This is a genomic window from Bradyrhizobium sp. WSM1253, from assembly GCF_000244935.1.
GTDB classification, from domain to species: domain Bacteria; phylum Pseudomonadota; class Alphaproteobacteria; order Rhizobiales; family Xanthobacteraceae; genus Bradyrhizobium; species Bradyrhizobium canariense.
This window is the reverse complement of sequence record NZ_JH600073.1, coordinates 3,149,365-3,259,014: the sequence shown is the minus strand read 5'-3', so window position 1 is coordinate 3,259,014 and position 109,650 is coordinate 3,149,365. Positions and strand designations below refer to the sequence as shown.

Sequence of the window (109,650 nt, the reverse complement as noted above, 5' to 3'; positions counted from 1 at the left end):
GAGATCGCATCGAGCGTGGGTTCTATGGCCCAGGTGATGTCAGTTCTCAACAATCCGAATTTGTCCCCAAAACCGGCGACAGCAAGAGAGCCGACGAAAGGGCCGGCACGGTCAAACCGCTGTGCCGTCATCGGCGTGAGATCGGCTGCCGCATAGGCAAATTTACCGCTGATCTTGAGGATATAAGGTCCGTCGCAGGTCACCGGCCTCGATAGCTCACCCTCCTGCGGCTCGATCGACTTGCCATTCTCATCAAGAATTCGCGGCTGCCTGTCGATCTCCCCGACAATGCGTCCATTGGCGCATCGCCCGACCGAAAAATCGAATAGGGGCGGGACAATGAGCTTGGCGTTTTCATCGAGATAGCCATGCTTCTTCTCGTTCTGAATGTCCCACGACCATGGCGCAGTCCCCTTCAGAGATATGTTTTCGTATTGGGGCTGGACGACCCATTCGCCGGTGCGATCTACCAGGCCCCATCGGCCGTTCAGGCGGGCTGGGGTAAATTTCGCGCCGTGTACAAATTGATGGACGTTCTCGAATTTCGGCTCGATCTTGAGGCGTCCCGCGCGATCAATGAAACCCCAATGGTCATCGACCTTTGCGGGGGCCATCCCATCAACAAACGAACCAAGCTGCTGGAATTTTGGTTCGATCTCCCAGCTTCCGTCGGGACGTATCACACCCCATCCTGAATCGACCCTCGCCAGCATGAGCGCCGTACCTTCGGTGTCAAAAGGCAGGATCGCGTTGGGAGACGGCGGAACAAGCCAGGCGCCGGAGCGGTCCACGAGGCCCCATTTGCCTGTCGCAGTGACCGCTCTGCTGTCGGCGATCGCGCCGACGAACTCGAAAATCCCATGGCTGAACTGCTCCGTGCCCGCGATGCCTCCTGACGTGGTCCGGCCCTCGGTGGCAAAGAAGACCTTCTCGGTGAAGGGAATGACGTAGCCAAACTTCGGCTCGAGCGCGGTGTTGCCGTCGAGGTCGATCAGACCGGATCGGCCGCCGACGTCGATCTGCGCAAATCCGTGCGAGAAGCGATCTGCAATCGGATATTGCGGCTTTGCGATCACATGACCGCTTGTGTCGACATAGCCATAGCGACCATTCGATCGCACCAGCGCGCGCCCTTCATGGAAGGTATCGACCCAATCGTATTCGGCCGGCACAGCAAGCGTGCCGTCGCGGTTCACCGCGCCGCAAAGCCCATCAGGAAATCCGCACGAGGGCAGTGGGAACGAAGGGGGCAGGCCGAAGCCGTTTGTGCCCCTGTTGGCACGAGCCACCGCGGCGTCGAAAATGACCTTCCCGGCAGGAAGGAGAAGAGCGGAGGGGCGATCAACAGACTCCGGTCGTGAAACGTCTTGCGCATGCGAGGCGCTCGCGACGGTGACCAGCGCGAGTGCCGCAATAACGGCGGCCACCCGGCATCTTCCAAAGCTTCCCATTGGGCGATGTCTCCTCCTGCTTCAACCTCAGGTATGAGACCATCGTGGCGAAATACGGACGGCTCTTATGCGTTGGCGGAGGCGTTCCGCGTCCGCGATCCGCTCAGGACTAGTTCGACTTCGCGCCTTCCTTGGCGTTCTCCGCCGTCGGCGCTTCGGCGGGTGCGGGACGTTTTCCGGTGCCGGTGATGCGCTCGATCGCGGAGCGCACCGCGTCGCCCGGCTTGCGGTCTTTCAGCATGTCGAGCAGGGGCGCAGAGGCCGGCGAGCGGCGGATCAGGCTTTCCGGATCGGGGAAGACGAGGGGGTCGTCCCAGGGGCCCTGCACCACGAAGGGCAATTCGAACCCCGACGCGCTGTTGAGGCTGGCCACGCCCTTCATGTCGTATTCGCGGGTCGGCACCGAGGCGGTGCCGGTCATCGTGATCTTCGCCGCCGGTCCTTCGACGCGGATGTCCTCGGCGGTGGCGATGCCGTCGGAGAACTTCACCGCGATGGTGAGATTGTCGTAAGGGGTCGAGCCGTTGCGGAAATTGCCGCCGCCGGACAGCGGCCGCCGCTCGAGCCGCTTCAGGAGCTGCTCGGCATTGAAGCCCGCGATCGCGCCATCATGCCCGGTCACGGTGGCGCTGCCGTCGAGCGACTGTACGAGGCCGAACGGGCTCGAGCCGGACGCGACGAGCGAGACGTTGATGTTGCCGCGCCCGGACAGCTTGTTGATACCGAACAGCTCGGAGGCGCAGGCCTGAAGGTCGACGTCGGTGAACTGGAATTGCGCCTTGATGTCGGCCACGGTGTCGGAGCGCGCGATGCCGAACGAGCCCTTGGCGATGCCGCCATAGACCTGGGCCTCGCCGACCGAGAGCGCCAGCGTGCCGTTGCGCAGATTCGCGCCGATCGCGGTGCGGCCGAGTTTCGACGCCCCGACCGTCAGCTTGGCGGCCGACAGGCGCATGTCGAGGTCGGTGGTCGACAAGGCGTTGAGATCGAACAGCTGCCTGTTCCAGTCGCGCGCGCCGCTCGCGAGCAGGCGGAAGGTCGAGATATAGGGTGTGAAGTCGAGCGCGTCAGCTGCGAGCGTCGCCTGCAGCGTCTGCCGGCCGTTATTGGCGTAGGTCATCACGCCCTCAGCGGTGTTGCCGTCGAGCTCGACATTGACATTGGTGAGCGCGATCGACGCGCCGACGACATTGGCCCGCGCCTTCAACGCGAAGCGGCCGAAGCCGCCGCTGGCGGGCTGCGGCTGGCCGGTCCAGCGTAGCGCGTTGCGCAAGGACGGGCTGTCGATGGTGAGCGTGCCCTCCATCATCGGGCTGGTGCGGTTGGCGACGCTGCCGTCGAAGGCGAGCTTGAGCGGTGCGCTCGCGATTCGCGCCTTCAACCCCGAGCGCTCGCCGGAGAGCGCGGCGACGAAATCGGCAAAGCTGATCGAGCCGTCGACCCGTTCGCCGCGCCAGTCGAATTGTCCGGTCGCAGCGAAGGAGCGCGAGATCGAGGGCCAGGCCAGCGAGAGGTCGATGTCCTCGAACTTCTCGGTGCCGTGCATGGCGGCGTCCTCGTAATCGAGCACGCCGTCCTGGATCCGGATCTCGGAGAACGACACTTGATTCTCGGCGCCGGGCTTCATGGTGCGCGCGATGGTCTGGATGAACGGCGTCCAGTTGCTTTCGCCGTCCGGCTTCAGGCTGACATGGATGCGCGGCCGCAGCAGCGTCAGGTCGGCGATCTCGAACCGTTGCAGCAGCAGCGGCAGCAGCCGCAGGTTCGCGGTGAGCACGTCGACATGGAGCGCGGGATCGCTGGTGCCGCCGCCCTTCAGGCCGACGTCATGGAAGGAGATGTAGCTTGCCGGCAGCACCGAAATGTCGATCGCGCCCGCGACATTGACCTCGAGCCCGGTGACGTCGCGGATCTGCGTTTCCACCGCCTTGCGCAGCGCGTCGCGGTTGATGAGCCATGAGGTCGCGATCAGGGCGATCAGCGCCACGCCGAGCAGCGCCGCGATCGGCGTCCCGAGGCGCTTCATTCCTTGGGCCATGGTCAATGGCATGTCCTGATCGAGTTGGTCGCTGGAGCCAGAAGGCGGGCCGGGAAACCTGCGCGCCCCACGCCCAAGACCTATTGTGTTAAGTGCCGCAACTTGATGGGTTTTCTTGTCGCTTTCAAGGCCGCGGGAACGGTTGCGCCCACGGCTTGGGCAGCTTCTATCACCCAGGGGTGGAGCGGAGAACCCCGTATCATTGACGGCTTCGGACGATTTCGCCTAATAATCGCCGCCACTAAGGCGCGACGCCTGCAAGCCGAAGGTTCACTCGAAGGTAATTTGCATGAACAAGGTCTATCCCGACGCCAAGTCGGCTCTCGAGGGTGTTCTGAAAGACGGCATGATGATCATGTCGGGCGGCTTCGGCCTTTGCGGCATCGCCGAGACGCTGTCGGACGCGATCCGCGACTCCGGCGTCAAGGACCTGACGGTGGTCTCAAACAATGCCGGCGTCGACGGCATTGGCCTCAGCCGCCTGCTCGAAACCCGTCAGATCAAGAAAATGATCTCGTCCTATGTCGGCGAGAACAAGCTGTTCGCCCAGCAATTCCTCGCCGGCGAGCTGGAACTCGAATTCAATCCGCAGGGCACGCTGGCCGAGCGCATCCGCGCCGGCGGTGCCGGCATTCCGGCCTTCTACACCAAGACCGGCGTCGGCACGCTGATCGCCGAAGGCAAGGAAGTGAAGGAATTCGACGGGCAGAAATACCTGATGGAGCGCGGCCTGTTCGCCGACCTCGCCATCGTCCACGCCTGGAAGGGCGACACCGCAGGTAACCTCATCTACCGCAAGACCGCGCGCAACTTTAACCCGATGATGGCGACGGCCGCCAAGGTCACGGTGGCCGAGGTCGAGCATCTGGTTCCGGCCGGCGAACTCGATCCCGACCACATCCACACACCCGGTCTTTTCGTCAAGCGCATCGTCGAGGTCGGAACGGCCAAGAAGCGCATCGAATTCCGCAACACCCGCCCGCGCACGGCAGCTTGAGATCAGGAGACTAAGATGGCCTGGACCCGTGAACAGATGGCTGCGCGCGCCGCGAAGGAACTGCGTGACGGCTATTACGTCAATCTCGGCATCGGCATCCCGACGCTGGTCTCGAATTACATCCCCGACGGCATGGACGTCAGCCTTCAGAGCGAGAACGGCATGCTCGGCATGGGCCCGTTCCCCTATGAGGGTGAAGAGGACGCCGATCTCATCAACGCCGGCAAGCAGACCGTCAGCGAGCTGCCGTCGACCTCGTACTTCTCGAGCGCGGATTCCTTCGGCATGATCCGTGGCGGCCACATGGATCTGTCGATCCTCGGCGCCATGCAGGTGGCCCAGAACGGCGATCTCGCCAACTGGATGATCCCCGGCAAGATGGTCAAGGGCATGGGCGGCGCGATGGATCTCGTCGCCGGCGTCAAGCGCGTGGTCGTGGTGATGGAGCATTCGGCCAAGGACGGTCCAAAGCTCCTGAAGCAATGCAATTTGCCGCTGACCGGCGAGCGCGTGGTCGACATGGTCGTGACCGACCTGGCCGTCTTCACCATCGACAAGCACGGCAGCGGCGGCATGGCGCTGATCGAGCTCGCCGACGGCGTCTCGCTCGACGAGGTCAAGGCCAAGACCGAAGCCGAATTCCGCGTCGCGCTGAAGAACACGTAAGGTTTTCGCGAAGGGGCGCGCATGACGATACGGTCTGCGCGTCCCGAAGACGCCGATTTCATCGCACAAACCATCCTGTCATCGCAGCGCGGCTACCGGCCGCGCGGCTGGTTCGACGTTGCGCTCGGTTGGCCTGAAACACAGTGCCGCGCTTTCATCGCGCGCGTCGCAGTCGCCCGCGCAGTGTCGATGTGGCACGTCTCGCAATTTCTGGTCGCCGAGATCGATGGCAAGCCTGCTGCCGCCTTGTGCGCGCTACCGGCGGCCGGCACGGGACCAGCGGCTTGGCGTGCGATCGAAGAAGTCGCAGCCGCGTCCGGGCTCGCCCCGGCAGAGCTGGAGGCCATTCGTCAACGCGCCGGCTACACGCGCGCCTGCTGGGTTCAGGGCGGCGAGGGCGATTGGATGATCGAGTATGTCGCGACTGATCCCGCCTATCGCGGCCGCGGCCTGGTGCAGTCACTGATCGCGCATGCGCTGGAGAAGGGGCGGGCAGCTGGATTTGCCCGGGCGACGATATCGTTCCTGATCGGCAACGAGCCCGCCGAGCGCGCTTATGCCAAGGCCGGCTTCGTCCTTGCCGAGGAGAAGCGCGATCCTGCCTTCGAGGCGATCATCGGTGCGCCGGGCTTTCGCATGTTCGTGCGGGCGATCTGAGCACGCCGCGCGTGCAGTGACGGTTGAGCGCCGGGCGCGCGCCGCAATTTCGTCATTGCGAGGAGCTCTTGCGACGAAGCAATCCAGACTGTCTCCGCAGAAAGATTCTGGATTGCTTCCGCCTTCGCCGAGGCTTCGGCGGACAAGTCGCTGCGCTCGCAATGACCGAATATGAGGCGCCGGCGTCGATCTTCCCTCGCGTTTAGATCCGCTACGACCTCGCTGCCCACGTCTTGCTCCACCGCGCCGACACGCTTGCGACCCAGGACGTTTCCTCTCGAACCAGGCGGAAGCCGAGATTGGCGGGAGGGACGCCCTGTGCGCAGCCGCCCGCGCGGGCGTCGCGGATGAAATCGGTGACATAGGCGCGGTGCGCGCCTTCGGCGACGCGCACACCGCAGTTCACGGTGGGACGGCCGGCATTGCCGGCTGCGTCGATCCGCGAGCGCACGAAGCAGGTCGAGGTCCACTCCCAGACATTGCCGGCGAGATCTTCGATGCTGTGCTCGTTCACACCGAACCTGCCAAACGGATAGGTCGTCGTGTCGAAGAGGTCGCGTTCGGATTCACGTTCATAGCGGCCGATCCAGCGCTTCGATGGATCTGTTGCGTCCACCGGAAGGCCGTCATCCCTGAATCGGGAGCCGGCCGCAAAGGCCCATTCCACGTCGCTCGGCAGGCGGTAACTGTGACCGGTCTTGCGCGAGAGCCAACCCGCATAAGCCTCGGCATCATGCCAGCTCACCTGCACCGCGGGTCGATCGGAGGCGATTGCCACGCCGCGATCAAGCGCGCGGCAAGCGCCCTCCTGCACGCAAATCTGATAGTCGGATGACGAGACCTGATGCCGCATGATGTACAGCGGCCTCTCGAAGCGCATCGCGCGCAGCGGCGCTTCCGCCTGCTGCCCGGCACGCGTGAAATCGCCGGCCTCGCGATAGGACAGGCTGCCTGGCGCGACCCTGACGATGGCGGGCTCCGTCGCAGCGCCGTGGGTCCCGATCTCCGACACGAGCGGCGCCACCGCGATCGGCCCTGCAAGCCCGGCGGCGCAGGCGAGCAGCAGTTTCAACTTGAATGCGATCAGCATGGTCGTTCCCCAAGGAAAAGGGGCCGGTCATTCACCGGCCCCTCGTCGCGTCTAGTTGGTGTTGGGGGCCGGGATATCGGCAGGGGCCTTCACCTGCGTCATCAAATCGTCGTTCCACTTGCCTTCGACCTTGAAGTGCGCGGTGGCGCCGAGGTCGGCGGCTTCGATCAGATTGTGCGTGACATAGGCGTAGATGCCGGGCTGCATGAACTTGTACAGCGCAGCTCCCGCCGAGCCGCCGCGGATGAACCACGTCTCAAGCCCGGTCTCCGGCGCGTTGGAGAACTTGCCGGTCTCCCAGACATAGTCGCCATGGCCGCCGATCAGATGCGGACGGCTGTCGCGATTGGCCTGCGAATGCACGATCAGCACGTTCTCGCCGACATTGGCGGTCAGCGCATTCTTGCCGGTGAGCGCGCCGACCTTGCCGTTGAACACGACATGAGAGGGGATCAGCTTCTTCATCACCTCTTCGGTGTCGGTGAAGGCTTCGCCCGGCGATTCATAGGACTTGAAATTGCCCTTGTCGTCGCGCGGCACGTACATGTCCTGCTCTCCGACATAGTAGATCTTGTCGTATTTCAGTGCGTGGCCCTTGCCGTCGTTGAGGCCGTCGCGCGGCAGCACCATCACGGCGCCGTTCATGCCGGAGACGACGTGCCAGGGGATCATCGGGCCGCCCGGTGCGCAATGGTAGACGAACACGCCGGTTTTGGTTGCCTTCCAGCGCAAGACGACCTGCTCGCCGGGATTGACCAGCGTGAGCGCGCCGCCGCCGAGCGCGCCGGTCGCGGAATGGAAGTCGATGTTGTGCGGCATGGAATTGGTTGCGGGATTGACCAGCGTCGTTTCGACGTAGTCGCCCTCGTGCACGACCATCATCGGACCCGGCATCGACCCGTTGAAGGTCATCGCCTGGAAGGTGGTGCCCTTCTCGTCGATGACGACCTTCTTCTCCTCGATCGTGAGTCGGAACTCTACGATCTTGGGACCCTGCTTGGTCGCTTGCTCATGCGCGTGCACGAACGGCGGAGCGACCAGCTCGACCTTCTGGCGCGGCAGTTTGAGATCATCGGCAGCCAAGGCGGGTGTCGCCAGCATCAGGGCGGTTGCGGCGGCGCTGATCAATGCGGCTCGGCGGGTGAACATCGGAAGCATCCTTCATCTGAAATGGTTTTGATGACGGAATGCAGTGTGCGCCGATCGCGGCAAGTGTGTTTGTGCTGCGACAAGCTTTTGCCGAATTCGCCTCCGGTAAAATCCTTAGGAGTTTGTCGAAGATCGCATCGGCGATACGAAATACGTGACGACTCGCGACGTCAGTCGCGTCGGCCGCAAATCGTTCGCATGTTCAGCTGCGTTTATTGCGAATGGATTGTCGTCGATTAGAGCAACTGGATCGCAATCCAGACCGTGCCCCAAACCGCGAGCGACAGCGCGGCGAAGACCGCGGCCGTGATGACCATCACGCGGACCACGTGGCCGGCGCCAACGGTGGGCGTGGAGGGGACGGGACGAAAATCGTCGAAGCGCGGGATATGGCCGCGAACGCCGGTGAGCCACAGAACGAGATCGAGCGCGAACGACGCCATAACCTATCTCCAGAGGGCAATAATCAAATGTCACCATGGCTCCGATCCCGTGCTCGGACTTTGAGCGAGCGCAAGGTTTCGCACCCGAAAACGAGTAATTTCGTGCCATCCGGGATGCGCCGCCCCGCTGCGCAGCATTGATTGACGAATGGGTAAGATATGAGGGCCGATCTTGCGGCGAGCTACGGCGAAGAACGATTGCCGCGCTACACGAGCTACCCGACCGCACCGCATTTCTCGCCGGAGATCGGCGCGGGGGCCTACGCCCGCTGGCTGGCGGAGCTCCCGGCGGCGGCCAGCGCGTCGCTTTATCTGCACGTGCCGTTCTGCCGCGAGATGTGCTGGTATTGCGGCTGCCATACCCAGATCGTTCGTCGAGACGGTCTCATCGCGGCCTATCTGCGTACGCTGCGCAGCGAGATCGCGCAGGTGTCCGAGACGATCGGCCGGCGCATCAAGGTCGAGCACATCCATTTCGGCGGCGGCACGCCGACGATCATGGCGCCGGAGGCTTTTGCCGAGTTGATGGCGGCGATGCGGCAATCGTTCTTCGTGCTGCCGTCGGCCGAGATTGCAGTCGAGATCGATCCCCGCACGCTGACTTCCGACATGGTCGAGGCGATGCGGCTCTCCGGCGTCAATCGCGCGAGCCTGGGCGTGCAGAGCTTCGACCCTGTCGTGCAGCGCGCGATCAACCGGGTGCAGAGTTTTGAGCAGACGGCTTCCGTGGTCGACATGCTCCAGCACGCCGGCATCAAGGGGATCAACTTCGATCTGATCTACGGACTGCCGCACCAGACCGTTGCCTCGTGCCTGGATACGGTGCGACGTTCGCTCGAGCTTGGGCCCGACCGCTTCTCGGTGTTCGGCTACGCGCATGTGCCTGCTTTCAAGAAGCACCAGCGCATGATCAACGAGGCCGTGCTGCCCGACGGCCTTGCGCGCCACGACCAAGCCTGCGCGATCGCCAATGCGTTGAAGGAGGCCGGCTACGTGCAGATCGGGCTCGATCATTTCGCGCGACCCGGCGATTCCATGGCCGTGGCCTTCGAGCAACGCACGCTGCGGCGCAATTTTCAGGGCTACACCACCGACCAGGGCGAAGTTCTGCTCGGCTTCGGCGCGAGCGCGATCGGACATTTGCCGCAGGGCTATGTCCAGAACGAGGTGCAGATCGGCGCCTATGCGCAGAGCATCGCCGCCGGCCATTTGGCCACCGCGAAAGGCTATGGCCTCACCGACGACGACCGGCTGCGCGCCGACATCATCGAACGCATCATGTGCGAGTTCAGCGCCGATCTCGGCGATATCTGCGCGCGTCATGGCGCAGAGGCCGGGGCAATGCTGAAATCGGCGTCGCGTCTGAAGCCGCTGATTTCCGACGGCGTCGTGAAACTCGACGGCGCCCGCATCGCAGTCGCCAAGGACTCCCGCTTTCTCGTGCGCAGCGTCGCAGCCGCGTTCGACGCGCATCTGGATCCCGCGAAGCAGTTGCACAGCCGGGCGGTGTAGTCCCGTCATTCCGGGGTGCGCCACTTGGTGCGAGCCCGGAATCCATTTCACCTCTCGGTCTGCTGCCCGATGGATTCCGGGCTCGCGCTTCGCGCGCTCCGGAATGACAAGCAGCTTGCGCTCCAACAAAGAAACCGCCGCCCGCTCTGCTATCGTGGTTTCGGAACGGAGTTGTTGTCCATGCCTTTTGGATCCGACGATCTGGTCGATGACATCATGCGCACGGCGCCGCACACGATCCGCGTGTTTCTCGCCTTCAGGATGGCCTGCGTGGGCTGTCCGATCGCAACCTTCCACACGGTCGATGACGCCTGCCGCGAGCATGGCATCGATCGCGACAAATTCCTCGCCGCGCTGTGTGACCGCGTGCCGGCGTGAACCGATCTGGAATTCGCGCGGGCTGCGCGCGGATTCCCGGGTGAGGGGCGCTTTCGCCGTAAGCGGAAGCGACGCTCACCCCTGGCCTTAAGCCGCGCCGCTGTCAGGGCTCCGCTCCGCCAGCACGACGATGCCATGCGGATCGCGCAGGATGATGCGCTGACGGCCGCTCTCGACCAGCCCCTGCTGTTCCCAGCCGCTCAGGATGCGGCTCACGGTGTGCAGCGTGGTGCCGGTCATCTGCGCGATGTCCTGGCGGCTGATCGGGAAATCGATCTCGATGCCGTGGTCGAGCTTCTTGCCGGATTGTTTGGCGAGGCGCAGCAGCGCATGCGCGACGCGCTGCTCGACCTGCTGGGTCGACATTTCCAGGATTCGGGTGTGGCTCTCCTGCAGCCGCGTGCCGACGGTTTGGAGCGTGTTGGCGGCAAGCGAGGGAAATCGCTCGACCAGTCGCGGCCAGGCCGAGGTCGGCCAGATCAGGGCGACGCTGTCGTCGACCGCGATCGCCGTGGCCGGATAGCGCGCGGCCCCGATCGCCATCGCGAGACCGAACGTCTCGCCCGGCGAGACGTAGCGCACCACGATCTGCTCGCCGCTCGGTGTGGTCTTGGCTGCGCGAACATGGCCGTGCAGCAGCAGGAAGAAGGATTGCGCGTCCGCACCCTGCTCGAAAATGGCGCTGTTCTTGGGATAGCGCACTGAGCGGGCCTCGCGCAGGATCTCCTCGAGGTCCTCCGGTTTGACACCCCCAAACAGCGGCAAATGCGCAACCAACGATGTGTCGACCTTGGCCATTCTGCCTCCTTGGCGCTGGAAGTGTGATGACACCTGCAATCGTCAGGGTGTTTGCGATAGCTCAAAAACGAGCCGGCCGGACGGCAGTATTTTTCCAGGCGACGATTTGAATCGACTGGAGTTGACCCATGGCTGGCGCCCGATCCCGCAACTTTGAGGGCTGGCCGCTGTTTGCGAACAGCTTTCGGCCCTTTTTCCTGCTCGCCGCCATCCAGGCTGGGCTTTCGATCCTGGCCTGGCTGCCGATGTTCTACGGCGAATTGTCGGTGACGTCGGCTTTCGCGCCGCGCGATTGGCACGTCCATGAGATGCTCTACGGCTTCCTGCCGGCGGTGATCACGGGATTCCTGTTCACGGCGATTCCGAACTGGACCGGGCGGCTGCCGATCCAGGGGACGTCCTTGGGCGCGCTGCTGGCGGTCTGGCTCGCCGGCCGCGTCGCGGTGACGCTGTCCGCCGATATCGGCTGGGCGTTTGCGCTTGCCGTCGATGCCGCCTTCCTGACCTTGGTCGTCGCTGCAGCAACGCGCGAGATCATCGCCGGCGGCAACTGGCGCAACCTTCCTGTGGTGGTGCTGGTGCTCGTGCTGCTCGCCGGCAATGTCGGCTTCCATCTCGAAGCGCATTATGCGGGTGCGGCCGATGTTGGCATCCGCGTCGGCATCGGCGTGGTCGTGCTGATGATCTCGCTGATCGGCGGCCGCATCATCCCGAGCTTCACCCGCAACTGGCTGGTCAAGTTCAACCCCGGCCGCCTCCCGGTGCCATTCGGACGCTTTGACGGTGTGGTGATCGGGTGCAGCGCAATTGCGATCATCGCGTGGATTGTGGCGCCGTTGAGCACCCTCACCGGCGTGGCGATGGCGCTTGTCGGCGGGCTCCATCTGGTGCGGCTCGCACGCTGGGCCGGTGACCGCACATTCCGCGAGCGGCTGCTCCTGATCCTCCATATCGGCTATGTCTTCGTGCCGCTCGGTTTCCTCCTGCATGCCTTTGCCGTCGTCGGCGAATTGCCGCCGAGCGCGGGCGTCCATGCCTGGATGGCCGGCGCGGCCGGAACCATGACGCTCGCGGTGATGACCCGTGCGAGTCTCGGCCATACTGGACAGGCGCTGACAGCTTCGCCGGCGACACAGGCCATCTATGCCGCGATCATCGTTGCGGCGCTGGCGCGGGTCGCGGCGGTGGTTTGGCCTGCGCACAGCGATGCGTTGCTGCACCTTGCCGCCTGCGGGTGGATCGTTGCGTTCCTCGGCTTTGCCATCGCGTTCGGCCCGCTGCTCGCCGGCAGCCCTCGCCGCGCCCTCGCCATCATGGGCGTGCCCGTCCCGGCACGCTGATTCAAGCTGCGGTCGCCACGGTCGACGATTTCAATGGCCTGACGCCTTTGCGCCATGCGGTGATGGTGCAGCCGAAATGGCCGCGGAACCAGCGGGCCATGGCGCTCTGCGCGGAGAAGCCGAGCTGCACGGCGATGTCGGCCAGCGGCCGGCCGGGATTATCGATCAGCTGGACCACGAGATCGGCGCGCTGCGCGTCGAGAATCGCCGAGAAGCTGGTGCCGGCTTCGGCGAGGTGCCGGTGGACGGTGCGGCGGGTGCAGGCGAGGTGCTCGGCGACGCGCTCGACCGTGCAGTCGCCGCCGGCGAGCAGGAGACGCACGACCTCGTCGACCTTCTCCTCCCAGCTTGCCGGCCGCGTCTCGATCGCCTCGATCCGCTTGCGCAGATAGCTCGCGATCAGCGGATGCGCGCTCGGGATCCGGCGCTCCATGTCGTGCGCCGACAACAGGATCGAATCGTCCTCCGCATTGAAAGTCACGCGGCAGCCGTAGAACTCGCGGTAGCGCTTGCGGTCGTGCGGCGGTGGGTAATGCAGGTGCACTTCCTGCGGCCGCCAATCGCTGCCGAACAGCGACTGGATGATGCGGTGGACGCTGCCGAGCGCCATGTCGATCGACTGGCGCGGCGCGGTCGGCTGTCGGCCGCGCAGGTGCAGCGTGACGGTCACGGTCTGCTTGTCGCGGGTGACGTCCAGCTTCATGCCGTCGTGATGGATCGGGATGAAGCGCGAGAAGGCTTCGATGGCTTCACCTACCGTCGCCTGTTCGCGCACGATCAGGCCGACCGCGCCGAAATTGGTCAGCCCGCCGCGCTCGGCAAGCCGCAAGCCGAAATCTTCGGCTCCGGACGCCTCTGCCGACAATTCGAGCAGACGTCGCAGGCCGGTGACGGCAATGGGCGTATCGGGCTTGTCGAGGCAGGCCAGCGGCAGCCTGACCTTGCGCATCATTTGTCTGGGGTCGAGCCCGACCGACCGGGCGACCTCCGGGTAATAGCTCAAGCCCGCGCTGCGAATGAGGTCGGTCATGCGAACCGTTCCTGCCAGCCATTCCCGCAGATGTCCCGAAATGTAAAGTTTATGTCCCGATCCGTCAAATCCGGGAACCGGGTGGAACATACATAAGGGAAACCGAAGCACGGGCGTGAATGCCGTGCATATGACGGCGCGGCGCGACGAGGCCCCGCTGCTGTCTCGGACCATTTGACCAAAAGACATTGCTGGATCGGAATTATGCCTGGGAACATGCTTTCCAAGGGTGAGGTATTCGTCATCGACACCGATGCCGCCTCCCGCGAACAACTTTCCACCGCGCTCCAACAGAGCGCATACAACGTGATCTGCTTCGCCGACGGCGCGTCTCTGCTCTCGGAGGCCAAGGCGCGGATGCCGGCCTGCGTGCTGCTGGAGATGCCGCCCGATCGCTCCGGTCTCGACGTGCTCAAGCGCCTGCGCGAGGAAAACTGCATGGCGCCGGTGCTGGTGACCGCGACAAACGGCAGCATCGCCATGGCGGTCGATGCCATCAGGAGCGGTGCGGCCGACTTCATCGAGAAGCCGTTCCGCACCCGCGACATCGTCGACCGGATCGATGCCGCCATCGACGAGTTCGCGCAGCCCGGCTCCAACCGGCAGCGCTGGTTGCCCGGCTGCGAACCCCTGACCGCGCGCGAAGGTGACGTGCTCGAGCATCTCGCCGCCGGCCTGACCAACAAGGAGATCGCCCGGCGCATGCATCTGAGCGCACGGACGGTCGAAGGCTATCGCGCCGGCATTCTGAAGAAGGCGGGCGCCAAGAACGTGACAGACCTGCTTCGCCGCATTTTCGGCCAGGGTTCGTCCGCTCAGGATTAAGGGCTCTGTCGCGGCCGACGACCCGTTCCGGGCCCCGCTGCCGCCGCGGCGGCGCCCCACGGAAACCTCAATCGAACCAGTTCCTTCCCTGCCGCGTCCAACCATGTTGGCGAGGCATTGGATCGCGCGTCCGGCTGGCGGCGGCGATGACTTGGAGGAGGGACTTGATGCGCATCACCGCAAGATGTTTGGCAACGACGAGCCTGGTTCTGGTGACCACGGCCTTCGCGTCGTCGTCATGGGCTGCCGAATTGGACGCCACATCGGCCATCGATACCGTCACGGTTTACCCTGATGGCGCGACCGTCACCCGCGTCATCGCGGTGGACCTGCCGTCTGGTGACTCGACGCTCATTGCCAAGGACTTCCCGCTTGGTCTCGACACCTCCTCGATCCGGGTGGAGGGTGAGGGGGGAGCGAAGCTCACCATCGGCACGATCGATGCGCGAACGCCACGTGCGGCGCCGGTCAATCTGCCGGAGCTGGACAAGCGCATCGAGGCGCTGAATGACCAGCGCGCCGACCTGCAAGGCGCGATCGACTCGGCCAATGCGCGGCGCAAATTCGCGGAGCATTTTGCGGAAGCATCGCCCGCCGGCATCGGCGACAAGGGCGAGGCGCGGCCGATTGCCGAATGGCGCACGGCCTTTGCCACCGTCGGGGAGGAAATTGCGAGCGCCGATACCGCCGTTCGCGACGCCACGCGCAAGATGCGCGAGATCGATCGGCAGATCGGCCAGCTCGAAATCGAGCGCAAGGCCAAGCCGCCGAGCAAGCTCGAAGTCCGCATGGACATCGCCGTGCCGGCAGCAACCAAGGCGACGTTGAGGGTCACCTACAATGTGCGCAATGCGCGCTGGCTGCCGCTCTACGACGCCCGCCTCGACACCGGCGCGAAGGATCGCAAGCCGCAGCTCGAATTGGTTCGCCGTGCCGAAGTCACGCAATCGACCGGCGAGGACTGGTCCAACGTCACGCTCGGCGTCTCCACGGTCCGCATCGGCCGCGGCGGCAGCGCGCCGGAGCTGAATTCGCTGGTCGCGCAGTATCCGCAAGTGCCGAAGCCGCGGGCGCTGGGTTCGCTTTCGGATTCGGCAATGCCTGCGGCGGCGCCAATGCAGCGTAAGATGGAAGCTCCGGCTTATGCCAGCCGATCCAGGGAAGATATTGCCGAACGCGCCGAAGAACAGCAGGCGGTCGCCGAGATCGGCGACTTCCAGGCCACCTACAAAATTCCCGGCCGCGTCAGCCTCGCCCCCGCCGAGGGCGCCAAGAGCCTGCGCATCGCCTCGATGACCGTGCCCGCCGATCTCATGGTGCGCGCGGCTCCGGTGATGGATCCCACCGCCTTCCTCGAAGCCAGCTTCAAGCAGGCCGACGACACGAGCCTGTTGCCAGGCAAGGTCGCAATCTATCGCGATGGAACCTTCGTCGGCCGCGGCAAGCTCTCGGCTTCGGCCAAGGACGATATCGTGCGGCTCGGCTTCGGCGCCGACGACAAGGTCAGGATCGAGCGCGCGGTGCTCAAGCGCAACGAAGGTTCGGCCGGTCTCCTGGTCACGACGTCGAAGACCGACGAGCGATCGTTCAAGACGACGATCCGCAACGGTCACGACTTCCCGATCAAGGTCGCGATCGAGGATCAGTTGCCGGTCAGCGAGAACGAGGACATCCTCGTCGAGATGTTGCCTGCGACCACGCCGCCGACCGCAAGCAACATTCGCGACCGGCGCGGCGTGCTGGAATGGTCGTTCGACGCCAAGCCCGGTGAGGTCAAGGACATCAATTTCGCCTGGCGCATTCGCTGGCCGAAAGACAAGAGCATGGTGATCGTGCCGGCGGGTTGATGGGCGGCGCCGAAGTGCGATGCTGTCTTAGCTCGCGCTCGCTCACTCCCTGTCATGCCCCGCGAAGGCGGGGCATCCAGTACGCCGCGGCGTCACGATTCAATCGCTGGCGCCGCGGATTACTGGATCGCCCGGTCAAGCCGGGCGATGACTGTGTTGAAAGAGCGTCAGCTTACTTCGCCTTCAGGAAATCCGCGACATCGAGCAGCATGAACTCGTCGTCGTCGGCCTTGTTGGGATCGCGGCTGGACGAGAACGGCAGATTGTTGTCGTTGCCGACGATGATGTGGGTTTCGTCGACACGATCGACGTTCTCGATGGTGAAGAACGGGAAGGTGTAGACGCCATCATTGAGCGGCTTCTTCGCCTTGTTGTCGGGATCTCTGATCTTCAGGAGGTCGATGTAGCCGATCTTGCGCACGGGCTTGCCGACATTGGCGTCGGTGAGCTCGATCTTGTAGACGCGCTTGAACTTGGCGACGTCGGGGAAGCAGTTCTCGCCGCGGGTGCCTTGCGGGCAGGCCTTGTCGGGCGTGCCTTCGCCGTTGTCGCGCTCGATGATCAGACCGCTCGCCCGGTCGATCATGTTGAAGTCGCCGATGGCATTGCCGTTCTGCTCGAAGACATACTGCCAGTAGCGGCCAGTGAACTTTTCCGCGGCGACGTCGAATTCGAGGATGCGCGAGGCTTCCTTGCCGTCGACCTTCTCCCAGTCTTTCTTGTCGGCGTCCCACAGCGGCCCCTCGAGCAGGCCGTAGAGAAACTTGCCGTCTTTCGAGGAGGCGAAGCCCTCATAACCCTTGGAGCGCCGCAGGTTGACGTTGGTGTAGGTCGCGCCCGGCGCGCCCGGGGTCGTCACCGCCCAATGATCCGGCGAGCGCACCGGCTTGCCGTCGGCAACCGTCTCGAACAGCCCGAGGATCTTGCCTGATTTGTCGGCCTCCAGGATATAGGGGCCGAATTCGTCGCCGATCCAGAAGGTGTCGCCGATGATCTGAAAACCTTCGGTGTCGAAGTCGGAGCCGGTGAGATAGCGCTTCTCGGTATCTTCATGCACGATGCGGAACGGCACGCGTCTGTCGGGGTCGTGCAGGAACACGGTCTCCAGCCGCTCGATCTTGCCACCGGCCCAATCCATCTTGTAGCGGTTGAGGTACAGCATGGAATCCGGCGAATTGGCGCGCGCGCCCATGCCGTTGTCGGTGACGACCCAGAAGGTGCCGTCGCCCATCGACTTGATGCCGGAATGGCCTTGCAGCGGCTGGCCCTTGAACGGCAGCGACAAGCCGGTCGCCCGCTCATAGGACTTGCCCATCACCGTGCCGAGCGCGTCGACGCGCTTTCCGGTGGTGTATTTGCCGGAGGTCTTGAGATCGGCGGGCGCATCAGCCGGCGCGTCGATGAACGTGGCGGCCGGCATCACGACGTGGCCGGCGAGCCTGGCCGGGAATTCGCCTTCGCTCTGCGCGAGCGCGGAGCTCGCGGTGAGAATGATCGTTGCGACGGTGCCAAGAAAAGTCGCGCGCATGTGCGTCTCCTGTTAACGGAGGCCGTCTTATGCGGACCGCGCATTGCAGTTTTGTGAAACCGGGCCAAACGCCGCGGCCGACGGTCATTTTTTTAGCGGTGTGGGAATCTCAAAGCTGACGGACTTGCTGTCGATCACGTGGTGCGTCGGATCTGCCAGCTCCAACAGGACCTTGTGGGGTCCTGGCTTCAGTCCGACCACGATCACGGTCTCGCCACTGGCATCGACAAAATGCCACGGCGCATCGTCGACCGTGATATGGACGTGGCCAATGCGCGGCGATACGTCGAGCGCGCCCTTGCCAAACACCGGCACGACGCGGAGATTCTCCGTGGTGTACTGGATGAAGACGAGACCCTGCGCCAACTGGTCGGCGAGCGGCGGATCGACGATCAACCGCGCAGGCGCCTCATTTTCGATCGCGACCAGTGGCGATGGGCCGCGCACGTCTCTGGCGGTTTGGGCGACGGCGGCTGCTGCGAACAAGGTGGAGGCCGCCAGAACGGCCATGCAGTCGAGAGCGGCATACATGTCCGTTTCCTTCCGGACTGATCAGGCGATCTTGCGGGAGAGGAAGTTGCGGATCAATGGGACCATTTCGTCGAACTTGTCCTCGAGCGCGAAATGGCCGGTGTTGATGAGGTGAAACTCCACCTGGGGCAGGTCGCGTTTGTAGGGATGGGCGCCATCGGCCGGGAAGATGAAATCGTTCTTGCCCCAGACGATCAGGGTCGGCGGCTTGTGCTTGCGGAAGTAGGCCTGCACCGCGGGATACAGCGGCAAATTGGTCCGATAGTCGTAGAACAGGTCCATCTGGATTTCGCTGTTGCCGGGACGGTCGAGCAGTGCCTGATCCTGCACCCAGTTGTCGGGTGAAATCCGGCTGACGTCGGACATGCCGTCGGTGTACTGGAATTTCGTCGTTTCCAGCGTCACCAGCTTCATCAATGCTTGGCGGCTGGTGTCGGATCCGTCGGTCCAGTATTGCTTGATCGGATTCCAGAACTCCTTCAGCCCTTCATCATAGGCGTTGCCGTTCTGCACGATCAGGCCGCTGATGCGCTCTGGATTCTTGAGCGCCAGGCGCCAGCCCACGGGAGCGCCGTAATCCATGACATACATCGCATAGCGAGTGACGCCGAGCTGGTCGAGCAGGCCGCCGACAAGCTCGCCGAAACGGTCGAATGTGTACTTGAATGTCGCGCGCGGTGGCATCTCGCTCTGGCCGTAGCCGGGATAGTCGGGAGCGATCACATGGTACCTGTCGGCCAGTGCCGGGATCAGGTTGCGGAACATATGCGAGGAGGTCGGGAAGCCGTGCAGCAACAGCACAACGGGAGCGTCCTTCGGACCCGCCTCGCGATAGAAGATCTTGATCCCGTCGACGGTCTTGGTTCGATGATAAGTGACCGGATAGGCAGCGGCGGCGTGTTCGTCGCGCTCCGGCTTCGCGGATGCTGCCGTGGAAGCAACTGCGACAGCCGCTCCGGACAACCCAAGAACGAGACGGCGACGATCAAGGAGCGATGGCTTGGATGTGGTCTCTACGATTTTCATGTCAATGTCCTTTCAATACGATGAGTTCGTCGACGGCCGAGAGGGATTTTTCAAACGCCCTGATAGACCAGCCCGGTGAAGAAGCCGGGATCGATCACGAATTGCCCCCATATCGCGTCGAACGCCGCGGTCGGCTTCGCCGCAACGGTTTCATCCCGCGTTCGTCCCTGCTTCTTGAGGCGCGCGACGTTGTCGCGGATCCCGACGAGCATGTCGCGAAAGGCCTGGAATTCGGCCTTGTTGCCCACCGGCTTGCCATGCCCGGCGATGACGATCGTGTCCTTGTCCATCGCCGCGAGATTGGCGTCGCATGCAGCGATCATCCCGTCGATGCTGCCACCGGTCGAATAGTCGATGAACGGATAGATGCCGTTCCAGAACATGTCGGCGACATGAATGATATTGGCTTCTGCGAAGGTGACGGAGATGTCGCTGTCGGTGTGTGCGGGCCCGTAATACTTCAGGCCGATCGAGGTTCCGTTGAGCTTAAGCTCGCGGCTGTCGGCAAAGACTTCGCTGGGGATTCCGCCCGCGCCGAGCGGAAGGAAATTGTAGTCCCAGTCCTCGACCCGCTGCACTTCGGCAAGGTGTTTACGGGTGTTTTCCTGGGCAATGATCTTGGCGCCGGCTGCATGCAGCCATTCGTTGCCATCGGCATGATCGAAATGCCAGTGGGTGTTGACGAGATGGGTGACGGGATCGGCGCCGAGATCAGCCAGCGCTTTGGTGAGTTGTGGACGTGAGACGCGGATGCCCGCATCGATCAGGACTTTGCCGTCGGGCCCGGTCAGCACGGCAATGTTGCCGCCGGAGCCTTCCAGCACGGTGATGTTGTTTCGGAGCTTGTGCGTGACAATCGGCGATACCGCAGCACTGTCCTTGATCAGGCTGACGATGCCTCGCGCTTCTGCGTAGGCTTGCCTCGGGCTAAGCCATCCCGAAGCGCCGGACGCTGCGGCGCCGACGCAACACAGGCAGAAACCGCGTCGGGATAACGACGGGAGCTTTGGCGAACGCATGCAATTTTCGCTTTCTCGAGCGACAATCGACGGCGCCAATGATCGACCCCGCTGTCACGATGGAGCGTGGGGCCAATGCAGCAAGCAGTCTATCACGATAGCACGATCGACTGCGCTTGCGCTCAGCCGCGAGTTACTCCTTTACCGCGCCGGTCAGCGACGACACGTAGTAATCGACGAAGAGCGAGTAGAAGATCGCAACCGGCAGCGAGCCGAGCAGTGATCCCGCCATCAGCGCACCCCACTGGTAGACGTCGCCGGTGACGAGCTCGGTCAGGATCGCGACCGGCACCGTCTTGTTGGCGCCGCTCTGGATGAAGGCGAGTGCGTAGATGAACTCGTTCCAGGACAGCGTGAAGGAGAAGATGCCGGCCGAGATCAGGCCGGGCACCGCCAGCGGTAGCGTGATCCGGCGCAGGATCTGGAGCCGTGTGGCGCCATCCACCAGCGCGCATTCCTCGAGTTCGTAGGGGATCGACTTGAAATAGCCGATCAGGAGCCAGGTGCAGAACGGCACCAGGAAGGTCGGATAGACCAGGATCAGGGCAAGCGGGCTGTCGAACAGGCCGAACTGCACGACCACGGTTGCGAGCGGAATGAACAGAATCGACGGCGGCACGAGATAGGCGAGATAAATGCCGAGGCCCACATAGGGGCTGCCGCGGAAGCGCAAGCGCTCGATCGCGTAGGCGGCAAGCGTGCTCGCGATCAGCGACAGCGTGGTCGCGCCGACCGCAACCAACATTGTCGTCCACAGCCAGCGCGGATAGGCGGTGTCGAACAACAGGTGCTTGATGTGCGCCAGCGTCGGCGAGGAGATCCAGAATGGGTTGTGCTCCCGGTAGTTCATCAGCTCGGCGTTCGGCTTGAACGACGTGATCGCCATCCAGTAGAACGGAAACAGCAGGATCAGCACGAAGCAGCCGAGCGGCAGATAGATCATCATCAGTCGCCGCAGCCCGGAATCCCAGGCCATGGTGTCCGGCACAGCCTTCGCGTCGGCGACGGCCGGTTGCGCCACTGTATCAGTCATTGCTCTCTCCTTGCTGCCATTTGCGGCGCGCCAGGCCGAAATAAGAGAACAGCGTCGCGAACACCAGGAACGGGATCATCGACACCGCGATCGCCGCGCCCTCGCCGAGCTCGCCGCCGGCAATGCCGCGCTGGAAGGCAAGCGTGGCGAGCAGATGGGTCGAGTTGCCGGGGCCGCCACGGGTAATGGCGTAGACCAGCTGGAAGTCGGTGAAGGTGAAGATGATCGAGAAGGTCATGACGATGGCGAGGATCGGCATCATCATCGGGAAGGTAATGTAGCGGAAGCGCTGCCAGGCGCTGGCGCCATCCAGCATCGCCGCCTCGTAGAGCGAGGGCGAAATGGTCTGCAGGCCCGCCAGCAGCGAGATCGCGACGAAGGGAATGCCGCGCCAGATGTTGGCGGCGATCAGCGAGAAGCGCGCCGGCCAGGGCGAGCCGAGGAAGTCGATATTGCTCGTGCGCCAATGCAGCACATCGACCAGAAGGTAGGAGATGATCGAGAATTGCGGATCGTAGATCCACCAGAACGCCAGCGCCGAGAGCACCGTCGGCACGATCCAGGGCATCAGGATGATCGCACGCAACAGGCTCTTGAACGGAAAATGGTTGTTGAGCAGCAGCGCGAGCCAGAAGCCCAGCGCGAACTTCCCGAAGGTCGCGATCCCCGTGTAGACCACGCTGTAGAACACCGCGTTCCACCACAGGGAATCGGTGAGCAGATACTGGAAGTTCTCGAAGCCCACGAAGACGCCTTTTCTGCCGATCGTGGTGTCGGTGAAGGCGAGCCAGATGCCGAGGCCGAGCGGATAGGTCAGGAACACCGTAAGGAGCCCGATCGCGGGTGCGAGGCACATCACGATCAGGAAGGGCTTGTAGTCGAACAGGCGCACCAGCCAGGAGGGCTGCCGTCGTGCGAGTACGGGGGAGGAGAGGGTGGTCACGGACATCGGTCAGGCGTCCTGTTTTAGGCTGTCACCACATCCGTCATTGCGAGCGAAGCGAAGCAATCCAGTCTGTCTCCGCAGTTACAGTCTGGATTGCTTCGTCACTTCGCTCCTCGCAATGACGGTCGCTTTATCGTCGGGCGCTACTTCTGCCGCCGGAAGTACCGCTTGCAGCGCTGCTCGGCTTCCGCGGCCGCGGCTTCCGGCGTGGCAGCGCCGGTCGCGACGGACGCGAACATCTGAATCAGCACGTAGTCGGCGCTGACGGCGCCGGTCGCGGTCGAGATCGGGCCCGCGTAGCCGTCGTAATAGGTGCTGTTCATCGTGTTCTTGAACAGCTTCACTTTGGGATCCTGCGACCACACGGCCGCTTCGGCATAGGCCGCGAGCGGCTGGGCCCAATAGCCGGAATTGGCGTTGAGCCATGGCTCGTACTGGTCCTTTTCCAGCATGTATTGCAGGAAGGCCTTTGCGGCGTTGGGATACTGGCTGTGCTTGAACACCATGGCGTTCAGCGTCAGGCCCGCCATCGGCGACACCTTGGCCAAGCCTTTCGGCAGCAACTGATGCTCGCTGTCGTCGGCGATCGCCTTGGTCGCCGGATCGTTCTTCAGCGAAAAATACAGCGAGACGCCGTTGGCGGTCAGCGCGATCTCCTGCGCAGCGTAGGCGCGGTTGTTGCTGACGTCATTCCAGGACGTCGTGCCGGCGATGAAGGTCGGGTAGAGCTGCTTGACCCAGTTCAGCGCGGCGATCGTCTCCTTGCTGTTGATGATGACGTTGCCCTCTTCGTCCAGCAGGGCCGCGTTGTGCGACCATAGCGCCCAGCTTGCGAAGCCGTTGCCGTCCCCCTTGGCATTGCCGAGGGCGAAGCCCGCCGGCTTGCCGGCCTTCTGGAGCTTCTGGCACAGGTCGAGGATTCCGGCATGGTCTTCCGGCACCTTGTCGAAGCCGACCGATTGCAGGATCGACTTGCGATAGATCACGGGACCCGCGGTGGCTCCGAACGGCAGCCCGATCCAAATGGGGCTCTTGTTCTTCTTGCCGTAGCGCTGCGCCAGCGGCAGCCAGCCGCCGTACCGTTTGCCGAGGTAGTCGGCCACATCGGTCAGCTCGATCAGCTTGTCGACGTAAATGTGCGGTGCGTCGGAGAAGCCGATGATGATGTCGGGACCGGCGCCGGAATTCGAGGTCACCGCGGTTTGCTGGTTGATGTCCTCCCAGCCGACGAAATCGACCTTGACCTCGACGCCGGTCTCCTTGGTGAATTTCGCCGCATTGGCGCGGAACACATCCTCGTCGGCCTGGACGAAACGTACCGGTCGCAGCATGCGCAGGGATGCGCCTTTCTCGATCGGCAGTTTCGGTGCGGGGACGTCCGCGGCCTTGATCGTGGATTGGGCATTCGCCGGAGCACCGGTTGCCGCGATTGTCGCAGCGGACAGGCCCAGCGCCAAGGCATCACGACGTGTGATGTCGTTCCTCATCGGTTCCTCCCTATGTTTTTCCCTTCCCGGCGTTGATCGCCGGTGAAGGGTCTTTCCGGTTGCCGGCGCGCCTTCGCGGCCGCCCGCCTAGCTGTTCGGGCCGCGGTCCATGCTGACAGGTTGCCAGCGGCGGAGCGCGGTGTCTTGCAGCACCGACGGATTGACGCAGCTTACCGGCCACATGCCCTGAAGCACCAGTGACAATTCGTAGCCCACCCGGCGCTTGCGCGCCTCGTCGAACCGTGCCGAGGCGGAGGCGACGTGGGCGGTCAGGGTCACATTCTCCATGCCGAGGATGGGGTTGTTGTGCGAGGGCGGCTCCTTCTCCAGCACGTCGAGGGCGGCATGGGCAATCCAGCCCTCCTGAAGCGCCTTGATCAAGCCTTCCTCGTCCACGGTGGCGCCGCGACCGGTGTTGATGAAGACCGAGCCCTTCTTCATCTGCCGGAAGTGCTTCTCGGTGAGCATGTGATGCACCTCGGGCCGGGCGGGGGCGTGCATCGAGACGAAGTCGGATTGCGACAACACCTCGTTCAGCGTCGCCGGAATCACGCCGTGGTCGGACATCAGTGTTTCCTGGATGAAGGGATCGTAGGCCATCATCCGCAGGCCGAAGGGAGCTGCGCGTTTCGCAACTGCACGCGCGACGCGGCCGAACGAGATGAAGCCGAGCGTCTGGCCCATCAGCCGCGGAATCTTCGACAATGCCGGCCGGCCCTCGGCCCAGCGGCCGCTGCGCACCATCCGGTCCTGCTCGACCGCCCGCCGGAAGCCCGCGAGCAGCAGCATCATGGCGTGGTCGGCGACCTCCTCGATGAAGGTGTCGGGGATGTTGGTGACGGGAATGCCACGCGCGGTCGCGGCCTTGATGTCGACGCTGTCGACGCCGACCGAGCCGAGCGTAATGACCTTGCAGGTCTCCAGCGCGTCGATAATGGTCTTGGTGATCGGGATGCCCTTGGCGTAGATGGCGTCCGCAGTCTTGGCGGCGGCGATGAACCCGGCCTCGTCGGCCGGCGCCTCGACGATCTCGGCGTCGATCGGATCGAGCGCCTCACGCTCGTAGGAATAATCGCTGCTCGCGACCGTGAAGCTCGCGCCCTTCGGCGTCACCACCCTGTATTTCGGCATTTCCTGCTCCCGATTTGGTTTCTTGTTGTGACCCGGACTTTGCGCGAGTCTTTGCGTCTTTTACGCGAAATCGGGGCGGTTGCGTACAATCGGCGGTTGCCGTGGCGGCGATTGTGCGACGGCCCCGACGTTTCCTCCGTGCCTTTACGGGGCGCTCCGTAACAGGTTGCTAAGGGGTCGCCACTAAAAGTTGTTTCAATTGCGATCGATTCGCTCGTGCGTCCTTGTCCTTTTGTTGCCGGAGCCATCCCGTGAAATTGAGCAATCTGAAGATCGCCCCCAAGCTCGGCATTCTCGTCGGCGTCACCTTGTTCGGCCTGTGCATCTCCGGATTTCTCGCCGGCTATCTGATGAAGCGCGAGATGGTGAATGCACGCGTCGAGCAGACCAAGGCCATCGTCGAGGTTGCCCGCAACATGGCCCTCGCTCTCAAGAAACGAGTCGATGCCGGCGAAATGACGAAGGACGCGGCGATGGCCGAGTTTCGTCTGCTCGGCAACGCGATGACCTACGACAAGGGCGCGGGCTACCTCTTCGGCACTTCGTATGACGGCATCACGCAGCTTGCGCCCGACCCCAAGCAGGTCGGCCTGAACCGCATGAGCAATCTGACCAACGGTCGCAATCTTTCCAAGGAATGGATGGATGGCGTCAAGGCCAACGGCGAATTTCTGCTCTTCTACGAGTTCATGAAGCCCGGCCAGGAAACGCCGATCCGCAAGATCGGCTACGCGGTGGCCGTGCCCGGCTTCGACATGTATCTCGGCACCGGTGGCTATCTCGACGATATCGACGCCAAGATGGTCCCGATCTACTGGCTGCTCGGGCTTGCCATGCTCGGCATCGTCGTCGTCGCGGGCAGCGTCGCTTGGGGGCTTGGCCGCAGCATCAGCCGTCCCTTGGCGCTGCTCGGCGCCCGCATGAAGGATCTCGCCGAGGGCAAGCTTGAGGGCGACATTCCCGGCGTCGGCCGTGGCGACGAGGTCGGCGCAATGGCGTCGACCGTCCAGATCTTCAAGGACAACGCACTGCGCATTCGCGACCTCGAGAAAACCGAAGCCGATGCCAAGGATCGTGTCGCGGCGGAACGTCGCAGCGCGATGGAGGGTATCGCCAGCGATTTCGAACGCAGCGTCAACGGCATCGTCCGCTCGGTCTCCTCGGCCGCGACGGGCATGCAAGCCACGGCGCAATCGATGACCGCGACCGCCAGCGACGCCTCTTCGCGTGCGGCGACCGTCGGCGCGGCCTCGCAGAGAGCGTCGGGCAATGTCGGCACGGTCGCCGCGGCTGCCGAAGAGCTGTCGAGCTCGGTTGCGGAAATCTCGCGCCAGGTCACCCGCTCGACCGAAGTGGCGAGCCGCGCCGTCAACGACGCCGAGCGCACCAATGCCACGGTGCAGGAACTCTCCACCGGCGCCGAGAAGATCGGCGAGGTGGTCAAGCTGATCCACTCGATCGCGGCGCAGACCAATCTGCTCGCCCTCAACGCCACCATCGAGGCGGCGCGTGCCGGTGAGTCCGGCCGCGGCTTCGCCGTCGTCGCTTCCGAGGTCAAGGCCCTCGCCAACCAGACCGCCAAGGCGACCGAGGAAATCTCCGCCCAGGTCGCGGCGATGCAGACTTCGACCAGCGATGCGGTCGCCGCCATCGGCGGCATCACCCAGACCATCGCCGAGATGAGCGAGATCACCGCGGGCATTTCCGCGTCGATCGAGCAGCAGGGCGAGGCGACCCGCGAGATCGCCCGCAACATCCAGTCGGTCGCGGCCGGATCGAACGAGATCAACGCCAATATCGGCAGCGTCACCTCGGCCGCGGAAGCGACCGGAACGGCGGCAAGCGACGTGCTCACCAACGCCCGCGAGCTCGACAGCCAGTCCGGCGCGCTGCGCAGCGCAGTCGACGGCTTCCTCGCCAAGGTGCGCGCGGCGTAAGGCTTGCACTGAATTCGTAAGGTGGGCAAAGACGCGAGGCGTCGTGCCCACCTTTTCTTTTTGAGTTCGCGGTAACTTCTCGGTGGGCACGCTTCGCTTTGCCCACCCTACGAGACCGCCCTACTGCTTCTCGATCCCCGCCCCGCGGATCAGCTTCTCCCACAACACCAGCTGTTCGTTCACGAACGTGCCGAGCTGTTCCGGCGTGCCTGAAAACGCGTCCATGCCGAGGGTGGCGAGCTGCGCCTTGATCTCCGGCTTCTCGACGATCTTCCGGATCTCGGCGTTGAGTCGCGTCACGATCTCCTTGGGCATGCCGGCGGGGCCGAAATAGCCCTGCCACGACGAGATGTCGAAGTCCGGCACGCCGGCCTCTTGCATCGAGGGCAGGTTCGGCACCAGCGACGAGCGGTCCTTTGTCGTGACGGCGAGCGCGCGTAGCGCGTTGCCCTGGACATGCGGCAGGCCGGTCAGGATGTCCACGAACATCATCGAGACGCGGCCGCCCATGACGTCGTTGAGCGCCGGCGGCGAGCTCTTGTAGGGCACGTGCAGGAGGTCGAGCCCGGCATTATGCGCAAAGGTCGCCCCCGACACGATCGCCGAGGACGAGCCCGAGGCGTAGCTCAGCTTGCCCGGATTGGCCTTGCCGTAGGCGATGAGCTCGCCGACCGTCTTGGCCGGCACCTCCGGGTGGATCACCAGCATGAAGGGCAGGTCGCCGGTGCGCGCGATCGGGGTGAAGTCCTTGACCGGATCGTAGGTCAGGCTCTTGAGCAGATAGGGATTGGCCGAATGCGTGGTGTTGGTGGTCACCAGCAGCGTGTAGCCGTCGGGCGCGGCGCGCGCGACATAGGTGGCGGCGATCATGCCGTTGGCGCCCGCCTTGTTCTCGATGACGATGCCGACGCCGAGGGCCTGCGACAAATGCTGCGAGATCAGCCGCGTCGTGGTGTCGGTGCCGCTGCCGGCCGCGAACGGCAGCACCAGCGTGATGTTGCGGCTCGGATAATTGTCGGCCTGCGCAGCGGATGCGCCAGCGAGACAAAGGGCGGCCGTGGCGATGGCACGCAGGTTTCGGATCAACGCTGAAAGCATGTCTGGTCGTTCCCTCTTTTTTCGTTGGCGGGGAACCTAGCGTCTCCTCGTCGAAATCGGAAGGCGCGAGTTTGTCGCCTCGTCTCGCGGTGCGGAATTACTTCACCGCAGACCCTTGGCGCGAGGCGATCACGACGCCGGCGAGCACCAGCAGGTAGCCGATCAGGTGGAACGGCTGGATCTTTTCGCCGAGCAGCAGGATCGCCATCGCCGAACCGAACACCGGCACCAGATGGAAGAACGGCGCGGCGCGGTTCGGGCCGATCAGCGCCACGCCCCGGTTGAAGAACAGATAGGCCAGCGTCGAGGGAAAAATCAGGATGTAGCCCAGCGTCGCCAGCGTCACCCCGTCGAGTTGCAGAACGCGGCCGCTCCAGGCTTCCCAGATCGCGGTCGGCAGCAGCATCGTCGCGCCGCAGCAGGTGGTGAAGGAGAGAAATGAGAGTTGGTGGATCTTCGGTCGCCGCGGGATGAAGGCAGAGTAGATCCCGAACGCCACCAGCGAGGAGGCGAACATGATGTCGCCCCTGTTGAAGCTGATACTCGCGAGCGCGGCGAGATCGCCGCGCAGGATGATGATCAGCACGCCGAGCAGCGAGATCCCGATGCCGGCGAGCTGCGCACCGGTCAGCCGCACGCCGAACAGCACCAGCGACCACAGCGCCACGAACAGTGGTCCGGCCGATTGGATCAGCAGCGCGTTCAGCGCCTCCGTGTACTGCATCGCCCAGTACGAGATCGCGTTGTTGAAGGCAAAGCCCACCAGCGACAGGAACAGCATCAGCGGCAGGCTCTTGCGCAAGTTCGGCCAGTCGCGCTTCAGATGCGGCCAGGCGAACGGCAGCAGGATCAGGAACACGCCGAACCAGCGGATCGTGGTCACCGTCAGCGGCGGCACATGCGCACCGACGTGGCGCGCGAGCACGATGTTGCCGGCCCAGAACAGCGAGCTCAGGCTGAGCAGCAGATAAGGCTGGTTGTTGAGCCAGCTGGCCGCATTGGAGGCGGGTGGCGCGGGCGAAGCGATCGTCATTGGCGTTCGACGCGAGCTTGCGCCGGATTTAAGTCGTGACACAAGTCACGCGGCCGCAATGCTACAATGCAGGCATGACCAGAGGAGGCGGCATTGGCGGTTAATATGTTGAACATCGACGGCCTGGATCGGCTCGATCGGCATGCACCGGTGGTGATGTTGAACCTGATGCGCTTCCACGCGCGCTCGGGCGACGGCGACGGTTCCGGCTGGGACGCCTATTTGCGCTACAGTGCGGTCACAGTGCCGATGATCAAGGCGCGCGGCGGCACGCTGCTCTGGACCGGCGACGCCAAGGCGGTCGCGCTCGGCCCGCAGCAGGGCAACGACTGGGATTTCGCGGCGCTGGTCTATTATCCCACGGTTGCGGCTTTCATCGACATGATGACGTCGGAGGCCTACGAGACCGAGGCCGATCCGCACCGCGTCAACGCCTGCGCCGAGCACGTCATCATTGCGACCAGCGAAGCGTACAGCAAGTTCAAGGTGAAGTAGCCTTGGCTGCCGCGCGGCACGGCGCTTTCCTTCTCCTACGACGGAGAAGGAGGACCTATGCCGCCTGCTTCCGTGACGCCACGAACACGCCGGCCAGCACCAGCGCGAAGCCGATGAAATGGAACGCCTGGGGGTGCTCGCCCAGAAACACCATTGCCATGATCGAGCCGAACACCGGCACGACATGGAAGAAGGGCGCGGCGCGGTTGGCGCCGATCAGCCGGACTCCGCGATTGAAGCAGAGATAGGCGAGCGTCGAGGGGAACACCGCGACATAGAACAGGGTCAGGAGGTTCGGCCCGTCGAGCTTCATCATGGGGCGCGCGGACAGCTCCCAGATCTCCAACGGAATGAGACAGGCAGCACCGCAGCCGAACGTGAAGGCGAGGAACGACAGGCCGTGCATCGGCGGCCGCTTCAAGGTCAGCACCGAATAGAGCGCGAAGATGATCAGCGCGACGACGAAGATGAGGTCGCCCTTGTTGAAATCGATATTCGACAGCGTGGTGAAATCGCCATGCAGCAGGATGATCAGCACGCCGCACATCGACAGCAGCACGCCGAAGGCCTGCGCCGCGGTAAGCCTGATACCGAGGATGGCGAGCGACCACAGCGCCACGACCAGCGGCGCGGCTGACTGAAGTAGCAGCGTGTTGAGCGCCTGCGTATGCTCCAGCGCCCAATATTGCAGCGTGTTGAAGGCGCCGATGCCGGTGATCGAGAGTGTGACCATCAGGCCGAGCTTGCCGCGGATCGCGGGCCAGTCCTGCGCAAGGTGTTTCCAGGCGAACGGCAGCACCAGCAGGAAGGCGAAGAACCAGCGCAGGAACGACAGCGTCACCGGCGGAATGTGACCGGCGGCGAGCCGTCCGACGATGGCATTGCCGGCCCAGCACAGCGCGGTGATGCTGAGCAGCAGGTAAGGCTGGTTGGCGATCCAGTTGTGGCCGGACGTGGCGGCGCCGGTGGTCTCGTCGGTGGCGGACATTGTGATCGTTGTGGCCCCGCGTCATGCGCCAAGCCTCCAGCCCGGCGGCACCCGGGCCGGTTCAGACCCGGCCCGTTCAAAGACACGGAAATCCGGCCGATATCAATGGCGCGAGGCGCATCGCGTCCATGCACGGCGGCGGCCGGAACCCGCTCAACCCTTCAGTCCGGCACGGATCGCAAACGGCTTCACCAGTTCGGCGCAGGCGAGATAGACGACAACCAGAACCGCGATGCCGGCCATCATGAGCGGTGGCGGCGCAACAAAGCCGAACCAGGCACCGAGCGGCGTGAAAGGCACCACCATCGCGACCAGCAAGGCGACCAGCGATGAGACGGACAGCACCGGATCGGGCCAGCTGCGCCACGGTCGGCCGTTGGTGCGAATGATGAAGATCACGAGGATCTGCGTCGCCATGGATTCGATGAACCAGGCGGTGCGGAATTCGTCCGGCGACGCTTGAAACAGCAGGATGAGGGCGCCGAAGGTCAGGAAGTCGAAGACCGAGGACAGCGGCCCCATGATCGCGGCGAAACGCACCAGCCGCGTCATGCTCCAGACCTGCGGCTGCGCGGTGGCCGCGCGCGAGACCTGGTCGAAGGGAATGCCGAGCTCGGAGAGATCGTAGAGCAGGTTGTTGAGCAGAATCTGCGTCGGCAGCATCGGCAGGAACGGCAGCGCCATCGAGGCGATCGCCATCGACAGCATGTTGCCGAAATTCGAGCTCGCGCCCATCCGGACATATTTCATGATGTTGGCGAAGGTGCGCCGGCCCTCTTCGACGCCGTCGGCAACGACTTCGAGATCCGAGGCGAGCAGGATGATGTCGGCGGCGGCCTGCGCCACGCCGGTCGCGCCTTCGACCGACAGGCCGATATCGGCGGCCTTCAGCGCCGGAGCGTCGTTGATGCCGTCGCCCAGGAAGCCGACCACCGCGCCGCCGGCCTGAAGGGCCTTCACGACGCGCGACTTCTGATCGGGCGCAAGCCGGCCGTAGGCGTCGGTCGATTGAACCTGGACCGCCAGTGCTTCGTCGCTGAGCTCGGCGATGTCGGCTCCCGATAGGACGCGGTCAGCGTTCAGCCCGACCAGGCCGGCGAGTCGCTTCACCACCACCGGATCGTCGCCCGACAGGATCTTCAGCGTGATGCCGGTTGCCGCGAGCCGTGCGATCGCGGCCGCGGCCGTCGGCTTCGGCGGGTCGGCGAAGGCGCAAAAACCTTCGAAGACGAGATCGGTCTCGTCGGCGGTCTCGACTTCGCGGGTTGCGCCGGTCCACGGGCGCGAGGCGATCGCAATGCTGCGTAGCCCTTCGCTCGCGAGCTCGTGCACGCGGGCGATCGCGCGGGTCCGGGCGCCGTCATCCATCACGCACAGCTCGAGCACCGCCTCAGGCGCGCCCTTGACGATGAGCAGCGCGCCTTCGGGACCGGTCGCGAGCACGGATCCCAGCCGCCGTGAAAAGTCGAACGCCTGCCTGCCGGCGAGGGTCCAGCCCTGTGCGGCATTCGACTGGCCGGCAACCAGCGCCGCGTCGAGCGAGCCGCGATCGCCGCCGAGTTTCGCGGCGATGGCGCCGAGCCGCGCGGCGCGGGCATCGTCCTTGCCGGCGGCATCGAGGCTCTTGGCCAGCGTGATCTCGGCCGAGGTCAGCGTGCCCGTCTTGTCCGTGCACAAGACGGTCATGGCGCCAAGATCGTGGATCGCGGCGAGGCGCTTGACGATCACCTTGCGGCCGGCCATGCGCAGCGCGCCGCGCGACAGCGTCACCGTGGTGATCATCGGCAGCAGTTCCGGCGTCAGCCCGACCGCGAGGGCGACGGCAAACAGCAGCGAGTCCATTACCGGGCGGCCGAACACCACGCGGACGCTGAGCACGACCAGCACCAACGCCAGTGTGGCGCGCGCGATCACGAGGCCGAATTCGCGCAAGTCGCGTTCGAACGGCGAAGGCGTCTGGGCCTCGGCAAGCGCGGAGGCCGCCGCTCCGAACACGGTGTCGCGTCCGGTCCTGACGACGAGCGCGATCGCCTCGCCGGTTTGCGCGACGGCGCCGCGAAACAGTGCATTCGACGTGTCGTCCGGGTCGGTGATGGCACCGGCGCGCTTCTGTACCGGATAGGGTTCGCCGGTGAGCGCCGCTTCGCCCGCGGTGAAGGCTGTGCTCTCCAGGACGAGCGCGTCCGCGGGAATGATGTCGCCTGAACGGACGCGCAGGATGTCGCCCGGCACCAGCCGATCGACGTCGATCTCGCGGAAGTCGTTGTCACGTCTGACTTCGGCCTTGAGCGCAACCGATCGGCGGAGCACTTCCGCGGCCTGCAACGCATGGCCTTCCTGAACAGTGTCGAGCCCGATCGAGAGCGCGAGTATCAGGACAATGATGAGCCCGCCGATATCGTCGCCGGTGAGCATCGAGACGATGCCGGCAACCAGCAGAATCAGAGACAGCGGCTCCAGCAGCCGGCGCATGATCGCGCGCGCCGCCCCCTCGACGCGTGGCCGCGCGTCGCTGTTCGGCCCAAAGCGATCGAGGCGCTCGGAGGCGTCCGCGGCGGTCAGGCCGGTGAGGCCGCAGCCCAGTCGCTTGCATAATTGATCGGGTGAAAGATGCCAGAAGCGGTCGTCGGCGTGCGCTGGACTGTCCGACAAGCAAGGCCCCCGATTCGAATTGTCTCGTCAGGCAAATGCCTCGAAATTCGGTGTAACCTGTTGACCTACCGCAATTTGGATGGCCGCGAGCGCCTGGCTTCGTTGGCATCTGCCGACTGAAACGACGTGCTGCAGGGCATTGACCTCGAGCTCGACCATTGCTGCGACCGCATCATCGAAGTGGTCGACGGCCGCATCCGGGCCTAACGTCGTAGAGCCCGTCCGACAAAGCGGATTTTTAGGGGATATCAAGGGCTTGGATAGCGCATTGGGCCCCGAAAAAGCCCCGTTCTTGCTTGCTTACAGAGGCTGCATCCTTTATCCGGTTGGCTGCCTCGCGTTCGAGCGGCCCCGGCCGTGATTGGGCTGGGCGCATCTAACAGATTGCATAGGGATTACCCGCGAATGGCCAATGTTGTCGTCGTCGGCGCCCAGTGGGGCGACGAAGGAAAGGGCAAGATCGTCGACTGGTTGTCGGAGCAGGCGGACATCGTCGTCCGTTTCCAGGGCGGCCATAACGCCGGCCACACGCTGGTGATCAACGGCAAGACCTACAAGCTGGCGCTGCTGCCCTCGGGCGTGCTGCGCGAGCAGAAGCTGTCGGTGATCGGCAACGGCGTCGTGTTCGATCCCGCCGCCTTCCTCGACGAGGTCACCAAGCTGCGGTCGCAGGGTGTCGCGGTCAGCCCGGACAATCTTCGGGTCGCCGAGAACGTCACCCTGATCCTGCCGCTCCATCGCGAACTCGACGCGCATCGCGAATCCGCCAATGCGGCGACCGCGATCGGCACCACCCGCCGCGGCATCGGCCCGGCCTACGAGGACAAGGTCGGCCGCCGTGCCATCCGCCTGATGGACCTCGCGGATCTCGACACGCTGCCGCACAAGATCGACCGGCTGCTGGCGCATCACAACGCATTGCGCCGCGGCCTCGGCCTGCCGGAGTTCGACGGCAAGGAGATCCTGAAGGAATTGACCGCGCTGGCACCTCAGCTGCTGCCTTATGCCGAGACCGTGTGGCGGTTGCTCGACATCGAACGGCGCGCCGGCAAGCGCATGCTGTTCGAGGGCGCGCAAGGCGCGCTGCTCGACGTCGATCACGGCACCTACCCTTACGTCACCTCGTCCAACACGGTGGCGGCGCAGGCCGCGACCGGCTCGGGGCTCGGCCCCGCCGCGGTCGGCTATGTGCTCGGCCTCTGCAAGGCCTATACGACCCGCGTCGGCCAGGGCCCGTTCCCGACCGAGCAGGACAACGAGACCGGCCGCAAAATCGGCGAGCGCGGCCGCGAGTTCGGCACCAATACCGGGCGCCCGCGCCGCTGCGGCTGGTTCGATGCGGTTCTGGTTCGCCAGGCGGTCCGGACCTGCGGCATCAACGGTCTGGCGCTGACCAAGCTCGACATTCTCGACGGCTTCGACACGATCGAGGTCTGCACCGGCTACAAGCTGGACGGCAAGGAGATCGATCATTTCCCGGCGGGCGAGGGGGCCCAGGCCCGGGTCGAGCCGATCTACGAGACCATCGAGGGCTGGAAGGAGCCGACCGCCAATGCGCGGTCCTGGGCCCAGCTGCCGGCCCAGGCGATCAAATATGTCCGCCGGATCGAGGAATTGGTGGGGTGCCCGGTCGCACTGCTTTCCACGAGCCCTGAACGCGAGGATACTATCCTGGTACAAAATCCGTTTGAGGCTTAACGATCTCTTACCGGGACGCGCGTATAATTGAGTAGAAATGGCTGATTACTATCCGCTGATCGCCCGCGCTATTGCCGCCCTGGACCCCAACGCTCCCGGCGAGAGCCGTCGCGCGCTCTACGAGCGGGCGCGCACGGCGCTGATCGCGCAGCTCCGCAGCGTGCAGCCGCCGCTCTCCGAATCCGAGATCACCCGCGAGCGGCTTTCGCTGGAAGAGGCCGTCCGCAAGGTCGAATCAGAGGCTGCCCAGCGTGCCCGCGAGGCCTCGCGCCCCGGTGGCAGCGCCCGCAGCAGCGGCAGCGGCGATGCCTTCCGCCGCGCCAGCACCCGCGCCACCGAGGGCAACGCGCCCGCGCCGCAAAGCGCTGCCCCGCCGCGCACCCGTCCGGCTCCGCCGCCGCCGCGCGCCGACCGGCCCTCCTTCAATGTCGATGACCAGGGCGACGCCCCGCGTGCGCCGCGGGCTCCGCGTTTCGACGCGCCGCGGCAGCCGGGTCCGTCGGCACCGCCGTCGATGCCAGAGCCTCCGCCGGCCGGACGTGATCGCGCCGGTGGGCGCCGTCCGCCCGACATGGGACCTCCGCCGCCGCTGCCGCCGGCACCGGGCGTGCGCGGCTTCCGCGACATCACGGCCGACGCCAACGATCTCGGCGGCGCCGCCGCGCAGGCCAACCGCGCGGCGCGCCGGACCTACGCCAACGTGCCCTCGCCCTCGCCGGAATTCGATCGGCTCGAGCCGAGCCTGGAAAATCGCGCCGCCGGAGCGGACGCGCCGTATTCCTACGACGAATCGATCGAGGAAGCTGAGCGCTACGCGCCGCAGTCGCAGCCGCCGCGTCCGCACATCCCCGTTCTCGACCGCGAACCGAAGAAGAAGCGCGCCCGCGCCCGCACCGGCTCCGTGTTTCCGTTCAAGAGCGCGATCGCCGTCGGCATCGTGCTGATCCTGGTCGGTGCCGGCATCCTGTGGGGCAAGCAACTGGTCCAGACCGCGACCAACCTGTTGAAGTCTTCGCCGACGCAAGTGGTGGAGGCGCCCAAGGATTCGTCTCAGCCGCAGAGCAAGCCCAAGATCCCGGATCGCGTCGGCCAGCCCTCGGCCAGCGACCAGCCGGTCGCGCCGGTGGCGCAGAAGGTCGTGCTCTACGACGAGGATCCATCCGATCCGAAGGGCAAGCAATATGTCGGCTCGGTGGTGTGGCGGCTCGAGCCGATCAAGGCGTCGGGCAACCAAAAGGCCGACGTCGCCGTGCGCGCCGACATCGAGATCCCCGATCGCAAGTTCAAGATGACGATGTCGTTCCGCCGCAACACCGACTCCTCGCTGCCGGCGAGCCACACCGCGGAGCTGACCTTCGTCCTGCCGGCGGACTTTTCAGGCGGCGGCGTCGCCAACGTGCCGGGCATCCTGATGAAGTCGAACGAGCAGGCACGCGGCACGCCGCTCGCAGGCCTCGCGGTCAAGGTCACCGACGGCTTCTTCCTGGTCGGCCTCTCCAACGTCGACGCCGACCGCAGCCGCAACGTCCAGCTCCTGAAGGAGCGCTCCTGGTTCGACGTGCCCCTGGTCTACGCCAACCAGCGCCGCGCCATCATCGCCATCGAGAAGGGCGCTCCCGGCGAGCGCGCCTTCAACGACGCCTTCGCGCAGTGGGGCGACTAGATCTCTACTCCGTGAGACCTCTGCATGGTTCGAGACGCCCGCCTCGGCGGGCTCCTCACCATGAGGGTTTGATATCTCGCCGCGAAACGAGACCTCATCCTGAGGGCCCGCCCCTTGGGCGGGCGTCTCGAAGGATGGCCGCAGGTACGCTCTCTCTCTATTGCGCCGTGGCTTCCCGCTTGCGCGATGTCGCGGCGGCGTGCTCGCGGTCCATCACGGCGCGGCAGCCGGGGCTGACCTGCGACCTGTTCCGTACCATGCAGGCGGTGATCCTGGGGATGTCGGGGATCTCACTGGAGCACAGCCGCATGGCATCGCCCGAGCACATCTGCTGCGCTTCGGACGAGAACGCGACGCCCGGCGAGGTCGGGATTGCGATGGTGGTGGCGAGGGCGAAGAGAGTTGCGATCGTCTGATTGCGTGTCATGCAGAATGCGTCCCCGAGTTCCGTGGGCTTGAGCCACTTGATTTTGGGGCGCCGCACGCGGCTTGACCTGCCGCATGTCTCAGCCATCACGCCGGGACCTCAATCCCGCATGTGGTTGCTCGATCTCTCGTGATGTTCGAATCGAAAAGTGCTGCGCCGCCCGAATCAAGTATGCGCCATTGTCGCGCGGCCGCAATGCCAAGCGAAAAGGAATTCGCAATTGTTGCGCGCACGTCACGCACAATGCGACTCGCATGCGATCAGATCAACCGATCGGAGGATGCGCTCGCTGGTTCCGCATCGCTTGCGCCAAGGGCTGCGTGCTCTTCGACCGCCGTAACGCCCTTTGCCGTGAGCTCGAACAGATCGCCGTCCTTCATCACGTAACCGTCGGCGATCAGCTCGCCTATCTTGCCGTGCCGGTCGTCGGCAAAGGCGATGGATTGGCTGATGTCCCTCAGGATCGAGAGCTGTTCGTCGCGCAACATGGCTTCACTCTCCGTTCGCCGGGGATGGTTCCGGTCCTCACATGCCGTGGCTCTGAAAGACCTTGCTGCAAGACCGCGACAGTTTGGCTCGGTTGGCTTGCAGGCAATTCTGCACCGCACCGTCATTGCCGAGGTCCTTGCGGCAGAAGCGCGAGGCGTCCCGCGAACAGGCTTGCTGCTCCTGCGGCGAACCCATATGGCCTTGTGCGAGAGCGGGCGCGTTCGACAGGCCGCTCACGGCCGTCAGCGCGATCGTCGCCAGGAAGAACAGTTTGCGGGACATCGGCGGCTCCAAATCTGACAGGTGAGTTTCAGGTCCTGTCTGAACTCGTCGCTATGCGGCTTGTTCCCAGGGCAGAGCCCGCGCCGCCGCTATTCAAGGTTCCTGCGGCGCTGCTATAACGGGGCGAAGGATGAGGGTGCCTGATGAAACGCTATCTCGTGTTTGCGCTGGTTGGCCCGTTCGTGGGCGGGTTCCTGCTGCTGCTGACGACGACCTATCAGTCCGGCTATTGGACCCAGACCAGTCTCGCTGAGGTCGGCAAGCTGTTCGCGGTGTTCTTCAAATCCCTGCAATACAGCTATCTGTTCGGCTTCCTGCCCTCGCTGATGATCGGGGCGGTCGACGACATCCTGGTCCACATCCGGCGGATCGGCCCGGTGCTGCGGATGCTGCTGGTCGGCGTGTTCGCCTTCATCCTGGCCTCGTTGACCTATAGCTCGCGCGGGCCGGACTCGGGCGCGGTGCAGTTCATCCTGTACGGCCTCGTCGGGTTCGTGCCGGCGGTGATTTCATCCTGGCTCGTGCACAGATATGTCGCGGAGCCGCAGCCGGCGGCGGCACCGACTTGAGGGCGCGACCTTCGATCACGCCGCAGCAACCTCCGCCGTGCTGGTGCGTTCCCTACAGGCCATGACCATGTCCGATGACGATATTCTTGCCCCGCGTCGATCCCATTCGGGAAGCCGCCCGGGTGCGGCCTCTTCGGGCAGCGAGGGGCGTGGGCCGATCATCGATCAGGACGGTCGTGAGATCCGGCCCGAAACACTGGAGCAGGGCTTTCGCGAGTTTCGCTTCGAGTTCGGCAAGGACAGTCCCTTCGCCGGCAACCCGTTCGGCAATCTGACGCGCGAGCAGCGGATCGCGCGGATCGAGGCGATCGCAAAGCTGCTCGACGTGGCCTTCGTGCTGCCCGGAACCAATATCCGCTATGGCATCGACGGCTTGATCGGACTGATCCCCGTCGTCGGTGACATCATCACCACCGCGATCTCGCTCTGGCTGGTGCGAGAGGCGAGGGCGCTCGGGGCGCCCTGGTACATCACCGCGCGCATGCTCGGCAATGTCGCCCTCGACGGCGTCGTCGGCATCGTCCCGTTCGCGGGCGACGCCTTTGACGTCATGTTCCGGGCCAACATGCGCAACGTGCGCCTGCTGCGCCGCTGGCTCGACAAGCAGCCGCGCATCTGACACTCCCGAAAATGCAAAAAGCGCGGCGGCCTTTCGGCCACCGCGCTTTCAGCGCACATCGGAGGTGCTTTACGAAAATTTACGCCGCGTCGGCGGCGTCGGTGCTGGCTTCCACCGGCTTGCGGTGACGGGGCAGCGGGAAGGCTTCGCTCTCATAGAGCGAACGGATGCCGTTCTGGTCGAAGCGCGCTTCCTCGACCTGAAGATAGGCGCCGTTCAGCGAGTCCGTCGGCAACTGCTCCATCGCGAACTGCACGGCTTCGGCCGCGGTGCCGAACCGGCGATAGGTGAAGCCTGCACGCTTCTTCTTGCGGATCGCAGCGGGGAAGAGTTCGGCGGAAGTGTTGAAGTTGAACGGACGCAATGGACGCATGGTCAAAGACCTCGTGATCTCTCTGGGGCTTTAAGCGCGTGGGGTTGGGACGGGCAGAGGCCACCATTGAGTGGGCGCCGCACATGTCATTTTCGTCCTCTAATATAGCTCGTTTTGACAAAATTGCGACCCCCGCGATGCGAGATGATGAATCCGCGCATGGCAGCTCCGCAACTCAGAAAATTGCAATAATATCAGTTGCTTGGATGGTTTATAGCTTGCCAAGGAGCAGCAGCACGAGCAGCACCACCAGGACGAGGCCGCCGATCCCCATGCCGGAATGACCCATTCCGTAGCCGTAGCCACCGATGCGGCCCGACAAGCCGCCGACGAGATAAATGATCACCAGGATGATCAGGATGGTCCCAAGCGTCATGGCATCCTCCCTGGCGGCCGCCGCAACGCCATGGCCGGCCGCACCACCAGGGAAGAAAAGCACATCGCGCCGCCGGGTTCCATGGCGGAACCCGGCGGCGCGCAAGGTTTATTTGGGCTCGAGCTTCAGCGCTGCGGAATTGATGCAGTAACGCAAGCCGGTAGGCCCCGGGCCGTCGGGGAAGACATGGCCGAGATGGCCGCTGCACTTGGCGCACAGCACCTCGGTGCGGATCATGCCGTGGCTGACGTCCCGCTCCTCATCGATATGGCCCTCGGCGGCGGGCTGGGTGAAGCTCGGCCAGCCGCAGCCGGAATCGAACTTCGCGTCGGACTCGAACAGCACATTGCCGCAACCGGCGCAGGTATAGGTACCGGCGCGGTGGTCGTGCTCATATTCGCCGGAGAAGGGACGCTCGGTCGCCTTCTCGCGCAGCACCGCGTATTGCATCGGCGACAGCTCGTTGCGCCATTGCTGTTCGCTCTTGATGACCTTGTCGTCCGTGGTTTTCGTCTTGGTGTCGGGCATGGGTCTCCCGTTTTTTCGGTGAACTTGTTTTCCGTGATCTTGTTCAGTGATCTTGCGATCAGTTGGTGGCCTTGCTGGCGCTCACCAGCGTCGGCTTCTCGATATAGTTATCCGCGAACAGCTTTTTCAGGTTCTCGACCTTCGGAAGGTCGTTGTAGGCGATATAGGGCTGGTTCGGGTGCAGGGTCAGATAATCCTGGTGGTAGGCCTCCGCCGGATAGAACGCCTCCAGCGCGCCGACCTTGGTCGCGATCGGCTTGCTGAAGACTTTGGCGCCGTTGAGCTGGGCGATATAGGCCTCGGCCACCTTCTTCTGCTCGTCGGAGGTGGTGAAGATCGCCGAGCGATATTGCGTGCCGCTGTCGGGGCCCTGCCGGTTGAGCTGGGTCGGGTCGTGCGCCACCGAGAAGTAAATCTGCAGGATCTTGCCGTAGGAGATCTTCTTCGGGTCGTATTTGATCTCGACGGATTCCGCGTGGCCGGTCCGGCCACTCGAGACGGTCTGGTAGTCGGCTGTCGCCTTGGTGCCGCCGGCGTAGCCGGAGACCGCGTTGACGACGCCCGCGGTGTGCTGGAACACGCCCTGCACGCCCCAGAAGCAGCCGCCGGCGATCACGGCGGTCTGGATCCCGCTTGCGGGCGTCGCGTCAACGGCGGGAGCGGGGATCACGACCGCATCCTCTGCGGCTCGGGTCGGCGCGGCAAAGGCCAGCGTCAGGGCGGTGGTTGCGGCGAGCAGGGACAGGACGGCAGGTCGGCGCATGGCGATCCTCTTTCCGAAGGTCTGACAGTCTAGGGCGGTTGGGGCCGGGCGAACAGCCTGGCCGGCATTTTCGGACATTCGAGATACGGGCGGACCGGGCGATTGTTACGGCCGGACGGACACGAGTCTGTGAAACGCGCCGCCTGGAGCAGCCCGGCTTGGCGAGGACCGGAACTCCGCGCTAGATGAACCGGCGCGATCGGTGATCGACCTAAAGAATGATGGCTGGAGCTGACCTGACAACATGCTGCGCGTCGCATCCCTGACCCTCATCGTCGTTCTCGCCATCCTGGCCGCCTGGAGCTCGATCGCGGCGGCCGCACCGCAACCCGGCGACGACCTCGCCCTTTGCCGCGACCGCCAGGCGGATGCGCAGGCGAGGGCGCAGGCCTGCGACAATTTGCTCAACGCCGACCGTGTCACCGGCAAGGACAAGGGCATCGCGCTCTCCGTGCGCGGCAATACGCTGATCAACAAGCGCGACTACGGCCACGCGATCGAGACCTTGTCCATGGCCGTCGACCTCGATCCCGACAATGTCGTCACGCTCAATTTGCGCGGCCTCGCCTATGAGCGGACGGGTCAGGACGACCATGCGATGGCGGACTACAACCTCGCGCTCCAGAAGCGCCCGACCTACGGTGTCCCCTACAACAACCGCGGCATCATCCAGCTGCGCCGGGGCGCGCTGCAAAGCGCGCTCGACGATTTCAACCTGTCGATCAAATACGCGCCAAAATTCCTGCTCGGTTACACCAACCGCGCCCGCGTGCGCACGCTGATGCAGGATTTTGACGGCGCCATCGCCGATTTCGCGGAGGCCGAGAAGATCGAACCGGCCGCGCCGCAGATCACCGGCAACCGCTGCATCACCTACGGCATGATGGGCAAGTTCGACCAGGCCTTCGCCGACTGCAACGGTCTGATCGAGAAGCAGCCGAAGAACACGTACGCGATTAACAATCGCGCCGACGTCAACATGCTGAAAGGCGATCTCGACGCCGCGCTGAAGGACTACAACATTGCGATCCAGATCAACCCGAACAATGTGCGCGCACATTCGGGTCGCGGCCAGATCTACGAGCGCAAGAAGGATCTCGCCCAGGCCCGTGCCGACTATCGTGCGGCGGCCTATTCGCTGACGAAGTTCGACGAGCTCGACGTCGCGCGCGCCCGCGCCATCGCGCAGGAGCGATTGGCTGCGCTGACACCGCAGCCGTCAGCCGGATCCGCAGGGCGCCGTGTGGCACTTGTGATCGGCAACGGCGCCTACAAGAACGTCCACGCCTTGCCCAATCCGCCACGCGACTCGAAAATGATCGCGGCCGCGCTGCGCGACGTCGGCTTCCAGACCGTGATATCCGTCAGCGACCTCACCCGCGACAAGTTCTTCGAAGCGTTGCAGACGTTTGCGGCCGAAGCGGAGAAGGCGGATTGGGCGGTGGTCTATTACGCCGGCCACGGTTTCGAGATCGGCGGCGTTAACTATCTCGTTCCCGTCGATGCCAAGCTTGCCGCCGACAGGGACGCCGAGACCCAGGCGGTTGCGCTGGAGCAGGTGATCGCGGCGGTGGGCGCTGCGCGAAAAGTACGTCTGGTCATGCTGGATGCCTGCCGCGACAATCCGTTCGCGCCGACCATGCAGCGCACGCTGTCGCTGAAGCTGGTGGACAAGGGCTTTTCCAACATCGAGCCCGGCGCCGGCTTCATGGTGGTCTACGCCGCCAAGCACGGCGAGACCGCGATGGACGGCGACGGCGGCGCCGACAGCCCGTTCGCCACCGCACTCGCCCGCGAAATCAAGGTGCCGCGCGTCGAGATCCGAAAACTGTTCGACATCGTCCGCGACGACGTCTGGCTTGTGACCAAGCACGAGCAGCAGCCGTTTTCGTACGGCTCGCCGCCGGGCCGCGAGGATTTTTATTTTGTTGTGGGGAAGTGAGGGCCGGGCTCGAATTCGTAGCCCGCATGAGCGTAGCGACATGCGGGTCCTTCTGTCCCGGATATCGCTTCGCTCATCCGGGCTACGGCAGCTTCACACCACAATGCTCAGCCGCTTCGCCGCCCGCGTGATCCCCGTGTACAGCCACCTCGCCCGGCTCTCCTGAAACGCAAAGCTCTCGTCGAACAGCACGACGTCGTCCCATTGCGACCCCTGCGACTTGTGTACGGTCAGCACGTAGCCATAGTCGAACTCGTCATAGGGCTTGCGCTGCTCCCAGGCGATGGCCTCGACACCGCCCTCGAAGCAATCGGCGCGCACCGAGACCTTGGTCACCTTGTGGCCGAGATCCTCGTCCGGCGACAGCCTCATGCTGAGAATGCGGGATTTCGAGCGCGAGGTGTTGCGCGACTTCACGCGCCACAGGCCGCCGTTGAACAGGCCCTTCTTGCGGTTGTTGCGCAGGCAGACCAGCTTGTCGCCGGCGACGGGGAAAACGTCTTCGATGTTCTGGCGCTGGCGCACCCGCATATTGTACGCGCGCCGCGTGTTGTTGCGGCCGACCAGGACCTGGTCGGCGGCCATGACGCGATCGGGGTCGAGCTCCTTGCGCGACACCACCTCGCTCTCGCCGTAGCGGCCGATGTCGAGCTCGCGGCCCTCGCGGACGTCCATCGACATCCGCACGATCGGGTCGTCCTGGGCCTGACGGTGCACCTCGGTCAGCATTGCGTCCGGCTCGGTATTGGTGAAGAAGCCGCCGCCCTGGATCGGTGGCAGCTGCGCGGGATCGCCCAGCACCAGCAGCGGGCAGTCGAACGACATCAGGTCGCGGCCCAGTTCGGCATCGACCATCGAGCATTCGTCGATCACGATCAGCTTGGCCTTGGAGGCCGGGGCGTCGTCCCACAGCTCGAAGCTCGGCTGCTCCTCGCCGGATTCGCGGGTGCGATAGATCAGCGAATGGATGGTGGAGGCTTCGTCGCAGCCCTTGTTGCGCATGACCAGCGCCGCCTTGCCGGTGAAGGCGGCGAACTTCACCTCGCCGTCGACGCCGTCGGCGATGTGCCGCGCCAGCGTGGTCTTGCCGGTGCCGGCATAGCCGAACAGACGGAACACCGGCGGCGTACCGTTGCGGCCGGGTTTGGCCTTGAGCCAGTCGCCAACGGCCTTGAGCGCGGCATCCTGATGCGGGGTGAATGTGGCCATGTCTGTCTTGAGAAGGGGCGAAACGGAGCGATTCGCCATCTGCCGAAACTAACCATTCGCCCCAAGGGTTCAAGCGCAGGGCGGCCGCATTCAAAGGCTGTTTCTGCGGCCATCCTTCGAGACGCCCACCTTTGGTGGGCCCTCAGGATGAGGACGGACTGCGCGGCGGCTATCTCGACGGGCGAAGATGCCGCCTAGCCTCATCCTGAGGAGACCGCAAAGCGGTCGTCTCGAAGGACGAGGCGCGCGCTCAGGCCTCGCCGAGGCTACTGCCAGCCGGGAACGCCGCGCATGTCGGGCAGATGGTGGGCAATGCCCTTGTGGCAGTCGATGCAGGTCTTTTCCTTGGTGAACAGGAAGCGCTGGTGGGCGACCGAGGCCCGCGGCGACTGCTTGGTGATGTCCATGGAATCGGCGCTGTGGCAGTTGCGGCATTCCAGCGAATCGTTGGACTTGAAGCGCGCCCATTCATGCGCCGCCAGCTCGAGCCGGTGATCCTGGAATTTCTCGCGGGTATCGATCGTGCCGAAGATCTTGCCCCAGACCTCCTTGGAGGCTTGCATCTTGCGGGCGATCTTGTCGGTCCAGTTGTGCGGCACGTGGCAATCCGGACAGGTCGCCCGCACGCCGGAGCGGTTGGCGAAGTGGATGGTCGACTTCAGCTCGGCATAGACGTTGTCCTTCATCTCGTGGCAGCCGGTGCAGAATTTTTCGGTGTTGGTCAATTCCAGTGCGGTGTTGAAGCCGCCCCAGAAGATCACGCCGGCCATGAAGCCCGCCAGCACCAGCACACCAAGCCCGAACACCGAGCTCGGACGGATCAGCACCTGCCAGAGCTCGCGCGCAAAGTCCAAGCTTCGCGCGACGAAGCCGCCCTTGGCCTTCATTCCCTCGCCGGGTTCATCAGCGGTCGTCGTCATCGGCGGCCACCGGGGCTTGCGCGCGACAGCAGCGTGTCGATGTCGGTGAAGTCGTTGCTGACGGGCGGCGTCGCCGTGTTCTGCGGCACGTGGCATTCCGTGCAGAAGAAGCGGCGCGGCGAGATCGAAGCCAGGAACTGGCCGTCGCGATCCATGAAGTGGGTGATCGAGACCATCGGCGCCTGCGATTCCGCGATGCGCGCCCGCGCGTGGCAGGACAGGCACTTGTTGCCGTTGAGATCGACTTGATAGCCGTCGATCGCATGCGGGATCACCGGCGGCTGCTCCGGATAGTTGCGCACTTCCCTTTCGGAGGTGTTGCGGTTCGGCAGCATCGGCGGCGCCGGCCCTTCGTCGTTGAGCGGGGTCGGGCCGCGCAAGCCTGACGTCACCGTCTGCGCGGTCAGCGAACTCGCGCCAGCCGCGATCGCGACTGCGAGCAGCGCTACTCCAAATCGTTTCATCATGACACGTTCACCCGCTCGATGCGCACGGCGCACTTCTTGTAATCGGTTTGCAGCGAGATCGGATCGGTCGCGTCCAGCGTCACCTTGTTGATCAGCTTGGATTCGTCGAACCACGGCACGAAGACGAGGCCACGCGGCGGCCGGTCGCGGCCGCGCGTCTCGACGCGGACGCGGATGAAGCCGCGGCGGGAGACCACCTTCACCTCGTCGCCGCGGCGGATCTTCGCCTCCTGCGCATCATCAGGATGCATGAAGCACACGGCCTCGGGGAAGGCCTTGTAGAGCTCGGGCACCCGGCGCGTCATGGTGCCGGAATGCCAATGCTCGAGCACGCGACCGGTCGACAGCCAGAACGGATATTCGTTGTCGGGGGATTCGGCCGCCGGCTCGTAAGGAAGTGCGAAGATGCGCGCCTTGCCGTCCGGATAGCCGTAGAACTGCACGTCCGTGCCCTGCTTGACGTAGGGATCGCTGCCTTCGCGGAAACGCCATTTGGTTTCCTGGCCGTTGACGACGGGCCAGCGCAGGCCGCGCTCGCGGTGATAGGCGTCGAACGGCGCGAGGTCATGGCCGTGGCCGCGGCCGAACGCGGCATATTCCTCGAATAGGCCCTTCTGCACGTAGAAGCCGAACGCCTTGGACTCCTCGTTGGCGTAGCCGTCCTCGATCTCCGATGTCGGGAATTTGTCGACCTGGCCGTTCTTGTAGAGCACGTCGAACAGAGTCTTGCCGCGCACGTCCGGCTTCTTGGCGATCAGCTCCTCGGGCCAGACCTCCTCGATCTTGAAGCGTTTTGAGAACTCCATGAGCTGCCATAGATCGGACTTGGACTCGCCGGGCGCGGGGACGAGCTGGTGCCAGAATTGCGTGCGCCGCTCGGCGTTGCCGTAAGCGCCCTCCTTCTCCACCCACATCGCGGTCGGCAGGATCAAATCGGCGGCGAGCGCAGTCACCGACGGATAGGCGTCCGAGACCACGATGAAATTGTCGGGGTTGCGGAAGCCCGGATAGGTCTCCTCGTTGGCGTTGGGACCAGCCTGCAAATTGTTGTTGACCTGCACCCAATAGGCGTTGATCAGGCCGTCCTTCAGCATCCGGCTCTGCAGCACGGCGTGGGCGCCGGGCTTGTCGGGAATGGTGCCCTCGGGCAGCTGCCAGATGTGCTCGGCCTTGGTGCGGTGCTCCTTGTTGGTGACGACCATGTCGGCCGGCAGGCGGTGCGAGAAGGTGCCGACCTCGCGCGCGGTGCCGCAGGCCGAGGGCTGGCCGGTCAGCGAGAACGGGCTGTTGCCGGGCGAGGAGATCTTCCCGGTCAGAAGGTGGATGTTGTAGACGAGATTGTTGCACCAGACGCCGCGGGTGTGCTGGTTGAAGCCCATGGTCCAGAACGAGACAACCTTGGTCTTGGGATCAGCGTAGAGCTCGGCCAGCGCCTCCAGCCGATTGAGCGGCACGCCCGACATCTCGGCCGCTTTCTCCAGCGTGTACTCGGAGACGAACTTGACGTACTCGTCGTAGCTCATCTCGGTGGAATCGTTGGCCTTCGCCGCGCCCGTCGCTTTCTTCTGCAGCGGATGCTCCGGCCTCAAACCATAACCGATGTCGGTCTGGCCGCGCCTGAAGATGGTATGCGCGGCGACGAAGTCCTTGTTGACCCGACCGCTCCTGATGATGTGGTTGGCAATGGCGTTCAGCAGATAGAGATCGGTCTGCGGCTTGAACACCATGCCGATGTCGGCGAGGTCGAACGAGCGATGCTCGAAGGTCGAGAGCACGGCGACCCGGACATGCGGCGCGGAGAGCCGGCGGTCGGCGAGGCGCGTCCACAGGATCGGATGCATCTCCGCCATGTTCGAGCCCCACAGCACGAAGGCATCGGTGGCCTCGATGTCGTCATAGCAGCCGGCCGGCTCGTCGATGCCGAAGGTGCGCATCATGCCGGCCACGGCGGAGGCCATGCAGTGGCGCGCATTGGGATCGATGTTGTTGGTGCGGAAGCCGGCCTTGAACAGCTTCACGGCCGCATAGCCTTCCCAGACCGTCCACTGGCCGGAGCCGAACATGGCGACGCCGTTCGGCCCGCGCTTCTTGATCGCCTCCTTCCACTTCACCTCCATGATGTCGAAGGCTTCGGTCCAGGTAACAGGCGTGAACTCGCCGTTCTTGTCGTATTTGCCCGCCGTCTTGCGCAGCATCGGCTGCGTCAGGCGATCGTGGCCGTACATGATCTTGGAGAGGAAGTAGCCCTTGACGCAGTTGAGGCCGCGATTGACCTCGGCCTTGATGTCGCCGTGGGTGGCGACGACGCGATTGTTCTTGGTCGCGACCATCACCGAGCAGCCGGTACCGCAGAAACGGCACGCGGCCTTGTCCCATTTCAGTTCGGCGACGTCGCGCTCGGCGACGAGGTTTGCGGCGAGCGCCGGTGCCGGCATGCCCGCAGCGGCTGCCGCGATGGCGGCGGCCTCGAGCTTCAGCATCTGGCGGCGGTCGAGCTTTGGCGATGTCATGACGACTCTCCCGGCCTTAAGCCGTTTCGATGGCGTGAAACACCAGCGCCGCCGAATAGACGTCGGGCAGCGACTGGATCGTGTTGAGCAGGGTGCCGAGGCTGCCGGCATCAGGCGCTTCGGTCACGACGATGAGCTTGCCGCGCAGGTCGCGGCCGTGGATCTCGCAGCCGGGAAGGGCGGTGATCGCGGCTTCCAGCTGGTCCAGACGCTCGGGGCGGGCCTGCACGATGATGCTGGCGATTTCGCAACCGGGCGGCGCGACGATGCGGTCGGCGCTGAGCACCCGGCCGGTAATCAATGCGCGGCGGTTGAGTTTGGATTCGGCCATGATGCCTGTCTTTCGCTTCGAGGAGATCAATGCGGGGAGGGCGGCGGGCCGGGAGGGCCGGCAAACATCTGGTAGATCCAGACGCCGAGCCCGTAGGAACCCACCGTTCCGACCGCGAGGACGGGCATCACGATCGCGGTCAGGAACAGGAAAGCGAAAATCTCCATGCGCTTACGGCGCACGCGCGAAGTCGCGTCGTCTGGGGCCGACATATTCGGTCTCGTTTGGAATGTGGGGATTGGGACGGCATCCGGGCCGTTGCCTTGCCGCACATTAGAAGCAGCAGGGCCACTGACGCCTTGATCTGGATCAATCCGTCGAGTTGCGATGATGGCTGCCGCCAGACCACAAGCGCAAGTTTGGGTTGTACCCGTGCGACGGCGATGCGACAGTTTGGCATCGAACGGGGATACGAGTTGTGACCGCGACAGGGCTGACGGCGATCGATCTCGGACTTCGCGGCGCGGCGAGCGGCGTGTTCCTGTTGATCGTTCTCGTGGCGTTGCTGCGTCGTGCGACCGGCCAACAGGCTTTGCTGGGCATCGCGATGTGCGCAGGCGGCATATTCTATGCGATCGCGACGGCGCCCAGCCTGCCCAAAACGGCTTGGTGGTGGACGTTGCCGATCCTGTCCGCGCAGCCTGCGGTCTTCTGGCTGTGGGCGCGCGCGGCGTTCGACGACGATTTCGTGCTGAGGCGTTGGCACGGCGCCCTGTGGCTGAGCATCGTGGCTTTCGGATTTGCGATCACGCTGGCCTGGGCGAACTGGCCCGCTTTGGCCGGCGCAGGCGGGCGAGTCCTGGCTCTGGCCACCCTGGTGCTGGCCCTCGCTGCCGCGGTTCAGACGGTCAAGACCTGGCGCGCCGATCTGGTTGCGCGGCGACGCCGACTGCGGCTCGCGATGCTTGCGATCAATGTCGTGCTCATCGCGACCGTCGCGGTCGCCGGCTTCGCCGCAATTCCCGTCGCGGTCCCCGGTGCGCCCGGCAGTCTCCCGACCGCGCTCGGGCTGTTCGTGGTGGCCATGCTTGCCGGCCTCGGCCTGTTCAGCGCGCCGGCGATGGCCGTCAATGACGCCACGGCCGCGATCGCATCCGGCGAGGCGCGGACGCAGGCCGGGGGCGCCGATCGCGCCGCCGCGGGGCGGGTTGTTGTCGACCCGATCTTGCTGCGGCGCCTCGACCATCTGATGACCGTGGAGCGAACCTACCGGCAGGAAGGTCTCGCGATCGGGGCGCTCGCGGCTCGGCTCGACGTTCCCGAGCATCGGCTGCGCCAAGCCATCAACGAAGGGCTGGGCTATCGCAACTTCAATGCGTTCCTCAACCGCTACCGTATCGAGGACGCCAGGCTGGCGCTGTCCGACGTGACGCAACGGGAGGTCCCGGTGCTGACCATCGCCATGGATGCGGGCTTCCAGTCGATCGGACCTTTCAACCGGGCCTTCAAGGCCGAAACCGGCATGACCCCGACCGAATTCCGGCGTGAGGCGCTGAGCCGGCCGGACATGGCTGGAATCGGCCAGCCGCGCCGCGAAATCGGCTAGCCGATTTTTGGATCAGGCGAGAAGGCCCTGTGCCGATGGATTAGACCGTCCAGCATACACTCCCATCCAGCCGGAACGAGCCTATCCATGTCCCACTCGACCGCCGCCGCCCCTGCATCGGAGAGGCTCCATGCTCTCGACGCGGTCAGGGGTGGCGCCCTGCTGCTCGGCATCGTCCTGCACGCGACATTGTCGTTTGTGCCGGCCTCGTCCCGGTTCTGGATCATCCAGGACATCCATACCAGCCCCACTCTGGGCCTACTGTCCTTTACGATCCACGTCTTCCGGATGACGACCTTCTTCCTGATGGCCGGCTTCTTTGCCCGCATGAGCTTTCACCGCCGGGGGAGCTGGGGCTTCGTCAGGGACAGGCTGCAGCGGATCGGCCTGCCGTTCGTGATCGGTTGGCCGCTCGTGTTCATGCCGATAGCTCTGATCGTGAGCTGGGCATCTCACTTTCCAAATGGTGGTCTGATCCACCCCACCTCCGGCTGGCTGCCGGCATTGCCCAAGTTCCCCCTGACCCATCTCTGGTTTCTGTATGTGCTGCTGGAGCTCTATGTCGCGACGCTGCTGCTGCGCGGTGCAATTGTCTGGCTTGATGTATCAGGTACGCTACGCACAGTGTTTGACCGTATCTTCGCCCGGACCATGCGAAATCCGCTGGCTCCCCTGGTTCTGGCAATCCCGATCGGCACCGCCTTCTGCCTCGACCCACGATGGATCAATGTGATGGGCGTGAGGACGCCGGATCAATCGCTCGTCACCAACGCGCAGGCCTGGATCGGTTTCGGCACCGCATTCGGCGTCGGCTGGCTCCTGCATCGGCAGGTCGATCTGCTGCGGCTCATCGAGCGACGCTGGCTGGCGCATGTCCTGCTCGCGCTCTTCCTGGTTCTGGTCAGTTTCGCGTTGTCAGGCGTGATGCTGTCGTTGCCTGTCGCGCCGAAACTGCCGGTCAGCTTCGCCACGCTGAGGCTGATCTCCGCCATCCTCTACGCACCGGCGATTTGGGTTTCCACATTCGCGGTCCTCGGCCTCGCCCTCCGCTTCATGTCCGGCTTCAGTCGGGCGTGGCGCTACCTCGCCGATGCATCCTACTGGCTCTATCTGATCCACCTGCCGATCGTGATGGCACTGCAGGTCGCGCTGTCGCAGCTCGACTGGCCCGGGCTGATCAAGTTCGCGATCATTCTCGTCGTCGCGCTTCCTCCGATGCTGGCGAGCTATCATCTGCTGGTGCGCTTCACCTTCATCGGTGTGGTCCTGAATGGCCGCCGCGCCGAAAAGCCCCTTCTCCCGCAAGGCGGAATTGCGACTGCGTAGACAGCGTCGCCCCACCCATTAAGATGCCCGCAACAAAAATATAAGCGGCAAGAAAACTCAAGAATACTTGGGAGAGGCGTCATGAAGTTCGGCATCTTCTATGAGCTACAACTGCCACGGCCGTGGGTGGCCGGCGACGAGCTCAGCCTCTATCAGAACGCGCTCTCGCAGATGGAACTCGCAGACCAGCTCGGCTACGACCACGCCTGGGTTGTCGAGCATCACTTCCTCGAAGAATACTCGCACTCGCCTTCACCGGAATCCTTCCTCGCGGCCGCGAGCCAGCGCACCAGGAACATCCGGCTCGGCCACGGCATCCTCCAGCTCACCACCAACCACCCGGCGCGTGTTGCCGAGCGCGTCGCGGTGCTGGATCTGCTCTCCAACGGCCGCTGCGAATTCGGCATGGGCGAGAGCGCCTCCATCACCGAGCTCACGCCGTTCGGCCGCGACATGGAGACCAAGAAAGAGGTGTTCGAGGAGGCCGTCGCCGCGATCTTCCCGATGTTCAAGGACGCGGGAAGCGAGCATCACGGCAAGTATTTCGACATCCCCTTGCGCAACGTCGTGCCGAAACCGGTGCAGAAGCCGCATCCGCCGCTGTGGATGGCCTGCTCGCAACTACAGACCATCGAACGCGCCGGCCGCCACGGCTTTGGCGCGCTCGGCTTCCAGTTCGTCAGCGCGGATGCCGCGCATGCCTGGGTGCACGCCTATTACAACGCCATGACCAAGCGGCTCGCCAAGCTCGCCGACTACGAGATCAACCCGAACATGGCGCTGGTGTCGTTCTTCATGTGCGCGAAGACGGACGAGGAGGCCCGCGCCCGCGCCGACGGCGCCACCTTCTTCCAGTTCGCATTGCGCTTCTACGGCGCCTCGCAGAATCGCCAGCGTCCGGCGCCCTACACCGTCAACATGTGGGACGAGTACAACAAGTGGAAGCGCGACAATCCGGAGGCGCAGGAGGCGGCGCTGCGCGGCGGCCTGATCGGCTCGCCCGAGACGATCCGCAGGAAGCTGAAGCGCTTCCAGGGCTCGCACATCGACCAGGTCATTTTGCTCAACCAAGCGGGCAAGAACAGCCACGAGCACATCTGCGAATCGCTGGAGCTGTTCGGCCGCGAGGTGATGCCGGAATTTCAGAACGATCCGGCGCAGGCGGCCTGGAAGCAGGGCGTGATGAGCGGCGAGATCAAGCTGGAGGAAATCGACACGGAGGCCTTCACCGACCGCTACGGCAAGCTCGCGGTCAGCGTCGCGCCGGCGAAGGCGGCGGCGGGGTAGAGGCAGTCCCGTAGCGGTGGCATGGACCCCGGCTCTGCAGCGCACCGCTGATCCGGACGATGCTTCGCATCGCCGGGGAAGCGCTGCGCTGCGTCCGGGAGACCATTGATCGACGCGCTCTCTCTTGTCCCAGACGCGCTGCAACGCGTAGCGTTGCTGCGCAGAGCCGGGACCCAGAAGCTGCACATGAGCTGCAGGCTTCCGGCGCGTCGCCCTTGCTGATATCTTCCGCCAAAAGAACTTCGGCGGAGGATACCAATGCGGCCCCACGGCATGGCCTCAACTCCATCGGCCGGCGACATTACGCCCGCGGTGCTCGCCATCGGTCGCCCGGATTTCCCTGATGTCCTGATCGATACACTGCGCCGGCAGGCCGGCGTCGGGCATTGCATGGTGTTCGCGCTGAGCCGCGCGGGCGCCGCACACTGCCTGCTCGATGCCGGCAACATCCCGATCGGCGGCGATCTCGGCGCGGCCTATGCCGGCCAGTTCCACCAATCCGATCCCAACCGCGATGCGCTGTTCGAAGGCGAGGGCCGCGCGCCGCTCGTGCTGCCCGCCTTCGCGCCGCGCATGTACGGCGCCCGCTACCGCAAAATGTTCTTTGTCGATTCCGGCATCGTCGACAAATGCGCGACCGCGATCTGGGTCGACGACACCTGCTTCTACGTCAACTTCTATCGCATCGCGGTCCAGGGCCGCTTCAGCGACGCCCAGCGTGCGCGGCTTCAGGCCATCGCACCGGCCATCAGTGCGAGCGTGGCACGCCATTTCCAGCACAGCCCGGCGGCGACGACCGAGCAGTCTCTCGCCGCGCTCTTCGCGACGCGCGCGCCGCTCGCCAGCCTCACCCCGCGTGAGCAGGACGTCTGCCGGCGCATTCTCTCCGGCTTCAGCTCCGAGGCGATCTCGCAGGCGCTCGGCATCAGCCTGCATTCGACGCTGACGTACCGCAAGCGCGCCTATGAGCGGCTCGGCATCTCGTCACAAAGCGAGCTGTTCGCGATCGTGCTGCGCCTGCTCGCCGGCCCACGCGGCCTGAACTAAGGGGTACTCCAGGCCCGCGAGTCCCTGCTTCCGAGAGCAAGGCGGACACGCGGCCCGCCCTCCGGGACTGTCGCTCTGTGACCCATTGTAGGCGATATAACCAGAGTCAGGTTTCAGTCTCCTTCAATCCAAATCCCCGCTTCACTCAGGGCGTTGAGAACGCGTTCAACGTCTTTGGGATCAAGTGTGCTGCTGTCACACAGCTGATTTAGTTCATCGAAGGTAATCTTGCCGTTCCGTTCACCGATTTCGATGGCACGTCGAATGATTCCGCCACGCTCATGCTCTCTCCGCTTCAGCAGCCTCTACTATACGGGAAGAGGGACGGGTCTGGTCCATAAGCGAACATCGAAGCTTCGTCCTGCACGGCTGCTGCCGGGATAGGGCCGGATCTCCGGCCCGGTGCCAAACCCGATGCGGACATCGCCTCCGCGATCGATAAAGTTGGAACCAAATCGTAAAACCCGCCGAAGCGGAGCCCCTGTATTAGCTTTGAGATCTGCTAGCTCGATCGGAAGAGATGTCGACCACCATGTCTCGCGGCTCCCCAGCGACAGGACCTTCGCTCATCGATAGAATCGGGCTGTGGATGTCGAAAAGCCGCGTTGTCGACGGCCTCTGGATCGGATCTTTATCGGATGATCCCGAGCGAGCCCTGCAACGCGTCGAAGCCGCGCTGCGGCTGATCGAAAGGTTTGCTCCACTTCACTACCGGCGCATCAAGAAGAGTCTTTTTCGAATCTGGGTGCAATTGGTTCCGCACGGCGCCGGATGCTATCAGCATTCAATAAACGCCTGCCTGCTCGACGCGCGTGTCGTCGATTCTGAAAGCACGACGGTCGAATGGATCGCGTCCGCCATCGTACACGAGGCGACCCACGCAAGGCTCGAGAACTGGGGCATCCACTACTATGAAGCCGTCCGCCCCCGGATCGAGCGGATCTGCGCCAGAAGAGAGTTGGATTTTGCTCGGCGTCTGTCGGGCGTCGACGCGTTGCGAGAAGAGATCGCTTGGAGACTTGATTGGAGCCGTGAGGGGAGCACGCATTACACCGACCAGAATATGAGCCAGAGCATGGATCAGGGAATTGCGCAGACACTCCGTCATCTGGGAACGCCAGAATGGCTCATAACCCTCATGTTCAGGGTGAGAGATCTACGCGTTGGATTCCGCCGGTTCACGCGACGCATAGCGGGTGCTTTGGAGTGATGAACTCGGGTCCGAAACGAAGTGGGGCGGGTCTGGCGGGAAATCCTGACTAAAGCTCGGTGCCGGCTGGCGCGTCCGCACGAGACTCTCAGCAGAAATTAACGTTGCGCGACCAACATGCCCAACATGCATCCCGAACGGCTTCGTCAACTGCCTTATCTGGTTCACACCAACAGAGAGCTCGGCTTGATGTTGAGGGGTATCAAGCCGCTCGCGTATTTCATGGACATCATTGGCCAGGAGCCAGATATTTGCATTCGATATTGGCGCATGTTCGACAGGCACGTCACTGAAGGTCGCTTGATAAGACGCGAGCTGATCGAAACATGTCCTGACGCGCCGCAGTTCGAATATCGGAGCCTCTTCTACACGTTGCCCGGCCATGAGTGGCAGGTTGATACCATGCTTGCACTCCTAAACGAACCCGGAGCCTGGTCCGATGATCGCGAACGACGCTTTGGCGAATTGCTTGGTTACGAGAGTTGGCAGAACGACTATTGGCTGACGCATGGTCGGTCGCAGGCGGATGTCTCATCGACGCCGCCGTCGTCGGCCATTCGACTTGCGAAGACACGCCCTGAGGCTGCTTGTCCCAATCGCTGGGGACAGACGGCGCCTCCTGAAGCCGCTAACCTCGGTGGCGAACAGCAATGGAGCGAAGCTTGAGCACCGCGCCGCGCATCGACATCGACCCGGCCGCGTTCTGGGCCGACCCGTATCCGATGCTGGCAAAGATGCGCAAGGAGGCGCCAATCGCCTTCGTGCCGCAGCTCGGCTCGACGCTACTGACGAGCCGCGACGACATCTCGATCTCCGAGAAGCAGATCGACGTGTTCTCCTCGCACCAGCCTGCCGGCCTGATGAACCGGCTGATGGGCCACAACATGATGCGCAAGGACGGCGAGGCGCACCAGGTCGAGCGCCGCGCGATGTTTCCGACGGTGTCGCCGAAGACGGTGAAGGCGCACTGGAGCGGGCTGTTCCAGGCCCATGCCGATCGCATCATCGACGCGATCGCGCCCGGGCGGATCGATTTCATGCGCGACTTCGCGTTGCCGTTCTCCGGCGAATGCCTGAAGTCGATCACCGGCCTCACCAATATCGGCTTTGCCGACATGGACGCCTGGTCACAGGGCATGATCGAGGGCATCGCCAACTACAGCGGCGACGCAGCCGTCGAGGCGCGTTGCCATGCGGCGACGTCGGGTATCGATGCGGCGATCGACGACATCCTGCCGGTGATGCGCAAGCATCCCGACCAGAGCATCCTCGGCGTGCTCCTCGCGTCGGGCATGGCGATGGAGAGCGTGCGCGCGAACGTCAAACTCGCGATCTCCGGCGGTCAAAACGAGCCGCGCAAGGCGATCGCCGGCACGGTGTGGGCGCTGCTGACCCATCCCGACCAGCTCGATCTCGTGCGCAAGGGCGAGGTGTCGTGGCTCCAGGCGTTCGAGGAATACGCCCGCTGGATCTCGCCGATCGGCATGTCGCCGCGGCGCATCGCAAAGCCGTGGACGATCCGTGACGTCGCGTTCGAAACCGATGAACGCGTATTCCTCATGTTCGGCTCCGCCAATCGCGACGAGAAGCATTTCGAGCGCGCCGATCAGTTCGACGTGCGGCGTGACACGGCCAAGAGCGTCGCGTTCGGTGCTGGCCCGCATTTCTGCGCCGGTGCCTGGGCCTCCCGCGCCATGATCGCCGACGTCGCACTGCCGACATTGTTCGCCCGTGCCGGCCGGATCGAGCTTGCCGACGACGAACCGGTGCGGATCGGCGGCTGGGCGTTCCGCGGACTGCAGAATCTGCCGGTGAGGTGGCTGCATTAGTCCGGCAAGGACCGGTCCATCCGCAACGCCGCCATGATGCCATCCTGCCCCTGTTTTGCCCGACGAGTCAAGTCAAGTTCGGATAAACGTAAGTCATTGTTTTCGCACGCGCCGGCTACTGTGCATGGGGTTGTTTTCGCGATTTTTTAGTTTCTCGGTCAGGTAGGTGCGTTTTTCACATTCGCGTGCGGAAAAATATCCCCTGCGTTCGCTCCGTGGATTGAAAGATAATCATGCGCTCTGCCAACTGCGCAGTGCTTGCATCGCTATTTTTCCGCGCGTCTCGACACCTCCGATCAGCCGCACCATCATTCACGAACACGAATGAAGGACGGCCGCACGCGGCCTGGAGTGTCGGATGCAACGTCGGGACTTTCTCAAACTATCCGTTGGAACTGCGGCAGCCGCCGCATTCGCTTCAAGTGCCAAAGCACAAGGCGCGGTGAAGGGCATTCGTATCGGCTACCAGAAGACCGGCGTGCTGGTTATCACGCGTCAGCAGGCCGCCCTGGAAAAACATTTCGCGCCATTGGGCATCGACGTGAAATGGGTCGAGTTCTCGTCGGGACCTCCGATGATGGAGGCGATGAATGTCGGCAGCATCGATTTTGGCGCGGTCGGCGATTCCCCGCCGGTGTTCGCCCAGGCGGCGGGCGCGGCGATCGTCTATGCCGCCGGCCAGCCCATCACCAACGGGCAGGGCATCCTGGTGCCGAAGGACTCGTCGATCCGCGGCATCGCCGACTTGAAGGGCAAGCGCGTCGGCTTCACCAAGGGATCCAGCGCGCACAACATCGTGGTGCAGACGCTGGAGAAAGCGGGCCTCACCTACGCGGACATCACGCCGGTCTATCTGACGCCGCCGGATGCCGGGCCGGCCTTTGCCAACGGCAGCATCGAGGCATGGGCGATCTGGGATCCGTACTTCGCGATCGGCGAGACCAAGCAGGGCGGCCGCATCCTGATCAATGCGCGCGACGTCACCAAGACCAATTCCTTCTTCATCGCCAACCGCGATTTCGCCAGGAATCACGGCGCCATCCTGCAGCAGATCATCGACGTGACGACGGCGGCTGGCAAATGGGCCGAACTGCACCGCGACGAGGTCGCCAAATCGCTCGCCACGATCACCGGCGTCCCGTTGGACATCCAGACCCTCGCCGCCAAGCGCGCGAATTTCGTGGTCGGCCCGGTCACCGACGACATCGTCACGACCCAGCAGGGCGTCGCCGACCGCTTCCACAAGCTCGGCCTGATCCCGAAGCCGATCGTGATCCGCGACATCGTCTGGCGCAACCCGGCAGCGTGATCGTGCCCACCAATTTCCCCATTTCAAAAGGTTTGAACATGAGGCGTATCGTTCAACGCGTATTCGCAGCCATCGTCATATCGATCGGCATCGTCGCTGCCGCGGTCGGAACGACGTACGGCTAGTCATCGGAGCACCTCCATGAGCAACGCCAACATCCTCTGGTTCCTGCCGACCCACGGCGACGGCCGTTATCTCGGCACCGGCACCGGCGGCCGCGAGGTCAATTTCAACTATCTGCGCCAGATCGCGCAGGCCGCCGACCAGCTCGGCTATTTCGGCGTGCTGCTGCCGACTGGGCGATCTTGCGAAGATTCCTGGATCGTCGCCTCCTCGGTCGCGCCGTTCACCGAGCGGCTGCGCTATCTCGTGGCGGTCAGGCCGGGCCTGCAATCGCCGAGCGTGGCCGCGCGCATGACCGCGACGCTCGACCGCATCACCAATGGCCGGCTCCTGGTCAACGTCGTCACCGGCGGCGATCCCGTCGAGAACAAGGGCGACGGCATCTTCCTCGGCCATGACGAGCGCTACGAGGTCACCCGCGAGTTCCTCAGCGTCTACAGCGAACTGCTCGCCGGCAAGACCGTCAATGTCGAGGGCAAGCACATCCATGTCGAAGGCGGCAAGCTGCTGTTTCCTCCGGTGCAGTCGCCGCGTCCGCCGCTCTATTTCGGCGGCTCGTCGGATGCCGGCATCGACGTCGCCGTCGACACCGTCGACAAATATCTGACCTGGGGCGAGCCGCCGGCCTTGGTCGCGGAGAAGATCGCGAAGGTGAGGGAGGTGGCCGCCGCACGCGGTCGAAAACTATCCTTCGGCATCCGGCTCCACGTGATTGTTCGAGAGACCAATGACGCGGCCTGGCGTGCGGCCAATGAGCTGATCAAGCATGTCAGCGACGAGACCATCGCGGCCGCGCAGAAGAACTTTGCGCGGATGGATTCCGTTGGCCAGCAGCGCATGGCGCAGCTCCATGGCGGCAAGCGCGACAAGCTCGAGATCGCCCCGAACCTGTGGGCCGGTGTCGGCCTCGTGCGTGGCGGCGCCGGCACGGCGCTGGTCGGCGACGCCCAGACGGTCGCGGGCCGCATCAAGGAGTATCAGGACATCGGCATCGATACCTTTATCATGTCGGGCTACCCGCATCTGGAGGAAGCTTATCGTTTCGCCGAGCTGGTGTTCCCGCTGCTCTCGCTGGAGCAGCCCAGCAACGTGACCAAGCTTCACTTCAACGGCGGTCCTTTTGGTGAAACGGTCGGCAGCGACTTCCGTCCGCAGCAGAAGGTGTCGCAATCATGAGCCTGATCGACAGCGTTTCACCCCCGCGCAGCTTGCGCCTGCCGCGCGTCGACGGCCTGATCCAGTGGATCGTGCCGCTTGCCATCATCGCGATCTGGCAGGTCGCCAGCGTCACCGGCTTCGTGCCGACGCGGGTGTTGCCGGCGCCGAGCGACGTCTTGCTTGCGGGCTGGAAGCTGCTGCTCTCCGGCGAGCTCGCGCGCAACATCTGGGTCTCGTTCTGGCGCGCCTCGATCGGCTTCCTGATCGGCGGCAGCATCGGCTTTGCCTTCGGCCTCGCCAACGGCCTGTCACAGCTCTCGGCCAAGCTCACCGACACCACGCTGCAGATGGTGCGCAACGTGCCGCATCTGGCGCTGATCCCGCTGGTCATCCTGTGGTTCGGCATCGATGAGAGCGCGAAGCTGTTCCTGGTGGCGCTCGGCGTGTTCTTCCCGATCTACCTCAACACGCTGCACGGCATCCGCACCGTCGATCCGCAGCTGATTGAGATGGGCCGCATCTACGGCATGACTGACGGCGAGCTGTTCCGCCGCGTGATCTTCCCGGGCGCGCTGCCCTCGATCTTCGTCGGCATCCGTTTTGCGCTCGGTATCATGTGGCTGACCCTGATCGTCGCCGAGACCATCGCGGCGTCCTCGGGCCTCGGTTACATGGCGATGCAGGCGCGCGAGTTCATGCTGATCGACGTCGTTGTGCTCTCGATCCTGATCTACGCGCTGCTCGGCAAGCTCGCCGACAGCGCCTCCCGCGTGCTGGAGCGCCTGACGCTCTCCTGGCACCCCGCTTATTGGAAACGCTGAGCAGACATACTGGGAATCACATGCAGACTGCCCTTCGTACCTCCCTTCCGGACACCGAACTCGCAACCCGCGCCAATTTCGCGCCTCACGCCCGCGTGGTGCGCGAGGAGCGCCCGGTGCAGACCTCCGGCCTGCCGCTCAGCATCCGCGGCCTGCGCAAATCCTACGGCGACAACGAGGTGCTGCGCGGCATCGACCTGCACATCCCCGCCGGCCAGTTCGTCGCCATCGTTGGCAAAAGCGGCTGCGGCAAGAGCACGCTGCTGCGCCTTATCGCGGGCCTGGAGAAGTTCGACGCCGGCAGCATCTCGCTCGGCGACGCCGTGAAGCCCGAGGATATCCGCGTGATGTTCCAGGAGCCTCGGCTGTTGCCCTGGGCCCGCGTTCTCTCCAATGTCGAGGTCGGCCTCGGCCGCGATCGCGCCTCTTCCGACGCGCATTCACGCGCGGAGAAGGCGCTCACTGAGGTCGGGCTGACCGACAAGCGCGACCAGTGGCCATCGATACTGTCGGGCGGCCAGAAGCAGCGTGTAGCCCTTGCCCGTGCGCTGGTCTCGCGCCCCCGTGTGCTCGCCTTCGACGAGCCGCTTGGCGCGCTGGATGCGCTGACCCGTATCTCGATGCAGCGGTTGCTGGAGCGCGTCTGGCGCGACCAGGGCTTTACCGCGATCCTGGTGACCCACGATGTCGCCGAGGCGGTCGCGCTGGCCGACCGGGTGCTGGTGATCGAGGAAGGGCGGATCGCCCACGACGTCGTGGTTAACACGGCCCGGCCCCGCGAACGCGGCTCGGCCGAGCTCGCGGGTCTCGAAGGCTCGATCCTGAGCCACCTTTTGTCGGCGGACGATCGTACCTAGATAGACAGGGACCCCGGCTCGGGAACGATGCCATGAATGTAGTGCCCCGCGATCTCATGACCCAAACTGTCGTCTCCTCCGCCGATTTCCGCGGCGCCATGCGCCATCTCACCGGCGGCGTCAGCGTCATCACCGCCGGACGGGGCAAGGACATCACCGGCATGACGGTCACCTCGGTCAGCTCGTTCTCGGTCGATCCGCCGACGCTGATCGTCAGCATCAATCGCGACGCCTCGTCCTTCCCGCTGATCCGGCGCTACGGTGCCTTCGGCGTGAACATCCTCGCGGCCGATCAGCTCGAAATCGCCGAGCGCTTTGCCGGCAAGGGCGGGCTCAAGGGTGCCGATCGTTTCGCGGGCGCCAGATGGGTGACCGCGGTCTCCGGTGTTCCGCTGCTGGTCGGCGCATTGTCCGCCGTCGATTGCGAGGTCGAGGAGCTCATCGAGCGCCATTCGCACGGCATCGTCATCGGGCGAGTGCGAGACGTCAAGAATTCGACCCGCAATGCTGCGCTGGCCTATTGGCACGGTCAGTACGTGGCGGTGGATCAGGACGAAGACGCGGTCAGGCTCGCGGACGTCAGCGTTCCCAACCACGTCCGCCGCGGCATTTGATCGCCGCCGGCGATGGGCCGTGCAGGCTGGCCTTTTCCCCGTCATCGCTCTAGAAGCGCTGCCTGAGCCTCCCGCCGGGACAGCAATGGAGCGCAATGATGAAACGCGTCGCGACCTGGGCCTTCTACGCGGTCGGCGCGCTCGCGATCGCCTATCTCGCGCTCTACGCCTATGCGATGTTCAGCGGTCATCCGATCGTGCCGGGCGACCCCATCCAGATCTTCCGCAGGCCGGATGCGCCGAGCTATTCGTGAGGTTCGGGAGGTCTCGTAGGGTGGGCAAAGGCGCACTTGCGCCGTGCCCACCATCTTTCCCCGGCACCTGAAGCGGTGGGCACGCTTCGCTTTGCCCACCCTACGGCACCTGTTTTCACCCCCGCAAGATCGCCAGCGCCAGCGCCTGCGCGCGCGGGACGATGCTGTCGAGCTCGAGATATTCCTCCGGCGTGTGCGCGAGCCCGCCGACGGGGCCGAGGCCGCAGATGGTCGGCGTTCCGACCGCGGCGGTGAAGCCGGAATCGGCGCAGCCGCCGGAGAACTCGCCCTGAAGCGTCGTGAGGCCGGCCTGCCTTGCGGCGGCCTGATAGTTCTCGAACAGCGCCTTTGAATCAGCGCTCTGCACCACCGGCACGAACTCGCCCTTGATTGTGAGCGTCGCGCTGGTGCCGGGCACGTAAGGTGTCGCGATGATGGTCTCGATCGCCGCCATCACCCTCGCGCGGTCCGCCGGATCGACGTAGCGCAGGTCGATCTGCCCTTCCGCGTAAGGCGCCGTCGTGTTGACGGACTGCCCGCCCGAGACGAGGCCGACATTGAGCGTGATGCCCTTGTCGAGATCGGTCAGCGCGTGGATATGCACGATCTTGTGCGCGAGCTCGCCGATCGCGCTGACGCCGGCGGCGAAATTGGCGCCGGAATGCGCGGCTTTGCCGGTAATGGCGACATGCATGAAGATGCCGCCCTTGCGTCCCGTGACGATATTGCCGGTCGGGCGGCCCGGCTCGGAATTGAACACGGCGCGCGCGGTGCGCCCTTCGCGCTCGATCACGGGCCGTGAGGAGGGTGAACCGATTTCCTCGTCCGAGGTGATCAGCAGCTTGATCGGGTGCGGGTTGCCGCCGAATTTGTGAAAGGCGGTTGCCACGAACATGTTCATGACGACGCCGGACTTCATGTCGGCAACACCAGGACCATAGGCGCGCGTACCCTGGATCGTGAACGGACGCCGTCCGGCCTCGCCCTTGCCGAACACGGTGTCGCGATGCCCCATCAACAGCACCGGCTTCTCGTTGCTGCCGGGCTTTGCGACTTCGGCGTGGATGGCATCGCCGAATGTGGCGTGGCTTTCGCGCCGGAACGGAATGCCGTGCTCGGCGAAATGCTGCTCGAACCGCGCCCCGACCGCATCGACGCCTTCCTTGTCATAGGATCCGGAATCGATGTTCACGACATCGCGCAGCAGGTCGATCATCGCCTGCCGCTGCGACGCCAGCCAATCCGTGATTTGAGCTTGAGACATGTTCACCCTCGCGTGGTTCTCGGTGGCGCTTATAGGGCTTTGCGGGGGCTTGACCTAGTCGGAGAATGCGGTGCGGCCATGTCGCAGTCTGCGGGTTTGATGCACGCTGCCTCCCCAACGTCGTCCTGGCGAAAGCCAGGACCCATACTGCGGAATCTGTCGACGGAGGGTGGTAGGAGTACCGAACGACGAATCTTCGCCAAACTCCCCCTTGGGGCATTGGGTCCTGGCTTTCGCCAGGACGACATTGAGAGTCTGGAGGCTGTCTGCACTTCACCAACAAAAATGCCCGAGGACCAGCCCCGGGCATTCGCAGTCTCAATGTTCGGCAGGAGCGCCTACGCTCCCACCATCGGCATGCGCGGATATTCACCCGGGGTGCCGGCTGGCGTGATCGGAATGCCGCCGTCGGAATATTCGTTGAGCTTGTTGCGCAAGGTGCGGATCGAGATGCCCAGGATGTTGGCGGCATGGGTCCGGTTGCCGAGGCAGTGCTTCAGCGTCTCCAGGATCAGGTCGCGCTCGACGTCAGCGACGGTGCGGCCGACCAGTGCCCGCGTCACCTGCTCGGCGGCCATGGTGGCATGCGCCACGGCCGGTGCGGTCTTGGCGAGGTCGAGGCGGTCGCCGTCGGGCGTGAGGATCGCATCGGCACCGATCTCGTCGCCCTGCGCCATCAGGACCGAACGGTGCATGGTGTTTTCGAGTTCGCGGACGTTGCCCTGCCAGCGGTTGGTGGAGAGCACGCGCCGCGCTTCCGCCGAGATCGGGCGCATCGGCACGCCGTTGGCTTCGGCGTATTTCTTCACGAAGTGCTGGGCGAGCTCGAGAATGTCGAGGGGACGCTCGCGCAGCGGCGGGATCTTCAAATTCACGACGTTGAGCCGGAACAAGAGGTCCTCGCGGAACGTGCCTTCGCGCACGGCCTCGACCAGGTTGCGGTTCGAGGTCGCGATGATGCGGATGTCCACCGGGACGGGCTTGGTGCCGCCGACACGGTCGATCACGCGCTCCTGGATGGCGCGGAGCAGTTTCGATTGCAGGCGGACGTCCATCTCCGAGATTTCGTCGAGCAGCAGCGTGCCGCCGGTTGCCTCCTCGAACTTGCCGATACGACGGGCGATCGCGCCGGTAAAGGCGCCCTTCTCGTGGCCGAATAGCTCGGACTCCAGCAGATGCTCGGGGATCGCGGCGCAGTTGATCGAGATGAACGGGCGCTTGGCACGGGCCGAGCGGGTGTGGACGTATCGAGCCAGCACTTCCTTGCCTGTCCCGGATTCGCCGGTGATCATCACCGAAGCGTCCGAGCCTGCGATCTGCTGGGCGAGCTTGATCACCTTGGCCATCGCCTCGTCGCGATAGACCAGCTCGCGGGAATCGTTGGCGACGGCAGCCAGCACCGCTGCGATCAGCTCCGGGTCCGGCGGCAGCGGGATGTATTCCTTGGCGCCGGCATGGATCGCGGCGACCGCGGCGCGGGCGTCGTTGGTGATGCCGCAGGCGACGATCGGCGCGTGGATGTGTTCGGCCTCGAGCCGCATCACGAGGTCGCGGATGTCGAGGGCGACGTCGACCAGCAGCAGGTCGGCGCCCTTGCCGCTGCGCAGCACGCGCATCGCCTGTTCGTTATCCTCGGCGTGGGTCACGGTGGCGCCGTTCGCCATCGCGATCTTGGTGGCGGTGGTGAGCTGGCCCTTCAATGTGCCAACGATGAGAAGCCGCATGTCAGTCTCCTGTCCGTCTGGTCGCGCTGCCGCGCGTCGTCGCTTTAGGCGCGTTCAGTCTTGATGATTTCAGTCATGGTCACGCCGAGCTTGTCCTCCACCAGGACGACTTCGCCGCGGGCGACCAGCTTGTTGTTGACGTAGATGTCGATGGCTTCGCCGACGCGCCGGTCGAGCTCGAGCACGGTCCCGGGTCCGAGCTTCAACAGCTCGCTGACGTCCATCTTGGAGCGGCCGAGCACGGCCGAGACCTGCACCGGCACGTCGAACACGGCCTCGAGGTCGGCGGCGGCGCGCGTCGCATATTCGTCCTCGTTGTAGCCGACGTCGGTGCCGGTAGGCGGCATCGGGCCGTTGAGATCGGGCAGCGGGACCTGTCCGTCAGTGTCGCTCATGGTTTAACTCCCCCTGCGGGACGCAACGTAGCGCCCCACCATTTCGTCGATCTTGGCCGCGATGGCGGCGCGCTCCAGCACGACGCCGCCATCGGCCCATTCGATCCGGCAGTCGCCGGTGGCAATCTCGGGCTCGGCCAGAATCACCAGCCGGCCTTCGAAGCCGTTCTGCCTGGCCAGCCGCTCGATGTTCTCGCGCGCGGCATCGTAGAGCGCGTCGTTGATGCGAACGACGAGATGCGGCGTCGCGACCAGATGCGAGAAGCAGTCCTTGACCAGCGCGACGATCTCGCCGAGCGGCTCGCCGGCGACCAGATCGGCGCACAGCTTGCGCGCCACCGCGACCGCGACGTCGACCGCTTCCGTCTCCATCTTGGATTCGATGTTGCCGATGCCCGAAGCGATGCCCCGGATGGCGATGTTGATCTCTTCCATGGCGAGCGCGACGCGGCGGTCGCTCTCGGCCTTGGCCTCGCGCTGGCCGGCGGCGAAGCCGTCCTGATAGGCGCGCGCCTCGGCTTCCGCGACCTTCTGGGCGATCTCGGCCGCGGTTGCGGCCTTCTCGCGCGTCCGGTCGGGCGCGGCGAAGTCGTTGTCGAACAGGAATTTTGCCGGAGCGGCCATCAATACACCAGCTCGTCGTCGGCGCGGTTCTTGGTCAGCATGATCTCGCCCTTGGCGGCGAGATCCTTGGCCAGGTTGACCAGCAGCGCTTGGGCCTCGTCGACGTCGCGCAGGCGGACCGGGCCCATCGCCGCCATGTCGTCCTGGAGCATTTTGGCCGCACGCGAGGACATGTTGCCGAAGAAGAAGTTGCGGACGTCCTCGTTGGCGCTCTTGAGCGCGACGCCGAGCTTGTCCTTGTCGACGTTGCGCATCAGGGTCTGGGCGGAGCCGGAATCCAGCTTCACAAGGTCGTCGAAGGTGAACATCAGCGCCTTGATGCGCTCGGCCGATTCGCGGTTGTCCTCTTCCAGCGAGGTGATGAAGCGGGTTTCGGTCTGGCGATCGAAATTGTTGAAGATTTCCGCCATCACCTCGTGGGCGTCGCGTCGGCGGGTCTGGGACAGATTGGACATGAATTCGGTCCGCAGCGTCTTCTCCACGCTCTCGATCACCTCCTTCTGCACCGCCTCCATCTTCAGCATGCGGTTGACGACGTCGAGCGCCAGATCCTCGGGGAAGATGCCGAGCACGCGGGCGGCGTGTTCCGGCTTCAGCTTCGACAGCACGACCGCAATGGTCTGCGGATATTCGTTCTTGAGATAGTTGGCGAGCACCTCTTCCTGCACGTTGGAGAGCTTCTCCCACATGTTGCGGCCGGCGGGGCCGCGGATTTCGTCCATGATGCCGTTGACGCGCTCGGGCGCCAAATATTGCTGGAGCAGCCGCTCGGTGGCGTCGAAATTGCCCATCAGGGCGCCGGAGGCCGACATCCGCGAGACGAATTCGAGCAGCATGTCCTCCACGGTGTCGACCTCGACGGTGCCGAGCGTCGACATTTCCAGCGAGAGCTGGCGCACCTCGTCGTCGTCGAGCAAGCCCCAGATCTTGCCGCCATATTGCTCGCCAAGCGCCAGCATCAGGATCGCGGCGCGCTTCGGTCCCGCCACCGCGTCGACCTTCGCGCCTCCGCGGCTGCCGGCACGCTGACCGAGCGTGGAGATCACGCTGGTGATGTCGTTGGAATTGGCGTTTTGCAGGGCGGCGGCCATGTCAGATCACTTCTCGATTATTTCGCGGGTTCGGTCAGCCATTGGCGGATGATGGCGACCGTCTCGTTGGGATTGCGCTCGGCGAGTTCGCCGACGCGATGGACGGATTGGGCATGGACCTGGCCCTGGACGGTGGCGACGTCGATCGCGCTCGCAGCGCCGCTCGGCAGGAGCGGCTGGCTGGCGGGCGCGGCCTCGTCGCTCGCCGGACCGGTGAGGACGCCGGAGATGGCGGCTGCGACTTCGTCCGATGCCAGGATGCGCTTGACCAGCGGCCGGATGACCAGGAACAGCACGACCAAACCGAGCAGCATCATCACGCCGAGCTCGACGAAGTACATGACGTCGTCCTTGGTGAACTGGAGCATGCCGAGCAAGCCGCTCGGCTCCGCGATCGGAGTGGTGGAGGGGGCGTCGGCAAAGCGCAGATTGACGACCTCGACCTGGTCGCCGCGCTTCTGGTCGAAGCCGATCGCCGATCGCACCAGCGTGGCGATGCGGTCGAGCTGCTCCTTGGTACGGTCCTGGTAGGCCAGATCGCCCTTCTCGTTCTTGGAGTAGATGCCGTCGACCAGCACCGCGACCGAGATGCGGTTGACCCGGCCGGCTTCGGTCACCTCGGTCTTGGTGGTGCGGGAGATCTCGTAATTGTTGGTCTCTTCGCTCTTCTTGCTCTGGTCCTTGGCCGCAACGCCGCCGTTCTGCTGGTTGCCCGGCAACTCGTTGTTGACGGTGACCTGGCCGTTGTTGTCGGCGGTCATGCTCTGCTCTTCGCGGGTCTGGCTCGAGCGCAGCACGCGGCCTTCGGGGTCGTACTTGTCCGAGGTCTGGGTGATCTTGTTGAAGTCGAAATCGGCGGAGAGCTGGACCCGGGCGCGCCCGGTCCCCACCACGGAGGAGACGATGTCCTCGACCTGCTTACGCATCCGCTTCTCGAAGGCGGTGCGGCGCTCGTCGCCCATCGCCTGCTCCGGATCGGTCTGGGCGCCGTCGGCGAGCAGCTGCCCGGTCTCGTCGACGATCGAGACCCGCTGCGGCTTCAGCCCGTTCACGGCAGAGGCGACGAGGTGGCGGATGGCGCGGATCTGCTGGGCTTCCAGCGCGCCGCGGACCCGCACCACGATCGAGGCCGATGGCTCCGGCGCCTCGCGCGAGAACAGCGGGCGCTCGGGCAGCACCAAATGGACGCGGGCGGCCTGGATGCGGTCGATGGCCCGGATGGTGCGGGCTAGCTCGCCTTCCAGCGCGCGGAGATGGTTGATGTTCTGGACGAAAGAAGTGGTGCCGAGCGCATCCGACTTGTCGAACACCTCGTAGCCGACGCCGCCGCCCTTGGGCAGGCCGCCCTCGGCGAGCTTCATCCGCAGCCGGGTGACCTTGTCCTTGGGCACCATGATGATGGTGCCCTCGTTGCGCAGCTCGAACTGGATGCCCTGGCGCTCCAGGTCCTTGATGATGCCCGAGGAGTCCTCGACGCTGAGGTCGGTGAACAGCGTCGTCATCTGCGGCGTGGTGACGCGCATGATGACGAACGCAAAGAAGCCGACGAGCGCGGCGGTGACCGCGATCATCGCCCCGAACCGGGCGGCTCCGATACCCTTCAGAAAGTCCGCAAGACCTTGCAAGCAACCGCCCCGACAGATTCGGCTGCTTTCACAGGAAAGGCCGACTGGGCAATTATTGCCTAGGTGATGGTTTCGATATGGTTAACGAAGGTTAAGAGCTGCGACAAAAGTAGCGCCAAAACGAAACATGAAAAAAATCGGCCTCGCAAGGCGAGGCCGATTTTCGTCAAAAGCCGCAGATTTCCGGATTGCCTACTGGCGATATTGTTGGATACGGGTGGTGCGAAGTCCCGCCAGACCATGCTGGTCGATCGAAAACTGCCAGGAGAGGAATTCGTCAACCGTCAGGGTATAACGGCTGCAGGCCTCCTCAAGGGAGAGAAGACCGCCACGGACTGCGGCGACGACCTCGGCCTTGCGGCGGATGACCCAGCGTTTGGTGCCGGGTGCAGGCAGATCCGCAATCGTCAACGGACTACCGTCCGGCCCGATGACGTATTTTACCCTCGGGCGATGGGGTTCTGTCATGGCGTACTCACAAACTCTCAACCACTGAACTCACTCAGGAACCCTACGCCCGCCGACTTAAAAATCCGCTAAGCCTAAGGCTTCAATACAATTCTCGTTGAAAATGGCTGGAACGCAGCCGTCTCGACCGGCGGGACGGTGCGTCCGGGCGGGCCGAGGGGGTGTTCGTAAATACTTTACTAACGAAAGAGGCCTGCGGGGGTGTCGCACGGCCCTCAACGTCGTCCTGGCGAACGCCAGGACCCATTACCCCAGCGCGAAGTTTGGCGAAGACTCGGAGTTACTTCCTCGCGCCAAAACGACTTTCGGTGGCGATGGGTCCTGGCTTTCGCCAGGACGACACAGCGGCATTCCGCCTTTAATTGCTGGCCGTCGCGATGATGCTCTTGACCTGGCTCATCGTGTAGCTGGCGCCATCGATGGTCAGCAGCGGCGGCGACTGGGTCAGGTCCACGGATGACACCGTGCCCTGCACCTGCGCGGCGATGCCGACATTGTTGTTGGCGACGTCCTTGCCCGTGGCCGAGATCGTGTACTTGCCGTCGGGCCATTGCGTGCCGTCATTGCCCATTCCGTTCCAGGTGAACGGAACGTCGGTGCCCGCGCCGGCGGTGTATTTGCCGGTGAACACGGTCTGGCCGCTGGCATTGGCGACGGTGATGTCGACGGTGGCGTCGCTGGGCACGTTGAGATGCCAGGTTGCCGACGAGTTGGTCATACTTGCGGTCGTGCCGTCGACCAGGGCGGTCTTGCCGACGAAGCCGAGCGCCTGGGTCGCCTGCGTGGTCTGTTGCAGGGTGACGAGCTGGGACAGCGAGTCGTTGGTCTTGAGCTGCTGCTCGACGCCGGCGAACTGCACCAGCTGCTGTGTGAACTGGTTGGTGTCCAGCGGATCGAGCGGATTCTGATTCTGCAGCTGCGTCGTCAGCAGCGTCAGGAAGGTCTGGAAGTTGCCGGCCAGCGTCGCGCCGGTGCTCGAGCCCAGGCTTGGGTTAGACGAGGATTTCGGCAGGTCGGTCGTGCCGGAGACGACGGACGGGGCGGTGGCGGCATTCGTGGTAGTCATGATCGAATACTCCTCACACTCTGATATCGACGCCGCTGCTCGATCCGAGCATGCGGCCGTAGCTGCGCCCGACCGGGGCTGCGGGAACTGCGTCGTCGTCGCTGACGATCAGCCGGCGGGCATTGCCGCCATTGTCGTTGTTCTGGCCGGAGTTCTGCCCCGACGAGTTCTGGTCGCGCAGGCTGAAGGACAGTCCGTTGCTGCCGGTTTTAAGGCCGGCATCGTCGAGCGCGCGCTGCAATTGCGGCGCGTCCTGCCGCAGCATCTGCAGCGTCTCCGGCTTCTCGACGGTGAGATGCGAGGTGACCTGGCCGTTGCGGTCGACATTGATGCGGACGTCGATGCGGCCGAGGTCGAGCGGATCGAGGCTGATGTCGAACCGGGTCTTGCCCGCGCGCGCAGCGGCGGCAATTTCGATCGGCACGCCGCTGATCGGAATGGCCGTATTGGTGGCCGCGGTCGCCGTGAGCGTCGCGGTCGAAGCGGTCGCGGCCGAAGTCGTATTGGTCAGCGACGCCTGCACGGCCGAGGCCGCCTGCGCGCTGGTGTCGGTGGTGGGGACAGCGACCTGCGTGCCGGCATGGGCATGATTGGTTGTCGTCGCCGGTGCCACATCGGCGGTGCGGTCGGAAGTCCCAGCCTTGGCGTCGGCCGCGTTCGCATCGATGGACGGCTTGTCCGGTTGCGGATGCGCCGTGGTGGCGGACGCTGCTGTCGCCGAGGTCTGCGCGGCGTTCGCCTTGCCGGTGTCCTGGCCGATATTGGAGACGTCGCTCGCGCCCTGCGCGATCGCTGCGGCCTTGAACGAGGTTTTTGGCGTGCCCTGGTCGACCGCGGCGATCAGGCCGCCATTGGTCTTGGCATCGGTCGCGATCGAATCGGTCGTCCCGGTCGCGGCATCGGCCAGCGTCGCCGAAGTGTCGGCATCGACCTTGGCACTTGCGGTCTTGGCGCTCTTGTCGCCCGGCGTCGCGGTATCGGTCTTGGGGCCGGCGATCTGCGCCGCGATGGACGCGCTGGCGGCGATGCCGGCGGCGGCAATCGTCAGCGGCGAGGAGGCGGAGCCGGCGGCCTGGTTCGTAGCCGCGTTCGGATCGGCCGGCACGGCCACGACGAGTGCGTTTGGATCGGGCACAGCGGCGGCCTGCGTCGCGTCAATCTGCGCGGCTGCGACGGCGTCAACGGCGGCAAGGCTGCCGTCGGCCTTGTCCCCCTTGGTCTCGTCGGACTTGTCGGCCGATTTGGCGTCGGACGCCTCCGGCTTGTCCTTGGTCTTGCTATCAGCCTTGGCCGCATCAGCCGTCGTATCGTTCTTGGCGTCGCTCTTGGCGTCGTTCTTGATGTCGTTTTTGGCGGACGCGGAATTGTCACTGTCGTCGCTGGCCTTGCTCTGCGAGGGCTTGTCGGTCGCCGAGCGATCGCGCGGGCTCCTGTCCGAGGCGGAGGAGGATGAATCGGTCCGGCGCGGGGAGTCCTGCGCGGAGGACGCCGCGCTGTCGCTGATCGCCTGGGTGTTGCTGTCCACCAGCGAGCCGAACGAGTCGTTGGCGGAGTTCTCTTTCGGCGCTTGCGACCGGGCAGGCTTTTGCTGCGCGCTCGGGACTTGCACGCTTGCCACGACATCTGACGTACGACCGACCACAGGCAACCCCTTGGAAACATCTTCGCCATGAGAGGGAGCAAGGAGCGGGCCATCCTCGCGCTGAGTAACTTTATTTAATGAAATCAATGGTTTGATGATTTGGCGTCCCCGCCTCAGGGCCTCTCGAAGGCCCACCATTTCTGCCTCCCCGGCAAGAATTGCCGTAAACCTTGCGGGGTCCGTGATTGCTTCACCGGAAGGCCGCCTATATTAAAGAGACAGCTCTCAACCGCTTTCGACCGGGCAGGCCGTGCCTTTCGGGAACTCTCAGTTCCCGGGGGATCGCCGATGTCCCGCTGGAAGCACCCAGCGGATCGCCCAACGCCGCCGTCCACAACGCTTTAAGGCCCATGCTCAACAGTCTGGATCTCGAAGGCCGTCCTGAGGATACCAGGGTCGTCGTTGCCATGTCGGGCGGCGTCGATTCATCGACGACGGCTGCGCTTTTGAAGGCGGAAGGCTACGACGTCGTCGGCATCACGCTGCAGCTCTACGACCATGGTGCGGCGACCCATCGCAAGGGCGCCTGCTGCGCCGGCCAGGACATCCACGACGCCCGCGACGTCGCGGCCAAGCTCGGCATTCCCCATTACGTGCTCGATTATGAGGACCGCTTTCGCGAATCCGTCATCGATAATTTCGCCGACAGCTACGCGCTCGGCGAGACGCCGGTGCCGTGCATCGAGTGCAACCGCTCGGTCAAGTTTCGCGACCTTTTGAAGACCGCGCGCGAGTTGGGCGCCACCGCGCTCGCCACCGGCCATTACGTCGCCTCGCGCCGCCGCGCCGACGGCTCGCGCGCGCTGGTGTGTGCCGCCGACGCCGATCGCGACCAGAGCTACTTCCTGTTCGCGACCACGCAGGAGCAGCTCGATTATCTGCGCTTTCCGCTCGGCGACATGACTAAGCCCGAGACGCGCGAGTTGGCGCGGCGCTTCGGTCTAGCCGTCGCCGACAAGCACGACAGCCAGGACATCTGCTTCGTGCCCACCGGCCGCTACACGGATATCATCACCCGCCTGCGGCCGAACGCGATGGACCCCGGCGACATCGTCGATCTCGACGGCCGCGTGCTCGGCCGTCACAACGGCATCGCCAATTTCACCATCGGCCAGCGCCGCGGCCTCGGCATCGCAGCCGCCGCACCGCTGTTCGTGGTGCGGCTGGAGGCCGCCAACCGCCGCGTCGTCGTCGGCCCGCGCGAGGCGCTGAAGATGCATCGCATCAGCTTGCGCGACGTCAACTGGATTGGCGATGGCGACATCGACTGCGCCATCGGCAATGGACTCGAAATGTTCGTGCGCGTGCGCTCGACCCGCGCGCCCCAGCCGGCGTGGCTGCGCGGCGCAAACGGCCATTACGAGGTCGAGCTCGTCGCCGGCGAAGAGGGCGTTTCGCCGGGCCAGGCCTGCGTGTTCTACGACGCACCTGGCGGCCAGGCCCGCGTGCTCGGCGGCGGCTTCATTCAAAGCGCCGCCGCGAAGGCCGCAAGCAGCACGACGAGGCCGCTCGCAGAAGCGGTCCGCGGCTAAAAAAATATATAGGGCAGGGCATGGCAGCAGACATCTCGCGGGCCGGGGTCGAGAAGGCCTATGGCCGCTGGGCGCCGGTCTACGATCTCGTGTTCGGCAAGGTGTTCGACGCCGGCCGGCAGTCGACCATCGCCGAGGCCGACCGCATCGGCGGCCGTATCCTCGACGTCGGCGTCGGCACCGGGCTTTCGCTGTCGGATTATGCGCGCACCACAAAAATCTGCGGGGTCGACATCTCCGAGCCGATGCTTCGCAAGGCGCAATCGCGCGTGCGTGCGCTGCGCCTGAGCAATGTCGAGGTGCTCTCGGTGATGGACGCGAAGAATCTCGCCTTCCCTGGAAACTTCTTCGACGCGGTGGTCGCGCAATACGTCATCACCGCCGTGCCGGATCCGGAGGGCACGCTCGACGAGTTCGTGCGCGTCTTGAAGCCCGGCGGCGAGCTGATCCTGGTCAATCACATCGGCGCCGAAAAGGGTTTGCGCAAACTCTCCGAACTCGCGTTTGCGCCCTTGGCTCGCCGTCTCGGCTGGCGCCCGGAGTTTCCGTGGGCCCGCCTGGTCGTCTGGGCCGCAAAGCACGGCGGCGTTACGCTGGCGGAGCGCCGCCCGATGCCGCCGATGGGGCACTTTTCGTTGATCCGCTACCTCAAATCGTAATGTTCGGGGGTGGGAACAGGGCGCGCGCCCCGCGCGTTTCCCTCCCATGCGCACCACATCGAACATCATTCTGGCCAGCCTCCTGATCGCCGCCTCCGGCAGCGCGATCGCGCAGGCCCCGCCCGCCCCGGCGACGCCGCCGCAACAAACCGCGCCGCCATCCCCACAGCATGCGACGAATTGTACGCCGCAGGACCGCCCGAACCGCTCAGCCGACGGCACCACCACCGGCCAGTCACGGGAACCGCTCGGCGACAAGCTGGCCAAATCGGACGGCGTGCTCTGCCCGCCCTCCGGCGTCGATCCCGAGATGCACGCCCCGGCGCCTAGCACGAACGGCGCCATGCCCGTGATCCCGCCCCCCGGCAGCCCCGGCGGGGATCCGACAGTAAGGCCGAAATAGCTTGTCGCGCCGAAGCCTTGGCGTAGGCGGAGCCTGTTCCGCATCCCCAATCTCGTCGTCATGCCCCCGGGCTCGTCCCGGGCATCCACGTTCTCGGCGGCAGCGAAGACGTCCGTGGATGGCCGGGACAAGCCCGGCCATGACGGTGCGGCCGGAAATTAAGCTCAAAACAAGCCAATTCGTCTCCACCCGCGGCCATGTCCGCCGAAGCTTTCGCTAAGCGGAAGCGAAGGCGGATTGACAGCCCGCCGCCCCCTTCCTTATATGCCGCGCGTTCGCGAGATCGGCCTTGTCAGGCCCTCGCGACCCTGTGGCGGGGTAGCTCAGCTGGTTAGAGCACGGGAATCATAATCCTGGGGTCGGGGGTTCGAGTCCCTCTCCCGCTACCAAATTCCGCGATTTTGCATCCCTAATTACTATCTCCTGCGATTTTGTACTCCTGACCCGTAGCGGTCGGAGCCCCGCTTGCGGGACTGCGTTGTCCGAGAAAAAGCCTCGCGGAGCGTCCCGAACTCAGGAATCGTCATTTTTCCATCCCGGTCACGAACCAGGAGGGTGAGGAGATCGGGAAAGTGCCAATGGATGTCCTGCACTGAAATCCCGGCCTGACATGTTGACGAGAATCGGAGTGATCTCGGATACGCACGGCCTTCTCCGGCCGGAGGCCGAGCGCTGTCTTGCGGGAGTGTCGCATATCCTCCACGCCGGTGATATCGGCGCGCCGGAGGTTCTGGAGCGGCTTTGCCGAATAGCACCCGTCACCGCCATCAGGGGAAACGTCGACGTCGGCAGCTGGGCGAGGCGCTATCCCGAAACCGAAACGGTGCACCTCGGCGCTCGTTGCTTCTATCTTCTGCACGATCTCAAGACGCTGGCCATCGACCCTGCGGCAACCGGTGTGAACGTGGTGATAGCAGGACATTCGCATCGGGTGCAGGTCAACACGATCAACGGAGTGCTTTTCCTGAATCCCGGGAGCGCCGGTCCGAGGCGCTTCAAGCTGCCGATCACGCTGGCAACGCTCGATCTGGATGAGGGCGACCTGCGGCCCACCATCCATGAGCTCGACGCGTGAACGAGGTACGTGCGTCGCAGCTAGTGGGTATTCGATTTTTGCCACCGCTCCAGATCAATCGGGGGACGCTTTGGGTCGATCTGCTCCTTCTCGGGATTCCCCTGCCAAGGCTGGTCCGTCTGCCGGTGGGTTGGCAAATCGGTCTGCTGTCGCGGATCGTCGACCGGGGTTTCTCTCGGATCGTTTTCAGGTTCTTTTGCTTTCGGCATAAGCTGTCCTCTCTACAATCCGTCGATGCGGCGGCACGCGATCAGCGTACTGGCGCGGCACGGAAGTACCGATCATCATCTCGAAATTCGGGCGATCCATCGCGGGGTCATGCGCTGATGAGAGGATGGAGCGGAGCTGTTCGCGCTGCTGATCGTTGAGGCAGCCGGCTCCTGTGGAGGGGCGGCCCAGATAGTCCGTTGCCCCGAACATCTGCGGGACGGCGAACCAGACGATGAAACCCACAAACAGGACCGCGGCCACTCCCGATCCCGCCATCATCAGCTTCCGGGTGCCGTCCTTCTCCGTTTCACGCGATAGATCCTTGACCATGAACAAAAAGCCGTCGGTAGGAACTGCGGGGTCAACACGGGCAGGAATCGTTCGTTCCTACGGGCATGTATCGGCCGCCGAGGCTGCCTGCGCTATCATATGGGCTTGCAGGACCGAAACCCTCTCATCCGCGTTTTGCTGTCATGACGCACATCATCTTTAGCGACTACCGCAATCCTGCTGCCGAACAGGCCTATGAGATCGCATGGGACTTTCTCGCCCGTAGTGGAGCGATCCACGATGAATTCGATGCGTGCGTATTTCTAGCCCAACGCATCACCATGATGGTCCAGGAAGGCCAGGAAAATCGGATCCGGATGGCGAACCGCGCGATCTCCGAATACCAGTACCATCTCGAGAACCTCTGCAAGTCGGTCCGCGGCGCGGCTGCTTCACGGGCTTGAGGGCTCGCGAGGAGTTCCGCTGATCACTGCCGATCGGCGATCGTCAGCTTGCCGCGTGCCCCGGTACGTCCGCTCCTGCGCGGTGCAATGGCCGGAACGAGTGCCGGCGCTTCCCCGGCCATGCGCATGGCGAAATAGGCGATCGTCGCCTTGAGACCGTCTTTGAGCGCCACGCGCGGGCGCCATCCCAGCGCTCGAACGGCTGTGTCGATCACCGGTTTGCGGCGCTTTGGATCGTCCTTGGGCAACTCCTCGAACCGGAGCGGGGAAATTGATTCCGTGTACGCCAGCACGTCGCGCGCAATGGCCTCGATGGTGACCTCGTGGGGATTTCCCAGATTGCACGGACCGGTAATCGAAGACGAACTCTCCATGAGCAGCTGGAGGCCGTGCACGAGATCGTCGACGAAGCAGAAGCTCCTGGTCTGCGTACCACCTCCATAGATCGTGATCGGCTCTCCGCGAAGTGCCTGCACGATGAAGTTGGAGACCACGCGTCCGTCATTCTCCAGCATCCGGGGTCCGTACGTGTTGAAGATGCGCGCGACCTTGATTTCGACCCCGTACATGCGATGGTAATCGAACATCAGCGTTTCCGCGGCCCGCTTGCCCTCGTCGTAGCAGGCCCGGGGCCCGATCGGATTGACGTTGCCGAGATAGGTTTCCGGCTGGGGATGGACCTCCGGATCGCCGTAGACCTCGCTGGTTGATGCCTGCAGCACCCGCGCGCCTTTCCGCTGCGCGAGCTCCAGCATGTTGATGGTGCCGAGCACGCACGTCTTCATCGTGCCGACCGGATCCTTCTGATAGTGACGGGGCGACGCCGGGCAGGCGAGGCTGTAGATCCGGTCGATGTCGCCGTCGATCTCGACGGGATCGCGCACGTCATGTTCGATGAAGCGAAAATTCGGATGATTGAGCAGCGGCCGGATGTTGTCGATCCTTCCCGTAAACAGGTTGTCGAGACAGATCACGGTGTGGCCGCGCTGCAGAAGCGAGTCGCAGAGGTGGGATCCGATGAAGCCGGCGCCGCCGGCCACCAGAACGGTGGGGGAGCGGCGGGACGCGTTGATGCGGGTCTGAAGTGTCATGGTGGTGCCTTTCAGATTTGAGCGACCTGCATGGGACGCGAGGCGGGAAGTTGCGGGGCTTTCCGACGGCGACGGACCGATGCCTCGGCGTAGTAGGTCTCCACTTGCCGGGCGCGATGGTCGGAGGTGTGGTCGGCCAGAACGCGCCGCCGTGCGTTTTCCGCGATCGTGCGCCTCCGCTCCTCGGGCATGTCGCGCAGGATCTCCACGACGTCGCGGGGGCTCGATGCGAGCAGGATTTCCCGGAAAGGCTCGAAGACGGTCTCGATTCCAGGCCACCGGTCCGAGATGACGGGCGTGCCGCACGCGGCCGCTTCGAACAGCCGAACGCTGGGCGAGAAGCCGAGCGCGCGCATGTCGGCGCGGGTGGCGTTTAGCGTAAAGCGTTGCTCTGCGTAAAAGCCCGGATGATGTCTCGGCGTGAGGTGCTCGATCCGGGCGACATTGGCGGGCCAGACCACCTCATCGGGATATTGCGCGCCGGCGACGACGAATTGCTCGCGTGACAGAGTGCGAGCGGGGGCGAGCAGCAACTGCTCCAGAACCGGTTGCCGGTCCTCGCTATAGGTTCCGAGATAGCCTAATGCCCACTTCTTCTCCACGCGTTGTGGCGCGTAGATGTCGGTGTCGGCACTGCAATACAGCACCCGCGCCAGCGGACTGCCATAGTTCTCCTCAATCATGCCGGGCACCGGGCCGCCGGCAAAGGACAAATAAAGGTCGAAGCGCGGGATCATCGCCGCGGAAAGATAGTCCAGGCCCTGCTCGAGCTTGGCAAGCGTGACCGGCGTGTCGATGTCGTAGAAGGCGGTAATCCCCCGGGCGTGGGTCGTGATCCATTCGGAGATCGCGATGCCGTCGGGCACGTAGGAGCCAATGACCACCAGATCGGCATCGCGGATTATCTTGCCGAAACGCTGCGGGATGTCCTTCAAGGATTGATAAAGCTCGACGGTCCAAGCGGAAGGCTTGGCAAGATCACGATGCTCGCGATACCAGGGGACGTCGCGTTCGAGAAACGTGACGTGGTGACCTCGTCGTGCCAGGGCTTCGATCAGGGCGCGGTAGGTCGTGGCATGACCGTTGCCCCAGGACGAAGTAACCGAAAGACCGACGACGACGATGGTGAGGTTCATTCTGCTGCCTCGATTCGCGAACTGCTTGCGGCAAAGAGATCGTTGAACTGGCGCGCGCGCTGCCGGTAGGTGTGATGGCTCAGAATGCGCGCACGAGCGCGCGCTGCGATCGCCTGAGCCCGGTCGAGGCGCAGTGCGGCAAGATGCTCTGCGACCTCGGTCCCGCTCGCGGCCACCAGCACCTCGCGATCTGGTTCGAGAAAATGATCGATGCCGTCCCACTGGTCGGTGATCAGGCAGGCTCCGGCACCGATGGCTTCGAACACGCGCGTTGGCGGCGAGAAGCCGTAGCGGGCCATGCTATCGCGATTGACGTTCAGCGTAGCCAGAGCGGAGCCGAAAAACGCGTTGTGGTCGCCGGTCCCGACATGCCCGACCTTGTGCAGATTGGCTGGCGTGTCTTTCGAGTCCCACCCCGATCCACCGAGCACGAATGTCTTGTCCGGCAATCGGCAGGCGACATCGATAAAGAACCGCTCGACGCGCTGCTCGCGATCAGGGAGGCGGTTTGCCAGCAAGCTCAGATCGCAGGTGAAGTGCGCATTGGGCGGCGCCGGAAAGTGCGTGGCGGGGTCGAGCGCATTGTAGATCGGCACGCAGTCTCGCGCGCCGATGCCGCGATAAGCGGATACGACAGCATCGCCGCCGCCATAGGTCAAAACCATGTCGTAGGACCGGATCGCATGGCGCAGATGATGGTCTGGATTGTCCGCCACCGATTCCAGCGTCGCGGGGGCATCGACGTCCCAGTAGATGCGCATCGCATTCGACGGAATTTCAGCGACCGCGTTCTCCAGCTCCCGATCGAAGACGCCGACGCCGCTGGCCTTGACCAGCATGTCGGCCGAGCGGGCCGCTTCCTCAAGCGAGCTTCGCCAGCCGTCGGGCGTCGCGGCGTAGACCACCACCTTCGCCCAGTCCGGATCGTCGATGTCGCGATGGGCCTGGCGCTCGAAGGCATCGGGCTCGAAGAATGTGACGTCGTGGCCGAGGGCCACAATCTCCTTCAGCATGCCGCGGTAATAGGTGGCAGCACCGTTCCAGTAGGATGAGACGAGGCTGGACCCGAAGAAGCAGATCTTCATGCGGAGGCTCCGATGTATCGCAGGGGCTTTTTGGAGTGGCCTGTGACCCGGAGGTCCTGCACGATGCCGACAAGCTGCTCCGCCCGGTGACGGCAGGTGTGACGTTCCTTGATTGTCCGGAGTCCGGTCTCCACGGTGGAGGACCATAACTCCCGGTCATCGAGCAGCGCACGAAGCGCCCGCTTCATTTCGGTGCCGTCGGAGGCGCCGAGATAGGCACCTTCCGGGAACAGGCCTTCCGCATCCGACCAGGGGGCCGAGACCAGTGGAATGCCGCAGGCCATCGCCTCGAAGACGCGAATGGTTGGAATGCCCGGAAGCAAGCGGACATAGGGGCCGCGGGGAACGTGGACAGTCGCGCGTGCGCCGGCGAAAGCGATGGGAGCCCAGTGTGCGGGCAGCCAGCCGCCATACCGAATGCCTGCCGCCTGAATGGTGTCGAGCGCCCCGTCCGAATAGCGGACGCCATAGACCCCCGCGCGCAGCTTCAGCTCGGCCACGGGTTCGACCAGAAATTCGTTGAGCTCGGTGCTGCGTTCGCCGTCGCCCCAATTTCCGATCCAGACGACATCGTCGGTGCGCTCGACATGCGGCAGCGGATGGTACAGGGCGATGTCGGCCGCCTCGTGCCAGGTGAAGGCCCGGTCCGCCCAGCCGAGCTTCAGATAGATTTGACGAAGGACCTCGCCGAAGGCGAGCACACCGTCGAAGCCGTCGAGGTCGAACTGCGCAAGTTCGTCCGGTGCGCTAACGGCGCGATGATGGGTGTCGTGGAACAGCAGCGTGAACGGAGCGCCGTGAGCCCGTCTCGATCCGATGTCTGCGATTAGATCAGGCGAATTCCATTCGTGGACGACGACGAGATCGGCGCCGTGCAAGGCTTCATCGAGATTAAGGGAGGCATCGTAGCGGCGGAGGCCGATGCCGGGAAATAGCGTTGGAATATCCTCCATCGTTTGACTGCCACCCTCGCGGATCGCATTCAATCGGCTCCAGCCGTCGATCGGCTCGAACACGACGACCTCATGGCCGAGCGCGTGAAGTTCGCGGGCATAACCACGCAGGAAATGGGCATTGCCGTTGTTCCAGCAGGAGGTGAACGCGTGGTAGAACAGAACGCATTTCATGCGCGTACCTCCATGGGGGCGGGCGCGTGATGGACGGCAAGCAGCTCCTGGTAGAGGCTGAGATAGGCGCTCGTGGTCCGGGTCAGCGAGTAGGTCAGGGAATGCTCAAAGGCGGCACGTTGCAGCCGCACCCGCTCGCGATCGTCGGTGCACAGACCTGCGAGTGCTCGATGCAGCGCCTTGCTGTCGGTGGGATCGACGAACAGCGCGGCCTCGCTCCACAATTCCCTGAAAGTGGGAATGTCGGACAGGATGAGAGCGCATCCCGCCGCAGCGGCTTCCAGAACGGAGAGGCCGAACGGCTCATAGAGCGCAGGGCTGGCGAAGATGGCGGCGTGCTGCAAGTACGCGCGCATGGCTTCGTGAGACAACTGCCCGAGCCAGGTGACGGAAGCCGAAGGGCACTCGTCCGCCGGCCCGGCGACCTGAACGGGCCAGTCCAGCCCAGGCGCTGCAGCCGCCAGGACTTCGATGTTCTTGGCGCGGTCCCAGAGCCGGCCCGCCGCAAAGATCATGTCTTGCTTCCGTCCCGCGGGATCCTGAGGGGAAATTCCATTCCAGATCACGTTGCCGCGCGAGCGAGGCCGATAGATTTCCGCAACGTCATCGTGGAAGGACTGGCTGGGACAAACCCAGGCTTGTGCCGTGTCGAGTGCGGCCGTCACCCGTTCGGTGTAGCGGCGCCACTTCGGTTCGCCGAGCCAGCCCGTATCGCGGCAGGCGAGCCCCCAGGAGTTGACGCAGGAATGCGCGACGACCACCACAGGAGCGCGCCAGGCGAAGGTCGCCTCGCGAAAACTGTTGAGGTGAACGACGTCGGGCCCGATTCCGACTTCGAGCTTCGCAAGGACGTGTCTGGCCTGGGACAGATCTTGTCCTTCCGGGTCCTGCCATTCGAGTGCAAGGTCCGTTTCGATCAGGCGGACCCGCGAGCCACGCAGCATTGCAAGCTGGCCGGCCTGCGCGCGGGGGCCCATCGTCACCAGGGTGACGTCGGCGCCCTTCGCAGCAAGGGACGAAGCAAGAGAGGACGAGTAGGTCCAGACGCCCCCGACGGTATCGGTCGTCATCAGGATCCTGAGCTGCGAGCTGCGGCTCATGATGCCACCTGCAGTTCGAGAGTCTCGAGCGGGACCGGGCGATCGTTCTGCACGTCGCTGAACTGGTCGAACATCGCAAGATAATGCCGGTGTGCGCGCTCCCAGGCGAAATCGTCGGGCTCGCCCCACAGCTTCCGATAATCCGGCGAGCCCGGATAGGGATACAGCGGGACCGGATCGTTGGCCCAGATGCCGGCATCCTGCATGGTGCGGCGCCAGCGCTGCACGATGGGGTCATCGTCCTCGGGGACTTCGATCAAATTGGCCTGCACGAAAGGAACGTGACGGCGCGCTTCGACCAGGCGTTCGGCCAGCTGGTCGGTCGTCATCTTGCAGTTCTTGGCGAGCGCGGCGCGGCCCTCGACGGTCAGGCTCTCGATGCCGGCTTCAATCGAGACGCAGCCGGCGCGGCCGAGCAGCGCCAGCATATCCGGCCTCCAGAGGTCGATGCGGGTCTGTACCCCGAACTTCAGCCCGCGTGTCGTCAGCCCTTCCAGCAGTTCCGCGTTCGGTAGGAAAATCTCGTCGATGAAATAGACATACTCGATGCCCTGATGACGCAGGCCGTCGATCTCTTCGAGAACAATGGAGGGAGGCCGCTTGCGGTAGGCGTTGCGGAAGTTCTCCTTGGCGCAGAACGTGCAGTTGTACGGACATCCCCTGGATGATTCGACTTCGGCGCCTGGCGCCTGCGGCTCGGCTTCGAAGCGATGATGGTGATGATGGTGCCGCCGGATCATCTCCTCCGGCCAGTCAAGCGGCGGCTGATCCTTGAACGCGACCGCCTGCGGCCCCTCATTGACGCGTAGCGATGCGCCATCGGCGAAGCACAGGCCCGGAAAGTCCCGCTCGCCATTGGCGAGACGCAGCAAGGACGCCTCGCACTCGCCCATCACGACGATGTCGGTGCCGAGCTTTCGAAGCGCGGTCCTTGGCACAGTCGAGCCATGCGGGCCCACCGCGATGAGGATCGGAGCCAAATCGCGCACCGCCATCGCGAGCTCCTGCGGAACGCGGAGCTCGGGAGGGGCACAGCGCCAGAACAGATAGGTCGGTGCCGTCGTGATGACGATCTGGTCGGGGCCGAACGCGCGCAGCTCGGCTTCGATATCGGCGAGGGAAAGATCGAACATGTGGGCGTCGAGCAGCAGCGTCTTGTGCCCGGCCGCCTTCAGGTAATGCTCGGAGATCCCGAGTTCGAGCGGAAGGTGAGGGGATCGGCAGCCGAAATAGATGCTGCCGCCAAAATCCCAGTTTGGATTGATGAGGGCAACACGCGTCATGCCAGCGCCTCGCGGTTGCCTTGTGACGATCCGAACCGGCCGTCCAGCCAGGTGTGAAGGGATCGGAGGCCGTCTGCGAACGAAACCTGAGGCGCCCAGCCGAGCGCGCTGGAGAGCGCGCGCGTGTCGGTGACGTACCAGGGCTGATCCCCCGGCCTCCAATCAGCAAAGCGATAGGCCACCTTGCGGCCGGTCAGATCGGTGATGCGGTCGATCAATTCCAGCAGACTGATTGCGTTGGCCGGACCGCCGCCGAGATTGAAGACGCTTCCACGGGCGAGCGCGATGCCATCGAGCACGGCGAGCCAGGCCGAGGCCGCGTCGGAGACGTGAAGCGCATCGCGGACCTGATGGCCGTCGCCATAGATCGTCAGCTCCTTGCTGCGGATGGCGCTCAGCAGGAAATGCGCGATCCAGCCCTGATCCTCGGTGCCGAATTGACGGGGCCCATAGATGCAGCTCATCCGCATCACCACGGTCTGGAGGCCGTAGACCCGCGCATAGTCGTGAACGTATTGATCCGCCGTTCCCTTGGAGCATCCATAGGGGCTGTAGAAGTCGAGCGGCGCATTTTCCGAGATGCCGGCGGCCAGCAGGCCGCTTGTCGGCGTGTAGCGGCGACCGGTGAGCGCGATGTCGCCATCGTCGATCAGGCGTCCGTAGACCTTGTTGGTTGAGGCGAACACGATCGGCGCGGCGTTGTTGTGGAGGCGCACGGCTTCGAGCACGTTCAATGTGCCCCGCGCGTTGATCTCGAAATCGGCGGCCGGATCGCTCACGCTGTCGGTGACGGCGACCTGGGCGGCCAAGTGCAGCACGGCGCGGGCTTCGCGTACGGCGTCGATCACCGGGATCGGCTCGCGAATATCGGCCACGGTGATTGTGACCCGGTCGCCATGCCGAGACTTCAGCCACTGCGCATTCTCCCGCACGCCGGCGCGGGCGAGGTTGTCCAGGATCAGCACCGGCTCGCCACGCTCCGCGAGGCGATCGGCGAGGTTGCAGCCGATAAACCCGCAGCCGCCGGTGATCAGGACGGGTCTGTTGTCTCGTTCACTCATCACGCGACCAATCCTCGTTGCTGCAGCTCCTTGGTGGCTCGCTCGGCCTGATCGTCAGCGATCTGGTCGGCGAGATATTCCGCCAGCTCTTCGAGCCCGGCCCTGAATACGACGCGAGGCTCGAAGCCGAGCACGTCGCGGGATTTTCCCATGTCGGCGAAGCAGTGCCGGATATCTCCGGCGCGATATTTCCGCGTCAGCTCGGGCGCAATGTCGCGGCGCCCCATGACTTCGGCCAGATCCTCCGCGACCGACAGAATGGTGCGACTCTGGCCGGAGCCGACGTTGAAGACGTCCTGCGCGTGCTCCGCCTCCAGCGCCAACCGGCAGGCGCGGGCAACGTCATGGACATGGACGAAATCGCGGCGCTGCCGGCCGTCCTCGAAGACGAGGGGAGGGCGGCCGTTGAGCAGCCGGGCGGCAAAGATGGCCAGCACGCCGGTATACGGATTGGACAGGGCCTGACGCGGCCCGAACGCATTGAAGAAGCGTAGCGCCACGGTCGGGATGCCATAAGCCTTGCCCGTGATCAGGCACATGCGCTCCTGCGCATATTTGTTGAGCGCATAGATCGAGCTCAGCGAAGGCTGCTTTGTCTCCGGCGTAGGGACAGGATCGAGCGGGTTACCGGCTGCATCGCGCAGCTCCCAATCGCCGCGGCGAAGCTGCTCGACCGCCCGCTCCTCGCAGGCGACCACGCTCTGATCGGCGCTCCGGTAAAGGCCCTCGCCGTAGATGCTCATGGACGAGGCCACCACGAGCCGCGCGACCGGGCGCTTGGACAGTGTCTGCAACAGCACGGCGGTACCGAGCTCGTTGGTTCTGACGTAGGGTTCGATGTCGTACATGCTCTGGCCGACGCCGACTGCTGATGCGAGATGCAGGACCATGTCGGTGCCGCGCAACGCATGATCGACCGCGAGAGCGTCGGTGACGTCACCGACGACGAGCTCCGCGTCTTTGGCAAGATACGCGGGACGCTGGCGGTTGCCTCCGTGGACCTGCGGCGAGAGGTTGTCGAGCAGGCGGACTTCATAGCCGGCCGCCAGCAGCGCGTCGGCTGCATGCGATCCGATGAATCCCGCACCTCCAGTGATCAATACTCGCGTCATTCACCGCTCCGTGCCGCCGTGAGATCGATCCTGCGGGATCAATCCGTGATGAGAATGAAAGCGCGCTGCTGTTCTGGTCGGGCGACCGGCGCGCCAGTCACATTTGGAATAAGAAGCGATGCAAGGAATGTTCGTTCCTGCGAAACCTACAAACGAATATTTCTCTAACCTGGATCAATAACCCAGGTGAATCTGTCCGGTGCAGCGGGCTAAAAATACACGCCGTGAACCGGCGTCGGTAGCTCAAGATGCCTCGCGACCGTCGCGCCGATGTCCGCAAATCCGTCGCGCTTGCCGATCGGAGAAGTTGACCGCGTGCTCCACGCCAAAATCGGCACTTGTTCCCGCGTATGATCGGTACCGCTCCAGGTTGGGTCGCAACCATGATCGGCCGTGATGATCAGGAGATCATCGTCGCGCAGGCGGTTCAGCAGATCCGGAACGCGAGCATCGAAGGTTTCGAGTGCCGCTGCATAGCCCCCGACATCTCGGCGATGGCCATACAGCGTGTCGAAATCGATAAAGTTTGCGAACAACATCCCGCCCTCTGCGAGAGAGGCGAGCCCATCGAGCGTGGCATCGAACAGCGCTTGGTTGCCGTCGCCGCGCAGGTTCCTCCCGGTGCCGCGATGGGCGAAGATGTCGTCGATCTTGCCGATCGTGACGATGTCACGGCCTGCGCTTTCGGCAAGATCGAGGATCGTCCGCTCCGGCGGCGGAACGGAAAAGTCCTTCCTGTGCGCTGTTCGCTTGAAATCACCTGCCGACGCGCCGATGAAGGGACGTGCGATGACGCGCCCGATGTTGAGGGGATCGATCAGTCGGCGCGCAATACGGCAGATCTCATAGAGGCGTTCGAGTCCGAACGTCTCCTCGTGCGCTGCGACCTGAAACACGCTGTCGGCCGACGTATAGCAGATCGGTTCGCCCGTTCTGATGTGACGCTCGCCGAATTCGGCGATGATCTCGGTGCCGGAGGCATGACAGTTCCCGAGGATGCCGGGCAATCGAGCCTGTTCGCACAGGCGCTCCACCAGGTCGCGCGGAAAGCACGGCTTGGTTCTTGGAAAATAGCCCCAGTCGAACGGCACCGGCACGCCGGCGATCTCCCAATGGCCGGATGGCGTGTCCTTGCCTTTGGAGATCTCGCTCGCGCAGCCAAATCGCGCATGCTCAGGACGGCCATCGAGCCCCGGCGGCACGCGCCCGGTGGCGAGACGGCAAGCCTGGCCAAGGCCGAGCGCGACCAGATTGGGAAGCCGAAGCGGCCCCTCCCGGCGTGGTCCGTCGGCATTGCCGGCCATGCACATGTCAGCAATGTGGCCGACGGTATCGGCACCCTCGTCGCCGTAATTGATGGCATCGGGCGCGGCGCCGATGCCGACGGAGTCCATCACCAGGATCAGGGCACGCATGTCGGCTCCGAGATGGCCGCGCGCGAAGACGCTGCGGACGGCGCGAGCCCGGTTTTCGCGCAATAGCGTTCGACCATCTGTGCGCAGAAATCCGCGAACTCGTTGACGTCGAGCGGCGGGCTGGTGTGATGAGGCTCGATACCCCGATGTTCCGGGGTGAAGCAGAAGGTCACCGTGACCTGAAACTCGGCCAGCGCGTCCATCTGCCGATCGAACCAGGCGAGCGCATTGGGACGGAAGCTGTCAGCCCAGGACAGGCCGGTCCTGAGATGCTGCACGCCGAGTCGGCGCATCCAGCGCACGGCGTCATCGAGGCGGTGGTCCTCGAAGTGAAACCACTGGCACAGGCCCATCGCAGGTGCATATTGGCCGAACAAGTCCGCGGCAGCTTTCGGCGTGCCGTCCTCGCGCAGCAGCCCCATGTGGAAATGCCGGTAGTAGGAGGAGCCTTCAGCTTCCTTGTGCCGCGTGGTCGCCTCCCAGCTCGAAGGCAGATCGTACAGGCTGTACCAGTGAATCCGCGGCGCCCGGCCAGTCAATAGCTCAGCGGTCCGCGTCAGTCCCCAGGCCTGCACCTCCTCGGCACCGAAGGACGAGACTCCCACCTCCGTCACCCAGACCGGTAGCGAGGTGACCGCCTTGATCTCCTCGATCTTGGCGGGCCATTCCGCGATCTGCCACAGGTTCCAGTCCAGCGGAAAGCCGTGCACGGCCACGGCATCGACATGATCGAGCACGCCGCGCGCCTGCATGTTGCGCATGAAGGACGGATCGATCGGCGACATGCCGCCAAGCACACGCGGGAGTGTGGGATGCGCGCTGCGGATCGCCTTTCCGGCAGCCAGCGCCAGGCTGGCGAACATGGTCCAATCCGGATCGATCAGGATGTCCCAGTGCGATTTGTTGTTGGGCTCGTTCCAGATCTTGGCGGCTTCGATCATCGGCCGGTCTCCCGCGACGGATAAACCGGACCTTCCGCCTGCGGCCTTGTCACCCGCTTGCAGAGATAGACTTCCTCTTCCGGATGCGCCGCGATCGCAAAGCCGGCGCTGCGCAGCATGGCTTCGGCGCAGGCGCGGTTCGGCACCCACCAATTGGTGGGGTCGTCGGCATATTTGTTCTCGATGAAGTGCAGCTTTGGATAGCCCGGGGAATCGAACTGATCGGTGGTCCAGAAGTCGTAGTTCTTGTCGAGGGAATCCACGCGGCTGTCGCCGCGCTGCATCGACTGGAACAGCAGGAGATCGCCGGCCACGTGCTCGTGGATCAGGTCGAGCGCCAGCAGAGGGTGCCGCAGGTGGTAGAGGACGCCCATGAAGATCACGAGATCGAATTTTTCGCGCAGCTGTCCGACATCATAGGCTGACATCTTGCGGAATTCGATCCTGAGCCCGTTCACCTCAGCCGCGAAGCGGGCTTGCGCGAGATATTCGTCGTCGGTGTCCAGGCCGAGGACGCGCTCGGCGCCGCGCCGCTTCATCTCCATAGCGTAGAAACCGGCATTGCAGCCGATGTCGAGCACGGTCTTGCCTTCGAGGCGGTCCGGAATGATCCCGGAAAAGCGGCGCCATTTCACGTTGGGATAGTCGCCGAGAAAGTGTGAAGGCGCTGTCGGCACGCCGTTGAGGTCCAGATTGTGAAACCATGGCCCGAGCGCATCGACGCGCTGGCGGATTTCCTCGCGGGAGAGGGCGCCACTGCTCATGCGGTCACTCCATTGTTCATTGCGGGGGCCGGGCGGGCTGCCTCCGGCGAACCGCCGGCCAGTAGTCGAGAGCGTCCGTTCCCGGGAGAGCTTTCCGCGAGCAACGCCATTGCTGTCCGGTAGCCGTCGATGGTGCCGACGTCGACATAGGATTCGCCAGCCTTGACGCCGAGACCCTGGCCGCCGGCCGCGATGTAGGCATTGACGAGCGTCCCGAAATATTCATCCCGGCGCTCGCGCTTTGTCCACAACGACTGGAGTTCGCGAAATCCGTTGCCGGACATCTTGAAGGCACCCCATATCCATTTCGACGCCGCATCCGGCTGCTTGACCTGGATTTCCGTGACGCGATCGCCGTCGAGCACGACAGCATCGAAGAACTCGGGGTGTTCGACTGGAAATAGCAGAAACGACAGGTCAGCGGCCGGCAATGCCTGCAGGGCCGCCTTTGGGAACCAGACGGTATCCGGAAGTCCGACCAGGATGTCTTCGTCGTGGCCAACCACCGTGCCCGCCCTGAACACGGCATCGCACAGCCCCGACGCATCGGGCTGCACGACATAGGCGAGCTGGGCGCTGCCGTAATGATCGCCGAAATATTCGAGGATGTCCGATTTTCCGGGGGAGATCACGAAGCAGATCTTGTCGGCGCCCCCAAGGATCAGCCGCTCCAGCAGATATTCGGAGACCGCGCACGGACGGTCGATGCCGTCGTCCCGTTGGCTTCCGACCGGAAGCAACTCCTTGGAGAAGGCAAGCGGCTGGATGCGGCTGCCGCGGCCCGCGGCCGGAACGATGCCCCACATGATCAGGCCTCCTCGGGTTGCTGTCGGCGCGCGCCAAGGGATGCCGTCTGCTCGAACAGCCAAATCAGTTCGGCTGCGCGCTTGTCGGATGTGTGCTGATCCATGGTCCGTTCATATGCGCGCCCGGCGATGTGCTGAAGCTCGGCGTCGGTCATCGTCAACGCGGCGAGCGTGTCCTTCGCATCGCGTGCGATCAGGATCTCCCGCCCGGGTACAAAGAATTCATCGAGTCCCGGCCAGTCGTCGCTGAGCAGCGGGGTCTTGCAGGCAGCGGCTTCGAACAGGCGGCCGGAGGGGCACCAGCCCATCTCCGCCATGGCCTGGCGCGTGACGTTGAGTGTCAGCCGGGACGACGCAAAGAACGACGCGTGCTCAGACGGCGGCAAGTGCTGCACGAAGTAAATGTTTGGCGACCAGGGAAAATCTTCCGGGTATTGTGCACCCCCGATCAGGAAGCGCCGATCCTGCCTGCTACGTGCGGGTTCGACGAAGAGAGCCTCGAGAGCGCGCTGGCGATCCTGCGAATATGTGCCGAGATAAGACAGATCCGCACGGTAATGCGGCTGCGACGGCACCGGCCGATGAATGTCCGTATCGACATGGCCGTAGAGCGGACGGACATTGCCAGCGCCAAGCCTGTCGCGAAATTCGTTGCAGATGCGTGGACCGCCGGTGAAGCTCAGGACCAGGGCGAAATCCCGCAGGCCGCACGGCCCGATGTAGGGAACGGTCTCGCCAGCCATCAGCTTCGCCAGCGTGACCGGCGTATCGAGATCGTAGAACACGGGCACCGCCCGACCCTCGGACAGGACGAGCTCCGTCGCGGTGATCGCGTCGGGACAATAGGAGGTCACGATCGCGACATCGGCATCACGAATGTCGCTGCGCGCCAAAGGAAGCACATCGTCCCAGTTCGGGAACAGTCGCAATTGGCCGCCGGGCAGTTCGTGCAAATCCCGCGCGCCGGCGTAGTACGGCACGTCGCGCTCGAAAAAGACGACGCTGTGGCCGGCGCGCGCGAGATGCTTGCAAAGCCCTCGCCACAAGGTGGCGTGACCGTTGCCCCACGACGAGGAAATTGTCAGGCCGAAAATGACGATCTTCACGCTGGCACCCGCTGATTGATCCCGGTGATCTTGAGTCCGCGATTGTCCACGCTGAGGGTGCTGACGCTGCCGGGGTCGATCTTGATCGAGAGGAAGTCGTCGAGCTCCTTCCGGGAATAATGCAGCAGCGCTGCGCGGATCGGTTCGGCATGGCTGACGGCGACGACGACGGTGCCGCTACAATGATCATTGCGCACTTGGTCCAGATGGGCGACGACGCGCTTCTGGAGCGACCGCATGCTTTCGCCGCCTGGCGGGCGGTTCGTTCCGCGTTGTTCGTTCCAGCGCGACCATCGGGGGTCTCCGGCGAGCGCCTCGAATGACAGTCCGGTCCATTCGCCGTAGTCGAGCTCGTCGAGTGCCGGCACGATCTCGACTGGCAAGCCGAAGCGCGCCGCCAGGATGCAGGCCGACTGCATGCAGCGCCGCTGCGGGCTCGACTGGACCATGCTCGGCGGCGGCGTGAAGGTATCGGCGCATCGCGCGATTTCCTCGCAGCCGAGATCATCGAGCTCTACGCCCTTCATCCGGCCACAGAGCGTGCGGCCGAGCAGGGCATGATGCCCATGGCGGATCAGATGAATGATCTCCGCCATCAGGCGTACGCCTTGTCGTCGATGAAGGCGCGCGTTCGCCGTCCGGCCTCCTCGTCCGTGAACTGCTGAGGCGGCGACTTCATGAAATAGCTCGACGGCCCCGTCAGCGCGCCGGCCTGCCCGCGGTCCATGGCGAGCTTGGCGCAGCGGACCGCGTCGATCACGACGCCCGCCGAGTTCGGGGAGTCCCAGACCTCGAGCTTGACCTCCGCGCTCAAGGGAACACCGCCGAACGTCGTGCCTTCCAGGCGGATAAAAGCCAGCTTGCGGTCGGTCAGCCACGGCACATGGTCGCTCGGGCCGACATGGATATTATCGGCATCCATGGGCACATCGAACTGGCTGGTCACGGCCTGGGTTTTGGAGATCTTCTTGGACGTCAGCCGCTCGCGCTCGAGCATGTTCTTGAAGTCGGTGTTGCCGCCGACGTTGAGCTGGTAGGTTCTGTCCAACCGCACGCCGCGTTCGCGGAAGAGATTGGCGAGCACACGGTGCAGAATGGTGGCGCCGACCTGGCTCTTGATGTCGTCGCCGACGATCGGCAGGCCTGCATCCTCGAATCGCCGCCGCCAGTCGGGATTCGAGGCAATGAAGACCGGGATGCAATTGACGTAGCCGCAGCCGGCCTCGATCGCGCGCGCGGCGTAAAATTCGCTCGCGCGCTGCGAACCGACGGGAAGATAGGACACAAGCACGTCCGTGCGCGACGTCGCGAGCACCTCGGAGACGTCGGCTTCCGGAACATCCGCAATCGGAACGTCGTCCTTGAGATATTGGCCGACGCCGTCCATGACAGGGCCACGTTGGACCATGACGCCGGTGGGCGCGACGTCGGAGAAGCGGTGCGTGTTATTCGGCGCTGCGAAGATTGCCTCGGCCACGTCGCGTCCGACCTTGCCGGCATGGACGTCGAAGGCCGACGCGACCTGAATGTCGCTGATGTGGTAGCCGCCGAGATCGGCGTTCATCAGCCCAGGCACCGGCTCATTCGATTTGGCGTCCCGGTAATAGGAGAGCCCCTGAACGAAGGAGCTCGCACAATTGCCGACACCGACGATGCCGACGCGCACGCGCCGCCTGTCCTGAAGACGAGAATGCATGGATCTAGGCCCTCCGGAAGACGTGCAGCGTTAAGGCATGCAGTGTTGAAGACGTACTGTGTTAAAGACTTGCAGTGTTGAAGACTTGCAGTGTTGACGTAAGTACGTCGGCGAACGTGAGGAACGTATGTTCGTTCCTGAACTCACGGCACTACGTCAGATTCCGGCCAAAAAAATTTCGCGCCCTTAACCTGGGATAGAATCCCGAGCAGTTTGGCGGGAACTAAAAGCTTCCATGATGAAGATGAAGAAGATGATGCTCTGAGAGAGCCCGACACCACGAAAGAACAAATCCTTCCGTCCGGCGTTCACGGCGAACAGTCTGACGCGACGACCTATTCGTCGCTCGCTCTTTGTCAGCAGTCGAGGTGTGACATGTCAACCAAATCACAAACCAGCGAAGCCCAGCAGACCACCAGCCATGACGTGATCAGGAAATGGGCGGAGGAACGCGGCGGAAAGCCCGCGACGGTCAAGGCTACCGAGGAGGACGGACACGCCGGTATCCTGCGCATCGATTTCGATCCGCCCGACGAAGGTCTCGACCGGATCAGCTGGGACGAATTCTTCGCGAAGTTCGACGAGACCGGCATCGCGTTCCTTCACCAGGACCGCACCAAGGATGGCAAGATGAGCCGTTTTCACAAATTCGTGCGGCGTTGATCGGATCACCGCGAGTGTCGGTTAGTTGGACGGAAGCGATGCGAGCAGGCGACTTCGAACGTGCCTGGGCGATCAGCGACCGCGATCTGGCGATGCTTGCGTATCCACCCAAGCACACCGGGCCTCGTCACCTGCAGCGTATCTGGCGCGGCGAGGAGCTGACGGGCAAGGATGTGCTGGTCCGCTGCTACCACGGGCTCGGCGACACCATCCAGTTCCTGCGCTTCATGCGGCCGCTTCGTGACGTCGCGCGCCGGGTCACGGTCTGGTGCCAGGGCGAGCTTCTGCCGCTGGTCGAGCGAACGGCTGGCGTCGATCGGGCCTTTGCGCTCCATGATGGTACGCCTGAGGTCGACTTCGAAGTCGATGTCGAAATCATGGAGGTGCCGCATGCCATAAGGGCGGGGCGGGAGCACGTCGAGATGCGGGCACCTTACGTATCGCTGCCGCCGGCGGTCGCGCCAGCACTTGCGCAAGTGCGAGGTCTTGAACTTCGAGGTCTCGAAGTTCCAGGTCTTGAAGTTCCAGGTCTTGGACTGCGAAGGCTTGCCGTCGGTCTGGTTTGGGAAGTCGGCAACTGGGACAAACGAAGGACCATCCCGCCGTCCCTGTTGGGGCAACTTGACGTTCCCGGCGTGACGCTCTGCTCGCTGCAACGCGGGGCCCGAGCGCGCGAACTGGCCGAGATCGGCGCGAGGGACGTCAGCACGCCTGACATTACGGTTCTCGGTCATCTCCTCCAGCGGCTCGATCTGCTCATTTGCGTCGATACCATGGTGGCCCATCTCGCGGGAGCACTCGGCTGTGATGCGTGGGTCTTGTTGCATGCGGATTGCGACTGGCGCTGGCCGTCATCCGAGTCCCACTCCCTTTGGTATCCGAGCCTGCGGCTGTTTCATCAGAGGACGCCAGATAATTGGGATGATGTCATTGGAGAAGCGCGGCAGGCCCTGATTGCACGCTCCGCAATCCGTCAAGGTGTCGTCCGAAACGGGCTCAAGCGAGCGCAAGGTCCGCCGTAAGTGGCCTGAGACGCGAGGACGACGCATCGTCGCGGCTGGACGGAATCCCCAGATAAGTCGGATCGAATCTTGCGAGCCGCACGAGTCCCGGCCAGTCCGTGATCGTTACCGTCTTACCCTGCCATTGCAGGAGGTTGCATCGTCGCAGTTCCTGAATTGTGCGGTTGGCGTGCACTGGGGAAATGCTGCACGCTGCCGCAAGGTCCGATTGGGTAAAGGGTGATGGCAACCTGAGATCTCTCGCCAAGCCGACGCTTTGCAGGCGGGTAGTGATCTCGCACAGCAGATGCGCAACACGCGTCAATGCATCACGGCTGCCCAGGTTCACCGTCCAGTTGCGCTGAATGGCGTGGCTGGTGAGCAGCATCAGCAGCAATGCGCGAGACATCGCGGGCGAACGCGCGGACAAATCGTGAAAGAAGCGGTGTGGCACGAGAGCGACGATGGCCGGGCCGAGTGCGATCAGGTTGCCGTCAACGCGCGGACGATAAAGCGTGTGTAGATCGGCGATGTCACCGGGAACATGGATTGACGTGATCTGCCCGTCCGCACTCTCTGCATCCTGCCAGGACAGATATCCCTGAAGCAGCAGGCAGCACTGGGTGGTATCATCGCCATGCCGCAAAACGGCCTGACGCGAACTGAGATGCGCGATTGTGCTTGCCATGTCCGCGAGCAGGTGGAGATCGTCAGCCGTTACGGGAGTGAGGCTCGCCAACCGGTCGGCGAGCTTGGAGAACGCAAATCCTGCCTGCATTGGTCGCCTAATAACTCAGAACCCGTCCCCAATTTGATCGATGAGAACGACAGAACGCATTAAACTTTGATAGTTTCGCTCCATGCAGGTGATTGTTTGTCTGCCCCGCACGCGCGAAAAAGGCGACGCGCCATCGGCGCCCGGGATCAGGTCTGCGTCGATGACGAGGTTCTTCTCCCGGTGAGGGCGGCGTATCCTGCCGCAATTGCGCGGAGCCGATCGACAAGCTAAGTCGTTGATCTCTTGAGCGGTGAAGCGGGCAAGCCTGATTGTTCGCGCACGTCTTCTGCCCAAGGGCTGTGACGGTCAAACCCGTACATCCGGCCTCGGCCTTCGTTCTGCGTGGCCGGTGCTGAGCGAACTTGGTGGCAGCTGTCCGCGAAAATCCACCATCAATGTGCCGTCCGTTTCGACTCAGGGAGGGCGCGCGGAACATCGCCGACATCGTCAAGGTCAGGCGCCTGGCCGTATCCCATGCGTTTCATCTGCTGATGTACCTGCGCCATTTCAGCGTCGCTGAGGCGCGGCGGCTCGCCGATAGCCAACGCATGGACATACATCTTCGCCAGCGTCTCCACCTCCACGGCGAGCCAAAGCGCCTTTTCGAACGTTTGGGCCGTTACGATCAAGCCATGATGGCCAAGGAGGCAAGCGTTGCGATCTTCGAGGGCCTTGAGGGCGTAGTCCGATAGTGCCTGAGTGCCGAAACAAGCATATGGCGTACAGCGCACATCGTTGCCACCCGCAACTGCAACCATATAGTGGAAGCAGGGAATGCCACGCTCATGAACGGCGAGAATCGTGCTGAAGGTGGAATGCGTATGCAGCACGACGTTGACGTCTTCGCGTGCTCGCAGAATATCGCGATGAAAGCGCCATTCGGATGAAGGCCGATGGTTGCCCTGGTAGTTCGCGGCAAAATCCATCGCGACAATGTCGTCTGGCTGCATCCGATCATAGGGCAGACTGGTAGGCGTGATCAGCATGCCGTTTGGAATCCGGTGCGAAAGATTGCCGGATGTGCCCTGATTGAGGCCGTTTCGATTCATCTCCCTGCAGGTATCGACAATGCCTTGGCGGAGATCGGCATGATTATGGTCTGTCATGAAGACGGCTCCGAGAAAGCGATCCAGGACTGGTAGGCGGCGGAAAGGTCGCGCGGTTCGAACCCATCGTTGCTGAGTGATGTGACGGCTTCAAGGATCACACTCGAAACCGGCAGCGTACGCGAGAACCGCCGCCACAGCAGCGCAGCGCCAAGCGCCGTTCCGTCCGGAGACCGACTCACCCAGACGCTCTGCGAGGATCGCAAAGTCGCAAGGCAACGGGCGAAGGGCAGGTTTGCGGCAAAGCCACCATCGATGACTATGCGTTGTGAGCTCTCGAGCGCATCAAGACAGCGGTTTGCGCTGAATGCTGCGTAGAGCACCGCTAGTGCCTGCCATTCGGCAGGCGTTTCGGGGGGCGGTCCGATGACCCGTCCGCGGCGAGCCGCGCCCGGAAACAGTCCATCATCGCCGACGAATGAGGGGAGCGCCAGGGTTCCCCTCGACAGCAGGGTGGGCAATGCGGCAAGGACGGCTGCATCGGAAGCACAATTGTTCCCGCGGATCAGGTCGTATTCGCGGCCGGTCGCGATCAATGTCGAAGGTGCATTCTCGCCATCGACATCGATATTGAGAACCATCGCGCGCGTGCAATCGAGTTTGTCCAGGGGGAGGCCGCGCTGAAAGCCGATCATCCAGGTACCGGTCGATAGGATCGTGGCATCGGCCATGCCGGCGGCCTTGTAGCGGAACAGGTTGGCGTTGGAATCATGGACGCCACAGAGGATCTCGGTCGATTGCGCCAGGCCGGAGCGCCTGGCTACGGATTCCGAAACCGTCCCTAGCACCTCGCCGGCGGGTACGCATTCGGGCAGCAGATGGCTCCAGCCGCGCTTGCGCATAAGAGAAGAAGGCTGCTGGTGGATGAGGTCCCAGATATGGCTCTGAGCCGCGAGCTGTGAGATTTCACTGGCCGCACGTCCGCCAAGCCGCAAGGCAAAAAACTGCGCGGTGGTCAGATAGGTTTTTGCGCGGGCGAATTCGAGGGGATACGCGCTTTCCTGCCACAGCAGCTGTTTTCCTAGCCGCATCGCCCCTCCGATTCCGCAAAACACTTCATCGCAACCGGGCGCGATTCGCGCATATGCTTCATCGATTGCCGGTGGAGAGACGGCATCATAGTCCATCATCGGCAGCACTGGCGTATCACCGTCGACGAGAACCGCACCGCATCCATGCGCAGCCACGATCACGGCTCCAATGGCATGGCGTTGAGACACGACGGCAAGGGTATCGAGAAACCACTCTTCTAACCCGGCAAGGTCATAGGCGAGGTACGAGCCCTGAGTCATCGGCACATTTGGAAGCGCATGTGTTTCGAGCGGCCAGCCGTCCTCGCTCGCCACTAGCAGTTTGAGATTGGTCTTGCCAATGTCGAGAACTGCGATACGGGGCGAGGCGATCGAGCGCATCATCGCTGGCTACCGCGGCGCTTTGCCGGCGAAATGAGGAACCGCCGCGACGGCAATCAAGATTCCACCCCAGATCGCCAGCGTGAGGAATTGGCTGAGGTTCAGAAGGTTGAATGCCGATGAGATCACCTGAAGGATGATCAGCGCAAGCAATAGCCCGCCGACTTTGCCGAAGCCACCAAACGGATCGATGCCGCCGAGGACGGCCGCGAGAATGGTGACCAACAGATAGCTCTCGCCGTATGCTGCGTTGGCCGAATTGAAACGTGCCAACATGACCACCGCTGCCACGCCCGCGAGCAAGCTGGAAAACACATAGAGTTTGAGGAGGACGGCGCGGGTATCGACGCCGGAGTAGCGGGTCGCCTTCTCGTTCGAGCCGATCATGTAAACCTTTGCCCCGAACGGCGTCGCGTTCAGCATGAGCGCGACGGGCAAGGCGCAGAACACAAGTACGATCAAAGCAAAGGGTACCCCGAAAACCGTTCCATTGCCGATAAATACAATGGGCTCCGGAAATCCGGAGATGACGTTACCGCGCGACAGGCCGATCGCGATGCCCTTGCAGAGCGTCATCGTGCCGAGCGTGGCCAGGATCGGCGAAACGCCGAGATAGGCGATGACAAAACCGTTGAGGAGGCCGACCAATGCGGCCACTGCGAATCCTGCAGCGATCGCCAGCACCTGAATGCCGACCCAGGCAAGGCCCTGACTCCCCGGGATGTAGTGCGTCAGCAGGAAGGCGATGGTCAGTCCGGACAGATTGGCGGTCGCGATGATCGAAAGGTTGAGTCCGCCGGATAGCAAGGCCAGCATCATCGCAAGTGAGAGGATGCCGAGTTCGGGCATCTGGAAAGCCATGGATTGCAGCGTGTTGACCGAGAAGAACCGGTCGCCGATCGTGATCGCGAACGCCACCCAGAGCGCGAACAACAGCAGGGTGAGGGTGGTGACCGTGCCGCTGCCGGCGAGGCCGACCATACGCCGGCGAAGCGAGAGGGCGGGCGCATTGCTCATCGGCGCGCGCTCCGGGTTCGCCGCTCTCGCTGGGACCAGGCGGTCGCTGAGACCGAAATGAGAATAACCAAACCGACGAAGAACGGCGACCAGTAGGACGAAACGCCCAACAAAATGATTCCGTTTTGGAGCACCGCGAGCAGTGTCAGGCCCAAAAACGTGCCGAGGACTGTGCCGACGCCGCCCATCAAGCTGGCGCCGCCCAGCACGACGGCGGCGACCACATCGAGTTCCTTGCCTACCAGCACTGTCGGGGCAACGGATTGCGCGAGTTGTGCCTGGATCAGCGAGGCGATTCCGGCCATGACACCCATGTAGCAATAGACCAGTATGTTGAGACCGAAAATGTGGAAGCCGAGCCGCTGTGCAGCGTCGGCATTGCCTCCCATGGCATAGATTTGCCGGCCGATATTAGTTCGATTAAGCAGGAGCCAGGTGACGAGAAACGCCAGCGCGAGCGCAAGGATCTGCAGGTTGATGCCGTACGAGCTATCCTTGCCCCATTCGAATTCGAACCAGAATATTCCGGTCGCAAACCAGTCGGGCAACGAATAGATGTATTTGCCGCCGGTGAAGAAGATCAGAAGTCCATAGAAAATGTTCAGAGTTGCGACCGAAACGATGATCGATGGTATTCGAAGTTTCTGGATGAAGATCGCGTTGAGGGCACCCAGCGCACCGCCAATCCCAATCGCGATCGCAAAGACGCTGATCCAGTTCGCGCCGTAAGCATTGGCAAGCGAGAGTGTGACATATTGCGCCACCGACGCGGTGGCGGTGAACGAGATGTCGATACCCCCGGCGATCAGCACGACCAATAGTCCGAGCGCCAGGATGCCGACGAAGGCGTAGGAGGTCAGCAGATCAAACAGATTCTGCACGGTCAGGAATTGGGCATTCGCGAAGCCCAAGCTGGCGCAGAGCCCGAGGATTACCATCAGCAGCCAGAACTCATGGCTGCGACGAAACCTCCCAAATGATGCAATGCGCGATTCAGGCATTGACGGCCTGCCGAAGCTCATCTTCGGAAGTGGCTGCGGCAGCCACATCGGTTGTCAAACGTCCTTCCCGCATCACTAGCACGCGATGACTATGATAAAGGACCTCCGGGATTTCGTCTGATATCATCAGCACCGCAACGCCGTCGCGGGCCAGCCGCCGGATGATTTCATAGATTCCGTCCTTGGCGCTGATGTCGACGCCCACCGTAGGACTATCGAGGATAAGCACCCGCGGGCTGGTCGCCATCCATTTGGCGAGCACGACCCGCTGCTGATTGCCCCCGGAGAGGGTCTTCACCGCGTTGGCCGGGTTGGAGACCTTAATCCCGAGTTCGGCGACCCACCGAGCCACATGGCTCTGTCGCGCGCCTGCGGCAATCAGGCCGAATGCGCCAGCCAGACGTTCCAGCACCGTGAGCGTGACGTTCGCCGTGACGGACTGGTTCAGGATGAGACCAAGCGTAAGCCGATCCTCGGATACATAGGCAATCCCTCGGTCGATCGCCTCTGCATTTGTCCGGAGCGCGATCGGCTGCCCGTCAAGCGCGATGGTGCCGCGGTCGGGCGGCTTCATGCCGAACAGCGATAGCGCGAGTTCGGTTCGACCCGAGCCGAGCAGACCGGTGAGACCCACCACTTCCCCTGCGCGCAACTGCAAGCTTACATCCTCATACTCACCCTGGCGGCCAAGGCCCTTCACTTCCAGCACGACCGGGCCAGCGGCAAGCTCAGGCGCCTGTACCTGATACTCGAAGGACTTACCGGTCATCAGATGGCTGAGTTTCCCACCGTCGATTGTGTCTGCAGCAAAAGTACCGACTTTGGCGCCATCCCGCAGTACCGTTACGCGTTCGGCGATTTCAAGCACCTCGTCGAGACGGTGACTGACGAAAACGACGCAGATGCCAGCACGCTTCAGCTCCCTTACGAGCGCGATCAGGGCGTTCACCTCGTGGCGGGTCAACGATGCCGTCGGCTCATCCATAATCAGGAGTTTGGCATCCGCAGCCAAGGCGCGGCAGATCGCGATCAGCTGGCGTCCGGCAATGCTGAGCTCTGAGACTTTCGCGTCCGGGTCGAACTCGACGCCGATCCTTGCCATTGTGGTCTTCGCGGTGGCGCGCATTGAGGCCCAGTTCACCGAATGGAGGCCGCCAAGATGGTGCGCCATCGCGATATTCTCGGCGACGGTGAGGTTGGGGAATAGCGAAAGATCCTGGTAGATGACCTGAATGCCGCAATGCGTGGAGTAGACCGGGTTTAGTTTGGGATATTCCTTGCCGGAAATTGCGATGCGGCCGCCAGGCTCCGCTGCCTCGACGCCCGAAATGATCTTGATCAGTGTGGATTTTCCGGAGCCGTTTTCACCGACCAGGCAATGCACCTCGCCGACTTCCAGAGTGAAATCGACGCCGCGGAGCGCGTGCACGCCGCCGAAGCGCTTCGATATGTCGGACATCTCCAGGAAAGTCGCCAAAGGTTCGCCTGCAATGGACGTTCGATCGTGCGATCACTCGAGTGGTACTGCATTCCCGACCGGAAGGGCCGGGAATGCAGCGCGATGAGGCGACTAAACGGGTGTCGGCCTAGAGCCCTCCGGCGATCAACCCGTCGATGGTTTCCTTGTTGATGCGCATGATCTTGTCCACCTTGATCTGCTTTCCTGCAACGTCGACGGCTGCCTTGCCAAGGCCGGGTACATCGACGCCATCCGTGATCGGTTTGCCATCGAGCACGAGTTTGGCCACCGCGACCATCGCGTAACCCGCATCGGTGGGATTCCACAGAAAACCTTCGCGGATCGTATCGTCCGCGATAAGCGACTTCGCCTGGCTCGGCAGCACGGTGCCGACCACGGCGATCTTCTTGCCAAGGCGTTGTTGACGCACAGCATTTCCGGCCCCGATAGGTCCATTCGAACCGAAGCCGAGAATACCACGCAGGTTCGGATAGGCCTTGATCACGTCGAGCGTCGTGCGTTGGCTGGTGTCGATCTCGTCGGCGCCGGGGAAGCGGTCGGCGACGAGCTTCATTTTCGGAAAATTCTTCTGCTGGTAGGCAATCGCGGCATCGGCCCATTTGTTGTGAAGCGGCGTCGTAAGAGTCCCGACATAGACCACATAATCACCTTCGCCGCCCATGTCCTTGGCGAGACGTTCCATCTGCACTTCGCCGAAGCGAACGGAGTCGATCAATTCCACATTCCAGTCACGACCTTCCTGTTCCGGACCCTCATGCGTGATGACCTTGATTCCGGCGGCCTGGGCGCGCTTCAGCACGGGCTCGCAGACTTTTACATCAAGCGGGACCAAGCCGATCACGTTGACTTTCTTGGCAATCAGATCCTCAAGGAGCTTTACTTGCTGTGCCGGATCGACGTTCGCCGGGCCAACCATAGTGGCATTAATGCTGAAGTCCTTCGCACCCTTCTGGATTCCCTTTTCAAGTGCGTTGAACCACGGAATTCCCGCGATCTTCACGACCGTGACCATTTCCTTTTGGGCTTGCGCAAAGGCAAAGCCCGGAAAACCGGCACCGGCAAACGCGGCCGTACCACCGATCAGCTTGAGCGTCTGACGTCTGTCCATTGTTCCCTCCCAGGAAACTATCTTGGATTCCGCACCCTCGATCTGACAGTCGATGGGTGGGGGCAGTCGAGCCTGTTCTTGCTTGGGGGCAGAAAGAGTTGCCTGTCCAACCGCAGGACCTTGAGGGAGATTAGAGACCGGCACTCCAGAACGTGTCAAGCAAGCGAGATGTTCGCCAGCCATCGTCGCAGTGCGATACCTGATCGCGTCTTCGAGCTGCTGAGTGAGGAGCTGCGAGCGATCGGCGTTCCTACAGCCATCGTCTCACCGAAGGAGCGCCACGCCACCCCGCCGGACGAAAGCAAGTAGTCCCGGCTTCTGGCTTCAATCCAGCTTCAGCAATCGGGCTTCGTTCGGCTTCGCGTAGCGATTCACACTTTTCCCTGAGTGTCATTTTTTTCGTGACGCGCGTGGATGCCACCATGAAAGGCCGGCCATGGCCGGCTTCGCCGTTGCACAATCCCTTGCCGCCCACGAACATCCGACTGTCATTGTTACGTTTTCTGCTTCCCGCAATTGTCGTCGGTTGGCCGTGCGTGCAGATCGTGTCTCGCGCCGGAGCGTCCGCCCTCGGCTTGTCAGCATCGCAAGTTGCGTGCCATCCTAACGCAACACGCGCACGGGAAGGTCAATTCCCGGCATGGCTACGCGCCGCGTTAGGGTGGAACACAAACGCTCAGGGAGACACGACATGGTGTGGACGCTTCGTCTGACGGGGCTGGCTTGCGCCGGCTTGCTGTTGTCATCGGTGAGTGCTCTGGCAGGTCCTAAGGTCGTCTCCGGCCCGGGCGCCGACCCCGCCTGCTTCAAGCCATGGTCGTCCGAGACCAAATTCTTTCAGTGGCCCAAGAAGGCGGGCCCCTACAGGATCGCGCTGGTCAACGGTTTTGTCGGCAACACCTGGCGCATCCAGATGGTGAAGACTGCCAAGGCTTTCGCCGATCAGCCGGGTATCAAAGAGAACATCAAGGAGTTCAAGGTCGTTTCCACCGGGACCGATGTGGCGGCGCAACTTGGCGCGATGGAGGACTTCATCAACCAAGGCTTCGACGCAATCGTTACCATTGCGGTCGCTCCCGACGGTTTTGATCGCATCATCCGTCTTGCCGACAAGAACAACGTCGTGGTGGTGCCGTTCGACAACGTCCTCGACACCGACAAGGTGATGATGGTCAACGAGGACCAGAAGGAAATGGGCCGTATGTCGGCCAAATGGCTGATCGACGAGAGCGGCAAGAAATCCGGCGACATCCTTGAAGTCCGCGGCCTGCCGGGAAATTCCGTCGACCGCGACCGTCATCTCGGTTTCCGCGAGGTAATAGAATCGCCCGGCAACAGCTTCAAAATCACCGAGGTGGTGGGTAATTGGGACACCGGCACCTCGCAGAAGGTGACTGCGGATGCGCTAGCCGTGCATGGCCATTTCGATGGAGTATTCACCCAGGGCGGATCCGATGGCACCGTGCAGGCGCTGATGGCTGCCAAGCATCCCTTTGTGCCGATGTCGGGTGAGGGCGAGAACGAGTACCGCAAGCAGATCGCCGATCACGCCAAGGACGGACTGAAGGGAATGTCCTACGGCCAGTCGCCGGCGCTGGTGGCGATCGCGACCAAGGCGGCGATCTCGGCGCTGCAGGGCAGCATTATGCCGCAGCTGATCTCGATCCCGATTCCAGTGGCGACCTACAAGGATCTCAAGCCGGGCACGAATTACTGGCCTGAGCTCAATGCCAACTTCTTCGCGCCGAATCAGTTCACGCCGTGCGGCGTGAACTTCACTGCGCCGGAGATCATGTCGCAGAGCGAGAAGAACACCCAGTGACGGCTCCAGCGATGTCTCTGTCACGGCCCGGCATTCGCCGGGCCGCCGTCGCGTGAAGGCCCGGGCATGCCGGTTGCCGACCCGACGCAATCCGCCTTCCTGGAGCTTGCCGGCATCTCCAAGCGCTATGCCGGCGTTCGGGCGCTGGAAGGGGTCGATTTCGCCTGCGAGCGCGGCAAGATCCACGCCGTGCTGGGCGAGAACGGCGCCGGCAAGTCGACCCTGATCAAGATCATTGCCGGTGTGGTGCAGCCCGACAGCGGCCGCATGCGCCTCGCGGGGAGCGAGGTCAGCTTCGCCACGCCGTCGGCGGCGAATGCAGCCGGTGTCGTCTGCATCTTTCAGGAGCTATCGCTGATGCCCGACCTCTCGGTCGCGGACAACATCTCTATTGCATCCCCGCCGCGGCGGTTCGGCCTGATCGATGCGAAGGCCCAGCGCCGCCGCGCCGAAGAACTGTTGTCCGAGATCGGCTGTGAGGACGTCAACCCCCTGAGGCGCGTGCGCGATCTGCCCCTATCGAGGCGCCAGGTGGTCGAGATCGCGAAGGCGCTCGGCAAGCGGCCGCAGTTGCTTATCCTCGACGAGGCGACATCGGCACTGACGAGCGCCGATGTGGAGAAGGTTTATGCGATGTTGGCACGGCTCAAGGCCGAGGGCGTCGCAATCTTGTACATCTCGCACCGCATGCACGAGGTCGAGGCGCTCGCCGACCGCGCCTCGGTGTTTCGCAACGGCCGCCATATCGAGACCTTCGACAAGGGGAGGCGTTCGACCGCCGATATCATCCAGCTCATGATCGGGCGCGACATCGCGGCCCAGTATCCGCCCAAGCCTGTGCGAAATGCCGCGAAGCCGGTGCTGGCGCTCGAGAACCTGTGCTGGGAGAGGCAGCTCGATCGCATTTCACTGAGCATCGGCGCCGGCGAGATCGTCGGGCTCGGCGGTCTCGACGGGCAGGGCCAGAAATCCCTGTTGCTTGCTCTGTTCGGTGTTTTGCGCGGCGTCACTGGTCGCCTCACGGTGGCAGATCGCGAAGTACGTCCCGGCTCCCCGGCGGCGGCAAAATCGGTCGGCATCGCGCTCGTCCCTGAGGACCGCAAGACCGAAGGGCTGATGCTGCCGATGTCGATCGCGGACAATCTTGCGATCGCATCGCTCGACGCGCTTTCCACTGGCCCATTCATCGATACCGGCCGGGAACGCACCGCGATCCAGCGAGCCATCGCGAGGCTGCAGATCAAGTTGGACGCTGCGAGTGATGCGGTCTCGACGCTGTCGGGCGGAAACCAGCAGAAGGTCGTGCTCGCCAAATGGCTGATGACCGATCCGCGCATCATCCTGCTCAACGATCCCACGCGCGGGATCGACGTAGGCACCAAGCAGGAGCTCTACCGGCTGATGCGCGAACTCGCCGACCAGGGCGCCGCAATCCTGTTCTACTCGACCGACTATGACGAGCTGATCGGCTGCTGCGACCGCGTCGTCATCATGTATGACGGCCGCATCGTGCGCGAGCTCGAGGGCGACGACCTCACCGAGACCAACATTGTCGCAAGCTCCCTGAATGTCGACACCGATACTGCAGCGGGGGCGGCGCATGCTTGACGATATCGCGATCAGGATCCGCCAGAACATCGGTCTGGTCACCGCCATCCTGTTGTTCTGTGCCCTCTACATTTTCTACAACGCCGCGCATCCCCGCGGTTTCTCCTCCGCCGTGCTGGTGCAGAATGGCGACGAAATCTTTGCGCTCGCCATGCTGGCGATGGCGCAGACAGTGCCGGTCTTGATGTCGGGCCTTGATCTCTCCGTCGGAGCGGTCATGACCATGGTGGGCTGCTTTGCGAGCTACCTCCTGACCGGCGCGGCAGGTGGTGCGCCGCTGCATCTCGACATGTTCGGCGTGCATCTCGGCCTCGGCACCTTTCCGGGCGGCGTGAGCGGCATTCTGCTCGGGATCGCCGTATGCCTTGCGATCGGCGCGGCTGCCGGCTTTATCAATGGTTGCGTCGTCGTCTATGGGCGCATCCAGCCGATCATCGCGACGCTTGCGACCGGCGCGGTCTACATCGGCATCGCGCTTTTCCTGCGTCCGACCCCGGGCGGCAAGATCGATGTTGATCTGAACTGGGCGCTGACTAACTCGCTCGGCGATTTCGCCTCGACCGTGCACATCTTCGACGATGGCGCGGCTGCCTGGTTTGCGCCGTTCGCCTGGATCCCGGTGCCCTTTGTGCTTCTCGTTCTCATTCCGCTGCTGGTATGGGTGCCGTTTCGCCGCTCCGTTCTCGGCCGCGCCGTCTATGCGATCGGCTCGGCCGAGGGCGCGGCTTATATGTCCGGCCTTCCGATCGAGCGCGCCAAGATCGCCGCCTTCACGCTCGCGGGCTTCTTCGCCGGCTGCGGCGGTCTCTTCCTTGCTATCCAGACGTCGTCTGGGAATGCGGACATTCCGCAGGCCGGCGCCTATACGCTCAACTCGATCGCCTCCGTGGTGATCGGCGGCACTTCGCTGCTTGGCGGAACCGGCAGTGCGATCGGGTCGATCTTCGGCGCCATGGTCTTGCGCGTGATTTCCTTCTTCTTCCGCATCTTCGACATTGCCCCTCTTCTGCAGCCGCTGTTCGAGGGCGTGATCCTGCTCGCTGCCGTCAGCATCGGCGCGTTGGGCATGCTACGCGTCAAGAACACGCTGGAGCTGTTTCGATGACGGCGGCCTCATTCAGTCTCTCGCGCGACGACCGCCCGATCCTGATTGCGGCGGCGTTCATCGTCGTCATTCTCGTCGCGGGTACGGTTTACACATTCGCCCGTTTCGGCAGCGCTCCCCTGTTGTCTCCGGCCTATCTTCTGCAGCAATTGCAGATCGGTGCGTTCCTCGGGATCGTCTCGGCCGGCATGATGATCGTGATCCTGATCGCGCAGATCGATCTGTCGGTGCCCTGGACGCTCGCCGCCGCGGCCATGATGGCGACCTCGGTCGGCGGTCCTCTCGCAATTCCGGTCGGGCTCGGGGTCGGCGTTCTGGTCGGGCTCGTCAACGGCGTCGGGGTCGCGTATCTGCGGGTCCCCTCGATGATCTTTACGTTGGGCGTGAACGCCGTGATGCGCGGCCTGATGGTCGCGCATACTGGCGGCTACGCACCGCAGACCGGGGCGACCGACCTGATGCGGATGCTGGCGGGCGATCGTACGCTCGGCATTCCCAACGCGCTGTTCGTCTGGGCCGCGGTGTCCGTGCTGGTGGTCGTCATCCTGCAGCGTATGTCGCTCGGCCGCTACATCTACGCCATCGGCAACAAGGAGGCGGCGGCCTATCTGGCCGGCGTCAACACGCGCCGCGTCACGGTGGTCTGCTTCGTGCTCTGCGGCCTTGCTGCCGCGCTCGCGGGCGTGCTGCTCGCCGGCTATTCCACCAAGGCCTACCAAGGCATGGGAGACGCCTATCTGCTGCCCTCGATCGCCGCCGTCGTGATTGGAGGCACCAACATCCTCGGCGGCCGCGGCCGCTATCTCGGCACGCTGATCGGCGTCGTCCTGATCGTGCTCCTGAACAGCGTATTGTCGATCATGGAGATGCCGGAGGCGGGCCGCCAGGTGATCTATGGTCTCGTTATCATCTTCATGCTGCTCGTCTACGGGCGGGGCGAACGCGTCACGAGCTAGATGGCCGGCCTAAGCTTACACGGCCGCGCGCGTATTGAGGAAGATCGAATACAACGAGGTCTGTCCGCAAATGTACAGGCGGTTGCGCCGTGGACCGCCGAAACAGACATTCGCCACGATCTCACCGATCGGGATCGTGCCGATATGCGTCCCGTCGGTCCCGTAGCAGAACACGCTCCGTCCCGCCGACGTCCAGATGTTGCCATGGATGTCGCAGCGAAATCCGTCATAGAGCCCGTCGGGGCAGGTGGAAAACAGCGAGGGCTCAGCGACCTCGTTTCCCTGCACCTTGTAGGACCAGATCGTCGCGGGCAGCCCGTCGACGTGGGTCGCGCCGGTATCGGCGACATAAAGCAGCTTCTCGTCTGGCGAGAACGCCAGCCCGTTCGGCTGCACGCGGTCAGAGACGACCAGGCTGATCTCGCCGCCCGCTGGACCGATCCGGTACACGTTGGAGGCGCCAATCTCGGATTTGGCCTGCCGGCCCTCGTAATCGCTGTCGATGCCGTAGGTCGGATCCGAGAACCAGATCGAGCCGTCCGATTTCACCACGACATCGTTGGGCGAGTTCAGCCGACGCCCTTCGAACTGCTCGGCAAGCACCGTGATGGAGCCGTCATGCTCGGTCCGGGTGACGCGGCGCATGAAGTGCTCGCAAGTGACCAGCCGCCCCTCGCGATCGGTCGTGTTGCCGTTCGAGTTGAAGCTCGGCGAGCGGAACACCGACACCGATGAATCCGTCTCGTCGAAGCGCATCATCCGGTTGTTCGGAATGTCGGACCAGATCAAATAGCGGCCGGCCGGAAAGTAAGCGGGTCCTTCGGCCCAGCGGCAGCCGCTGGTGAGTTTTTCGAGATTGGCGTGACCAAAGACCAGGCGGGCAAATCGCGGATCGTGCGTGACATAGGGGAGCATCGTTCCTCCTTCGTTGCCGCAGGTCGTGAAGTGCCCGCGCGCCGGTTCCGCTTTTCTTAGCAACCCGAATGTATGAGCGGAATAGTCTTGTACGAGACCCGCAATCCTCGCGTTGACACCCGACGGCAAATACATACGCTGCGCGTCGCTGCAATGAGACGAGCGCGCGATCAGGGCGCGAAGAAGGAAGAGCAATCCACCATGATTTCGCAATCAGCTTTGCCGCGCCGCACACTTGGCCGGACCGGTCTCGAAGTCTCCATCCTCGGGTTCGGAACCGCACCGCTCGGCGATCTCTTTCTCGAGCTCGACGACCACACTGCGATCGCCGCCGCGAGCCGCGCCTTCGAGCTCGGCATCAATCTGCTCGATACATCACCGCATTATGGCAACGGCCTGTCGGAGCATCGCTGCGGAACGGCGCTCCGGCGCGTGCCCCGCAAGGATGTGGTGCTTTGCACCAAGACGGGTCGCTGGATGGATCCGTTTCACCAGCCGGAGACTCGGTCCGGATTTGTTGGCGGACAGCCGCACCGGGCCGTCGTCGACTATTCCTATGACGGCACCATGCGCTCGGTCGAGCAGTCGCTGTTGCGGCTTGGCACCGACCGGATCGACCTGCTGCTAATCCACGATGTCGATGTGTGGACCCACGGCAAGGACGCGATCGAGGACCGGTTTTGCGAAGCGATGTCCGGGGCCTATGTAGCGCTGGACAAACTTCGTTCCGAAGGTGTGGTCGCGGGCATCGGGATCGGCGTCAACGAGGCCGAGATGTGCGTGCGCTTCGCGCAGGCCGGATCCTTCGAGGTGATGCTGCTCGCGGGGCGCTATTCGCTGCTGGAGCAGCCAGCACTCGAAGAGTTCATGCCGCTGGCGCTGAAGCAGGGCATCGCGGTGCTGCTCGGCGGCGTGTTCAATTCGGGAATTCTGGCGACGGGCGCCACCAAGGGCGCCAAGTACAATTATCAGGACGCACCGCCGCATATCCTTTCGAAGGTTGCCGAAATCCAGCGTATCTGCGCAGCTCATGACGTAGCGCTGCCGACGGCCGCTCTACATTTTGCGCTCGGTCATCCCGCAGTCGCGAGCGTGGTCCTCGGGGCGCATAATGCGCAGGAGGTCGAGCGCAACGTGGCAGCGCTGACCACCACAGTGCCAGCCGCGCTCTGGAGCGATCTCAAGGCCGCGTCCCTGCTGGAATCGGAAGCCCCTGTTCCGAGCTAGACCGGATGAACGCGCTTGAATCGGTACAAGGCGAGGACTCGGATCACCTCTCTCCGCGGGGGAGAGGTGATCCGAATGATACGGTCGGAATCGTGAATTTTTGCATCGATGCGCGGGCGCGCGTGGACCGCGTAAGAACGGCGGCTTCTGGCGGGCTATCAAGGCACGAGGCCGGGGGTTAAGCTGCCCTCCGGTAAGCGAACAGCGCCTCCACAGTAGTGGGTTTGGCACCGTAGCGGTCTCCCGCTACGATTTCCCCGAGCTTCGCATGTGCGGCTTTGACCTATGGGAGGACTACCCGTCGGGCAAAACACCCGCCACCCCGTCAACCCCTCCCCACAAAAATATTCCACTTTACCGAAATTCGGAATGACCGTATGTGTCGTCCATCCCGGCTCATTCTTGAGGGGCGATCTTGTGGTCGTCACGTTCGCGAGCCGGGCTTGCGGTGGACGCGGCAGCGTTCGGGTGCGAGTGGCGTGGGGCAGGGCGGATTGCTCTCCGTGAGCCCAAGGCTTCGTTCCGACGAGCGGCGCTGCTAGGC

107 protein-coding genes and 1 tRNA gene (1 of these 108 only partly in view) are annotated in these 109,650 nt (G+C 63.8%); 41 read left to right on the top strand and 67 right to left on the bottom strand.

The genetic code is table 11. The features are described from left to right. Both BRA1253DRAFT_RS16855 and BRA1253DRAFT_RS16850 read right to left on the bottom strand, forming a co-directional pair. Positions 1-1,427 carry the 5' portion of a WG repeat-containing protein gene (locus tag BRA1253DRAFT_RS16855; RefSeq protein ID WP_198288254.1) on the bottom strand. The gene continues 466 nt to the left of window position 1, outside the view, so the window shows 1,427 of its 1,893 coding nt (coding positions 1-1,427); the start codon lies at positions 1,425-1,427; its stop codon lies beyond the left edge, outside the window. 133 nt (positions 1,428-1,560) lie between these two features. Then, on the bottom strand, positions 1,561-3,489 hold the full coding sequence (locus tag BRA1253DRAFT_RS16850; protein ID WP_007596239.1) for an AsmA family protein: 1,929 nt from the start codon (positions 3,487-3,489) through the stop codon (positions 1,561-1,563). Positions 3,490-3,778: 289 nt separating this feature from the next. On the opposite strand from BRA1253DRAFT_RS16850, the gene BRA1253DRAFT_RS16845 reads away from it, so the two are divergent. The 3 genes from BRA1253DRAFT_RS16845 to BRA1253DRAFT_RS16835 are packed head-to-tail and all read left to right on the top strand — an operon-like array spanning position 3,779 to position 5,809. Next, positions 3,779-4,486 (top strand): CoA transferase subunit A, encoded by a 708-nt coding sequence (locus tag BRA1253DRAFT_RS16845; RefSeq protein WP_007596238.1) that lies wholly within the window; start codon positions 3,779-3,781, stop codon positions 4,484-4,486. A gap of 15 nt (positions 4,487-4,501) precedes the next feature. Continuing rightward, positions 4,502-5,152, top strand: a complete 651-nt coding sequence (locus tag BRA1253DRAFT_RS16840) for a CoA transferase subunit B (protein WP_007596236.1) — start codon at positions 4,502-4,504, stop codon at positions 5,150-5,152. 21 nt (positions 5,153-5,173) lie between these two features. Next, positions 5,174-5,809: a GNAT family N-acetyltransferase gene (locus BRA1253DRAFT_RS16835; RefSeq protein WP_007596234.1), complete on the top strand. Its 636-nt coding sequence runs from the start codon at positions 5,174-5,176 to the stop codon at positions 5,807-5,809. Positions 5,810-6,020: 211 nt separating this feature from the next. Here the strand turns inward: BRA1253DRAFT_RS16835 and BRA1253DRAFT_RS16830 are convergent, their stop codons facing one another. The 3 genes from BRA1253DRAFT_RS16830 to BRA1253DRAFT_RS16820 all read right to left on the bottom strand — a co-directional run bounded on the left by BRA1253DRAFT_RS16830 (position 6,021) and on the right by BRA1253DRAFT_RS16820 (position 8,491). Next, complete coding sequence (locus tag BRA1253DRAFT_RS16830) at positions 6,021-6,899, bottom strand: SUMF1/EgtB/PvdO family nonheme iron enzyme (protein ID WP_007596232.1); 879 nt, start codon at positions 6,897-6,899, stop codon at positions 6,021-6,023. 51 nt (positions 6,900-6,950) lie between these two features. Further along, complete coding sequence (nirK, locus tag BRA1253DRAFT_RS16825) at positions 6,951-8,048, bottom strand: copper-containing nitrite reductase (protein WP_007596231.1); 1,098 nt, start codon at positions 8,046-8,048, stop codon at positions 6,951-6,953. A gap of 236 nt (positions 8,049-8,284) precedes the next feature. Then, entirely contained in the window at positions 8,285-8,491 is a 207-nt protein-coding gene (locus BRA1253DRAFT_RS16820; RefSeq protein WP_007596230.1) for a hypothetical protein, read from the bottom strand. A gap of 159 nt (positions 8,492-8,650) precedes the next feature. Between BRA1253DRAFT_RS16820 and hemN the strand changes: the two genes are divergently transcribed. Together hemN and BRA1253DRAFT_RS16810 are read left to right on the top strand one after the other, a co-directional pair. Next, complete coding sequence (gene hemN / locus BRA1253DRAFT_RS16815) at positions 8,651-10,003, top strand: oxygen-independent coproporphyrinogen III oxidase (RefSeq protein ID WP_007596229.1); 1,353 nt, start codon at positions 8,651-8,653, stop codon at positions 10,001-10,003. 180 nt (positions 10,004-10,183) lie between these two features. Further along, entirely contained in the window at positions 10,184-10,381 is a 198-nt protein-coding gene (locus tag BRA1253DRAFT_RS16810; RefSeq protein WP_007596228.1) for a DUF1858 domain-containing protein, read from the top strand. Between the two features lie 87 nt (positions 10,382-10,468). Here the strand turns inward: BRA1253DRAFT_RS16810 and BRA1253DRAFT_RS16805 are convergent, their stop codons facing one another. Then, positions 10,469-11,179: a Crp/Fnr family transcriptional regulator gene (locus BRA1253DRAFT_RS16805; RefSeq protein WP_007596227.1), complete on the bottom strand. Its 711-nt coding sequence runs from the start codon at positions 11,177-11,179 to the stop codon at positions 10,469-10,471. Positions 11,180-11,307: 128 nt separating this feature from the next. Between BRA1253DRAFT_RS16805 and BRA1253DRAFT_RS16800 the strand changes: the two genes are divergently transcribed. Next, complete coding sequence (locus tag BRA1253DRAFT_RS16800) at positions 11,308-12,519, top strand: NnrS family protein (protein WP_007596225.1); 1,212 nt, start codon at positions 11,308-11,310, stop codon at positions 12,517-12,519. A gap of 1 nt (position 12,520) precedes the next feature. Here the strand turns inward: BRA1253DRAFT_RS16800 and BRA1253DRAFT_RS16795 are convergent, their stop codons facing one another. After that, positions 12,521-13,549 (bottom strand): AraC family transcriptional regulator, encoded by a 1,029-nt coding sequence (locus tag BRA1253DRAFT_RS16795; RefSeq protein WP_007596223.1) that lies wholly within the window; start codon positions 13,547-13,549, stop codon positions 12,521-12,523. Between the two features lie 204 nt (positions 13,550-13,753). On the opposite strand from BRA1253DRAFT_RS16795, the gene BRA1253DRAFT_RS16790 reads away from it, so the two are divergent. Continuing rightward, positions 13,754-14,374: a response regulator transcription factor gene (locus BRA1253DRAFT_RS16790; RefSeq protein WP_007596222.1), complete on the top strand. Its 621-nt coding sequence runs from the start codon at positions 13,754-13,756 to the stop codon at positions 14,372-14,374. Between the two features lie 167 nt (positions 14,375-14,541). Next, positions 14,542-16,221, top strand: coding sequence for a mucoidy inhibitor MuiA family protein (locus tag BRA1253DRAFT_RS16785; RefSeq protein ID WP_007596221.1), 1,680 nt, complete (start codon positions 14,542-14,544; stop codon positions 16,219-16,221). Between the two features lie 172 nt (positions 16,222-16,393). Here BRA1253DRAFT_RS16785 and BRA1253DRAFT_RS16780 read toward each other — a convergent pair whose 3' ends face one another. The 8 genes from BRA1253DRAFT_RS16780 to BRA1253DRAFT_RS16745 form a co-directional block, all read right to left on the bottom strand. Further along, positions 16,394-17,749 (bottom strand): esterase-like activity of phytase family protein, encoded by a 1,356-nt coding sequence (locus BRA1253DRAFT_RS16780; RefSeq protein ID WP_007596220.1) that lies wholly within the window; start codon positions 17,747-17,749, stop codon positions 16,394-16,396. Between the two features lie 84 nt (positions 17,750-17,833). After that, positions 17,834-18,280: a DUF6130 family protein gene (locus BRA1253DRAFT_RS16775; protein WP_007596219.1), complete on the bottom strand. Its 447-nt coding sequence runs from the start codon at positions 18,278-18,280 to the stop codon at positions 17,834-17,836. Positions 18,281-18,301: 21 nt separating this feature from the next. Then, positions 18,302-19,306, bottom strand: a complete 1,005-nt coding sequence (locus BRA1253DRAFT_RS16770) for an alpha/beta fold hydrolase (RefSeq protein WP_007596218.1) — start codon at positions 19,304-19,306, stop codon at positions 18,302-18,304. 50 nt (positions 19,307-19,356) lie between these two features. After that, positions 19,357-20,325 (bottom strand): MBL fold metallo-hydrolase, encoded by a 969-nt coding sequence (locus BRA1253DRAFT_RS16765; RefSeq protein ID WP_007596217.1) that lies wholly within the window; start codon positions 20,323-20,325, stop codon positions 19,357-19,359. A 133-nt stretch (positions 20,326-20,458) separates the two neighbouring features. Further along, positions 20,459-21,358: a carbohydrate ABC transporter permease gene (locus tag BRA1253DRAFT_RS16760; RefSeq protein ID WP_007596216.1), complete on the bottom strand. Its 900-nt coding sequence runs from the start codon at positions 21,356-21,358 to the stop codon at positions 20,459-20,461. Next, the gene (locus tag BRA1253DRAFT_RS16755; RefSeq protein WP_007596214.1) at positions 21,351-22,307 is read right to left on the bottom strand and encodes a carbohydrate ABC transporter permease; all 957 of its coding nucleotides are present in this window, start codon (positions 22,305-22,307) and stop codon (positions 21,351-21,353) included. Before BRA1253DRAFT_RS16755 ends, BRA1253DRAFT_RS16760 begins: the two co-directional genes overlap by 8 nt. A 140-nt stretch (positions 22,308-22,447) precedes the next feature. Continuing rightward, positions 22,448-23,791 (bottom strand): ABC transporter substrate-binding protein, encoded by a 1,344-nt coding sequence (locus BRA1253DRAFT_RS16750; protein WP_007596211.1) that lies wholly within the window; start codon positions 23,789-23,791, stop codon positions 22,448-22,450. An 87-nt stretch (positions 23,792-23,878) separates the two neighbouring features. Then, entirely contained in the window at positions 23,879-24,922 is a 1,044-nt protein-coding gene (locus BRA1253DRAFT_RS16745) for a C-terminal binding protein (protein ID WP_007596209.1), read from the bottom strand. Between the two features lie 251 nt (positions 24,923-25,173). Here BRA1253DRAFT_RS16745 and BRA1253DRAFT_RS16740 point away from each other — a divergent pair, with 251 nt between their 5' ends. Next, positions 25,174-26,859: a methyl-accepting chemotaxis protein gene (locus BRA1253DRAFT_RS16740; protein ID WP_007596208.1), complete on the top strand. Its 1,686-nt coding sequence runs from the start codon at positions 25,174-25,176 to the stop codon at positions 26,857-26,859. A 120-nt stretch (positions 26,860-26,979) separates the two neighbouring features. Here BRA1253DRAFT_RS16740 and BRA1253DRAFT_RS16735 read toward each other — a convergent pair whose 3' ends face one another. Then, positions 26,980-27,957 (bottom strand): tripartite tricarboxylate transporter substrate binding protein, encoded by a 978-nt coding sequence (locus tag BRA1253DRAFT_RS16735; RefSeq protein ID WP_007596206.1) that lies wholly within the window; start codon positions 27,955-27,957, stop codon positions 26,980-26,982. Positions 27,958-28,054: 97 nt separating this feature from the next. Further along, a complete protein-coding gene (locus BRA1253DRAFT_RS16730) occupies positions 28,055-28,990 on the bottom strand; it encodes a DMT family transporter (RefSeq protein ID WP_007596204.1) in 936 nt (311 codons plus the stop codon). Positions 28,991-29,095: 105 nt separating this feature from the next. Here BRA1253DRAFT_RS16730 and BRA1253DRAFT_RS16725 point away from each other — a divergent pair, with 105 nt between their 5' ends. Then, a complete protein-coding gene (locus BRA1253DRAFT_RS16725) occupies positions 29,096-29,485 on the top strand; it encodes a DUF1330 domain-containing protein (protein WP_007596202.1) in 390 nt (129 codons plus the stop codon). A 55-nt stretch (positions 29,486-29,540) separates the two neighbouring features. Here the strand turns inward: BRA1253DRAFT_RS16725 and BRA1253DRAFT_RS16720 are convergent, their stop codons facing one another. Together BRA1253DRAFT_RS16720 and mgtA are read right to left on the bottom strand one after the other, a co-directional pair. Beyond that, entirely contained in the window at positions 29,541-30,473 is a 933-nt protein-coding gene (locus BRA1253DRAFT_RS16720; RefSeq protein WP_007596200.1) for a DMT family transporter, read from the bottom strand. A gap of 153 nt (positions 30,474-30,626) precedes the next feature. Further along, positions 30,627-33,125, bottom strand: coding sequence for a magnesium-translocating P-type ATPase (mgtA, locus tag BRA1253DRAFT_RS16715; protein ID WP_007596198.1), 2,499 nt, complete (start codon positions 33,123-33,125; stop codon positions 30,627-30,629). A gap of 405 nt (positions 33,126-33,530) precedes the next feature. Between mgtA and BRA1253DRAFT_RS16710 the strand changes: the two genes are divergently transcribed. Together BRA1253DRAFT_RS16710 and BRA1253DRAFT_RS16705 are read left to right on the top strand one after the other, a co-directional pair. Further along, positions 33,531-34,823, top strand: coding sequence for an adenylosuccinate synthase (locus BRA1253DRAFT_RS16710; RefSeq protein ID WP_007596197.1), 1,293 nt, complete (start codon positions 33,531-33,533; stop codon positions 34,821-34,823). 37 nt (positions 34,824-34,860) lie between these two features. Next, complete coding sequence (locus tag BRA1253DRAFT_RS16705; RefSeq protein WP_007596195.1) at positions 34,861-36,486, top strand: hypothetical protein; 1,626 nt, start codon at positions 34,861-34,863, stop codon at positions 36,484-36,486. A 157-nt stretch (positions 36,487-36,643) separates the two neighbouring features. Here the strand turns inward: BRA1253DRAFT_RS16705 and BRA1253DRAFT_RS16700 are convergent, their stop codons facing one another. From BRA1253DRAFT_RS16700 to BRA1253DRAFT_RS16690, 3 genes are all read right to left on the bottom strand, one after another. Next, on the bottom strand, positions 36,644-36,913 hold the full coding sequence (locus BRA1253DRAFT_RS16700) for a hypothetical protein (RefSeq protein WP_245285936.1): 270 nt from the start codon (positions 36,911-36,913) through the stop codon (positions 36,644-36,646). Between the two features lie 260 nt (positions 36,914-37,173). Next, positions 37,174-37,401: a hypothetical protein gene (locus BRA1253DRAFT_RS16695; RefSeq protein WP_007596192.1), complete on the bottom strand. Its 228-nt coding sequence runs from the start codon at positions 37,399-37,401 to the stop codon at positions 37,174-37,176. A 37-nt stretch (positions 37,402-37,438) separates the two neighbouring features. After that, positions 37,439-37,684, bottom strand: coding sequence for a cysteine rich repeat-containing protein (locus BRA1253DRAFT_RS16690; RefSeq protein ID WP_007596191.1), 246 nt, complete (start codon positions 37,682-37,684; stop codon positions 37,439-37,441). 143 nt (positions 37,685-37,827) lie between these two features. On the opposite strand from BRA1253DRAFT_RS16690, the gene BRA1253DRAFT_RS16685 reads away from it, so the two are divergent. Together BRA1253DRAFT_RS16685 and BRA1253DRAFT_RS16680 are read left to right on the top strand one after the other, a co-directional pair. After that, the gene (locus BRA1253DRAFT_RS16685) at positions 37,828-38,253 is read left to right on the top strand and encodes a DUF5413 family protein (protein WP_007596190.1); all 426 of its coding nucleotides are present in this window, start codon (positions 37,828-37,830) and stop codon (positions 38,251-38,253) included. 61 nt (positions 38,254-38,314) lie between these two features. Next, a complete protein-coding gene (locus tag BRA1253DRAFT_RS16680; RefSeq protein WP_088941332.1) occupies positions 38,315-38,872 on the top strand; it encodes a DUF4112 domain-containing protein in 558 nt (185 codons plus the stop codon). A 79-nt stretch (positions 38,873-38,951) separates the two neighbouring features. Here the strand turns inward: BRA1253DRAFT_RS16680 and BRA1253DRAFT_RS16675 are convergent, their stop codons facing one another. The 4 genes from BRA1253DRAFT_RS16675 to msrA form a co-directional block, all read right to left on the bottom strand. Next, positions 38,952-39,245: a hypothetical protein gene (locus BRA1253DRAFT_RS16675; RefSeq protein ID WP_007596188.1), complete on the bottom strand. Its 294-nt coding sequence runs from the start codon at positions 39,243-39,245 to the stop codon at positions 38,952-38,954. 211 nt (positions 39,246-39,456) lie between these two features. Next, on the bottom strand, positions 39,457-39,621 hold the full coding sequence (locus BRA1253DRAFT_RS41600; protein WP_007596187.1) for a DUF3309 family protein: 165 nt from the start codon (positions 39,619-39,621) through the stop codon (positions 39,457-39,459). A gap of 108 nt (positions 39,622-39,729) precedes the next feature. Beyond that, positions 39,730-40,149, bottom strand: coding sequence for a peptide-methionine (R)-S-oxide reductase MsrB (msrB, locus tag BRA1253DRAFT_RS16665; protein ID WP_007596186.1), 420 nt, complete (start codon positions 40,147-40,149; stop codon positions 39,730-39,732). Positions 40,150-40,207: 58 nt separating this feature from the next. Then, positions 40,208-40,912: a peptide-methionine (S)-S-oxide reductase MsrA gene (gene msrA / locus BRA1253DRAFT_RS16660; protein ID WP_007596185.1), complete on the bottom strand. Its 705-nt coding sequence runs from the start codon at positions 40,910-40,912 to the stop codon at positions 40,208-40,210. 244 nt (positions 40,913-41,156) lie between these two features. Between msrA and BRA1253DRAFT_RS16655 the strand changes: the two genes are divergently transcribed. Then, positions 41,157-42,854 (top strand): caspase family protein, encoded by a 1,698-nt coding sequence (locus tag BRA1253DRAFT_RS16655; RefSeq protein ID WP_007596184.1) that lies wholly within the window; start codon positions 41,157-41,159, stop codon positions 42,852-42,854. A 93-nt stretch (positions 42,855-42,947) separates the two neighbouring features. Here the strand turns inward: BRA1253DRAFT_RS16655 and BRA1253DRAFT_RS16650 are convergent, their stop codons facing one another. From BRA1253DRAFT_RS16650 to napE, 6 genes are all read right to left on the bottom strand, one after another. Continuing rightward, positions 42,948-44,063, bottom strand: coding sequence for an ATP-dependent RecD-like DNA helicase (locus BRA1253DRAFT_RS16650; RefSeq protein ID WP_007596183.1), 1,116 nt, complete (start codon positions 44,061-44,063; stop codon positions 42,948-42,950). A gap of 266 nt (positions 44,064-44,329) precedes the next feature. Further along, positions 44,330-44,983 (bottom strand): NapC/NirT family cytochrome c, encoded by a 654-nt coding sequence (locus tag BRA1253DRAFT_RS16645; protein WP_007596182.1) that lies wholly within the window; start codon positions 44,981-44,983, stop codon positions 44,330-44,332. Further along, on the bottom strand, positions 44,980-45,450 hold the full coding sequence (locus BRA1253DRAFT_RS16640) for a nitrate reductase cytochrome c-type subunit (protein WP_007596181.1): 471 nt from the start codon (positions 45,448-45,450) through the stop codon (positions 44,980-44,982). Before BRA1253DRAFT_RS16640 ends, BRA1253DRAFT_RS16645 begins: the two co-directional genes overlap by 4 nt. Next, positions 45,447-47,960 (bottom strand): nitrate reductase catalytic subunit NapA, encoded by a 2,514-nt coding sequence (napA, locus tag BRA1253DRAFT_RS16635; protein WP_007596180.1) that lies wholly within the window; start codon positions 47,958-47,960, stop codon positions 45,447-45,449. The genes BRA1253DRAFT_RS16640 and napA overlap by 4 nt, the downstream gene beginning before the upstream one ends. Before the next feature lie 16 nt (positions 47,961-47,976). Further along, on the bottom strand, positions 47,977-48,291 hold the full coding sequence (locus BRA1253DRAFT_RS16630; RefSeq protein ID WP_007596179.1) for a chaperone NapD: 315 nt from the start codon (positions 48,289-48,291) through the stop codon (positions 47,977-47,979). A 26-nt stretch (positions 48,292-48,317) separates the two neighbouring features. After that, on the bottom strand, positions 48,318-48,503 hold the full coding sequence (napE, locus tag BRA1253DRAFT_RS16625) for a periplasmic nitrate reductase, NapE protein (RefSeq protein WP_007596178.1): 186 nt from the start codon (positions 48,501-48,503) through the stop codon (positions 48,318-48,320). 206 nt (positions 48,504-48,709) lie between these two features. On the opposite strand from napE, the gene BRA1253DRAFT_RS16620 reads away from it, so the two are divergent. The 4 genes from BRA1253DRAFT_RS16620 (at position 48,710) to BRA1253DRAFT_RS16605 (ending at position 53,497) form a co-directional block, all read left to right on the top strand. Then, positions 48,710-49,837, top strand: coding sequence for a helix-turn-helix domain-containing protein (locus BRA1253DRAFT_RS16620; protein ID WP_007596177.1), 1,128 nt, complete (start codon positions 48,710-48,712; stop codon positions 49,835-49,837). Positions 49,838-49,924: 87 nt separating this feature from the next. Continuing rightward, positions 49,925-51,163: an acyltransferase family protein gene (locus BRA1253DRAFT_RS16615; protein WP_007596176.1), complete on the top strand. Its 1,239-nt coding sequence runs from the start codon at positions 49,925-49,927 to the stop codon at positions 51,161-51,163. An 81-nt stretch (positions 51,164-51,244) separates the two neighbouring features. Then, positions 51,245-52,450, top strand: a complete 1,206-nt coding sequence (locus BRA1253DRAFT_RS16610) for an LLM class flavin-dependent oxidoreductase (RefSeq protein ID WP_007596175.1) — start codon at positions 51,245-51,247, stop codon at positions 52,448-52,450. 258 nt (positions 52,451-52,708) lie between these two features. Continuing rightward, positions 52,709-53,497, top strand: coding sequence for a helix-turn-helix transcriptional regulator (locus BRA1253DRAFT_RS16605; protein ID WP_007596174.1), 789 nt, complete (start codon positions 52,709-52,711; stop codon positions 53,495-53,497). A 113-nt stretch (positions 53,498-53,610) separates the two neighbouring features. On the opposite strand, the gene BRA1253DRAFT_RS45280 is transcribed toward BRA1253DRAFT_RS16605, so the two are convergent. Further along, entirely contained in the window at positions 53,611-53,745 is a 135-nt protein-coding gene (locus BRA1253DRAFT_RS45280; protein ID WP_256375822.1) for an RNA polymerase subunit sigma-70, read from the bottom strand. Positions 53,746-54,017: 272 nt separating this feature from the next. Here BRA1253DRAFT_RS45280 and BRA1253DRAFT_RS16600 point away from each other — a divergent pair, with 272 nt between their 5' ends. The 9 genes from BRA1253DRAFT_RS16600 (at position 54,018) to BRA1253DRAFT_RS43620 (ending at position 61,672) form a co-directional block, all read left to right on the top strand. After that, positions 54,018-54,707 carry a hypothetical protein gene (locus tag BRA1253DRAFT_RS16600; RefSeq protein WP_035993509.1) on the top strand — a complete coding sequence of 230 codons (690 nt, stop codon included), beginning with the start codon at positions 54,018-54,020 and terminating at the stop codon, positions 54,705-54,707. A 117-nt stretch (positions 54,708-54,824) separates the two neighbouring features. Beyond that, positions 54,825-55,373: a hypothetical protein gene (locus BRA1253DRAFT_RS16595; protein WP_007596172.1), complete on the top strand. Its 549-nt coding sequence runs from the start codon at positions 54,825-54,827 to the stop codon at positions 55,371-55,373. Further along, on the top strand, positions 55,370-56,536 hold the full coding sequence (locus tag BRA1253DRAFT_RS16590; protein WP_088940989.1) for a cytochrome P450: 1,167 nt from the start codon (positions 55,370-55,372) through the stop codon (positions 56,534-56,536). The genes BRA1253DRAFT_RS16595 and BRA1253DRAFT_RS16590 overlap by 4 nt, the downstream gene beginning before the upstream one ends. 358 nt (positions 56,537-56,894) lie before the next feature. After that, entirely contained in the window at positions 56,895-57,845 is a 951-nt protein-coding gene (locus BRA1253DRAFT_RS16585) for a sulfonate ABC transporter substrate-binding protein (RefSeq protein WP_007596170.1), read from the top strand. Between the two features lie 141 nt (positions 57,846-57,986). After that, complete coding sequence (gene ssuD / locus BRA1253DRAFT_RS16580; protein ID WP_007596169.1) at positions 57,987-59,144, top strand: FMNH2-dependent alkanesulfonate monooxygenase; 1,158 nt, start codon at positions 57,987-57,989, stop codon at positions 59,142-59,144. Further along, positions 59,141-59,947: an aliphatic sulfonate ABC transporter permease SsuC gene (ssuC, locus tag BRA1253DRAFT_RS16575; protein ID WP_007596168.1), complete on the top strand. Its 807-nt coding sequence runs from the start codon at positions 59,141-59,143 to the stop codon at positions 59,945-59,947. Before ssuD ends, ssuC begins: the two co-directional genes overlap by 4 nt. A 20-nt stretch (positions 59,948-59,967) precedes the next feature. Then, positions 59,968-60,804: an ATP-binding cassette domain-containing protein gene (locus tag BRA1253DRAFT_RS16570; protein WP_007596167.1), complete on the top strand. Its 837-nt coding sequence runs from the start codon at positions 59,968-59,970 to the stop codon at positions 60,802-60,804. 32 nt (positions 60,805-60,836) lie between these two features. Continuing rightward, positions 60,837-61,418 (top strand): flavin reductase family protein, encoded by a 582-nt coding sequence (locus tag BRA1253DRAFT_RS16565; RefSeq protein ID WP_007596166.1) that lies wholly within the window; start codon positions 60,837-60,839, stop codon positions 61,416-61,418. A gap of 95 nt (positions 61,419-61,513) precedes the next feature. Continuing rightward, positions 61,514-61,672 carry a hypothetical protein gene (locus BRA1253DRAFT_RS43620; protein ID WP_018453881.1) on the top strand — a complete coding sequence of 53 codons (159 nt, stop codon included), beginning with the start codon at positions 61,514-61,516 and terminating at the stop codon, positions 61,670-61,672. Positions 61,673-61,787: 115 nt separating this feature from the next. Here BRA1253DRAFT_RS43620 and BRA1253DRAFT_RS16555 read toward each other — a convergent pair whose 3' ends face one another. The 9 genes from BRA1253DRAFT_RS16555 to BRA1253DRAFT_RS16515 all read right to left on the bottom strand — a co-directional run bounded on the left by BRA1253DRAFT_RS16555 (position 61,788) and on the right by BRA1253DRAFT_RS16515 (position 71,709). Further along, a complete protein-coding gene (locus BRA1253DRAFT_RS16555; protein WP_007596163.1) occupies positions 61,788-62,936 on the bottom strand; it encodes a M20 family metallopeptidase in 1,149 nt (382 codons plus the stop codon). Between the two features lie 338 nt (positions 62,937-63,274). After that, complete coding sequence (locus tag BRA1253DRAFT_RS16550; RefSeq protein WP_007596161.1) at positions 63,275-64,660, bottom strand: sigma-54-dependent Fis family transcriptional regulator; 1,386 nt, start codon at positions 64,658-64,660, stop codon at positions 63,275-63,277. Positions 64,661-64,704: 44 nt separating this feature from the next. Then, positions 64,705-65,055 (bottom strand): flagellar motor switch protein FliN, encoded by a 351-nt coding sequence (fliN, locus tag BRA1253DRAFT_RS16545; protein ID WP_007596160.1) that lies wholly within the window; start codon positions 65,053-65,055, stop codon positions 64,705-64,707. Positions 65,056-65,058: 3 nt separating this feature from the next. Then, entirely contained in the window at positions 65,059-65,679 is a 621-nt protein-coding gene (locus BRA1253DRAFT_RS16540) for a FliH/SctL family protein (protein ID WP_007596159.1), read from the bottom strand. Continuing rightward, entirely contained in the window at positions 65,679-66,770 is a 1,092-nt protein-coding gene (gene fliG, locus BRA1253DRAFT_RS16535) for a flagellar motor switch protein FliG (RefSeq protein WP_007596158.1), read from the bottom strand. The genes BRA1253DRAFT_RS16540 and fliG overlap by 1 nt, the downstream gene beginning before the upstream one ends. A 17-nt stretch (positions 66,771-66,787) precedes the next feature. Beyond that, entirely contained in the window at positions 66,788-68,395 is a 1,608-nt protein-coding gene (fliF, locus tag BRA1253DRAFT_RS16530; RefSeq protein WP_007596157.1) for a flagellar basal-body MS-ring/collar protein FliF, read from the bottom strand. A 192-nt stretch (positions 68,396-68,587) separates the two neighbouring features. Further along, a complete protein-coding gene (locus tag BRA1253DRAFT_RS16525; RefSeq protein ID WP_002714638.1) occupies positions 68,588-68,863 on the bottom strand; it encodes a DUF1153 domain-containing protein in 276 nt (91 codons plus the stop codon). Between the two features lie 358 nt (positions 68,864-69,221). Then, positions 69,222-69,929: a flagellar hook assembly protein FlgD gene (locus BRA1253DRAFT_RS16520; RefSeq protein WP_007596155.1), complete on the bottom strand. Its 708-nt coding sequence runs from the start codon at positions 69,927-69,929 to the stop codon at positions 69,222-69,224. A 13-nt stretch (positions 69,930-69,942) separates the two neighbouring features. After that, positions 69,943-71,709 (bottom strand): flagellar hook-length control protein FliK, encoded by a 1,767-nt coding sequence (locus tag BRA1253DRAFT_RS16515; protein ID WP_007596154.1) that lies wholly within the window; start codon positions 71,707-71,709, stop codon positions 69,943-69,945. A gap of 212 nt (positions 71,710-71,921) precedes the next feature. Here BRA1253DRAFT_RS16515 and mnmA point away from each other — a divergent pair, with 212 nt between their 5' ends. From mnmA to BRA1253DRAFT_RS16490, 5 genes are all read left to right on the top strand, one after another. Next, positions 71,922-73,103, top strand: a complete 1,182-nt coding sequence (gene mnmA, locus BRA1253DRAFT_RS16510) for a tRNA 2-thiouridine(34) synthase MnmA (protein WP_007596153.1) — start codon at positions 71,922-71,924, stop codon at positions 73,101-73,103. A 20-nt stretch (positions 73,104-73,123) separates the two neighbouring features. Beyond that, the gene (locus BRA1253DRAFT_RS16505) at positions 73,124-73,762 is read left to right on the top strand and encodes a class I SAM-dependent methyltransferase (protein WP_007596152.1); all 639 of its coding nucleotides are present in this window, start codon (positions 73,124-73,126) and stop codon (positions 73,760-73,762) included. Between the two features lie 46 nt (positions 73,763-73,808). Continuing rightward, positions 73,809-74,165, top strand: coding sequence for a hypothetical protein (locus tag BRA1253DRAFT_RS16500; protein WP_007596151.1), 357 nt, complete (start codon positions 73,809-73,811; stop codon positions 74,163-74,165). Positions 74,166-74,477: 312 nt separating this feature from the next. After that, a tRNA-Met gene (locus tag BRA1253DRAFT_RS16495) sits at positions 74,478-74,554 on the top strand. A gap of 221 nt (positions 74,555-74,775) precedes the next feature. After that, positions 74,776-75,240, top strand: a complete 465-nt coding sequence (locus BRA1253DRAFT_RS16490; RefSeq protein ID WP_007596150.1) for a metallophosphoesterase family protein — start codon at positions 74,776-74,778, stop codon at positions 75,238-75,240. 20 nt (positions 75,241-75,260) lie between these two features. Here BRA1253DRAFT_RS16490 and BRA1253DRAFT_RS41590 read toward each other — a convergent pair whose 3' ends face one another. Continuing rightward, positions 75,261-75,449 carry a hypothetical protein gene (locus BRA1253DRAFT_RS41590; protein ID WP_007596149.1) on the bottom strand — a complete coding sequence of 63 codons (189 nt, stop codon included), beginning with the start codon at positions 75,447-75,449 and terminating at the stop codon, positions 75,261-75,263. Then, the gene (locus BRA1253DRAFT_RS16485) at positions 75,427-75,786 is read right to left on the bottom strand and encodes a hypothetical protein (RefSeq protein WP_157158602.1); all 360 of its coding nucleotides are present in this window, start codon (positions 75,784-75,786) and stop codon (positions 75,427-75,429) included. Before BRA1253DRAFT_RS16485 ends, BRA1253DRAFT_RS41590 begins: the two co-directional genes overlap by 23 nt. A gap of 137 nt (positions 75,787-75,923) precedes the next feature. Here BRA1253DRAFT_RS16485 and BRA1253DRAFT_RS16480 point away from each other — a divergent pair, with 137 nt between their 5' ends. Beyond that, positions 75,924-76,184: a hypothetical protein gene (locus tag BRA1253DRAFT_RS16480; RefSeq protein WP_007596147.1), complete on the top strand. Its 261-nt coding sequence runs from the start codon at positions 75,924-75,926 to the stop codon at positions 76,182-76,184. A gap of 23 nt (positions 76,185-76,207) precedes the next feature. Here BRA1253DRAFT_RS16480 and BRA1253DRAFT_RS16475 read toward each other — a convergent pair whose 3' ends face one another. From BRA1253DRAFT_RS16475 to BRA1253DRAFT_RS16405, 15 genes are all read right to left on the bottom strand, one after another. Next, positions 76,208-77,275, bottom strand: a complete 1,068-nt coding sequence (locus tag BRA1253DRAFT_RS16475) for a UDP-glucuronic acid decarboxylase family protein (RefSeq protein ID WP_007596146.1) — start codon at positions 77,273-77,275, stop codon at positions 76,208-76,210. 11 nt (positions 77,276-77,286) lie between these two features. Next, on the bottom strand, positions 77,287-78,411 hold the full coding sequence (locus BRA1253DRAFT_RS16470) for a glycosyltransferase (protein WP_007596145.1): 1,125 nt from the start codon (positions 78,409-78,411) through the stop codon (positions 77,287-77,289). Next, positions 78,408-79,496 (bottom strand): glycosyltransferase, encoded by a 1,089-nt coding sequence (locus BRA1253DRAFT_RS16465; protein ID WP_007596144.1) that lies wholly within the window; start codon positions 79,494-79,496, stop codon positions 78,408-78,410. Before BRA1253DRAFT_RS16465 ends, BRA1253DRAFT_RS16470 begins: the two co-directional genes overlap by 4 nt. After that, entirely contained in the window at positions 79,493-80,623 is a 1,131-nt protein-coding gene (locus tag BRA1253DRAFT_RS16460) for a glycosyltransferase (protein WP_007596143.1), read from the bottom strand. The genes BRA1253DRAFT_RS16465 and BRA1253DRAFT_RS16460 overlap by 4 nt, the downstream gene beginning before the upstream one ends. Further along, on the bottom strand, positions 80,620-81,723 hold the full coding sequence (locus BRA1253DRAFT_RS16455; protein WP_007596142.1) for a glycosyltransferase family 4 protein: 1,104 nt from the start codon (positions 81,721-81,723) through the stop codon (positions 80,620-80,622). Before BRA1253DRAFT_RS16455 ends, BRA1253DRAFT_RS16460 begins: the two co-directional genes overlap by 4 nt. Then, positions 81,720-83,006 (bottom strand): TIGR04295 family B12-binding domain-containing radical SAM protein, encoded by a 1,287-nt coding sequence (locus tag BRA1253DRAFT_RS16450; protein ID WP_007596141.1) that lies wholly within the window; start codon positions 83,004-83,006, stop codon positions 81,720-81,722. The genes BRA1253DRAFT_RS16455 and BRA1253DRAFT_RS16450 overlap by 4 nt, the downstream gene beginning before the upstream one ends. Beyond that, the gene (locus BRA1253DRAFT_RS16445; protein WP_007596140.1) at positions 83,003-84,067 is read right to left on the bottom strand and encodes a GDP-mannose 4,6-dehydratase; all 1,065 of its coding nucleotides are present in this window, start codon (positions 84,065-84,067) and stop codon (positions 83,003-83,005) included. Before BRA1253DRAFT_RS16445 ends, BRA1253DRAFT_RS16450 begins: the two co-directional genes overlap by 4 nt. Beyond that, positions 84,067-85,179 (bottom strand): NAD-dependent epimerase/dehydratase family protein, encoded by a 1,113-nt coding sequence (locus tag BRA1253DRAFT_RS16440; RefSeq protein ID WP_007596139.1) that lies wholly within the window; start codon positions 85,177-85,179, stop codon positions 84,067-84,069. The genes BRA1253DRAFT_RS16445 and BRA1253DRAFT_RS16440 overlap by 1 nt, the downstream gene beginning before the upstream one ends. Positions 85,180-85,388: 209 nt before the next feature. Next, positions 85,389-86,594, bottom strand: a complete 1,206-nt coding sequence (locus BRA1253DRAFT_RS16435) for a phosphopentomutase (RefSeq protein WP_007596138.1) — start codon at positions 86,592-86,594, stop codon at positions 85,389-85,391. Then, complete coding sequence (locus BRA1253DRAFT_RS16430; protein WP_007596137.1) at positions 86,582-87,535, bottom strand: hypothetical protein; 954 nt, start codon at positions 87,533-87,535, stop codon at positions 86,582-86,584. The genes BRA1253DRAFT_RS16435 and BRA1253DRAFT_RS16430 overlap by 13 nt, the downstream gene beginning before the upstream one ends. Then, positions 87,532-88,299: a TIGR04290 family methyltransferase gene (locus tag BRA1253DRAFT_RS16425; protein WP_007596136.1), complete on the bottom strand. Its 768-nt coding sequence runs from the start codon at positions 88,297-88,299 to the stop codon at positions 87,532-87,534. Before BRA1253DRAFT_RS16425 ends, BRA1253DRAFT_RS16430 begins: the two co-directional genes overlap by 4 nt. Continuing rightward, on the bottom strand, positions 88,296-89,105 hold the full coding sequence (locus BRA1253DRAFT_RS16420) for a nucleotidyltransferase family protein (protein WP_007596135.1): 810 nt from the start codon (positions 89,103-89,105) through the stop codon (positions 88,296-88,298). Before BRA1253DRAFT_RS16420 ends, BRA1253DRAFT_RS16425 begins: the two co-directional genes overlap by 4 nt. Positions 89,106-89,107: 2 nt before the next feature. Further along, on the bottom strand, positions 89,108-90,211 hold the full coding sequence (locus tag BRA1253DRAFT_RS16415) for a glycosyltransferase (RefSeq protein ID WP_007596134.1): 1,104 nt from the start codon (positions 90,209-90,211) through the stop codon (positions 89,108-89,110). Continuing rightward, a complete protein-coding gene (locus tag BRA1253DRAFT_RS16410) occupies positions 90,208-90,807 on the bottom strand; it encodes a histidine phosphatase family protein (protein ID WP_007596133.1) in 600 nt (199 codons plus the stop codon). The genes BRA1253DRAFT_RS16415 and BRA1253DRAFT_RS16410 overlap by 4 nt, the downstream gene beginning before the upstream one ends. Beyond that, a complete protein-coding gene (locus tag BRA1253DRAFT_RS16405) occupies positions 90,807-91,907 on the bottom strand; it encodes an inositol-3-phosphate synthase (protein WP_007596132.1) in 1,101 nt (366 codons plus the stop codon). Before BRA1253DRAFT_RS16405 ends, BRA1253DRAFT_RS16410 begins: the two co-directional genes overlap by 1 nt. A gap of 375 nt (positions 91,908-92,282) precedes the next feature. Here BRA1253DRAFT_RS16405 and BRA1253DRAFT_RS16400 point away from each other — a divergent pair, with 375 nt between their 5' ends. After that, a complete protein-coding gene (locus tag BRA1253DRAFT_RS16400; protein WP_007596131.1) occupies positions 92,283-92,570 on the top strand; it encodes a hypothetical protein in 288 nt (95 codons plus the stop codon). A gap of 38 nt (positions 92,571-92,608) precedes the next feature. After that, the gene (locus tag BRA1253DRAFT_RS41585) at positions 92,609-93,592 is read left to right on the top strand and encodes a hypothetical protein (RefSeq protein ID WP_083869867.1); all 984 of its coding nucleotides are present in this window, start codon (positions 92,609-92,611) and stop codon (positions 93,590-93,592) included. Here BRA1253DRAFT_RS41585 and BRA1253DRAFT_RS16390 read toward each other — a convergent pair. The 7 genes from BRA1253DRAFT_RS16390 to BRA1253DRAFT_RS16360 form a co-directional block, all read right to left on the bottom strand. Then, positions 93,567-94,349 carry a Crp/Fnr family transcriptional regulator gene (locus tag BRA1253DRAFT_RS16390; protein WP_007596129.1) on the bottom strand — a complete coding sequence of 261 codons (783 nt, stop codon included), beginning with the start codon at positions 94,347-94,349 and terminating at the stop codon, positions 93,567-93,569. The genes BRA1253DRAFT_RS41585 and BRA1253DRAFT_RS16390 overlap by 26 nt on opposite strands. A gap of 392 nt (positions 94,350-94,741) precedes the next feature. Next, entirely contained in the window at positions 94,742-95,455 is a 714-nt protein-coding gene (locus BRA1253DRAFT_RS16385; protein ID WP_007596128.1) for a class II aldolase/adducin family protein, read from the bottom strand. Further along, positions 95,452-96,870, bottom strand: a complete 1,419-nt coding sequence (locus BRA1253DRAFT_RS16380) for an FGGY-family carbohydrate kinase (RefSeq protein ID WP_007596127.1) — start codon at positions 96,868-96,870, stop codon at positions 95,452-95,454. The genes BRA1253DRAFT_RS16385 and BRA1253DRAFT_RS16380 overlap by 4 nt, the downstream gene beginning before the upstream one ends. A gap of 6 nt (positions 96,871-96,876) precedes the next feature. Continuing rightward, positions 96,877-97,884, bottom strand: coding sequence for an ABC transporter permease (locus tag BRA1253DRAFT_RS16375; RefSeq protein ID WP_007596126.1), 1,008 nt, complete (start codon positions 97,882-97,884; stop codon positions 96,877-96,879). Next, the gene (locus BRA1253DRAFT_RS16370) at positions 97,881-98,885 is read right to left on the bottom strand and encodes an ABC transporter permease (RefSeq protein WP_007596125.1); all 1,005 of its coding nucleotides are present in this window, start codon (positions 98,883-98,885) and stop codon (positions 97,881-97,883) included. Before BRA1253DRAFT_RS16370 ends, BRA1253DRAFT_RS16375 begins: the two co-directional genes overlap by 4 nt. Further along, positions 98,878-100,344 carry a sugar ABC transporter ATP-binding protein gene (locus BRA1253DRAFT_RS16365; RefSeq protein ID WP_035993496.1) on the bottom strand — a complete coding sequence of 489 codons (1,467 nt, stop codon included), beginning with the start codon at positions 100,342-100,344 and terminating at the stop codon, positions 98,878-98,880. The genes BRA1253DRAFT_RS16370 and BRA1253DRAFT_RS16365 overlap by 8 nt, the downstream gene beginning before the upstream one ends. Before the next feature lie 127 nt (positions 100,345-100,471). Beyond that, positions 100,472-101,473: an autoinducer 2 ABC transporter substrate-binding protein gene (locus BRA1253DRAFT_RS16360; protein ID WP_007596122.1), complete on the bottom strand. Its 1,002-nt coding sequence runs from the start codon at positions 101,471-101,473 to the stop codon at positions 100,472-100,474. 691 nt (positions 101,474-102,164) lie between these two features. Between BRA1253DRAFT_RS16360 and BRA1253DRAFT_RS16355 the strand changes: the two genes are divergently transcribed. The 4 genes from BRA1253DRAFT_RS16355 to BRA1253DRAFT_RS16340 all read left to right on the top strand — a co-directional run bounded on the left by BRA1253DRAFT_RS16355 (position 102,165) and on the right by BRA1253DRAFT_RS16340 (position 106,964). Then, positions 102,165-103,295, top strand: a complete 1,131-nt coding sequence (locus BRA1253DRAFT_RS16355; protein ID WP_007596120.1) for a sugar ABC transporter substrate-binding protein — start codon at positions 102,165-102,167, stop codon at positions 103,293-103,295. A 66-nt stretch (positions 103,296-103,361) separates the two neighbouring features. After that, positions 103,362-104,903, top strand: a complete 1,542-nt coding sequence (locus BRA1253DRAFT_RS16350) for a sugar ABC transporter ATP-binding protein (RefSeq protein WP_007596119.1) — start codon at positions 103,362-103,364, stop codon at positions 104,901-104,903. Next, the gene (locus BRA1253DRAFT_RS16345) at positions 104,896-106,008 is read left to right on the top strand and encodes an ABC transporter permease (RefSeq protein ID WP_007596118.1); all 1,113 of its coding nucleotides are present in this window, start codon (positions 104,896-104,898) and stop codon (positions 106,006-106,008) included. The genes BRA1253DRAFT_RS16350 and BRA1253DRAFT_RS16345 overlap by 8 nt, the downstream gene beginning before the upstream one ends. Next, entirely contained in the window at positions 106,005-106,964 is a 960-nt protein-coding gene (locus BRA1253DRAFT_RS16340) for an ABC transporter permease (RefSeq protein WP_007596117.1), read from the top strand. Before BRA1253DRAFT_RS16345 ends, BRA1253DRAFT_RS16340 begins: the two co-directional genes overlap by 4 nt. A gap of 15 nt (positions 106,965-106,979) precedes the next feature. Here the strand turns inward: BRA1253DRAFT_RS16340 and BRA1253DRAFT_RS16335 are convergent, their stop codons facing one another. Beyond that, the gene (locus tag BRA1253DRAFT_RS16335) at positions 106,980-107,879 is read right to left on the bottom strand and encodes an SMP-30/gluconolactonase/LRE family protein (RefSeq protein WP_007596116.1); all 900 of its coding nucleotides are present in this window, start codon (positions 107,877-107,879) and stop codon (positions 106,980-106,982) included. 201 nt (positions 107,880-108,080) lie between these two features. Between BRA1253DRAFT_RS16335 and BRA1253DRAFT_RS16330 the strand changes: the two genes are divergently transcribed. Beyond that, positions 108,081-109,106, top strand: coding sequence for an aldo/keto reductase (locus BRA1253DRAFT_RS16330; protein WP_007596115.1), 1,026 nt, complete (start codon positions 108,081-108,083; stop codon positions 109,104-109,106). The last annotated feature ends 544 nt before the right edge of the window (positions 109,107-109,650 follow it).

What these genes read in the sequence shown, in the direction of transcription:
- BRA1253DRAFT_RS16765 (WP_007596217.1), bottom strand. Translation starts at nt 20,325, where the DNA reads ATGCGTTCGCCAAAGCTCCCGTCGTTATCCCGACGCGGTTTCTGCCTG.
- BRA1253DRAFT_RS16610 (WP_007596175.1), top strand. Translation starts at nt 51,245, where the DNA reads ATGAAGTTCGGCATCTTCTATGAGCTACAACTGCCACGGCCGTGGGTG.
- BRA1253DRAFT_RS16800 (WP_007596225.1), top strand. Translation starts at nt 11,308, where the DNA reads ATGGCTGGCGCCCGATCCCGCAACTTTGAGGGCTGGCCGCTGTTTGCG.
- BRA1253DRAFT_RS16565 (WP_007596166.1), top strand. Translation starts at nt 60,837, where the DNA reads ATGAATGTAGTGCCCCGCGATCTCATGACCCAAACTGTCGTCTCCTCC.
- BRA1253DRAFT_RS16750 (WP_007596211.1), bottom strand. Translation starts at nt 23,791, where the DNA reads ATGAGGAACGACATCACACGTCGTGATGCCTTGGCGCTGGGCCTGTCC.
- BRA1253DRAFT_RS16430 (WP_007596137.1), bottom strand. Translation starts at nt 87,535, where the DNA reads ATGATCGAAGCCGCCAAGATCTGGAACGAGCCCAACAACAAATCGCAC.
- hemN (WP_007596229.1), top strand. Translation starts at nt 8,651, where the DNA reads ATGAGGGCCGATCTTGCGGCGAGCTACGGCGAAGAACGATTGCCGCGC.
- BRA1253DRAFT_RS16595 (WP_007596172.1), top strand. Translation starts at nt 54,825, where the DNA reads ATGCCCAACATGCATCCCGAACGGCTTCGTCAACTGCCTTATCTGGTT.
- fliN (WP_007596160.1), bottom strand. Translation starts at nt 65,055, where the DNA reads ATGAGCGACACTGACGGACAGGTCCCGCTGCCCGATCTCAACGGCCCG.
- BRA1253DRAFT_RS16450 (WP_007596141.1), bottom strand. Translation starts at nt 83,006, where the DNA reads ATGACGCGTGTTGCCCTCATCAATCCAAACTGGGATTTTGGCGGCAGC.
- BRA1253DRAFT_RS16490 (WP_007596150.1), top strand. Translation starts at nt 74,776, where the DNA reads ATGTTGACGAGAATCGGAGTGATCTCGGATACGCACGGCCTTCTCCGG.
- napA (WP_007596180.1), bottom strand. Translation starts at nt 47,960, where the DNA reads ATGACATCGCCAAAGCTCGACCGCCGCCAGATGCTGAAGCTCGAGGCC.
- msrB (WP_007596186.1), bottom strand. Translation starts at nt 40,149, where the DNA reads ATGCCCGACACCAAGACGAAAACCACGGACGACAAGGTCATCAAGAGC.
- BRA1253DRAFT_RS16705 (WP_007596195.1), top strand. Translation starts at nt 34,861, where the DNA reads ATGGCTGATTACTATCCGCTGATCGCCCGCGCTATTGCCGCCCTGGAC.
- BRA1253DRAFT_RS16475 (WP_007596146.1), bottom strand. Translation starts at nt 77,275, where the DNA reads ATGACACTTCAGACCCGCATCAACGCGTCCCGCCGCTCCCCCACCGTT.
- BRA1253DRAFT_RS16460 (WP_007596143.1), bottom strand. Translation starts at nt 80,623, where the DNA reads ATGAAATGCGTTCTGTTCTACCACGCGTTCACCTCCTGCTGGAACAAC.
- BRA1253DRAFT_RS16685 (WP_007596190.1), top strand. Translation starts at nt 37,828, where the DNA reads ATGAAACGCTATCTCGTGTTTGCGCTGGTTGGCCCGTTCGTGGGCGGG.
- BRA1253DRAFT_RS16370 (WP_007596125.1), bottom strand. Translation starts at nt 98,885, where the DNA reads ATGCCTGAATCGCGCATTGCATCATTTGGGAGGTTTCGTCGCAGCCAT.
- BRA1253DRAFT_RS16425 (WP_007596136.1), bottom strand. Translation starts at nt 88,299, where the DNA reads ATGAGCAGTGGCGCCCTCTCCCGCGAGGAAATCCGCCAGCGCGTCGAT.
- BRA1253DRAFT_RS16795 (WP_007596223.1), bottom strand. Translation starts at nt 13,549, where the DNA reads ATGACCGACCTCATTCGCAGCGCGGGCTTGAGCTATTACCCGGAGGTC.
- BRA1253DRAFT_RS16515 (WP_007596154.1), bottom strand. Translation starts at nt 71,709, where the DNA reads ATGGTGGGCCTTCGAGAGGCCCTGAGGCGGGGACGCCAAATCATCAAA.
- BRA1253DRAFT_RS16615 (WP_007596176.1), top strand. Translation starts at nt 49,925, where the DNA reads ATGTCCCACTCGACCGCCGCCGCCCCTGCATCGGAGAGGCTCCATGCT.
- BRA1253DRAFT_RS43620 (WP_018453881.1), top strand. Translation starts at nt 61,514, where the DNA reads ATGATGAAACGCGTCGCGACCTGGGCCTTCTACGCGGTCGGCGCGCTC.
- BRA1253DRAFT_RS16645 (WP_007596182.1), bottom strand. Translation starts at nt 44,983, where the DNA reads ATGACGACGACCGCTGATGAACCCGGCGAGGGAATGAAGGCCAAGGGC.
- BRA1253DRAFT_RS16655 (WP_007596184.1), top strand. Translation starts at nt 41,157, where the DNA reads ATGCTGCGCGTCGCATCCCTGACCCTCATCGTCGTTCTCGCCATCCTG.
- BRA1253DRAFT_RS16520 (WP_007596155.1), bottom strand. Translation starts at nt 69,929, where the DNA reads ATGACTACCACGAATGCCGCCACCGCCCCGTCCGTCGTCTCCGGCACG.
- BRA1253DRAFT_RS16835 (WP_007596234.1), top strand. Translation starts at nt 5,174, where the DNA reads ATGACGATACGGTCTGCGCGTCCCGAAGACGCCGATTTCATCGCACAA.
- BRA1253DRAFT_RS16780 (WP_007596220.1), bottom strand. Translation starts at nt 17,749, where the DNA reads ATGCGCGCGACTTTTCTTGGCACCGTCGCAACGATCATTCTCACCGCG.
- BRA1253DRAFT_RS16850 (WP_007596239.1), bottom strand. Translation starts at nt 3,489, where the DNA reads ATGGCCCAAGGAATGAAGCGCCTCGGGACGCCGATCGCGGCGCTGCTC.
- BRA1253DRAFT_RS16695 (WP_007596192.1), bottom strand. Translation starts at nt 37,401, where the DNA reads ATGTTGCGCGACGAACAGCTCTCGATCCTGAGGGACATCAGCCAATCC.
- BRA1253DRAFT_RS16435 (WP_007596138.1), bottom strand. Translation starts at nt 86,594, where the DNA reads ATGCGTGCCCTGATCCTGGTGATGGACTCCGTCGGCATCGGCGCCGCG.
- BRA1253DRAFT_RS16605 (WP_007596174.1), top strand. Translation starts at nt 52,709, where the DNA reads ATGCGGCCCCACGGCATGGCCTCAACTCCATCGGCCGGCGACATTACG.
- BRA1253DRAFT_RS16680 (WP_088941332.1), top strand. Translation starts at nt 38,315, where the DNA reads ATGACCATGTCCGATGACGATATTCTTGCCCCGCGTCGATCCCATTCG.
- BRA1253DRAFT_RS16730 (WP_007596204.1), bottom strand. Translation starts at nt 28,990, where the DNA reads ATGACGATCGCTTCGCCCGCGCCACCCGCCTCCAATGCGGCCAGCTGG.
- fliG (WP_007596158.1), bottom strand. Translation starts at nt 66,770, where the DNA reads ATGGCCGCCGCCCTGCAAAACGCCAATTCCAACGACATCACCAGCGTG.
- BRA1253DRAFT_RS16405 (WP_007596132.1), bottom strand. Translation starts at nt 91,907, where the DNA reads ATGCATTCTCGTCTTCAGGACAGGCGGCGCGTGCGCGTCGGCATCGTC.
- BRA1253DRAFT_RS16755 (WP_007596214.1), bottom strand. Translation starts at nt 22,307, where the DNA reads ATGTCCGTGACCACCCTCTCCTCCCCCGTACTCGCACGACGGCAGCCC.
- BRA1253DRAFT_RS16380 (WP_007596127.1), bottom strand. Translation starts at nt 96,870, where the DNA reads ATGATGCGCTCGATCGCCTCGCCCCGTATCGCAGTTCTCGACATTGGC.
- BRA1253DRAFT_RS41590 (WP_007596149.1), bottom strand. Translation starts at nt 75,449, where the DNA reads ATGCCGAAAGCAAAAGAACCTGAAAACGATCCGAGAGAAACCCCGGTC.
- BRA1253DRAFT_RS16470 (WP_007596145.1), bottom strand. Translation starts at nt 78,411, where the DNA reads ATGAACCTCACCATCGTCGTCGTCGGTCTTTCGGTTACTTCGTCCTGG.
- BRA1253DRAFT_RS16420 (WP_007596135.1), bottom strand. Translation starts at nt 89,105, where the DNA reads ATGTGGGGCATCGTTCCGGCCGCGGGCCGCGGCAGCCGCATCCAGCCG.
- BRA1253DRAFT_RS16365 (WP_035993496.1), bottom strand. Translation starts at nt 100,344, where the DNA reads ATGTCCGACATATCGAAGCGCTTCGGCGGCGTGCACGCGCTCCGCGGC.
- BRA1253DRAFT_RS16775 (WP_007596219.1), bottom strand. Translation starts at nt 18,280, where the DNA reads ATGTATGCCGCTCTCGACTGCATGGCCGTTCTGGCGGCCTCCACCTTG.
- BRA1253DRAFT_RS16440 (WP_007596139.1), bottom strand. Translation starts at nt 85,179, where the DNA reads ATGACGCGAGTATTGATCACTGGAGGTGCGGGATTCATCGGATCGCAT.
- BRA1253DRAFT_RS16390 (WP_007596129.1), bottom strand. Translation starts at nt 94,349, where the DNA reads ATGCAGGCAGGATTTGCGTTCTCCAAGCTCGCCGACCGGTTGGCGAGC.
- BRA1253DRAFT_RS16640 (WP_007596181.1), bottom strand. Translation starts at nt 45,450, where the DNA reads ATGATGAAACGATTTGGAGTAGCGCTGCTCGCAGTCGCGATCGCGGCT.
- BRA1253DRAFT_RS16690 (WP_007596191.1), bottom strand. Translation starts at nt 37,684, where the DNA reads ATGTCCCGCAAACTGTTCTTCCTGGCGACGATCGCGCTGACGGCCGTG.
- BRA1253DRAFT_RS16820 (WP_007596230.1), bottom strand. Translation starts at nt 8,491, where the DNA reads ATGGCGTCGTTCGCGCTCGATCTCGTTCTGTGGCTCACCGGCGTTCGC.
- BRA1253DRAFT_RS16735 (WP_007596206.1), bottom strand. Translation starts at nt 27,957, where the DNA reads ATGCTTTCAGCGTTGATCCGAAACCTGCGTGCCATCGCCACGGCCGCC.
- BRA1253DRAFT_RS16770 (WP_007596218.1), bottom strand. Translation starts at nt 19,306, where the DNA reads ATGAAAATCGTAGAGACCACATCCAAGCCATCGCTCCTTGATCGTCGC.
- BRA1253DRAFT_RS16355 (WP_007596120.1), top strand. Translation starts at nt 102,165, where the DNA reads ATGGTGTGGACGCTTCGTCTGACGGGGCTGGCTTGCGCCGGCTTGCTG.
- mnmA (WP_007596153.1), top strand. Translation starts at nt 71,922, where the DNA reads ATGCTCAACAGTCTGGATCTCGAAGGCCGTCCTGAGGATACCAGGGTC.
- BRA1253DRAFT_RS16335 (WP_007596116.1), bottom strand. Translation starts at nt 107,879, where the DNA reads ATGCTCCCCTATGTCACGCACGATCCGCGATTTGCCCGCCTGGTCTTT.
- BRA1253DRAFT_RS16650 (WP_007596183.1), bottom strand. Translation starts at nt 44,063, where the DNA reads ATGGCCACATTCACCCCGCATCAGGATGCCGCGCTCAAGGCCGTTGGC.
- BRA1253DRAFT_RS16525 (WP_002714638.1), bottom strand. Translation starts at nt 68,863, where the DNA reads ATGACAGAACCCCATCGCCCGAGGGTAAAATACGTCATCGGGCCGGAC.
- BRA1253DRAFT_RS41585 (WP_083869867.1), top strand. Translation starts at nt 92,609, where the DNA reads ATGCGAGCAGGCGACTTCGAACGTGCCTGGGCGATCAGCGACCGCGAT.
- BRA1253DRAFT_RS16550 (WP_007596161.1), bottom strand. Translation starts at nt 64,660, where the DNA reads ATGCGGCTTCTCATCGTTGGCACATTGAAGGGCCAGCTCACCACCGCC.
- BRA1253DRAFT_RS16480 (WP_007596147.1), top strand. Translation starts at nt 75,924, where the DNA reads ATGACGCACATCATCTTTAGCGACTACCGCAATCCTGCTGCCGAACAG.
- BRA1253DRAFT_RS16720 (WP_007596200.1), bottom strand. Translation starts at nt 30,473, where the DNA reads ATGTCCGCCACCGACGAGACCACCGGCGCCGCCACGTCCGGCCACAAC.
- BRA1253DRAFT_RS16505 (WP_007596152.1), top strand. Translation starts at nt 73,124, where the DNA reads ATGGCAGCAGACATCTCGCGGGCCGGGGTCGAGAAGGCCTATGGCCGC.
- BRA1253DRAFT_RS16675 (WP_007596188.1), bottom strand. Translation starts at nt 39,245, where the DNA reads ATGCGTCCATTGCGTCCGTTCAACTTCAACACTTCCGCCGAACTCTTC.
- BRA1253DRAFT_RS16805 (WP_007596227.1), bottom strand. Translation starts at nt 11,179, where the DNA reads ATGGCCAAGGTCGACACATCGTTGGTTGCGCATTTGCCGCTGTTTGGG.
- BRA1253DRAFT_RS16465 (WP_007596144.1), bottom strand. Translation starts at nt 79,496, where the DNA reads ATGAAGATCTGCTTCTTCGGGTCCAGCCTCGTCTCATCCTACTGGAAC.
- BRA1253DRAFT_RS16360 (WP_007596122.1), bottom strand. Translation starts at nt 101,473, where the DNA reads ATGGACAGACGTCAGACGCTCAAGCTGATCGGTGGTACGGCCGCGTTT.
- BRA1253DRAFT_RS16500 (WP_007596151.1), top strand. Translation starts at nt 73,809, where the DNA reads ATGCGCACCACATCGAACATCATTCTGGCCAGCCTCCTGATCGCCGCC.
- BRA1253DRAFT_RS16585 (WP_007596170.1), top strand. Translation starts at nt 56,895, where the DNA reads ATGCAACGTCGGGACTTTCTCAAACTATCCGTTGGAACTGCGGCAGCC.
- BRA1253DRAFT_RS16555 (WP_007596163.1), bottom strand. Translation starts at nt 62,936, where the DNA reads ATGTCTCAAGCTCAAATCACGGATTGGCTGGCGTCGCAGCGGCAGGCG.
- BRA1253DRAFT_RS16400 (WP_007596131.1), top strand. Translation starts at nt 92,283, where the DNA reads ATGTCAACCAAATCACAAACCAGCGAAGCCCAGCAGACCACCAGCCAT.
- BRA1253DRAFT_RS16340 (WP_007596117.1), top strand. Translation starts at nt 106,005, where the DNA reads ATGACGGCGGCCTCATTCAGTCTCTCGCGCGACGACCGCCCGATCCTG.
- BRA1253DRAFT_RS16330 (WP_007596115.1), top strand. Translation starts at nt 108,081, where the DNA reads ATGATTTCGCAATCAGCTTTGCCGCGCCGCACACTTGGCCGGACCGGT.
- BRA1253DRAFT_RS16630 (WP_007596179.1), bottom strand. Translation starts at nt 48,291, where the DNA reads ATGGCCGAATCCAAACTCAACCGCCGCGCATTGATTACCGGCCGGGTG.
- BRA1253DRAFT_RS16710 (WP_007596197.1), top strand. Translation starts at nt 33,531, where the DNA reads ATGGCCAATGTTGTCGTCGTCGGCGCCCAGTGGGGCGACGAAGGAAAG.
- BRA1253DRAFT_RS16790 (WP_007596222.1), top strand. Translation starts at nt 13,754, where the DNA reads ATGCCTGGGAACATGCTTTCCAAGGGTGAGGTATTCGTCATCGACACC.
- BRA1253DRAFT_RS16760 (WP_007596216.1), bottom strand. Translation starts at nt 21,358, where the DNA reads ATGACTGATACAGTGGCGCAACCGGCCGTCGCCGACGCGAAGGCTGTG.
- BRA1253DRAFT_RS16840 (WP_007596236.1), top strand. Translation starts at nt 4,502, where the DNA reads ATGGCCTGGACCCGTGAACAGATGGCTGCGCGCGCCGCGAAGGAACTG.
- ssuD (WP_007596169.1), top strand. Translation starts at nt 57,987, where the DNA reads ATGAGCAACGCCAACATCCTCTGGTTCCTGCCGACCCACGGCGACGGC.
- BRA1253DRAFT_RS16455 (WP_007596142.1), bottom strand. Translation starts at nt 81,723, where the DNA reads ATGAGCCGCAGCTCGCAGCTCAGGATCCTGATGACGACCGATACCGTC.
- BRA1253DRAFT_RS16385 (WP_007596128.1), bottom strand. Translation starts at nt 95,455, where the DNA reads ATGACAGACCATAATCATGCCGATCTCCGCCAAGGCATTGTCGATACC.
- nirK (WP_007596231.1), bottom strand. Translation starts at nt 8,048, where the DNA reads ATGTTCACCCGCCGAGCCGCATTGATCAGCGCCGCCGCAACCGCCCTG.
- msrA (WP_007596185.1), bottom strand. Translation starts at nt 40,912, where the DNA reads ATGCGCCGACCTGCCGTCCTGTCCCTGCTCGCCGCAACCACCGCCCTG.
- BRA1253DRAFT_RS16570 (WP_007596167.1), top strand. Translation starts at nt 59,968, where the DNA reads ATGCAGACTGCCCTTCGTACCTCCCTTCCGGACACCGAACTCGCAACC.
- BRA1253DRAFT_RS16345 (WP_007596118.1), top strand. Translation starts at nt 104,896, where the DNA reads ATGCTTGACGATATCGCGATCAGGATCCGCCAGAACATCGGTCTGGTC.
- BRA1253DRAFT_RS16845 (WP_007596238.1), top strand. Translation starts at nt 3,779, where the DNA reads ATGAACAAGGTCTATCCCGACGCCAAGTCGGCTCTCGAGGGTGTTCTG.
- BRA1253DRAFT_RS16725 (WP_007596202.1), top strand. Translation starts at nt 29,096, where the DNA reads ATGTTGAACATCGACGGCCTGGATCGGCTCGATCGGCATGCACCGGTG.
- napE (WP_007596178.1), bottom strand. Translation starts at nt 48,503, where the DNA reads ATGTCGGCCCCAGACGACGCGACTTCGCGCGTGCGCCGTAAGCGCATG.
- BRA1253DRAFT_RS41600 (WP_007596187.1), bottom strand. Translation starts at nt 39,621, where the DNA reads ATGACGCTTGGGACCATCCTGATCATCCTGGTGATCATTTATCTCGTC.
- BRA1253DRAFT_RS16540 (WP_007596159.1), bottom strand. Translation starts at nt 65,679, where the DNA reads ATGGCCGCTCCGGCAAAATTCCTGTTCGACAACGACTTCGCCGCGCCC.
- BRA1253DRAFT_RS16445 (WP_007596140.1), bottom strand. Translation starts at nt 84,067, where the DNA reads ATGAGTGAACGAGACAACAGACCCGTCCTGATCACCGGCGGCTGCGGG.
- BRA1253DRAFT_RS16600 (WP_035993509.1), top strand. Translation starts at nt 54,018, where the DNA reads ATGTCGACCACCATGTCTCGCGGCTCCCCAGCGACAGGACCTTCGCTC.
- BRA1253DRAFT_RS16350 (WP_007596119.1), top strand. Translation starts at nt 103,362, where the DNA reads ATGCCGGTTGCCGACCCGACGCAATCCGCCTTCCTGGAGCTTGCCGGC.
- BRA1253DRAFT_RS16745 (WP_007596209.1), bottom strand. Translation starts at nt 24,922, where the DNA reads ATGCCGAAATACAGGGTGGTGACGCCGAAGGGCGCGAGCTTCACGGTC.
- ssuC (WP_007596168.1), top strand. Translation starts at nt 59,141, where the DNA reads ATGAGCCTGATCGACAGCGTTTCACCCCCGCGCAGCTTGCGCCTGCCG.
- BRA1253DRAFT_RS16785 (WP_007596221.1), top strand. Translation starts at nt 14,542, where the DNA reads ATGCGCATCACCGCAAGATGTTTGGCAACGACGAGCCTGGTTCTGGTG.
- BRA1253DRAFT_RS16700 (WP_245285936.1), bottom strand. Translation starts at nt 36,913, where the DNA reads ATGACACGCAATCAGACGATCGCAACTCTCTTCGCCCTCGCCACCACC.
- BRA1253DRAFT_RS16410 (WP_007596133.1), bottom strand. Translation starts at nt 90,807, where the DNA reads ATGGCGGAGATCATTCATCTGATCCGCCATGGGCATCATGCCCTGCTC.
- BRA1253DRAFT_RS16810 (WP_007596228.1), top strand. Translation starts at nt 10,184, where the DNA reads ATGCCTTTTGGATCCGACGATCTGGTCGATGACATCATGCGCACGGCG.
- BRA1253DRAFT_RS16375 (WP_007596126.1), bottom strand. Translation starts at nt 97,884, where the DNA reads ATGAGCAATGCGCCCGCCCTCTCGCTTCGCCGGCGTATGGTCGGCCTC.
- BRA1253DRAFT_RS16830 (WP_007596232.1), bottom strand. Translation starts at nt 6,899, where the DNA reads ATGCTGATCGCATTCAAGTTGAAACTGCTGCTCGCCTGCGCCGCCGGG.